99 protein-coding genes and 2 pseudogenes (1 of these 101 cut by a window edge) are annotated in these 115,343 nt (G+C 61.1%); 39 read left to right on the top strand and 62 right to left on the bottom strand.

Annotated elements, in window-relative coordinates; all coding sequences use genetic code 11:
• The first annotated feature begins 70 nt into the window (after positions 1 to 70).
• Both M9924_13340 and M9924_13335 read left to right on the top strand, forming a co-directional pair.
• Positions 71 to 901, top strand: a complete 831-nt coding sequence (locus M9924_13340; GenBank protein ID MCO5065381.1) for a glycoside hydrolase family 25 protein — start codon at positions 71 to 73, stop codon at positions 899 to 901.
• Between the two features lie 71 nt (positions 902 to 972).
• Positions 973 to 2,166: a lytic murein transglycosylase gene (locus tag M9924_13335; GenBank protein ID MCO5065380.1), complete on the top strand. Its 1,194-nt coding sequence runs from the start codon at positions 973 to 975 to the stop codon at positions 2,164 to 2,166.
• 1 nt (position 2,167) lies between these two features.
• Here the strand turns inward: M9924_13335 and M9924_13330 are convergent, their stop codons facing one another.
• Positions 2,168 to 3,400, bottom strand: a complete 1,233-nt coding sequence (locus M9924_13330) for an alanine racemase (GenBank protein MCO5065379.1) — start codon at positions 3,398 to 3,400, stop codon at positions 2,168 to 2,170.
• A gap of 154 nt (positions 3,401 to 3,554) precedes the next feature.
• Here M9924_13330 and M9924_13325 point away from each other — a divergent pair, with 154 nt between their 5' ends.
• Positions 3,555 to 4,472 (top strand): DMT family transporter, encoded by a 918-nt coding sequence (locus M9924_13325; GenBank protein MCO5065378.1) that lies wholly within the window; start codon positions 3,555 to 3,557, stop codon positions 4,470 to 4,472.
• A gap of 358 nt (positions 4,473 to 4,830) precedes the next feature.
• On the opposite strand, the gene metF is transcribed toward M9924_13325, so the two are convergent.
• Together metF and M9924_13315 are read right to left on the bottom strand one after the other, a co-directional pair.
• Positions 4,831 to 5,760, bottom strand: a complete 930-nt coding sequence (metF, locus tag M9924_13320; protein MCO5065377.1) for a methylenetetrahydrofolate reductase [NAD(P)H] — start codon at positions 5,758 to 5,760, stop codon at positions 4,831 to 4,833.
• On the bottom strand, positions 5,760 to 6,764 hold the full coding sequence (locus M9924_13315; protein MCO5065376.1) for a metalloregulator ArsR/SmtB family transcription factor: 1,005 nt from the start codon (positions 6,762 to 6,764) through the stop codon (positions 5,760 to 5,762). The genes metF and M9924_13315 overlap by 1 nt, the downstream gene beginning before the upstream one ends.
• A gap of 53 nt (positions 6,765 to 6,817) precedes the next feature.
• Between M9924_13315 and tsaA the strand changes: the two genes are divergently transcribed.
• Positions 6,818 to 7,327, top strand: a complete 510-nt coding sequence (tsaA, locus tag M9924_13310) for a tRNA (N6-threonylcarbamoyladenosine(37)-N6)-methyltransferase TrmO (GenBank protein MCO5065375.1) — start codon at positions 6,818 to 6,820, stop codon at positions 7,325 to 7,327.
• Positions 7,327 to 7,635 (top strand): DUF2293 domain-containing protein, encoded by a 309-nt coding sequence (locus tag M9924_13305; protein MCO5065374.1) that lies wholly within the window; start codon positions 7,327 to 7,329, stop codon positions 7,633 to 7,635. The genes tsaA and M9924_13305 overlap by 1 nt, the downstream gene beginning before the upstream one ends.
• A gap of 6 nt (positions 7,636 to 7,641) precedes the next feature.
• Here M9924_13305 and M9924_13300 read toward each other — a convergent pair whose 3' ends face one another.
• Together M9924_13300 and ettA are read right to left on the bottom strand one after the other, a co-directional pair.
• A complete protein-coding gene (locus M9924_13300) occupies positions 7,642 to 8,757 on the bottom strand; it encodes a beta-ketoacyl-ACP synthase III (protein ID MCO5065373.1) in 1,116 nt (371 codons plus the stop codon).
• A gap of 127 nt (positions 8,758 to 8,884) precedes the next feature.
• Positions 8,885 to 10,534 (bottom strand): energy-dependent translational throttle protein EttA, encoded by a 1,650-nt coding sequence (ettA, locus tag M9924_13295; protein ID MCO5065372.1) that lies wholly within the window; start codon positions 10,532 to 10,534, stop codon positions 8,885 to 8,887.
• Between the two features lie 161 nt (positions 10,535 to 10,695).
• Here ettA and M9924_13290 point away from each other — a divergent pair, with 161 nt between their 5' ends.
• The 3 genes from M9924_13290 (at position 10,696) to M9924_13280 (ending at position 14,536) form a co-directional block, all read left to right on the top strand.
• Entirely contained in the window at positions 10,696 to 11,646 is a 951-nt protein-coding gene (locus tag M9924_13290; protein ID MCO5065371.1) for an alpha/beta hydrolase, read from the top strand.
• 68 nt (positions 11,647 to 11,714) lie between these two features.
• Entirely contained in the window at positions 11,715 to 12,887 is a 1,173-nt protein-coding gene (locus M9924_13285; GenBank protein ID MCO5065370.1) for a CoA transferase, read from the top strand.
• Positions 12,887 to 14,536, top strand: a complete 1,650-nt coding sequence (locus M9924_13280) for a thiamine pyrophosphate-binding protein (protein ID MCO5065369.1) — start codon at positions 12,887 to 12,889, stop codon at positions 14,534 to 14,536. Before M9924_13285 ends, M9924_13280 begins: the two co-directional genes overlap by 1 nt.
• Positions 14,537 to 14,692: 156 nt before the next feature.
• Here M9924_13280 and M9924_13275 read toward each other — a convergent pair whose 3' ends face one another.
• The 8 genes from M9924_13275 to M9924_13240 all read right to left on the bottom strand — a co-directional run bounded on the left by M9924_13275 (position 14,693) and on the right by M9924_13240 (position 23,641).
• Positions 14,693 to 15,664 carry an ABC transporter substrate-binding protein gene (locus tag M9924_13275; GenBank protein ID MCO5065368.1) on the bottom strand — a complete coding sequence of 324 codons (972 nt, stop codon included), beginning with the start codon at positions 15,662 to 15,664 and terminating at the stop codon, positions 14,693 to 14,695.
• Between the two features lie 43 nt (positions 15,665 to 15,707).
• Positions 15,708 to 16,829: an ABC transporter permease gene (locus M9924_13270; GenBank protein ID MCO5065367.1), complete on the bottom strand. Its 1,122-nt coding sequence runs from the start codon at positions 16,827 to 16,829 to the stop codon at positions 15,708 to 15,710.
• Positions 16,826 to 17,704: an ABC transporter permease gene (locus M9924_13265; GenBank protein MCO5065366.1), complete on the bottom strand. Its 879-nt coding sequence runs from the start codon at positions 17,702 to 17,704 to the stop codon at positions 16,826 to 16,828. The genes M9924_13270 and M9924_13265 overlap by 4 nt, the downstream gene beginning before the upstream one ends.
• Before the next feature lie 12 nt (positions 17,705 to 17,716).
• Positions 17,717 to 18,535 (bottom strand): ABC transporter ATP-binding protein, encoded by an 819-nt coding sequence (locus M9924_13260; protein MCO5065365.1) that lies wholly within the window; start codon positions 18,533 to 18,535, stop codon positions 17,717 to 17,719.
• A gap of 88 nt (positions 18,536 to 18,623) precedes the next feature.
• Positions 18,624 to 20,075 (bottom strand): dihydropyrimidinase, encoded by a 1,452-nt coding sequence (hydA, locus tag M9924_13255; protein MCO5065364.1) that lies wholly within the window; start codon positions 20,073 to 20,075, stop codon positions 18,624 to 18,626.
• Between the two features lie 11 nt (positions 20,076 to 20,086).
• Entirely contained in the window at positions 20,087 to 20,956 is an 870-nt protein-coding gene (locus M9924_13250) for a hypothetical protein (protein MCO5065363.1), read from the bottom strand.
• Between the two features lie 53 nt (positions 20,957 to 21,009).
• Complete coding sequence (locus M9924_13245; protein MCO5065362.1) at positions 21,010 to 22,260, bottom strand: Zn-dependent hydrolase; 1,251 nt, start codon at positions 22,258 to 22,260, stop codon at positions 21,010 to 21,012.
• A gap of 52 nt (positions 22,261 to 22,312) precedes the next feature.
• Positions 22,313 to 23,641 (bottom strand): aspartate aminotransferase family protein, encoded by a 1,329-nt coding sequence (locus M9924_13240; GenBank protein ID MCO5065361.1) that lies wholly within the window; start codon positions 23,639 to 23,641, stop codon positions 22,313 to 22,315.
• A gap of 249 nt (positions 23,642 to 23,890) precedes the next feature.
• On the opposite strand from M9924_13240, the gene rutR reads away from it, so the two are divergent.
• On the top strand, positions 23,891 to 24,526 hold the full coding sequence (gene rutR, locus M9924_13235; GenBank protein MCO5065360.1) for an HTH-type transcriptional regulator RutR: 636 nt from the start codon (positions 23,891 to 23,893) through the stop codon (positions 24,524 to 24,526).
• A gap of 55 nt (positions 24,527 to 24,581) precedes the next feature.
• Here rutR and preA read toward each other — a convergent pair whose 3' ends face one another.
• Together preA and M9924_13225 are read right to left on the bottom strand one after the other, a co-directional pair.
• A complete protein-coding gene (gene preA / locus M9924_13230; GenBank protein MCO5065359.1) occupies positions 24,582 to 25,895 on the bottom strand; it encodes an NAD-dependent dihydropyrimidine dehydrogenase subunit PreA in 1,314 nt (437 codons plus the stop codon).
• Between the two features lie 2 nt (positions 25,896 to 25,897).
• A complete protein-coding gene (locus M9924_13225) occupies positions 25,898 to 27,265 on the bottom strand; it encodes an NAD(P)-dependent oxidoreductase (GenBank protein ID MCO5065358.1) in 1,368 nt (455 codons plus the stop codon).
• Positions 27,266 to 27,480: 215 nt separating this feature from the next.
• Between M9924_13225 and M9924_13220 the strand changes: the two genes are divergently transcribed.
• Complete coding sequence (locus tag M9924_13220; GenBank protein MCO5065357.1) at positions 27,481 to 28,065, top strand: hypothetical protein; 585 nt, start codon at positions 27,481 to 27,483, stop codon at positions 28,063 to 28,065.
• 4 nt (positions 28,066 to 28,069) lie between these two features.
• Here the strand turns inward: M9924_13220 and M9924_13215 are convergent, their stop codons facing one another.
• The 4 genes from M9924_13215 to M9924_13200 all read right to left on the bottom strand — a co-directional run bounded on the left by M9924_13215 (position 28,070) and on the right by M9924_13200 (position 34,256).
• Positions 28,070 to 30,262, bottom strand: coding sequence for an ABC transporter ATP-binding protein (locus M9924_13215; protein ID MCO5065356.1), 2,193 nt, complete (start codon positions 30,260 to 30,262; stop codon positions 28,070 to 28,072).
• A gap of 10 nt (positions 30,263 to 30,272) precedes the next feature.
• Positions 30,273 to 31,436: an ABC transporter permease gene (locus M9924_13210; GenBank protein ID MCO5065355.1), complete on the bottom strand. Its 1,164-nt coding sequence runs from the start codon at positions 31,434 to 31,436 to the stop codon at positions 30,273 to 30,275.
• 12 nt (positions 31,437 to 31,448) lie between these two features.
• Entirely contained in the window at positions 31,449 to 32,486 is a 1,038-nt protein-coding gene (locus tag M9924_13205) for an ABC transporter permease (protein MCO5065354.1), read from the bottom strand.
• A 114-nt stretch (positions 32,487 to 32,600) separates the two neighbouring features.
• On the bottom strand, positions 32,601 to 34,256 hold the full coding sequence (locus M9924_13200) for an ABC transporter substrate-binding protein (protein MCO5065353.1): 1,656 nt from the start codon (positions 34,254 to 34,256) through the stop codon (positions 32,601 to 32,603).
• Between the two features lie 327 nt (positions 34,257 to 34,583).
• On the opposite strand from M9924_13200, the gene M9924_13195 reads away from it, so the two are divergent.
• Both M9924_13195 and pbpC read left to right on the top strand, forming a co-directional pair.
• Positions 34,584 to 40,022, top strand: a complete 5,439-nt coding sequence (locus tag M9924_13195) for an alpha-2-macroglobulin family protein (protein MCO5065352.1) — start codon at positions 34,584 to 34,586, stop codon at positions 40,020 to 40,022.
• 25 nt (positions 40,023 to 40,047) lie between these two features.
• A complete protein-coding gene (gene pbpC / locus M9924_13190) occupies positions 40,048 to 42,102 on the top strand; it encodes a penicillin-binding protein 1C (protein ID MCO5065351.1) in 2,055 nt (684 codons plus the stop codon).
• 37 nt (positions 42,103 to 42,139) lie between these two features.
• Here the strand turns inward: pbpC and M9924_13185 are convergent, their stop codons facing one another.
• From M9924_13185 to M9924_13175, 3 genes are all read right to left on the bottom strand, one after another.
• The gene (locus M9924_13185; protein MCO5065350.1) at positions 42,140 to 43,909 is read right to left on the bottom strand and encodes an SLC13 family permease; all 1,770 of its coding nucleotides are present in this window, start codon (positions 43,907 to 43,909) and stop codon (positions 42,140 to 42,142) included.
• Between the two features lie 78 nt (positions 43,910 to 43,987).
• The gene (locus M9924_13180) at positions 43,988 to 48,583 is read right to left on the bottom strand and encodes a translocation/assembly module TamB domain-containing protein (protein MCO5065349.1); all 4,596 of its coding nucleotides are present in this window, start codon (positions 48,581 to 48,583) and stop codon (positions 43,988 to 43,990) included.
• Positions 48,583 to 50,478: an autotransporter assembly complex protein TamA gene (locus M9924_13175; protein MCO5065348.1), complete on the bottom strand. Its 1,896-nt coding sequence runs from the start codon at positions 50,476 to 50,478 to the stop codon at positions 48,583 to 48,585. The genes M9924_13180 and M9924_13175 overlap by 1 nt, the downstream gene beginning before the upstream one ends.
• Before the next feature lie 255 nt (positions 50,479 to 50,733).
• On the opposite strand from M9924_13175, the gene M9924_13170 reads away from it, so the two are divergent.
• The 18 genes from M9924_13170 to ureG all read left to right on the top strand — a co-directional run bounded on the left by M9924_13170 (position 50,734) and on the right by ureG (position 65,460).
• Complete coding sequence (locus M9924_13170) at positions 50,734 to 51,609, top strand: DMT family transporter (protein ID MCO5065347.1); 876 nt, start codon at positions 50,734 to 50,736, stop codon at positions 51,607 to 51,609.
• A gap of 82 nt (positions 51,610 to 51,691) precedes the next feature.
• Positions 51,692 to 52,063, top strand: coding sequence for a YciI family protein (locus M9924_13165; protein MCO5065346.1), 372 nt, complete (start codon positions 51,692 to 51,694; stop codon positions 52,061 to 52,063).
• Positions 52,060 to 53,334 carry an RNA polymerase sigma factor gene (locus tag M9924_13160; GenBank protein ID MCO5065345.1) on the top strand — a complete coding sequence of 425 codons (1,275 nt, stop codon included), beginning with the start codon at positions 52,060 to 52,062 and terminating at the stop codon, positions 53,332 to 53,334. Before M9924_13165 ends, M9924_13160 begins: the two co-directional genes overlap by 4 nt.
• A 49-nt stretch (positions 53,335 to 53,383) precedes the next feature.
• Positions 53,384 to 53,767, top strand: a complete 384-nt coding sequence (locus tag M9924_13155; protein ID MCO5065344.1) for a DUF305 domain-containing protein — start codon at positions 53,384 to 53,386, stop codon at positions 53,765 to 53,767.
• A gap of 311 nt (positions 53,768 to 54,078) precedes the next feature.
• On the top strand, positions 54,079 to 55,386 hold the full coding sequence (urtA, locus tag M9924_13150) for an urea ABC transporter substrate-binding protein (GenBank protein ID MCO5065343.1): 1,308 nt from the start codon (positions 54,079 to 54,081) through the stop codon (positions 55,384 to 55,386).
• 69 nt (positions 55,387 to 55,455) lie between these two features.
• Entirely contained in the window at positions 55,456 to 57,072 is a 1,617-nt protein-coding gene (urtB, locus tag M9924_13145) for an urea ABC transporter permease subunit UrtB (GenBank protein MCO5065342.1), read from the top strand.
• The gene (gene urtC / locus M9924_13140) at positions 57,069 to 58,238 is read left to right on the top strand and encodes an urea ABC transporter permease subunit UrtC (protein ID MCO5065341.1); all 1,170 of its coding nucleotides are present in this window, start codon (positions 57,069 to 57,071) and stop codon (positions 58,236 to 58,238) included. The genes urtB and urtC overlap by 4 nt, the downstream gene beginning before the upstream one ends.
• 4 nt (positions 58,239 to 58,242) lie before the next feature.
• Entirely contained in the window at positions 58,243 to 58,989 is a 747-nt protein-coding gene (gene urtD / locus M9924_13135) for an urea ABC transporter ATP-binding protein UrtD (GenBank protein ID MCO5065340.1), read from the top strand.
• A 2-nt stretch (positions 58,990 to 58,991) separates the two neighbouring features.
• Positions 58,992 to 59,177, top strand: a complete 186-nt coding sequence (locus M9924_13130) for a hypothetical protein (GenBank protein ID MCO5065339.1) — start codon at positions 58,992 to 58,994, stop codon at positions 59,175 to 59,177.
• A complete protein-coding gene (gene urtE / locus M9924_13125; GenBank protein MCO5065338.1) occupies positions 59,177 to 59,872 on the top strand; it encodes an urea ABC transporter ATP-binding subunit UrtE in 696 nt (231 codons plus the stop codon). The genes M9924_13130 and urtE overlap by 1 nt, the downstream gene beginning before the upstream one ends.
• Entirely contained in the window at positions 59,847 to 60,692 is an 846-nt protein-coding gene (locus M9924_13120) for an urease accessory protein UreD (GenBank protein MCO5065337.1), read from the top strand. The genes urtE and M9924_13120 overlap by 26 nt, the downstream gene beginning before the upstream one ends.
• Before the next feature lie 8 nt (positions 60,693 to 60,700).
• On the top strand, positions 60,701 to 61,003 hold the full coding sequence (locus M9924_13115) for an urease subunit gamma (protein MCO5065336.1): 303 nt from the start codon (positions 60,701 to 60,703) through the stop codon (positions 61,001 to 61,003).
• Positions 61,004 to 61,020: 17 nt separating this feature from the next.
• On the top strand, positions 61,021 to 61,590 hold the full coding sequence (locus M9924_13110; GenBank protein ID MCO5065335.1) for a HupE/UreJ family protein: 570 nt from the start codon (positions 61,021 to 61,023) through the stop codon (positions 61,588 to 61,590).
• Between the two features lies 1 nt (position 61,591).
• Positions 61,592 to 61,897 carry an urease subunit beta gene (locus M9924_13105; protein MCO5065334.1) on the top strand — a complete coding sequence of 102 codons (306 nt, stop codon included), beginning with the start codon at positions 61,592 to 61,594 and terminating at the stop codon, positions 61,895 to 61,897.
• Positions 61,897 to 63,609 carry an urease subunit alpha gene (gene ureC / locus M9924_13100; GenBank protein ID MCO5065333.1) on the top strand — a complete coding sequence of 571 codons (1,713 nt, stop codon included), beginning with the start codon at positions 61,897 to 61,899 and terminating at the stop codon, positions 63,607 to 63,609. The genes M9924_13105 and ureC overlap by 1 nt, the downstream gene beginning before the upstream one ends.
• 21 nt (positions 63,610 to 63,630) lie before the next feature.
• Positions 63,631 to 64,143: an urease accessory protein UreE gene (locus M9924_13095; protein ID MCO5065332.1), complete on the top strand. Its 513-nt coding sequence runs from the start codon at positions 63,631 to 63,633 to the stop codon at positions 64,141 to 64,143.
• A complete protein-coding gene (locus M9924_13090; GenBank protein MCO5065331.1) occupies positions 64,121 to 64,792 on the top strand; it encodes an urease accessory protein UreF in 672 nt (223 codons plus the stop codon). The genes M9924_13095 and M9924_13090 overlap by 23 nt, the downstream gene beginning before the upstream one ends.
• Positions 64,786 to 65,460, top strand: a complete 675-nt coding sequence (ureG, locus tag M9924_13085; GenBank protein ID MCO5065330.1) for an urease accessory protein UreG — start codon at positions 64,786 to 64,788, stop codon at positions 65,458 to 65,460. Before M9924_13090 ends, ureG begins: the two co-directional genes overlap by 7 nt.
• Here ureG and ccoS read toward each other — a convergent pair.
• From ccoS to ccoN, 8 genes are all read right to left on the bottom strand, one after another.
• Positions 65,443 to 65,613 (bottom strand): cbb3-type cytochrome oxidase assembly protein CcoS, encoded by a 171-nt coding sequence (ccoS, locus tag M9924_13080; GenBank protein ID MCO5065329.1) that lies wholly within the window; start codon positions 65,611 to 65,613, stop codon positions 65,443 to 65,445. The genes ureG and ccoS overlap by 18 nt on opposite strands.
• Complete coding sequence (cadA, locus tag M9924_13075) at positions 65,610 to 67,850, bottom strand: cadmium-translocating P-type ATPase (protein ID MCO5065328.1); 2,241 nt, start codon at positions 67,848 to 67,850, stop codon at positions 65,610 to 65,612. The genes ccoS and cadA overlap by 4 nt, the downstream gene beginning before the upstream one ends.
• Complete coding sequence (locus M9924_13070) at positions 67,847 to 68,341, bottom strand: FixH family protein (protein ID MCO5065327.1); 495 nt, start codon at positions 68,339 to 68,341, stop codon at positions 67,847 to 67,849. The genes cadA and M9924_13070 overlap by 4 nt, the downstream gene beginning before the upstream one ends.
• Positions 68,338 to 69,897: a cytochrome c oxidase accessory protein CcoG gene (gene ccoG / locus M9924_13065; protein ID MCO5065326.1), complete on the bottom strand. Its 1,560-nt coding sequence runs from the start codon at positions 69,895 to 69,897 to the stop codon at positions 68,338 to 68,340. Before ccoG ends, M9924_13070 begins: the two co-directional genes overlap by 4 nt.
• Before the next feature lie 158 nt (positions 69,898 to 70,055).
• Complete coding sequence (ccoP, locus tag M9924_13060; GenBank protein ID MCO5065325.1) at positions 70,056 to 70,919, bottom strand: cytochrome-c oxidase, cbb3-type subunit III; 864 nt, start codon at positions 70,917 to 70,919, stop codon at positions 70,056 to 70,058.
• Position 70,920: 1 nt separating this feature from the next.
• Complete coding sequence (locus tag M9924_13055; protein ID MCO5065324.1) at positions 70,921 to 71,073, bottom strand: cbb3-type cytochrome c oxidase subunit 3; 153 nt, start codon at positions 71,071 to 71,073, stop codon at positions 70,921 to 70,923.
• Between the two features lie 9 nt (positions 71,074 to 71,082).
• Entirely contained in the window at positions 71,083 to 71,814 is a 732-nt protein-coding gene (ccoO, locus tag M9924_13050) for a cytochrome-c oxidase, cbb3-type subunit II (GenBank protein ID MCO5065323.1), read from the bottom strand.
• Positions 71,815 to 71,825: 11 nt separating this feature from the next.
• On the bottom strand, positions 71,826 to 73,436 hold the full coding sequence (ccoN, locus tag M9924_13045) for a cytochrome-c oxidase, cbb3-type subunit I (GenBank protein MCO5065322.1): 1,611 nt from the start codon (positions 73,434 to 73,436) through the stop codon (positions 71,826 to 71,828).
• Between the two features lie 128 nt (positions 73,437 to 73,564).
• Between ccoN and M9924_13040 the strand changes: the two genes are divergently transcribed.
• Positions 73,565 to 74,107 carry a hemerythrin domain-containing protein gene (locus tag M9924_13040; protein MCO5065321.1) on the top strand — a complete coding sequence of 181 codons (543 nt, stop codon included), beginning with the start codon at positions 73,565 to 73,567 and terminating at the stop codon, positions 74,105 to 74,107.
• A 199-nt stretch (positions 74,108 to 74,306) separates the two neighbouring features.
• Here M9924_13040 and M9924_13035 read toward each other — a convergent pair.
• Positions 74,307 to 74,531: pseudogene (locus M9924_13035) on the bottom strand (alpha/beta-hydrolase family protein).
• Between the two features lie 136 nt (positions 74,532 to 74,667).
• On the opposite strand from M9924_13035, the gene M9924_13030 reads away from it, so the two are divergent.
• Positions 74,668 to 75,732, top strand: coding sequence for an aldo/keto reductase (locus M9924_13030; protein ID MCO5065320.1), 1,065 nt, complete (start codon positions 74,668 to 74,670; stop codon positions 75,730 to 75,732).
• Between the two features lie 2 nt (positions 75,733 to 75,734).
• Here M9924_13030 and M9924_13025 read toward each other — a convergent pair whose 3' ends face one another.
• Positions 75,735 to 76,550 (bottom strand): alpha/beta hydrolase, encoded by an 816-nt coding sequence (locus M9924_13025; protein MCO5065319.1) that lies wholly within the window; start codon positions 76,548 to 76,550, stop codon positions 75,735 to 75,737.
• 149 nt (positions 76,551 to 76,699) lie between these two features.
• On the opposite strand from M9924_13025, the gene M9924_13020 reads away from it, so the two are divergent.
• The 6 genes from M9924_13020 (at position 76,700) to M9924_12995 (ending at position 83,873) form a co-directional block, all read left to right on the top strand.
• Positions 76,700 to 77,401, top strand: a complete 702-nt coding sequence (locus M9924_13020) for a GntR family transcriptional regulator (GenBank protein MCO5065318.1) — start codon at positions 76,700 to 76,702, stop codon at positions 77,399 to 77,401.
• A 32-nt stretch (positions 77,402 to 77,433) separates the two neighbouring features.
• Positions 77,434 to 78,027 carry a DJ-1/PfpI family protein gene (locus M9924_13015; protein ID MCO5065317.1) on the top strand — a complete coding sequence of 198 codons (594 nt, stop codon included), beginning with the start codon at positions 77,434 to 77,436 and terminating at the stop codon, positions 78,025 to 78,027.
• A 417-nt stretch (positions 78,028 to 78,444) separates the two neighbouring features.
• Entirely contained in the window at positions 78,445 to 79,575 is a 1,131-nt protein-coding gene (locus M9924_13010; protein MCO5065316.1) for a DUF2778 domain-containing protein, read from the top strand.
• A 72-nt stretch (positions 79,576 to 79,647) separates the two neighbouring features.
• Positions 79,648 to 81,342, top strand: coding sequence for an adenine deaminase (gene ade, locus M9924_13005; GenBank protein MCO5065315.1), 1,695 nt, complete (start codon positions 79,648 to 79,650; stop codon positions 81,340 to 81,342).
• A 139-nt stretch (positions 81,343 to 81,481) separates the two neighbouring features.
• On the top strand, positions 81,482 to 82,717 hold the full coding sequence (locus M9924_13000) for an MFS transporter (GenBank protein ID MCO5065314.1): 1,236 nt from the start codon (positions 81,482 to 81,484) through the stop codon (positions 82,715 to 82,717).
• A 58-nt stretch (positions 82,718 to 82,775) separates the two neighbouring features.
• Positions 82,776 to 83,873, top strand: coding sequence for an acyltransferase (locus M9924_12995; protein ID MCO5065313.1), 1,098 nt, complete (start codon positions 82,776 to 82,778; stop codon positions 83,871 to 83,873).
• A 13-nt stretch (positions 83,874 to 83,886) separates the two neighbouring features.
• Here M9924_12995 and M9924_12990 read toward each other — a convergent pair whose 3' ends face one another.
• The 14 genes from M9924_12990 to M9924_12925 all read right to left on the bottom strand — a co-directional run bounded on the left by M9924_12990 (position 83,887) and on the right by M9924_12925 (position 99,578).
• Entirely contained in the window at positions 83,887 to 85,581 is a 1,695-nt protein-coding gene (locus M9924_12990) for a hypothetical protein (protein MCO5065312.1), read from the bottom strand.
• Complete coding sequence (locus M9924_12985; GenBank protein MCO5065311.1) at positions 85,574 to 87,790, bottom strand: glycosyltransferase; 2,217 nt, start codon at positions 87,788 to 87,790, stop codon at positions 85,574 to 85,576. The genes M9924_12990 and M9924_12985 overlap by 8 nt, the downstream gene beginning before the upstream one ends.
• A gap of 125 nt (positions 87,791 to 87,915) precedes the next feature.
• Complete coding sequence (locus M9924_12980; protein MCO5065310.1) at positions 87,916 to 88,656, bottom strand: ABC transporter ATP-binding protein; 741 nt, start codon at positions 88,654 to 88,656, stop codon at positions 87,916 to 87,918.
• Positions 88,653 to 89,462: an ABC transporter permease gene (locus tag M9924_12975; GenBank protein ID MCO5065309.1), complete on the bottom strand. Its 810-nt coding sequence runs from the start codon at positions 89,460 to 89,462 to the stop codon at positions 88,653 to 88,655. Before M9924_12975 ends, M9924_12980 begins: the two co-directional genes overlap by 4 nt.
• 170 nt (positions 89,463 to 89,632) lie before the next feature.
• A complete protein-coding gene (locus M9924_12970; protein MCO5065308.1) occupies positions 89,633 to 89,923 on the bottom strand; it encodes a hypothetical protein in 291 nt (96 codons plus the stop codon).
• Positions 89,924 to 90,006: 83 nt separating this feature from the next.
• Positions 90,007 to 91,626 carry a dihydroxyacetone kinase subunit DhaK gene (locus M9924_12965; GenBank protein MCO5065307.1) on the bottom strand — a complete coding sequence of 540 codons (1,620 nt, stop codon included), beginning with the start codon at positions 91,624 to 91,626 and terminating at the stop codon, positions 90,007 to 90,009.
• Between the two features lie 11 nt (positions 91,627 to 91,637).
• Positions 91,638 to 92,630, bottom strand: a complete 993-nt coding sequence (locus M9924_12960; GenBank protein MCO5065306.1) for an ABC transporter ATP-binding protein — start codon at positions 92,628 to 92,630, stop codon at positions 91,638 to 91,640.
• Positions 92,623 to 93,738, bottom strand: coding sequence for an ABC transporter ATP-binding protein (locus M9924_12955; protein ID MCO5065305.1), 1,116 nt, complete (start codon positions 93,736 to 93,738; stop codon positions 92,623 to 92,625). Before M9924_12955 ends, M9924_12960 begins: the two co-directional genes overlap by 8 nt.
• Positions 93,739 to 93,742: 4 nt before the next feature.
• Positions 93,743 to 93,931 carry a hypothetical protein gene (locus M9924_12950; GenBank protein ID MCO5065304.1) on the bottom strand — a complete coding sequence of 63 codons (189 nt, stop codon included), beginning with the start codon at positions 93,929 to 93,931 and terminating at the stop codon, positions 93,743 to 93,745.
• Positions 93,928 to 94,863, bottom strand: a complete 936-nt coding sequence (locus M9924_12945) for a carbohydrate ABC transporter permease (GenBank protein ID MCO5065303.1) — start codon at positions 94,861 to 94,863, stop codon at positions 93,928 to 93,930. The genes M9924_12950 and M9924_12945 overlap by 4 nt, the downstream gene beginning before the upstream one ends.
• Positions 94,860 to 95,807 (bottom strand): sugar ABC transporter permease, encoded by a 948-nt coding sequence (locus tag M9924_12940; protein MCO5065302.1) that lies wholly within the window; start codon positions 95,805 to 95,807, stop codon positions 94,860 to 94,862. Before M9924_12940 ends, M9924_12945 begins: the two co-directional genes overlap by 4 nt.
• A 71-nt stretch (positions 95,808 to 95,878) precedes the next feature.
• The gene (locus tag M9924_12935) at positions 95,879 to 97,201 is read right to left on the bottom strand and encodes an extracellular solute-binding protein (GenBank protein ID MCO5065301.1); all 1,323 of its coding nucleotides are present in this window, start codon (positions 97,199 to 97,201) and stop codon (positions 95,879 to 95,881) included.
• A gap of 119 nt (positions 97,202 to 97,320) precedes the next feature.
• Positions 97,321 to 98,349 carry a LacI family DNA-binding transcriptional regulator gene (locus M9924_12930; GenBank protein MCO5065300.1) on the bottom strand — a complete coding sequence of 343 codons (1,029 nt, stop codon included), beginning with the start codon at positions 98,347 to 98,349 and terminating at the stop codon, positions 97,321 to 97,323.
• Between the two features lie 101 nt (positions 98,350 to 98,450).
• Complete coding sequence (locus M9924_12925) at positions 98,451 to 99,578, bottom strand: ionic transporter (GenBank protein ID MCO5065299.1); 1,128 nt, start codon at positions 99,576 to 99,578, stop codon at positions 98,451 to 98,453.
• A gap of 248 nt (positions 99,579 to 99,826) precedes the next feature.
• On the opposite strand from M9924_12925, the gene M9924_12920 reads away from it, so the two are divergent.
• Positions 99,827 to 100,798, top strand: a complete 972-nt coding sequence (locus M9924_12920; protein MCO5065298.1) for a L,D-transpeptidase — start codon at positions 99,827 to 99,829, stop codon at positions 100,796 to 100,798.
• A gap of 38 nt (positions 100,799 to 100,836) precedes the next feature.
• Here the strand turns inward: M9924_12920 and M9924_12915 are convergent, their stop codons facing one another.
• The 16 genes and pseudogenes from M9924_12915 to M9924_12840 all read right to left on the bottom strand — a co-directional run.
• Entirely contained in the window at positions 100,837 to 101,673 is an 837-nt protein-coding gene (locus tag M9924_12915) for a fumarylacetoacetate hydrolase family protein (GenBank protein ID MCO5065297.1), read from the bottom strand.
• Positions 101,674 to 101,824: 151 nt separating this feature from the next.
• Positions 101,825 to 102,496 carry a TetR/AcrR family transcriptional regulator gene (locus tag M9924_12910; protein MCO5065296.1) on the bottom strand — a complete coding sequence of 224 codons (672 nt, stop codon included), beginning with the start codon at positions 102,494 to 102,496 and terminating at the stop codon, positions 101,825 to 101,827.
• A gap of 179 nt (positions 102,497 to 102,675) precedes the next feature.
• Positions 102,676 to 103,458 (bottom strand): ABC transporter ATP-binding protein, encoded by a 783-nt coding sequence (locus M9924_12905; GenBank protein MCO5065295.1) that lies wholly within the window; start codon positions 103,456 to 103,458, stop codon positions 102,676 to 102,678.
• On the bottom strand, positions 103,455 to 104,261 hold the full coding sequence (locus M9924_12900; protein MCO5065294.1) for an ABC transporter ATP-binding protein: 807 nt from the start codon (positions 104,259 to 104,261) through the stop codon (positions 103,455 to 103,457). Before M9924_12900 ends, M9924_12905 begins: the two co-directional genes overlap by 4 nt.
• Positions 104,262 to 104,343: 82 nt before the next feature.
• Positions 104,344 to 105,420 carry a branched-chain amino acid ABC transporter permease gene (locus M9924_12895; protein MCO5065293.1) on the bottom strand — a complete coding sequence of 359 codons (1,077 nt, stop codon included), beginning with the start codon at positions 105,418 to 105,420 and terminating at the stop codon, positions 104,344 to 104,346.
• Between the two features lie 11 nt (positions 105,421 to 105,431).
• Positions 105,432 to 106,298 (bottom strand): branched-chain amino acid ABC transporter permease, encoded by an 867-nt coding sequence (locus M9924_12890; protein MCO5065292.1) that lies wholly within the window; start codon positions 106,296 to 106,298, stop codon positions 105,432 to 105,434.
• A gap of 9 nt (positions 106,299 to 106,307) precedes the next feature.
• Positions 106,308 to 107,474, bottom strand: a complete 1,167-nt coding sequence (locus M9924_12885) for an ABC transporter substrate-binding protein (GenBank protein ID MCO5065291.1) — start codon at positions 107,472 to 107,474, stop codon at positions 106,308 to 106,310.
• Positions 107,475 to 107,522: 48 nt separating this feature from the next.
• Entirely contained in the window at positions 107,523 to 109,388 is a 1,866-nt protein-coding gene (locus M9924_12880; GenBank protein ID MCO5065290.1) for an AMP-binding protein, read from the bottom strand.
• Between the two features lie 20 nt (positions 109,389 to 109,408).
• The gene (locus M9924_12875; protein MCO5065289.1) at positions 109,409 to 110,881 is read right to left on the bottom strand and encodes an aldehyde dehydrogenase family protein; all 1,473 of its coding nucleotides are present in this window, start codon (positions 110,879 to 110,881) and stop codon (positions 109,409 to 109,411) included.
• 33 nt (positions 110,882 to 110,914) lie between these two features.
• Complete coding sequence (locus tag M9924_12870) at positions 110,915 to 111,745, bottom strand: hypothetical protein (protein ID MCO5065288.1); 831 nt, start codon at positions 111,743 to 111,745, stop codon at positions 110,915 to 110,917.
• A 54-nt stretch (positions 111,746 to 111,799) separates the two neighbouring features.
• Entirely contained in the window at positions 111,800 to 112,717 is a 918-nt protein-coding gene (locus M9924_12865; protein ID MCO5065287.1) for a hypothetical protein, read from the bottom strand.
• Between the two features lie 64 nt (positions 112,718 to 112,781).
• Complete coding sequence (locus tag M9924_12860) at positions 112,782 to 113,963, bottom strand: thiolase family protein (protein ID MCO5065286.1); 1,182 nt, start codon at positions 113,961 to 113,963, stop codon at positions 112,782 to 112,784.
• On the bottom strand, positions 113,956 to 114,420 hold the full coding sequence (locus M9924_12855) for an OB-fold domain-containing protein (GenBank protein MCO5065285.1): 465 nt from the start codon (positions 114,418 to 114,420) through the stop codon (positions 113,956 to 113,958). The genes M9924_12860 and M9924_12855 overlap by 8 nt, the downstream gene beginning before the upstream one ends.
• Entirely contained in the window at positions 114,410 to 114,844 is a 435-nt protein-coding gene (locus tag M9924_12850; GenBank protein ID MCO5065284.1) for an SRPBCC family protein, read from the bottom strand. The genes M9924_12855 and M9924_12850 overlap by 11 nt, the downstream gene beginning before the upstream one ends.
• Positions 114,845 to 115,098: 254 nt before the next feature.
• Positions 115,099 to 115,272 (bottom strand): annotated as a pseudogene (locus M9924_12845) (fumarylacetoacetate hydrolase).
• A gap of 58 nt (positions 115,273 to 115,330) precedes the next feature.
• On the bottom strand, positions 115,331 to 115,343 hold the end of the coding sequence (locus M9924_12840) for an alpha/beta fold hydrolase (protein MCO5065283.1). It continues 1,850 nt past the right edge of the window; 13 of the gene's 1,863 nt are visible here — the last part of the coding sequence; its start codon lies beyond the right edge, outside the window; its stop codon occupies positions 115,331 to 115,333.

Raw genomic sequence — 115,343 nt, 5'->3', positions numbered from 1 at the left:
TGCCGATATCAGCATCGTGACTTTCGGGCGCTTTGTCTGCATAATGGCCCAATATTCATTCGGGGACGGGATGTCTTTCAACTCGAGGTGGCGGATCGGCGTTGTTCTGGCGGCGGGCATGTTGAGCGCCTGCTCGACGGTCGACGACCTCATGCCGGACGGACAATACAACGCGGTCGCAACCGGACCCGTCACCGGCAGCATCGCAAAAAGCTTCCCGCGCTTCGGCGACAATGACCCGCACGACTGGCAGGCCGAAACGCCGTGGCAATATGCGATCCACGGCACCGACGTTTCAAAATACCAGCCCGACATCGATTGGCAGGCGGCGCGTTCGAGCGGCATTTCCTTCGCATTCGTGAAGGCCACTGAAGGCGGCGACCGCGTGGACGACAAGTTCCGCGACCACTGGACAAACGCGCGCGTGGCCGGCGTGCCGCGCGGAGCCTACCACTTCTACTACTTCTGCCGTCCCGCCGCCGATCAGGCCGCATGGTACATCCGCAATGTCCCGCGCGAAAAAGGCGCGATGCCGCCCGTGCTGGACATGGAATGGAACCCCGATTCTCCCACCTGCAAGATCCGTCCCCCGGCGGACAAGGTACGCAGCGAGATGAAGATCTTCCTCGACATTGTCGAGCGGCACTACGGCAAGAAGCCCATCATCTATACTTCGATCGATTTCTTCGACGACAACAATCTGTCGACCTTCCGCGGCTACCGATACTGGTTGCGTTCCGTTGCCGGTCATCCCAGCGAGAAATACGGGAGCCATCCATTCACTTTCTGGCAATACACCGGAACAGGCGTGATCCCCGGGATTCGCGGCAATGCCGATATCAATGTGTTCAACGGCACGCACAGCGAATGGAAGCGCTGGGTGGCGCAAAACGCGCATTGACGGTCCGGGTGCGCAGGCCGCGCTTCTGCCCCATCACATTTTCGTCTCAAGTGCCGGGCAACAGCCGCGCAATGTGTCGCAAAGTTCAACTTTCGCTCTTGGTCGCCGCCGCTGTCGTGGCGGCGTCGCCTTCGCTTGCCCAGCAGTGCGGCGGCGATTTTGCCGAATGGAAAGCCGCGATGCATGCCGAGGCGCAACAGGCAGGCGTGGGTCAAACCGGGCTTGCGGCGCTCGACAATGCGCGCATCGATCCGGATGTGCTGAAACGCGACCGCGCCCAGAGCGTTTTCTCGCAGAGTTTCATCCAGTTTTCCGACCGGATGATTTCCGACTACCGATTGAAGCAGGGTGCGGTCAATCTCAAGAAATATGCGGACGTTTTTTCCCATGCTGAACAGGAATTCGGGGTGCCGGGACCGGTTATCGCCGCATTCTGGGCGCTGGAGACGGATTTCGGAGCCGTGCAGGGCAATTTCGGCACGCTGAACGCGCTCGTCACGCTGGCACATGATTGCCGCCGCCCCGACCTGTTCCGGCCGCAGATCGTGCCGCTGCTCAAGCTGTTCGACACTGGAACACTGCCCGTGGATGTAAAGGGTGCATGGGCGGGAGAAGTTGGCCAGACGCAGATCCTGCCCTCGGACTATCTGTTGCGCGGCATCGATGGCGACGGCGACGGCATGGTCGACCTCCGCAACGACCCTGCCGATGTCATCATGACCACCGCGAACAAGATTCTCTCCCGTGGCTGGAAGCGGGGCCAACCCTGGATCAAGGAAGTGCGGGTGCCCGACACCTTGCCCTGGGACCAGACCGGGCGGGAAAACAAGCTGCCGCTTTCCCAATGGATCGGCTGGGGCGTCACCGACCGCGACGGCAAGCCGCTCGCCGACAACGGCCTCAATGCGGGCCTCAATGCGGGCCTCGTGCTGCCGATGGGCCATCAGGGCCCGGCCTTTCTGGTTTTCGACAATTATGACGTGTATCTGCAATGGAACCAGTCGGGCATCTACACGCTGACCGCAGCGAACCTTGCCGACCAGCTTGCAGGCGCACCGCCTTTCGAAAAGCGCCAGCCGACCGACGCCCTTTCCTTTGATGAAATGAAAGCATTGCAGACAAAACTCGAAGCGCGCGGCTATGATGTCGGCACAGTGGACGGCGTGCTTGGAACGAACACGCGTGAAGCCGTCCGGCAGGAGCAGATGCGCCTTGGACTCATTGTCGACGGATGGCCAACGCAGGAGTTGCTGCGAAGCCTTTGATCTACAAATCGGTCGCGCCGGCCATGGTTTCGAGGCTCGCAAAGCCTTCCGGCGCGTCTCCCTCGTCGAACGGCGTCGTGACTTCCACGAAAGTGTCCGGATAAAAACCGTTGAACCGCGTGCGCAGCGATAGCGAATAGGCGCCGATATGGCCGATTTCGATCCAGTCGCCAGTGTGCACGGATTCCGGCAGCCAGAAGGGACGTGACAATATATCGACCGAATCGCAGGTCGCGCCGCAGACGCGGAACGGCACGATCTTCCTGGCTTCACCTGCCCTGCTCTTGATCGCCGGATCGGGTATGTAGCGTGCGGGCAAGGTGATCTTTCCGGTCCAGCTATCCGAAAGCGACGCCCAGATACCGTCATTGATGTAGAGGCGGCGACCTTTGCGCAGCAGGACCCGGACGATCAGCGAAAACGCCCTTGCCACGATCACACGGCCCGGTTCGGCGACGAGCGGAATTTCATCGAACCCATATTCCCTGAGATCGCCGCGCAGGCGCGACATCAACTGCGCGAGCGAGGGCATGGGCGGCTTCCGGCTGTTCGGATCGAGCCCATATTCGGCCGGGAACCCGCCTCCGACGTCCAGCCCGGCAATGTCGAAGCTCAACCTGTTGCGCACCCAGTCGGCGGAAGCCAGCGCGCGTTCATAGGTGTCGGGGTCCTCGATCTGGCTTCCGACGTGGAAGCACAGGCCAACCTTGTATCCGATCTTGTTCAGCCGCTCGCTGATCTCAACGGCATGGGCCGGGCCCGCACCGAACTTCTTGGACAGTTCGTAGGCTGCCTGTCCTTTCGTCTGAACCCGCACGAAGACCGTCACCGATGCCGGGTCGATGTCGAGCGCGCGCACGATACGGGTGAGCTTCGCAACCTCGTCTTCATGGTCCACGGCAAGCACCCTGATGCCATAGGTTTCCAGTGCAAGCCTGATGTCGGACTGGGCCTTGACCGGATGCATATAGATCATTTCGGCCTTCGGTGAGACGGACCGTACCGCCTGGAACTCGCCCGGCGAGGCGACATCGAAAAGCGTCACGCCTGCATCCGCCAGGGTGCGCAAGACCAGCTCCTCGCCATTTGTCTTGACCGCATAGGCTGTTCTGCCCGGGAACATGTCCATGAAGCGGCGCGCATCGGCCTTCAGCACCTCCGGCCTGAAGCAATAGACGGGCGAATCTGGTCGTAGCGTCAGGGCCGCATCACGCGCATTTTCGAATCGCTGCATTCAACACCTCGAAATTGGCCGAACCCTATTTGGTTTGAGGCACGGACGGAACCACCGAAACATGTCAGCATGATTTCTGTTTTGTCCCAAATCGGGTGGCAGCAAAAGGAATCAGGCCATACGGGAACAGCGACAGCTTCAGCAGGAAAACATCATGGCCATCGCGCAATCGGCAACCTCGCCCTCCATGTCCGCCCGGGACTGGAGCCTGTTGCTCCTGCTTGGTGCGATCTGGGGCGGTTCATTCTTCTTCGCACGCGTTGCGGTAGCCGAAGTCCAGCCGCTCATGCTCGTGCTCCTGCGCGTCGGCATCGCCGCCATTGCCCTGCAACTCTATCTGCTTGTCGCAGGCCCCTCCTTTGCACCTGCCCTTGCAAAGACCGTACCCTTTTTCGGCCTCGCATTGCTCAACAACGTCATCCCGTTTTCGTTGATCTTTGCCGGCCAGACCCAGATGGGAGCAGGTTTGGCGTCGGTTCTCAATGCAACCACTCCCGTTTGGACACTTATCATCGCGAGCCTTCTGTCGAGCGACGAGATGCTCACCTGGAACAAGGTCGCCGGAATATTGCTCGGCATCGCCGGGACCGCCGTGATGATCGGGCCGGGGATCGTTGCCGGATTGGGCGGACCGGTCTGGGCAAAATTCGCGCTCGTCGGCGCAGCACTTTCCTATGCGTTCGCTCTGTTGTTTGCCCGCAGGTTCTTCGTCGGCGTCCCTGCTCCGCTGGTTGCCGCAGGCCAACTCACGGCCTCCACGATCATCATGCTTCCGGTCGTATCGGGGCTCTACGATCCATCGCCCTTGCTGGCGGTCAGCTCATCGGTTTGGGCGGCAGTGCTTGCGCTGGCGCTCCTTTCAACGGCCTTTGCCTATATTCTCTTTTTTCGCATCGTGGCATCGGCGGGCGCGACCAATGCCTCGCTCGTCACGCTGATCGTTCCGGCAAGCGCAGTGTTGCTTGGCGCGGTATTTCTGGGAGAAAGGCTGGAGTCTTTTGAATTAGCCGGCATGGCGTTGATCGGTCTAGGTCTGGTCACCATCGACGGTCGTCTGTTCACACGCCTTTGACCAGTCGGTCAAAAATTTTTTCACGGAATGTTTCGGGCTGTTATGTTCTTGGAACTAAACACGAAATGGCCGGAATGGGGTCGCATTTTTCACAATCCTGTCGCAATGCAGCATATTTTGCGCTTGCCCGGCGCCAAAATCCTCCTAGATTCCGCGATGTAGCTCTTTAGTTGAGGAGGCTATGCATGGGACTGACAAGGCCACTTAACGCTCTCATGTTTTGTGCTGCTTTTGCATTCGTGGGCGCCCTCATAATGGGTGTCCTGCCCTAAGCCCCGAGAGCGGCGCAACTATCTCAGGCACAACGACAGTTCCAGAAGGCCGGGTTTCAAGCCCGGCCTTTTGCTTTGCCCTGTATTCAGGCGGCAGCGGATGTCAGATCGGCACCATCGCGGCTGGCGGCTTGCGGCCTGACGCCAATCATATGGCAAATGGCAAAGGCAAGGTCGGCGCGGTTCATCGTATAGAAATGGAAATCACCTACGCCCCGCTCAATGAGGTCAAGGACCTGTTCGGCGGCAACCGCCGCGGCCACCAGCGCATGAGTCTGGGGATCGTTTTCGAGGCCCTCGAAGCGTTCACTCAGCCACCCCGGCACATGTGCTCCGGCGCGCGCTGAAAAATTGCCGACCTGCTTGATGTTGTGCACGGGAAGGATTCCCGGAACGATCGGAATGTAGATTCCGGCCCTGCGCACGCGCTCCACAAAGCGCTCATAGAGGTCGTTGTCGAAGAAGAACTGGGTGATCGCCCGCGTTGCTCCTGCATCGACCTTGCGCTTCAGCATGTCGATGTCAGTGGCAAAATCGGGACTTTCCGGGTGCTTTTCGGGATAGGCCGACACGGATATGTCGAAATCCCCATGGCGGCTGATTGCGGCGACCATCTCGGCGCCATTGGCGTAGCCGTCAGGATGCGGCTGATAGCGCGTGCCGACGCCCGCAACAGGGTCCCCGCGCAAAGCGACGAAACGCTTCACGCCGAGATCGACGAACTGGCTTATGACGCCGTCAGCCTGCTCGCGCGAGGCGTCGATGCAGGTCAGGTGTGCCGCAGGCAGAAGCGAGGTGTCCGACAAGATGCGGCCCACCGTGCGAGCCGTGCGCTCGCGGGTAGACCCGCCCGCGCCATAGGTAACCGACACGAAATGCGGCTGCAAGGGTTCCAGCCTTTTCACAGTGCCCCAGAGCCGCGCCTCCATCTCGTCCGATTTCGGCGGAAAGAACTCGAAGGAAACCTTGATGCGGTCGCCGAGATCCGGGCGGCGCGAAAAGCGGGATTGAGACATCAGGCGGTCACTCTTGCATCATGGTTGGCGATGGGATCGGCAATCAGAAGGCGCTCGTCGCGGCCAAGCCAGAGCTTGACGGTGAGCTTATCGTCACTCGGCTGGGCGGGCGAGAAGGACTGCACCTCCTCCATCCGCAGACCAGCCGCCTCGAACCACTCCCGCATCTGCTGGTCGGAGAATCCGAGGCGCTGGTGGGCGTGCTTGTCACGCAGGACCTCGAGCGAATGCGGCGCGAAATCCACCACGATCAGCCGACCGGCGGGCCGGAGCATGCGCGCCGCCTCGCGCACCGCGCGCGCCGGATCGTCGAGATAGTGGAGCACCTGGTGCATCGTCACCAGATCGAATGCGTTTCGCTCGATCTGGGCGGCGAAAATGTCGCCCTGGCGAACCTGCGCATGGGTGACGCCTGCGCGGTCAAGATTGGCGCGGGCCACCGCCAGCATTTCGCGTGAAAGGTCTATGCCGACGCCCCGCGTGTAACATGGAGCCAGAATCTCCAGCAGCCGGCCGGTCCCGGTTCCGAGGTCCAGCATCGACTGGAAAGGACGCTTTCCGATCAGCTTCACGAGCGCGGCCTCGACGGCCTTGTCCGGCACGTGCAGCGAACGAAGCTCATCCCACCTTTCCGCATGTTCGGAGAAATAGAGCCGCGCCGCGTCCTGCCTGCGCCGCTTGACGTCGCCAAGCCGCTCAAGGTCGCGCTGAACCTGCGCGTCGGCATCATCGATGCGCCCGACCAGCCCTTTCACGAATTCGCGGTCGTCCTGCATGTCCGTCAGCCGGAAGAACGCCCACGATCCCTCCTGGTAGCGGTCGATCAAGCCTGCCTCCAGCAGAAGCCGAAGATGGCGGGAGACGCGCGGCTGCGACTGGTTCAGGATTTCGGTCAGGTCCGAAACCGTCAGGTCCCCATGCGTCAGCAACACGAGAATGCGCAAGCGACTGGATTCGGCAGCCGCCTTCAAGCTATCAACGACCCTGTTCAATGTGACGCGCATGGCGAACCATCCACAAAAGACATAAACATATCTTTATGTGAAACGAGAAGATGATGCAAGTGACGACTGAGCAAAGAGAGGGCGAAATCTCGCTCGACTTCGATCCGGCCAAACTGCCCGGCGACGGCTATGTCGTTTTCATCGGGCGCATTCGCTCGCCATGGCTGGACCGCGAGACCTGTCCCAAGAACGTAGCGGCGGCGCGTGACACAAAGCAGCCCGCCACCGTAGAGGTCGATCCGCGCTGGCGCGAGGGGCTGACCGGGCTGGAGGGCTTCAGCCACATCGTGGTGCTGACCTGGCTTGATCGGGCGCAGCGGAATCTGATTGTGCAAAAGCCGCGCCATGCGCCCGATTCGAAAGGCGTTTTCGCGCTTCGCTCCCCTGCCCGGCCCAATCCCGTCGGCCTTCATGTCGTGCGTCTGCTGGCGCTGGACCGTGACAGGGGCACCTTGACGCTGGAAGGCATCGACGTGCTGGACGGAACGCCGGTCATCGACATCAAGCCCTATTACGCTTCGACGGACTCCGTACCCGATGCGAAGCGCGCGGATGGCAGATAGTGGCAACGCAACGCCAGCGAGCGATTGCCAAGGCGCTGACGGCACTCCTGCCCTGGGCGCCCTATTCGGAAACGGAAGTCATCAGGAGCGAGGCCAACTCCGTTCATATGAAGAGCCTGCCGCCCTCGGTCGCGGTCTGGCTAGCCACCGTCGCGCATGTTCGCCACCAGCATACCGACTATGACCGTCTCCTCGATGAAGGCTACGACCGGGAATCAGCGCGCTTCTTCGTGATCGACAAGACCAATGAGGTGCTGACGCATTGGCGCGCGACGCGCCTTCTCGACCCCGACGACGAGGAGATTTAGGCTCGTTTACATCATCCTCATCAGCGCGCCGCCGATGGAATATCCCGCGCCAAATGCGCAGAGCAGCCCATAATCGCCGGTCTTCATGTCCTCATGGTTTTCCTTGAGAGCAACGATTGCGCCAGCAGCAGCCGTGTTGCCAAGCCTGTCCAGCACCATCGGCGCGCGGTCATGGCCCACCTCTTCCCCGAAGGCGAGCTTGAGGATCATCGCATTCATGCGGGCATTGGCCTGATGCAGCCAGAAACGGCGCATGTCGTTCGGCGTCAGGTCGTGATGGGCAAGGAAATCCACGATGAATTTGTGGCCGGCGACCGTGACCTCCTTGAAAACCTTGTTGCCCACCTGCTTGATCAGGTTTCCCTCAAGCCTGATGAGGTATGGGTCTTCCTGCTCCGAGCGCGTCAGAAAGCCGAGATTGTTGCGGATATTGGAAGAAAGCTGCGTCCATGTCCTCGTATCGATCACCTCGAAACGACCGGAACGGCGGCCGTTGCGCGGCTCGACCACCATCGCGACGGCGGCGTCTCCAAAAATAAAATGTGTCTGCCGGTCACGGAAATCGAGCGGCGACGTGACGATTTCGGGCACAACAACAAGGATGCGCTTCTGTCCGCCGGATCGCACCATATTGCAGGCGACGTGCAAGGCAGCCGCAGCCGACGAACAGCCCAGCCCCATGTCGAAGCCTGCCCCCGAGGTCCCGAGCGCATTCTGAATTTCAATCGCAATCGCCGGATAGGGCCGCTGGTGATGCGACGCGGAACAGATCACCAGGTCGATGTCCTGCGGCCTGCACCCGGCATGCTCGATCGCGCGGCGTGCCGCCGCGATGCCGAACTCGGCTTCCACCGAAAGCGCTTCGTCTGGGCGCGGTGCAATGCGTGGCGCCATGCGGGCCGGATCGAGCACACCCTCACGGTCGATCATATGCCGCGTGCGAATGCCGGAGGCATGCTCGATGAACTCAGAGGAAGACTTGGCCAATGGCTCCGCGCCTGTGCCCTCGCGCCGTGCGTTCTCCTGATCGACCCATGCGTTGAAACTTGCGACAAGCTCGTCATTGGTGACAACCGCTTCGGGAATTTCCACCCCGATGCCGCTGATGATAACGCGATTCATGAAGGTCTTTCTTTCACACGCGCGACTGCCGACCAGCGCGCATCTTCGCAGTTGCGTGCGCCATTTACGCCAGAATCGCGGCGGAAGGAAGTCGCCGCCCCAATGCAGTACCGGAGCGGCGTAAAGCTCAGCGTGTCAGCCGCTTGTAGGTCATGCGATGCGGATTGACCGCCTCCGGCCCGAGACGGCGGATCTTGTCCTGCTCGTAATCCTCGAAATTGCCCTCGAACCATTCCACATGGCTGTCGCCCTCAAAGGCGAGAATATGCGTCGCCAGACGGTCGAGGAACATGCGGTCGTGGCTGATGATGACTGCACAGCCGCCAAAACTTTCGAGCGCATCCTCAAGTGCGGCCAGCGTTTCGGTGTCGAGGTCATTGGTCGGCTCGTCGAGGAGCAGCACGTTGCCGCCCGTGCGCAGCATCTTGGCGAGGTGCACGCGGTTCCGCTGGCCGCCGGACAGGTTGCCGACCTTCTGCTGCTGGTCGCCGCCGCGAAAGTTGAAGGACGAGCAATAGGCGCGCGTGTTCGCGTCGAACTTGCCGAGCTTGACCACCTCCGCACCGCCGGAGATTTCCTCCCAGACGGTCTTGTTGGGGTCGAGCGCATCGCGGCTCTGGTCGACATAACCGAGCTTTACCGTCTCGCCGACGCGAATGGAGCCCTGATCCGGCTTCTCCTGACCCGTAATCATGCGGAACAAGGTCGTCTTGCCCGCGCCGTTCGGTCCGATGACGCCCACAATGCCGCCGGGCGGAAGCTTGAACGACAGGTCGTCAATCAGCAACCGGTCGCCATACCCTTTCGAAAGCCCGTCGATTTCGATAACCACGTTGCCAAGCCGTTCGCCATGCGGAATGACGATCTGGGTATCGGTCGGCCTGCGGCTGTCGGCCTGTTCAAGCAGTTCCTCGAACGCCTTGATGCGTGCCTTGGATTTGGTTTGTCGCGCTTTCGGACTGGACGCGATCCATTCACGCTCGCGCGTGATCGCCTTCTGGCGGGCGTCGTCCTCGCGGCCTTCCTGCTTGAGCCGCTTGGCCTTGGCTTCCAGATAGGCGGTGTAATTGCCTTCATATGGAATGCTGCGGCCACGGTCGAGTTCGAGAATCCAGCCAGTAACGTTGTCGAGAAAGTAGCGGTCGTGGGTGATGATCAGCACTGCGCCCGGATAGGCGCGCAGATGCTTTTCCAGCCATGCGGTCGTCTCGGCGTCGAGGTGGTTGGTCGGCTCGTCGAGCAGCAGCAGATCGGGCTGTTCGAGCAGCAGGCGGCAAAGCGCAACGCGGCGGCGCTCGCCACCGGACAGCTTGGTCACGTCGGCATCCTTCGGCGGACAGGCCAGCGCATCCATCGCCATCTCGATCTGCTGCTCGAGGTCCCAGAGGTTGAGGCGGTCCATCTCGTCCTGAAGCTTGGCCGACTCATCCGCCGTCTCGTCGGAGTAGTTCATCATCAGCTCATTGTAGCGTTCGATGATGGCGGTCATTTTCGCAACGCCGTCCATGACGTTCTCGAACACCGTCTTGTTCGCATCGAGCTGCGGCTCCTGCGCGAGGTAGCCCACGGTCGCGCCTTCGGCCAGCCACGCCTCGCCCGAATATTCCTTGTCCATGCCCGCCATGATGCGCAGGATGGTGGACTTGCCCGCGCCGTTGGGGCCGAGGATGCCGATCTTGGCGTCGGGATAGAAGGAAAGATGCACGTTATCGAGCACCTTCTTGGTGCCGTAAGCCTTGGTCAGGCCGGACATATGGTAGATGAATTGGCGAGCCACGCTTTGCCTGTCCTGTCTTCGATGATCGGAGAATTGCGCGCTATGTAGGCGAGCGCGCGCAAAACGGCAATCGCCATTCTGCCCGCACAAGCCAAGAATTGCGCCGCACTTGACGCCACAATCGGCATCGTCCAACAGTCGCCACCGGTTCGGAGGACTTGATGCGGTTCAGCGAGCAGCGTGTGCTTCAATCGCCGACTGGCGCGATGATAAACTACTACATCCGCAAAGCCGAAGGCAGGCCGCGCGGGATAGTTCATGTCAATCATGGACTTGCCGAGCATGCCGGGCGTTATGCGCGGTTCGCGGATTTCCTGGCGCAATGCGGCTATCACACCTATGCGCATGACCATCGCGGCCACGGATCGACCACCGCGCCGGACGCCCCGCTCGGCGTTTTTGCGTGGAAGAACGGGCGCGCCAAGGTTCTGGCCGATATTTCGGCGATGCACGATCTCATCAAGCGTGAGCATCCGACACTACCGCTGATCCTGTTCGGGCACTCCATGGGCGGCATCATCGCGCTGAATTACATTCAGGAGCGCTCGTCACATCTGAAGGGTGCGGCGATCTTCAACGCAAATGTCTCAGCGGGCGTGCTGGGCCGCGTCGCGCTGCTCGTGCTGGCGTGGGAGCGCATGCGGCTTGGCTCCGACACGCCGTCGCGGATGCTCCCGCGCCTGACATTTCGGGCATGGGCAAAGACTGTTCCCAACGCGCGCACCCCTTTCGACTGGCTATCGCGCGACCCGAACGAAGTGGACAAATACATTGCCGACCCCTTCTGCGGGTGGGACGCATCCATATCGCTGTGGCGCGACCTCTTCGGCTTCATCATCTCGGATGCCCGCGACAAGAACTATGTTCAGGTCGACCGCGACCTGCCCTTGCTGCTGGTTGGCGGCGAGAAGGACCCTGCTACCGATGGCGGCAAGGCAGTTGAAGCGATTGCGCGCAGGTTCGATGCGATGCGGTTTTCGAATCTCGTTACAAGGATTTATCCTCAAGCGCTCCACGAATCTCTCAACGACATCAACCGCGATGAGGTCATGGCCGATTTCGTGGAATGGGCCGACGCAATCGTAAATGCTGGACCAGTGCAGGATGGGTGACAGAATCCGGGCGCGGCTGTATTGGCAGCCCTGAAAGGCTCGGGTCAGGACCTGTTGATTTGAACGAAATGGCAAATCCTCCACTTCACGGCATCCGTGTCATCGAGCTTGCTCGTATCCTCGCCGGTCCGTGGGCCGGGCAATTGCTCGCCGATCTTGGCGCGGACGTCATCAAGGTGGAAAGCCCGGAAGGCGGCGACGACACCCGCAAATGGGGACCGCCATTCGTGGAAGGTGCAGACGGAGAGAACCTCTCGGCTGCCTATTTCCACGCCTGCAATCGTGGCAAACGCTCCATCGCGATAGACTTCTCCACGCCGGAGGGCGCGGCGATCGTGCGAAAACTCGTTGCCGGCGCCGATGTCGTCATCGAGAATTTCAAGCTCGGCGGACTGAAGAAATACGGCCTCGACTATGAATCGCTGAAGGCCGACAATCCGCGCCTCGTCTATTGCTCCATCACGGGCTTCGGGCAGACCGGTCCTTACGCGGCGCGCGCCGGTTATGACTTCATCGTGCAAGGCATGTCCGGACTGATGTCGATCACCGGCCCGGCAGGCGGGGAACCTCAGAAGGTCGGCGTGGCAGTGACCGACATCTTCACCGGCCTCTATTCGGTGATCGCCATTCAGGCGGCGCTTCGACACGCGGAAGCGACGGGGCAAGGCCAGCAGATCGACATGGCCCTGCTCGACACCCAGATGGGCGTACTCGCAAACCAGAACCTGAACTATCTCGTCTCCGGCAAGCCCCCCGTGCAGATGGGCAATGCCCATCCCAACATCGCGCCCTATGAGGTGCTGTCAGCAAAGGACGGCCATTTCATTCTCGCCGTGGGCAATGACGGGCAGTTCCGCAAGTTCTGCGGCGTCGTCGGTCTCGATGATTGCGCGGAGCGCCCGGATTTCGCGACCAACGCGGCGCGCGTTGCGAACCGGGACGCGCTGCGGGCGCGGATGCTTCCCGCGCTGGCGGCTTTCGAACGCGATGCGCTTCTCGCGGCGCTGGAAAAGGCAGGGGTGCCCGCCAGCCCCATCAACAATATCGGGCAGGCATTCGCAGACCCCCAGGCCATCGCACGCGGCATGCATCTCGAACTGGAGGACGGGCACGGAAGCCGGCTGCCGTCCGTCCGCACGCCGATACTGCTCTCCGGCACACGCCTCACCTATGACCGCCCATCGCCCCGGCTCGGCGAGCATACGGCGGAAATCCTCGCGGAACTGGACAAGCACGAATGATGAGAACCGGCGGAAAATTGATCGTCGAGGCACTGGAAGCCAACGGCGTAGAACGCATCTTCTGCGTTCCCGGCGAGAGTTACCTCGCGGTGCTGGACGCGCTCTACGATTCCCCGATCAGGACCATCGTGTGCCGGCAGGAAGGCGGGGCGGCGATGATGGCCGACTGCGAGGGCAGGCTGACCGGGCGTCCCGGCGTCTGTTTCGTCACGCGCGGCCCAGGGGCGACGAACGCGTCGGCCGGCGTGCACATCGCGATGCAGGATTCGGTCCCGATGATTCTTTTCATCGGCCAGATCGCCACTGGCATTCGCGAGCGCGAGGCTTTTCAGGAGGTAAACTACAAGCGCTTCTTCGGCGACATTGCCAAATGGGTGGTCGAGATCGACGACGCCGCGCGGATTCCGGAGTTGGTCACACGCGCATTCGCAGTCGCCACCTCCGGGCGCCCCGGCCCGGTCGTGATTGCCCTGCCCGAGGACATGCTGACATCGGAAGCGGAAGCGCCCGACGCCCTGCCCGCAACACCGGTCGAGACATCTCCGGGTCATGCCGAGATGCGCCAGCTTGCCGACCTGCTTTCCAATGCGAAGCGGCCATTCGTCATTCTGGGCGGCACCCGCTGGTCGGCGAAAGCCAAGTCCGACATTGAAAAGGCGGCAGAGGCATGGGCGCTGCCCGTGGGATGTTCATTCCGCCGCCAGATGCTGTTCGACAATCTCCATCCCTGTTACGCGGGCGACGTGGGGATCGGCCCGAACCCGAAACTTGCCGCAGCAATCAAAGAAGCCGACCTCGTTCTGCTTGTCGGCGGACGATTCGGTGAGATGCCGTCGTCGGACTACACATTGCTCAAGAGCCCCTACCCGGACCAGACGCTAGTCCATATCCATGCCGACGCCAATGAACTGGGTCGGGTCTATCGCCCTGCGCTTGCCATCAATGCAACGCCGGCTGCGTTCGTGCGGGCCTTTGCAGATATGCTGCCCCAGACGCCGCCCGCATGGGACGAGCGCACGGAAACGCTGCACAAATCCTATCTCGACTGGTCGACCCCACCCGAAACCGGGCCCGGCTCGGTGCAGATGGGTCCGATCATGGCCTATCTCGAAACCGTGCTGCCGGATGATACGATCATCACGAACGGCGCGGGAAACTATGCCACCTGGGTGCATCGGTTCCATCGCTTCCGGCGCTATGGAACGCAGGCCGCTCCAACATCCGGCTCGATGGGCTACGGCTTGCCCGCGGCGGTCGGCGCGAAAGCGGTTTTCCCGGACCGAAACGTCGTGTGCTTCGCTGGAGACGGCTGCTACATGATGCACGGGCAGGAATTTGCCACGGCAGTGCAATATGATTTGCCGATCATCACCGTTGTCGTGAACAACGGCATCTATGGCACCATCCGCATGCATCAGGAGCGCGAATATCCGGGCCGGGTTTCCGGGACCGACATTCGCAACCCCGACTTTGCCGCGCTGGCTCGCGCCTATGGCGGGCATGGCGAGATTGTCGAGAAAACCGCCGACTTCGCTCCCGCATTCGAGCGCGCAAGAGCGAGCGGCAAACCCGCAATCGTGGAAATTCGCCTCGACCCGGAAGCGATTACGCCCACACGAACGCTGACCGATATTCGCGATAAGCGATAGACGTTTGCGCCACCCTTAATGCGCCTGCCGGCACCAGCCCTCCGCTATGGCTCCGGGCGTTCATCGCTCGAAAAGCCCATTCCGGGGCTTTTCGTTCACTTCGCGAACCGCTCTTCACCCCCGTAAAGACAGGGAGAAGGTCAATAGGTTCAGGCTCTACTTGATCGCCTTGTCCGTAATCGCGCTGGTCCAGGCTCCGGACGGTTCCTTGGTGATGATCTTCTGGTCGAGCAATGCCTTGGCGGTGCGTTCGTAGGCTGCCTCGATCAGTTTGCCATCGGCATTGTCGATCAGCTTGGCGACCTCACCCATCATACGCTTCTGGTGGTTCTCATCCTGCCCACCGTTCTCGACGACGATGTCCGCCGCCTCGTCAGGATTCTCCGTGGCGTATTTCCAGCCCTTCATGGAGGCGCGCACAAAACGGACCATCTTGTCCTCGAAGGCCGGGTCCTTGAGCTTGTCTTCCATCGCGTAGAGGCCATCCTCAAGCAGGTCGTTGCCCATCGCCGAATAGTTGAACACAATCAGGTCTTCCGGCTTGTAACCGGCGTCGATGAGCTGCCAATATTCGTTATAGGTCATGACGGAAATGCAATCCGCCTGCTTCTGGATCAAAGGCTGCACGTCGAAGGACTGCTTGAGCACGGTGACGCCGTCCGCACCACCTTCGGTCGGATAGCCGAGCTTGTTCATCCAGGCATAGAATGGGTACTCGTTTCCGAAGAACCAGACGCCGAGCGTGTGCCCCTTGAAATCGGCTTCGGTCTTGACCGGTCCATCCTTCGGGCAGACGAGTTCCATGCCGGCCTTCTTGAACGGCTGGGCGATGTTGACCAGCCCGACACCCTTGTCACGCGCGGCCAGCGCGCCGCCCATCCAGTCCACAATGACGTCGGCCCCGCCACCTGCGATGACCTGTTCGGGTGCGATGTCCGGGCCGCCCGGCTTGATCGTCACGTCAAGCCCTTCCTCCTCATAGAACCCCTTGTCTTTGGCGACGTAGTAGCCGGCAAACTGGCTCTGCGTGACCCATTTCAGTTGGAGCGTTACCGGATCGGCGGCCTGCGCCTGGAAGGCACCCAGCGCCATCGCCGTTGCGAAAAGCGAAAATGTCATTTTTTTCATGTGCTTGACCCTCTGGTGTTGATTCACTTTGTCAATTTTCCGCCTATCCCCCGCGGATCGACGGATGCCAAAATGTCGTTGCCCTCTCGATGAGGGCGATCACGCCATAGAAGACTGAACCTGCGACCGCTGCAACTGCGATTTCGGCCCAGACCATGTCGATATTCATACGCCCGACTTCGGTGGAAATGCGGAAGCCCATGCCGACGACCGGCGTCCCGAAAAACTCCGCGACGATGGCCCCGATGAGCGCCAGCGTCGAGTTGATTTTCAGCGCGTTGAAGATAAAGGGCGCGGCGGCCGGAAGGCGCAGTTTCCACAGCGTCTGCCAGTAGCCCGACGCGTAGGTCCGCATGAGGTCGCGTTCCATGTGGCTGGCGGCCGCAAGTCCTGCCACCGTGTTCACCAGCATCGGGAAAAAGGTCATCACGACGACAACCGCCGCCTTGGAAGGCCAGTCGAAGCCGAACCACATGACCATGATGGGCGCGACTCCGATAATGGGAAGCGCGGAAACCATATTGCCGATTGGCAGCAGCCCCTTGCGCAGGAATGCGACGCGGTCCGCCAGAATGGCCGTGACGAATCCGGCGCCGCAGCCGATCGCATATCCGATCAGCACGGATTTCAGGATGGTCTGGCGGACATCGGCACCAAGCACGGGCAATGAATTCATCAGCCGCTGGCCCACCGCTGCAGGCGGCGGCAGGAGAATGAACGGTACGCCCGCGCCGCGCACGACTGCTTCCCACAAGATCAAAATCCACGCCCCGAATATCGTCGGTATCAGGATGCGCAGGAGCGCGCCGGTCAGTCGGCTGCGGCTACGTACGGAGGAAAGCAGGGAGACACATCGCCAGGCCAGCAGCCATGCAGCGGCAATCGCGCAGAAGAAGGAGGCTCTTCCGCTGCCCTCCTGCCCTGCGATTCCGGCGATGAGCAGCCAGGCGGCAATATGCGCCGCAAGGAAAAAGAGGACAGCCTTCGATACAACAGGGAGACGCAGGCCATCTCCAATCGCGGCCCCGATCAGCAGGGCCAGCACGAGCGCCGTTTGCGCCGCGCTGAACCCGGCGCTGTCGATGGTGAATGGCAGGGTCAGCATCGCAATCAATGCCAGCAGGAGGACAACCCAGGACTGCCAGGAAAGAGATTGAATGCTCATGTCGGTCGCGCGCCCATCGCATGCTCGACAATATTGGACGCGAGCCCCACGAGACCAACCAGCAGCATCGCCACAATCGACCCCGCGACGAGTGCTGCCCACATATCGATGGTGTTCGAAAAGTAGGACGCACTCAGGAGTTTTGCGCCGATGCCCGCGACTGCGCCTGTAGGCAATTCGCCAACGATTGCGCCGACGAGGCTGGCCGCAATCGCAACTTTCATCGATGCGAATAGGAAGGGGACCGACGCCGGAACGCGCAGCTTCCAGAAAACCTGCGAAGGACTGGCATTGTATGTGTGCATCAGGTCGAGCAGCATCAAATCGGGCGAACGCAGGCCCTTCACCATGCCGACCGCCACGGGAAAGAAGGACAGGTAGGTCGAAATCAGCGCCTTGGGCAGCAGGCCGGTAATGTTGATCGCCGCGAGCACGACGATGATCATCGGCGCAATGGCAAGGATCGGGATGGTTTGCGATGCGATGATCCACGGCATGAGGCTACGGTCGAGCGCTGCGACATGCACGATTCCGACCGCAATCAGCACGCCGAGAATGGTACCGAAAGTGAAGCCCAAAAGCGTCGACGAGAGCGTGACCGCCGCATGGTAGACGAGGCTGCGATTGCTCGTGACCTTGCGCAGGAAGGTGTTCTCGAACACGTTTTGCGCTACCTGGTGAGGCGCGGGGACAATCGGCTTTGCCTGCGAGAGCGTGCTTTGAAGAAACTCTATCGTCCCCGGCGCCACGTTGGCGCGGCGGTCCATGTCGCGCTGGAACGGCGCGTTCATGAACACGGCAAGCACGTACCAGCCGATCACGATACCGATGAGCAAGGTACCGACCGGAACGATCTTTTCGGTCACGCTGTTCATGCGCCGCCGCTCTCAATCGTCATAGCTGTGCCCCGCCCTCAGGCCGTCGCGAACCCGGGCGGCGATGGCCAGAAACTCAGGCGTTTCGCGAATATCGAGTGGACGTTCGCGCGGCAGCGTCGATTCAATCACATCGGTGACGCGACCGGGTCGCGGCGACATGACCACGATACGCGTCGAAAGATAGACGGCCTCCGGAATGGAATGGGTGACGAAGCAGATTGTCTTGTTGGTGCGCGCCCAAAGTTCGAGCAACTGTTCGTTCAGATGGTCGCGCACGATTTCGTCGAGCGCGCCGAACGGCTCGTCCATCAGCAACAGGTCGGCATCGAAGGCAAGCGCGCGGGCAATCGACGCGCGCTGCTGCATGCCGCCCGAAAGCTGCCAAGGATATTTCTTTTCAAAGCCGGTGAGATTCACGAGGCTGAGCGTGCGTTCGACGCGCTGGCGCTGCTCCGCCGCCGAAATGCCGATAATTTCAAGCGGCAGCGCGACGTTTCTCTCGATTGTGCGCCATGGAAGCAGGGCGGCGGCCTGAAACACGTAGCCATAGGCGCGCGCCTCGCGCGCCTGCTCCGCGCTCATGCCGTTGACCTCCAGCGTTCCGGCGGTCGGCTTTTCAAGGTCCGCGATGGTGCGCAGGAAGGTCGTTTTTCCGCAGCCCGACGGGCCGATGAAAGAGACGAATTCGCCTTTCTCAATGGTGAGATCGACGTCTGACAGGGCCTGTACCGGCCCGTCACTCGTTTGAAATGTAAGGCCCAGCCCCGATGCGGCGATAACCGCACCCCTCGCTCCGGCGGCCCCTTTGTCTTGCTGGCTCGGACTCAAACTTCGATCCTGGCTTCTTGTCGTGTTCCCGCGTCAGGTTTGCCTGACATATTTTTATCGGCAAGGGAAATCCTCGCCCCTTTTCCCGCTACACACCGGATGCCGGAATCCCCGTGCGTTCGACCTTGCGCGGCGCGGTAAGTTCTTTCCACGCCGAAAGCGCCCGGTTCACCGCCCCGTTCGGCTCGCGCGCCACGAACTCGCCGTGACCGGGGCGCGCATCGACCTTGCCGTCGTTCACCGCGACTTCGCCACGCGTGAAGACGAAACGCGGCAAGCCTGTCACCTCGACGCCCTCGAACACATTGTAGTCGATGATCGATTGCTGCGACTTGGCGCTGATCTTCTTCTTCTTTTTCGGGTCCCAAACGATGATGTCGGCATCGGCCCCTTCGACGATTGCGCCCTTGCGGGGATACATGTTGAGTATCTTTGCAATGTTGGTCGAGGTTACGGCCACGAACTCGTTCATCGTCAGCCGACCGGTGTTCACGCCCTTTGTCCACAAGACGGGAAGCCGGTCCTCAAGTCCGCCGGTACCATTGGGGATCTTCGTAAAGTCCCCCGCGCCGAAGCGTTTCTGGTCGGTGGTGAATGCGCAATGATCCGTCGCGACCACCTGCAACGATCCGGCCTGCAAGCCAGCCCAGAGCGAATCCTGATGCAGCTTGTTGCGGAAGGGCGGGCTCATCACGCGACGCGCGGCATGGTCCCAGTCCTTGTTGAAATACTCTGATTCGTCCAGCACGAGATGCTGGATCAGCGGCTCGCCGAAAACCCGCATTCCCTTCTGCCGGGCGCGACGGATGGCTTCGTGCGCCTGCTCGCAGGAGGTGTGCACGACATAAAGCGGCACGCCTGCCATATCGGCGATCATGATGGCGCGATTGGTCGCTTCGCCTTCCACTTCCGGCGGACGAGAATAGGCGTGACCCTCCGGACCATTGTTGCCTTCGGCCAGAAGCTTCTGGCTGAGCGCCGCCACGACGTCGCCGTTCTCGGCGTGGACGAGCGGCAATGCGCCCAGTTCGGCGCAGCGCTGGAACGACGCATACATCTCATCGTCGTTGACCATCAACGCGCCCTTGTAGGCCATGAAATGCTTGAACGAGTTGATGCCCCTCTCGACGACGGTCTTCATCTCGTCGAAAACCTGCTCGCCCCACCATGTGATCGCCATGTGGAAGGAATAGTCACAAGCCGCCTTGCTCGTCTTGTTGTCCCACATCGACAGCGCCTCCAACAGCGACTGGTTGGGAGACGGCAGGCAGAAGTCCACCACCATTGTGGTGCCGCCTGAAAGTGCGGCCCGTGTGCCGCTCTCGAAATCGTCGGCGGAATAGGTGCCCATGAAAGGCATTTCGAGATGGGTGTGCGGATCGATGCCGCCCGGCATCACATAGCACCCGGTCGCGTCGAACTCGTGATCGCCATGCAGGTCGGGGCCGATTGCCTCGATCTTCCCATGCTTGAAAAGGACATCCGCCTTGTATGTGCGGTCCGCCGTGACAATCGTGCCGTTCTTGATGACTTTGGACATAGGGATGCTCCTCAACTTCGTCTTGAGCGCCAGTTGCGCAAATCTCTCACCAGAATATCGAGCGTCCCGAAAACCGGCACGGCGACGGCCAGCGTGGCCGGCTTCGACGTGCCTCTCGGCACGCAACTCGCCGCGATCTGGCGCTGATGTTCTTCATCCACCCAGATGCGCGAAAATTCCAGAAGTTCCGCAATGATGTCCGCCCGCAGGCGACTTATGCGGACATAGTTCATGCGGAATATCGACAGCGCCGATATTGCCGTCGTTGCCAGCGCGATTGCAAACACCACCAGCAGATAGTGCGGATTTCCCGCATAGCTTCCCGACAATTCGGCATAAAGCCAGACCACAAGCGACAATAGGACGAATGTCTTGGAAATGCGAAAGGCAGACAACGTGCCCTGCACCTTATTTTTGGTGTATTCGTCGCTGTCGACTTCTATGCCGCGCAACTTCTTGGAAAATTCATAGAGCCGCTGGTTTTCCTCTTCGGTGTGTTCCTCGCCGCGCGCGACCCTCAATGTCTCGAAAGCCTTGTGGGTGATGTCATCGATGGTCGACCATCCCGCCGCAGGCACGATCGTGGGCGGGAGGTAATATCCGATCGCCTCGAACATCACATAGGTCAGGTGGATGGTCGTCACGAATATGAAAAGGATCAGAAAAATCGCGACATCCGATACGCCGAGCGTATCGAAGATGTTCTGGTAGTTCTCGACAACCCCGTTCAAGAGGTCCATCGACGGAAGGAAACCCTCGGTCGCGCTGCCGATGGGCACAAACCCGGCAAAAACGTAGAACACCACCCCGGCGACCAGCAGTCTCGAAGTCATGAAGTTCGAGAAGCGCACCACGCCCTGGAGGAGCTCTTCAACATCCATATAGGGTCAGGACCTGTTGGTCTGGACGAAACGGTTTGGGGCCAACCCCGACATTATTCCACGATCTCCGCAGTTTCGATAACGGCATGGAACAGGACATCGCAGCCGGCCGCCGCCCATTCCTTGGAAATCTCTTCGGCCTCGTTGTGCGACAGGCCGTCGACGCACGGACACATGACCATGGCGGTCGGCGCCACGCGGTTGATCCAGCAGGCGTCATGTCCCGCGCCGGAAACGATGTCGCGATGCGAGTAGCCCAGTCGTTCGGCAGCGTCTCGAACAGCCTTCACGCAGCCCGGATCGAACGTCACAGGGTCGAAATGACCGACCTGCTCAATCTCGAACTTCACGTCGAGTGCTTCGCATATGGTGGCGATCCCCTCGCGGATGCGGGCATCCATCTCGTCCAGCACGCGCTTGTCGGGCGAGCGTATATCGATGGTGAACACCGTGCGCCCGGCAATGATGTTCCGCGAGTTCGGATAGACCTCCATGTGGCCGATCGCGCCCACCGCGTCCGGCTGATAGTCCATGGCGACCTCGTGCACGAGTTCGGTTACCCGCGCCATGCCGAGACCTGCGTTGCGACGCTTCGGCATCGGTGTCGAGCCGGTGTGGCTCTCCTTGCCGGTGATGGTGACCTGCAGCCATTTCAAACCCTGGCCATGCGTGACCACGCCGATATCGATGCCCTCATCCTCAAGGATCGGGCCTTGCTCGATATGAAGCTCGAAGAAAGCGTGCATCTTGCGCGCGCCGACTTCCTCGTCGCCCTTCCAGCCGATGCGTTCCAGCTCATCGCCGAAGCGCTTTCCCTTTGCGTCCACGCGATCATAGGCCCAGTCGAGTTCGTGAATGCCTGCAAACACGCCCGAGGCCAGCATTGCAGGCGCAAATCTCGTTCCCTCCTCGTTCGTCCAGTTGGTGACGACGATGGGGTGCCGCGTCCTGATTCGCAGATCGTTCATCGACCTGATCACTTCCAGCCCGCCAAGGACACCAAGAATACCGTCATACCGGCCGCCGGTCGGCTGCGTGTCGAGGTGAGAACCCACATAGACGGGCAAAGCTTCAGGATCGGTGCCCTCGCGACGCGCGAACATGGTGCCCATTTTATCGACGCCCATGGTCAGGCCGGCTTCCTCGCACCATTTCCGGAAGAGCCGCCTGCCCTCGCCATCCTCGTCCGTGAGAGTCTGGCGGTTATTTCCGCCCGCGACACCCGGTCCGATCTTTGCCATCTCGTGGATCGAATCCCACAGGCGATCCGCGTTGATCCTCAGATTTTCTCCGGGTGCAGCCAATTTAACAACCTCACTTCATTTCAGCAGTGATCGCGCGAACCGTGCGCACTCTTCAATCGACCATTCTCAGGACTTCTCGCACATGATCGATCAATTCATCGATCTGGCCCTTTGTGATGATCAGCGGTGGAGACAGCGCGATGATATCGCCGGTGGTGCGGATCAGCGCTCCGCGCTCAAACGCCTTGACGAAGGCGGAGAAGGCGCGCTTCGTCGGCTGGCCCGCAATCGGCTCAAGTTCGATTGCGCCGACAAGCCCGATGTTACGGATGTCGATCACGTGCGGCTCGCCCTTCAGCGAATGCAGCGCTTCCTCCCAATGTGGAGCGAGTTCAGCGCCGCGCGTCAGGAGACCCTCTTCCTTGTAGGTGTCAAGCGTGCCGAGCGCTGCCGCGCAGGCAATCGGATTGCCGGAATAGGTATAGCCGTGGAATAGCTCGATCATATGTTCCGGGCCGTTCATGAAGGCGTCGTGGATTTCCTTCTTCGCAAACACCGCCCCCATCGGGATCACTCCGTTGGTGATGCCTTTGGCGGTGGTGATGAGATCAGGCACGACCCCGAAATAGTCCGCCGCGAAGGGCGTTCCAAGACGGCCGAAACCGGTGATAACTTCGTCGAATATCAACAGGATTCCATGCTTCGTGCAGATGTCGCGGAGCTTCTTCAAATAGCCCTTGGGCGGGATCAGCACGCCAGTCGAACCGGCGACGGGCTCCACGATCACAGCGGCGATGGTGGATGCGTCGTGCAGTGCAACGATGCGTTCAAGCTCGTCGGCCAGCTCGGCGCCATATTCCGGTTCGCCGCGCGTGAAGCCGTTCTTGCCGGGCAGATGCGTGTGCGGCAGATGATCGACACCGCCGAGCAATGTGCCGAACATCTTTCGGTTGGTGACGATGCCGCCAACGGAAATGCCGCCGAAATTCACGCCGTGATAGCCGCGCTCGCGCCCAATGAGCCGTGTGCGCGAGCCGTCTCCACGCGCGCGATGATAAGCAAGTGCGATCTTGAGAGCGGTTTCCACCGATTCTGAGCCCGAATTGGTGAAAAATACATGTTCCATGCCCGCAGGGGCGAGATCGACAAGCCGGTTCGCCAGCTCAAAAACGATGGGGTGGCCCATCTGGAATGCCGGTGCATAGTCAAGCTCGCCGGCCTGCTCACGAATCGCTTCTGTGATCTTCGGCCTGCAATGGCCCGCGTTCACGCACCAAAGCCCCGCCGTTCCGTCCATGATCTTGCGGCCATCGCTCGCCGTATAGTGCATATCCTTCGCCGCAACGAGCATGCGCGGCGCTTGCTTGAACTGGCGGTTTGCCGTGAACGGCATCCAGAACGCCGAGAGGTCGTTGGGGGTAACTTTCAAGCGATTGGACATGGCCATGTATTCCTTTCAGATGCTTCCCCGACACCGGGGAGTGTTGTCAGGTTTCCAGGTGCCAACGCTTGGTTTTTTCTGCATTTTTGTGCTAGAAAGGTTTTACCGATTGGACAAACGTTAGCATCGCCGCTGATGTGGTCAAGGGATTACTAAGCGAATGGAACTGCAACTTCCCGCGCCACGATCAACCAATATCTGGTCCAGCCCATTGGGCCAGTTTTCGTCCGCATATCCCGGCAAATTCTCATGAATGCACCCGTCAAGCCGCCTCAGCGCACCCGTATCCAGATAGAGAAGCGCCAACTCATTCTCGACGCGGCATTAGACGTGTTTTCGACGCACGGATTTCGAGGAGCGACGATCGACCAGATCGCCGAAGCCGCAGGAATGTCAAAGCCCAACTTGCTCTACTATTTCAGGAGCAAGGAGGACATGCATCAAACACTGATATCCAATCTGCTTGACACATGGCTCGAACCCCTGCGGGAGTTCGAGGACGTGCACGACCCCTTGCTGGAGATCAGGGCTTACATCCGGCGTAAGCTCGAAATGGCGCGCGACTATCCGCGCGAGAGCCGGTTATTCGCAAACGAGATGCTTCAGGGCGCGCCGCATGTGATCGCCATGCTGGAGGGCGACTTGAAAGCGCTCGTCGACGAGAAGGCCGAACTGATAAAGAACTGGATCAGCACCAAGCGCATTTCGCCCATCGATCCACATCATCTTATTTTCTCGATCTGGGCGACGACGCAGCATTATGCCGATTTCGACATCCAGGTGCGCGCCGTGCTCGGCACCGAGCGCTACGGCGATGGGCGCTTCGACGATGCCGCGCGGTTCCTCGAGGCGCTATATATCGACGGCCTGCGGCCCCGGAACTGAGAAGCCGCTGCCGGAACGGGATTTCTCCCGTCCGGGCAACCCCGCTTTTTTTCGTCTATTCGGCTGCCTCGCGCACCGCGGGATTGTTCGGATGCGTCGTCCAGTTGGCGTATTCGGACGACACCGTCTTGCCGGTGCGCAGATCGACCTGTCCCGCGGCCAGCGGCACCATGGTTATGCAGTTCTCGACGGGGCAGACGTTGACGCAAAGATTGCAGCCGACGCATTCGTCATCCATAACCTCGAAATGGCGGACGCCATCGACCATGCTGGTAATCGCCTGGTGCGAGGTATCCTCGCAGGCGATGTGGCACCGCCCGCACTTGATGCAGGCTTCCTGATCGATGTGCGCTTTGGCGATGTAGTTCAGGTTCAAATATTGCCAGTCGGTGACGTTCCGGGTTGCCCGCCCGCAAATGTCGTCGAGCGTGCGATGGCCTTTTTCGTCCATCCAGTTTTCGAGGCCCGCAATCATCTCCTGCACGATCTTGAATCCATAGGTCATGGCCGCCGTGCAGACCTGAACATTGCCCGCGCCGAGCGCGATGAACTCGGCGGCATCCCGCCAGGTCGTCACGCCACCTATCCCCGAGATCGGCAGTCCCGCCGTTTCAGCATCGCGCGCAATCTCCGCGACCATGTTGAGCGCGATCGGCTTCACCGCCGGCCCGCAATAGCCGCCATGCGAACCTTTGCCGTCAATTGTGGGCTCCGGCGCAAACGTATCCAGATTGACGGAGGTGATCGAACTGACTGTGTTTATGAGCGAGACGGCGTCTGTGCCGCCCGCAAATGCAGCGCGTGCTGGACGTCGAATGTCGGTGATATTCGGCGTCAGCTTGGTGATGACCGGCATGCGGGTGGTGGCTTTGCACCAACGCACCACCATTTCGATATATTCGGGCACCTGCCCTACCGCCGAACCCATGCCCCGTTCGCTCATGCCATGCGGGCAACCGAAGTTCAGCTCAATGCCGTCTGCCTCGGTTTCCTCGACGAGCGGCAGGATCGCTTTCCAGCTTTCCTCGACGCAGGGCACCATGAGCGAGACGACGAGCGCGCGGTCGGGCCAATCCTTCTTGACCTGCTTTATCTCCTGAAGGTTCAGTTGAAGCTGCCGGTCGGTGATCAACTCGATGTTGTTCAGGCCGAGCAGTCGGCGATCCGCCCCCCAGATCGCGCCATAGCGCGGACCATTGACATTGACGATCGGCGGCCCCTCCTCGCCCAGGGTCTTCCAGACCACGCCGCCCCAGCCCGCCTGGAAGGCGCGCACGACATTATAGGCCTTGTCCGTCGGCGGCGCCGATGCCAGCCAGAACGGATTGGGCGATTTGATGCCTACGAAATTGTTGCGTATGTCTGCCATGCTCAGGCCCTCCCGTTCGAGGCAAGCGCGCGGTGGATGCTTTCGGCAGCGTCACGACCGGCGGCGACGGCGGAAACGGTGAGATCCTCGCGGGAATCCGCGACACAATCGCCGCCCGCCCAGACATTTTTCATCGATGTGCGGCCCTCCGGGTCGACTTTGATGCGTCCTTTTTCGAGCACCAGCGCAGGCTCGCCGCCGTCGAGCATCGACGCTTCGAACTGCTGGCCGATCGCCTTGAATATCTGATCCGCGGAAAGGACCATGGTTTCGCCGGTCCCCACGAGCTTTCCGTCTTTCATCCCGGTATATTCAAGCTCGATCCCCGTTGCGCTGCCATTTTCCGTGAGCACGCGCTTCGGCTGCATCCAGTGCCGGATCACCACACCATTCGCGGTCGCCAGGTCCTGCTCGAATTCAGACGCGTTCATGTCGTCCTTACCGCGCCGGCAGCAGATTGTGACATCCTCCGCACCGAGCAGCTTGGACTGCACGGCGGCGTCGATGGCCGTCATTCCCCCGCCGATCACGACAATGCGTCTGCCCACCGGCAATTGCGAGAGGTCTTTCGCCTGCCTCAGTTCAGAGATGAAATCGACCGCGTCCCGAACACCGTTTGCGTCCTCGCCCGTCACACGCAGCGCATTTACTCCGGCAAGCCCCATGCCCAGGAAAACAGCGTCGAAATCGCGGGCGAGTTCCCCAAGATGAATGTCGCGACCAAGCGCCTTTCCGTGCTCGATGTCGATGCCGCCGATCGCGGTCACGTAGTCGACCTCGGCCTGGGCGAAATCATCGGTGCTCTTGTAAGCGGCAATTCCATATTCGTTGAGGCCACCGCTCTTCGGCTTCGCTTCGAATATCGTGACGTCGTGACCGTAGCGGGCGAGCCGGTGCGCGGACGCGAGTCCTGCCGGACCTGCGCCGACAACAGCGATCCTCCGGCCGGTCTTAGGCGCGCGGTGATAAAACTGCTTGTGCTGATGCATGGCAGCGTCGGTCGCGTAGCGCTGCAGGCGTCCGATCTGTACAGGCTTGCCCTCCGCCTTTTCGCGGACACAGGCTTCCTCGCACAGCGTCTCGGTCGGGCAGACGCGTGCGCACATCCCGCCGAGAATATTCTGGTCGAAGATTGTCTTTGCGGAACCCAGCGGATTGCCCGTGGCGATCTGCCTGATGAACATCGGAATGTCGATGGCGGTCGGACATGCCTGCATGCAGGGCGCGTCGTAACAGAAATAGCAGCGGTCGGCCTCGACCAGCGCCTCATGCTTATCCAATGGAGGATGCAGATCGGAGAAATTGTCAGCGTACTGACCCGATGCCAGGCGGCCCGGCTCTATCCCGTCCCTGAACAACCCAATGGACATGCTTACTCCCATCCAACCAAATTCCCCAGCGTAAGGTATCACAGTCATTTTTTTTATCAATCAGTCAAAAACATTCTAAGCCATTGCTATTTAATGACAAAAACATGACTTTTTATATCAAGTTAAATTAGCGGTTGGGTGTTTTCTGCGCGCGCCGAAGGATGGTTAATAACCCTCGTAAGGAACGATTCAGCATCTGGCGCTATATGCACGCCATGGACATGTATAATTTTAGTAAAATTGCATGCGTTGCTGTCCTGCTCGCGGTCGCGGGCTGCGCAAGTCATCCGACGCAGATCAACAATGTGTGCGCGGTTTTCGACCAACGCGACGGCTTCTTCAATAGCTGGCGATCCTCCGCCGAAGAGTCAGCGTCGCGGTATGGGGTGCCTGTGCACGTGCTCATGGCCACCGTGCGCAAGGAGTCAGGTTTCAAATCCGATGCCCGTCCCCCGCGCACCAAGCTTCTCGGCTTTATTCCGTGGACGCGGCAGTCCAGCGCCTATGGCTATTCCCAGGCGCTGGACGGCACATGGACAACCTACAAGGCGGAAACGGGGAATTTTGCCGCACGGCGGTCGAATTTTGACGACGCGGTCGACTTCATCGGCTGGTACCACTCGCGCTCGGCCAGCGCGCTGGGAATTGATCCGGGCGATACGTACAGACTCTACCTCGCCTACTATCTCGGCTGGACCGGGTACAAGCGCGGCAATTGGGACCCCGGCGTTGACAAGGTGGCACGAGACACGGACCTAATGGCCCGAAACTACGCCCAGCAATTGAACAGTTGCCGATAGCTGACTATCGCGGCTTTTTCCGGGGACGCGCGCTCCGCTTCTGCTTCGGCTCGTCCTGCGGCACAACGTCCTCGTCGGGCGCCTTCGACTTGCTCTCTTCGAAGCTGATGACCTGCTCCATGGTGGCAAGCGTCGCGTCGTCCAGCCAGCACAGGCTCTTGTGGCCGCCGCCGAGGTCCTTGAGCGGAGGCAATTGAGTTTCGCACTTGTTGTCGGGTACGAATTTCTTCCAGCGACAGCGCGTCTGGAATGGACAACCCGGGGGCGGATTCATCGCCGATGGAATATCGCCTTCGAGCACGATGTGTTTCTTCACCACGCTGGTGTCGGCAATCGGGATCGCTGACAGAAGCGCTTCCGTGTAGGGATGATAGGGCGGCGCGAAAATCTGGTCGGTCGTGCCCTGTTCGACAATATGTCCGAGATACATGACGACGACGCGGTCGGCGATATAGCGCACCACCGACAGGTCGTGGCTGATGAACAGCATTGTAGTCTTGTTCTTGCGCTGGATGTCCATGAGCAATTCGGTGACGGCCGCCTGCACCGACACGTCGAGGGCCGACACCGGCTCGTCCGCCACCACCACCTTTGCCTGTCCGGCAAAGGCGCGCGCGACGCCGATCCTCTGCTTTTGGCCGCCGGAAAGCTGGCGCGGCATACGATCGGCGAATGCACGAGGTAATTTGACCAGATCGAGCAGTTCGAGCATGCGCTTGCGACGATCCTCGGGCGTCTTTCCGTAGTTGAATTTCTCCAGCGTCCTGATGATCTGCGATCCAACCGAATGGCTCGGATTGAGCGTGTCGAACGGGTTCTGGAACACCATCTGGATGCCCGAAACGGTCTGCACGTCGCGCACCTCGATCGGCTTCGATTGTATTTCCGAGTTTCCAAGCGTCACGCTGCCTGAACTGGCCGTTTCGAGGCCGAGCAGCACCTTGGCAAGGGTGGACTTGCCGCAACCGGACTCGCCGACGATCGCCACGGTCTCGGATTCGCGAGCTTCAAAGGATATGGCCTCGTTGGCCTTGACGACACGGCCCTCCCCGCCTGCCCCGAACACCTCATTGCCGCCGACACGGTAATATTTCTTCAGGTCGGTGATCTTCAGCACAGCCGCGCCGGGCTTGACCGGCTCATGCTTGCGGTCAGCGCCGGGGGGAAGCTCCGCCCAGTTGATTTCGTTGAAGCGCACACAGCGGCTGAAATGACCGTCGTGCCCCTCCACCGGTATCATCGGGATTTCGGCGGCGTTGCAGACGCCTTCCACGAAGTGGTGGCAGCGCGGCCCGAAATTGCATCCTTTCGGACGCTCCTGCGGCAACGGCAACTGGCCCGGAATGGCCACCAGCGGACGCGAGTTCTTGTCCGCGCCCGGCAGCGGGATCGAACGGAACAGCCCCTGCGTATAGGGATGCCGCATGCGGTCGAACACATCTTCGATCCTGCCGGTTTCGACGGCCTCGCCTGAATACATCACCGTAATCCGGTCGCAGGTCTCAAGGATCAGGCCGAGATTGTGCGACACGAAGATCATGGACGTGCCGAACTTCTGGCCGAGGCCTTTGACCAGATCGACAATGCCCGCCTCGACAGTCACGTCCAGTGCTGTCGTCGGCTCGTCCAGCAACAGCAAGGTCGGCTTGGACAACAGCGCCATGGCGATGACAATGCGCTGCTGCTGGCCGCCGGAAAGCTGGTGGGGATAGGAACGCATCATGCGCTCCGGGTCGGGCAGCCTGACCGCCCGCACCATTTCGAGGGACCGCTTGTAAGCCTCCTCCTTCGATACCTTGTCGTGGATCAGCGGGACTTCCATGAGCTGCTGACCGATCTTCATGGCGGGGTTCAGGCTGGCCATCGGTTCCTGATAGATCATGGCGATCTTGTTGCCGCGAATGGAGCGAAGCTCCTCCTCGCTCATCTCGCCCATGTCCTTGCCCTGGAATTTGATGCGTCCGCCGACGATGCGCCCGACATTGGACAGGTCGCGCATGATACCGAGCGAAACAGTCGATTTGCCGCAGCCGGACTCGCCGACGATGCCCATCGCCTCGCCGGGCATGACCGAACAGGAAAAGTCCATGACGGCGGGGATTTCTCCCCGCTTTGTGAAGAAGGAAATCGACAGGTTCTCGATTTCGAGGATCGGCTGTGCCGATTTGACGGACGTGGCTTTGACGGCTTCGTTCATCGCAATTTCCTCAATCCTTGAGCGACTGCTCCCGCAATGCGTCAGCCAGGAGGTTAAGCCCGAGCACGAAGCTCATCAGGGCAATGGTGGGCGGCAATGCCGGATGGATGGTGGCGCGCAACAGGCGGCTGGCATCCTTGATCGCCGTGCCCCAGTCGGGGCTTTCGGGCGCGAGGCCGAGGCCGAAATAGCCGAGCGTTCCAAGCAGGATCGTCGTGTAGCCGATGCGCAGGCAGGTATCGACGATCAGCGGCCCCCGCGCATTGGGCAGGATTTCCCAAAGCATGATGTACCAGGGGGATTCGCCGCGCGTCTGTGCCGCAGCGATATAGTCGCGCGTCTTGATGTCCATGACGAGGCCGCGCACGATGCGAAACACGCCGGGGCTGGACGCGAACACGACCGCAATGAAGATGTTCAACTGGTTCGGGTCGATGGAGACGATGCCAAGCGGGTCCGCATCGAAAACCAGCCCGGCATAGATCCAGCCGCCGAGCAGAAGGCTCAGGCCGAGCAGGACATACAAACGGTCGGGCCGGTTCTTGAAGCGCGTGTAGAACAGCATGCAGAAGAAGACGATGGGAAACATGAAGAAGATGCCCGCCATCACGTAGGGAATGGGGGTTTCCATGATCCCCGGCGTCACCAGCAGATAGAAAAGAAGGATGACTGGGAAGGCGAGCACGAGGTTGGCGAGGAATGAAAGCACCGTGTCGATCTTGCCGCCGTAATAGCCTGCCGGCAGTCCGAGCGTCGCGCCCACCATCAGCGCGAACATTGTGGCTGCGGGCGCAATGACGAGGACGATTTGGCTGCCATAGACCATGCGTGAGAACACGTCGCGCGCCAGCTTGTCGCCGCCGAACAGATAGACGCCTCCGCCCGATGTCTCCGGCACGAGGGCGCCGGGCGCGGCGTCCTTCATCACGGCGATCTGTGCAATCGGATCGAACGGAGCGATGACCGACGAGAATATCGCCGTGAACAGCCAGAAGAAGCAGATCGCGAGACCGGCGATGCCGACGCCTGTGCTGTAAAGCTGGCCATAAAGGCCGAGCTTGCCGCGATATGCGTAGCTGGCGCCCATTACCAGCGCCATGCACACCCATACGGTCCAGAAACGGACGATCGCGCCAATGATTATCTGGAAGGCGCCGATGTACTCAAGATTCATGGCCTCGGCTCCCTATTGCACCCGAATGCGCGGATTGAGATAGGCGTAGCCGATGTCGGACAGAAGCTGCGTGAACAGCACCACGAAGACCGAGACCAGCGAACATCCGAGCAGAAGGTCGATGTCGTTGTTGCCCGCGGCCTCCACCAGCGTGTAGCCAAAGCCCTGGTAACGGAACATCGTTTCCACGATCACCACGCCGGTCAGCAGCCACGGAAATTGCAGCATGATGACCGTAAACGGCGCGATCAGCGCATTGCGCAACGCATGCTTGACCACGACCGACCCGAAGGAAAGGCCCTTGAGCCGCGCCGTGCGAATATATTGCTGGGTCATCACCTCGACCATCGAGGCGCGTGTCATGCGCGCAATATAGCCGATGCCGTAGACCGCCATGGTCATGACCGGGAGGGTGAAATTGTAAAAGGTGACACCCTGGCCAGTGGCGCTCGCCGCCGATCCGTTCAGCCACCCCAACCAAGAGGCAAAGATGACGGAGAATATCACGCCCGACACATATTCAGGAGTCGCGGTCGTCGCGATGGACACCACCGACAAGGTTCGGTCCAGCCGCGAACCTTCGCGCATCCCCGCCAGAATTCCGATCAGCAGCGAGACAGGCACCATCGTGACCATCACCCAGAACATCAGGATGCCTGTCGCGCCGAGCGCGGGAAACAATTTGTTGGCGACCGGCGTCCTGAATTTCGTGGAGCAGCCGAAGTCGCCTTGCAGGATGCCGGAATAGGCAGGCACGTCCGGTTCGTCGCAGAAGCGGAAACGCGGCGCAGGCTTCTGGGTCGCGGGGTCGATAATGGGATTCTTCTTCACGACGCCGAGCCATTGGCCGTAGCGGACAAAAAAGTTCTGCCGATAGCCGTTGCGCGTCAGCCAGCTTTCGAGCTGCTCCTGAGTGGCCCGCTGCTCTGTCTGGCTGATGGCGAGCTTCTTAAGGTTCGGCTCAAGGCTGACCAGAAAGAATACGACCAGCGTCAGGCAGAGCATGGTCAACGCCATGACACCCAGCCTGCGCACAATGAATTGCAACATAGCGTCCCCTGCCTGTCGTCCGGGTTGGGGTCATGCGCGGCGGGCAGCAATCCGCCCCTCTTTCCGCCGCGCCATGAAAGGGAGGGGTGACCCCCTCCCTGAGATGCTATCGCATCAGGCGGATTCGTCGATCCAGACTTTTCCGAGGTCGATCTCGAATGTCGGGTGGATCGCGTAGTTCTTCACCTTTGTGGCGTGGTGGTTGAAGAGCTTGCGCCAGTAGGGCTGGATAATCACGCCGGAGCTTTGCAGCAGCGTCTCGATATCCTTCATCAGTGGCTTGCGCTTTTCAGGATCGGCGATAGCCAACGCCTGCGCCAGCTTGTCATCGAACTCCTTGTTCGACCATGCCGTCTCGTTCCACGCCTCGCCCGTGCGGTAGCCGAGCGCCAGCACCTGCACGCCGAGCGGACGCATGTTCCAGTTGGTCATGGAGAAGGGATACTTCGTCCAGTCGTTCCAGAAGGTCGATCCCGGCAGAACCGTCCGCTTCACCTTGATGCCGGCCTCGCGCAGCTGGGCGGCAATCGCATCGCCGGTGTTCTTGTGCCAGTCCTCATCCACCGTGATAAGTTCGTGCTCGAAATCCGCCTGCCCTGCCTCGGCCATCATCGCCTTGGCTTTTTCCGTGTCGCGCTCGACCTTCGGCAGTTCCACATATTCGGGATGGATCTGGCAGACGTGATGGTTTTCGGCCACCGTTCCCGCACCGCCATAGCCGAGTTGAAGCACGGTGGCGTTGTCGACAGCCAGTTGCAGTGCGTTGCGCACCTTCTGGTCGTCATACGGCTTGTTGTTGACGTTGGTGCGAGCCACCAGCGTGGTGGCGGTCACGATCTCCGTCTGGACAAGGCCGAGGTCCGACAGGATCTGCAGATAGTCGGCTGAGGTTTCGTAGCAGGCGTCGATCTCGCCGGACTCGAAGGCGCTCACCTTGGCGGACGGGTCCGTGCCGTAGTCGATGAACTCGACGCCGTCCAGCAGTGCTTCACCACCCCACCATGCGCCGTTTTCGCGGCGCTTGAAAACAACCTTCTGCCCGACATCGAACGACACGAGTTCGAACGGCCCGGTGCCGATCGGGTTCTTGGTGAAGTCCGCTCCCGTCTCATCGAAGGTGCGGTGCACCACAAGGCCCGGATAGTCCGCTAGGTTGGGTATGAACGAAATGTCGGGGCTGGGCAGGACGATCTTTACAGTCTTGTCGTCGACCTTGGTGATGCCGCCCTCGCGCGCCTTGTTCGTCGCGGGATCGACAAGCGTGCCCATGCGCGCAGCCATGGAGTTTCCCTCTGCCGCCTTGTCGCACCAGCGGTTGAAATTGTAGATCACGTCCTCGGCAGTGAAGTCGTCGCCATTGGTCCAGCTCGCATTCTTGCGCAGGTGCAGCACGAACTCCGTTGCATTGTCGTTCACATCCCAGCTTTCGAGCAGATAGGGCTCGAATGTGTACTCCCGCGTGTATTTCACCAGCGGCTCAAGCGACTGACGCTGAGAATTTGAGATTTCCGACCAGTCCGCCATGCGCGGGTCTTTCGGCGCCTTGACGAACATTTCTATGCGAAGGACGCCACCCTTCTTGGGCTCCTGCGCCAGCGCCTGGGTGGGTGCGGCAAGGCCGAGCATGCTGTACGCCATCGCCGTGGATGCGCCAAAGACGCTCGCCAGGGCGAGAAATTCGCGGCGGTCTATCCTGCCCGCTCGGGCCTTTTCCGCCATTTCCTGAATGTAATCTGGGACACGATCCCCATTGCTTTTGTAGAACGCCATGACCAACTCCCATTTTTAATCTTGTTGAAGTTATCATTTCCCATCTCGTCCGGGCTGTCAAAGTTCCGCGAGACGGTTCCCCAGTGGCGGCAGTCTGCAACGACGAAAGCGCCACGGTTGTCTGTATTGCGACACGATTGACGCAAATTCATTCAATCCTGCCCATTCGCGACCGCCGAAGTGTCGTCTTAACGAAAAATCACACTGGTGCTTTCCGTTCGGCGACAAAGAGGCCACAATCGTCAGCCGAAATGCGGTGGAGCGACGTGGCGGATGTCGCTCAAACGACAGAGGGGGTCCCCGATGAAACTGCGCCTGCTCGCTGGCATGGTCGCCTTTTCTGCACTTTTCGGGCTGTCGCCTGCGGGTGCGCAGCAAAGGCAGATCACGACTTCACCGAACAGCGACTATTTCGGGTTCGACCTGCGCGCGGAACGCGACGTATCCCAGGACCAGTGCGAGGCAATCTGCCTGGCCGAACAGGCCTGCAAGGCGTTCACCTACAATGTAAAGGCGCGCTGGTGTTTCCTGAAATCCGACTTCCGCGAGCTCAAGCCGTTCAAGGGCGCAGTCGCCGGAAAGGTGGTGGAGACGCAGTCGGAGCCTGACCTCGGTGCCGCGCCTGCGCTTTCCTTCATCACCGCGTCCATGAGCGACGAAGCTGCCGCGCTGCGTCGTGAGCGGATGAGCGCTCAGGAAGGAGACGCCGCGCTTGGGCTTTCCGGACTTGTCGCCGCCGGTCAAGGCGCGATGTCCGCGAGCGACCCCCGCACGGCCATGGACCAGTTCGCGCGGGCGCTTTCCATCGCGCCCGACGACAGCGCCCTTTGGACGCAATATGCCCGGGCAATCCTCGGCGTTCAGCCCGCCAACGGCTCCGAAACATATGCGCTCCAGCGCAACGGAACCGCGGCGGCGATCAATGCCTATACCAGTTCGCGCACAACCGGCGACCGCGCCGCGGCGCTTGCCGCGCTGGCGGCCGCGCTCGACAAGCGTGACCAGTTCCGCCCTGCCCTGCAGGCTTATGAGGCCAGCCTGGAGCTTGTGAACGATTCGACCCTGCGCGCCGAATATGAGGACCTGAAAGCGCGCAAGGGCTTCCGCATTGTCGACCACACAATCGACTCCGACAATTCCGCGCCCCGCATCTGCGCGCAGTTCTCGGAAGACCTTGTAAAGACCGGCGTGGACTACGCACCCTTCGTAACTGTCGATGGGCATGCGCCGCAATCCGTCGAGGCAACCGGCCGGCAAATTTGCGTCGGCGGCCTTGAGCACGGGCGCAACTATCGCCTGACCTACCGGCAAGGTGTGCCCGCCCAGATCGGCGAAGTTACGACCGTGCCGACGGTGCTGAACGTCTATATGCCGGACCGCGCGCAATCGGCCCGCTTCACCGGTGACAGCTTTGTGCTGCCTTCGACCGGGCGGCGTGGCATTCCCCTCGTAACTGTCAACATGGACAAGGCGAAGCTCGAACTCTACCGGATCGGCGACCGATCGCTTGCACAGCTTCTGACCGGCTACCAGTTCCTGCGCCAGCTTGACGGCTACGACGTCGACAACGTCTCTGAATCGCTCGGCGCGCCGGTCTGGAAAGGCGAGATCGAGATCGCCAACCAGCTCAACAAGGAAGTGACCACCTCTTTCCCCGTCGATGAGGCCATCGCGGAAAGGAAGCCCGGCGTCTATGTGCTCACGGCACAGCCCGACAAGCCCGGCGAGTATTACGATTCGCGCGCGACGCAATGGTTCGTCGTGTCCGACATCGGGCTTTCCACGCTGACGGGACAGGACGGGCTGAACGTGTTCGCGCGCTCGCTGGGTAGCGCCAGGCCGCTGGCGGGCGTTGAGCTGACGCTGCTTGCCCGCAACAACGAGGTGCTGGGCAAGGCAACGACCGATGCCGATGGCCGCGTCACATTCAGCGCTGGCCTGACGCGGGGCGAGGAAGGCATGGTCCCTGCCGTTTTGACCGCAAGCGCCTCGAACGGCGAGGATTTCGTGTTCCTCGACATGACCAAGGCCGGATTCGACCTCTCGGATCGCGGCGTGGAAGGACGTGCCGCGCCGGGAGCGCTCGACGTCTATGCCTTTACCGAACGCGGGATCTATCGTGCGGGCGAGACCGTGCATGCATCGGCGCTCGCGCGCAACGATGCCGCAGTGGCGGTTGCAAAGCTGCCGCTGACGTTCATCTTCAGCCGCCCGGACGGTGTCGAAGAGCGCCGCATGGTGTCGGACGGCGCGAATGCGGGCGGTCACACTATCGATTTCCCGCTTTCCGCAAACGCCATGCGCGGCACCTGGACGATGAGCATCTATACCGATCCGGACGAGGCTGCGCTTGCATCGCAGATGTTCCTTGTCGAAGACTTCGTGCCTGATCGCATCGAATTCACGCTGAGTTCCGACAGGGACGAAATCGCGCCCGGCGAAACGGCGAATGTGTCGGTTGACGGGCGCTTCCTCTATGGCGCACCGGCAGCCGGATTGGCCCTCGAAGGCGATGTGCGGCTGACGACCACGCGGGACTGGAAGCGCTTTCCCGGCTATTCCTTCGGTCTCGCCGACGAGGATCAAGGCGACGCCATCCAGCAGCCGCTCGGCGACCTGCCGCTGGTCGGCGACGACGGCAAGGCGAGCTTTCCGGTTGCAATCGACCAGATTCCATCGACCACCCGCCTCATCAATGCGGGCGTCACCGTGCGCATGCGAGAAAGCGGCGGACGCGCGGTCGAGGAGAGGCTGGACATAGGGGTTCGCCCGCAATCCGACATCATCGGCATCAAGCCGGATTTTGAAGGCGACTCCGTCGCGCAGGGCGGCACGGCAAGCTTCGAGGTGATCGAGGCGCAACCGGACGGCACGCGCAAGGCCGCCTCCAGCCTGGTCTGGTCGCTGGTCAAGCTGGAGCGTCAATACCAATGGTATCGTTCGGACGGTTCCTGGAACTACGAGCCGGTGACCCTGACCAAAGCCGTGGCGAACGGTAAGGTCGAGGCCACAGCCGACGCTTCCGGCAAGATCAGCCTGCCCGTCGATTGGGGTCGCTACCGGCTGGAGGTCGAAGCAGCCGACGGCCTTGGCCAGCCATCGAGCTATGAGTTCGACGCCGGCTGGTATGTGGAAACGACCTCCACGGAGACGCCTGACGGACTGGAAGTCGCGCTCGACAAGGATGAGTACAATCCGGGCGAAACCGCGAAGCTGAAAGTTTCGCCACGGTTCGCGGGCGAACTTCTCGTCGCGATCGGAGCGGACAGGCTCTACCGCACGATCAATGTTTCGATGCCGAAGGAAGGCGCGACAATCGACATTCCGGTCGAGGCCGATTGGGGCGCAGGCGCCTATATCACCGCCACCCTTTTCAGGCCGGGCGAGGCGCCTGAGTCACGCATGCCCGCGCGCGCCATCGGCTTGAAGTGGCTGAAGGTCAATCCGCAGGGCCGCGCGCTGGCGGTCAGCCTCGGTGCGCCGGAAAAGACCGCGCCGCATTCGACCCTGTCCGTGCCCGTATCCGTCGCCGGAGCCGCCGGCAAGGAAGGCTTCGTCACCGTTGCGGCGGTCGATGTCGGCATTCTCAACCTCACCAACTACAAGGCTCCCGACGCCGTGGGCTGGTATTTCGGCCAGCGCAGGCTCGGGCTGGAAATCCGCGACCTGTACGGCCAGCTTATCGACGGCTCTCTCGGCGTGGCTGGCAAGCTGCGCACGGGTGGTGACGGCGCGCAGATGACCGCGCAGGGCAGCCCGCCGAAAGGCAAGCTGGTCGCGCTGTTCTCAGGACCCGTCAAGCTCGATGCCGACGGCAAGGCAAGCGTGGATTTCGACATTCCGCAGTTCAACGGCACGGTGCGGCTGATGGCCGTCGCATGGACCGCTGACAGCGTCGGCAATGCCCAGCAGGACGTCATCGTCCGCGAGCCTGTGGTCATCACAGCCGGACTGCCTCGTTTCATGGCGCCCGGCGACCGCGCCGAGATGCGCCTGGACATCGCAAACACCGATGCGCCGGACGGCCTCTATGATCTTGCCATCGAGGCGGATGGCGGCATCGTCGCGGGAGGCCCGAACGTTCCGGACAAGGTCCAGTTGAATGCCGGAAAGCGGCAGTCCATCGTCGTGCCTCTGCGCGCCGACACGGTTGGGGACGCGCAACTGACATTGCGTATTTCGCGGGACGGCGGACCCAATATCGAGCAGGTGCTGGACCTGCCTGTGCGCCCCGCACAGCTTCCCGTCACGCAGCGGCTCGTTGTCGATCTCGGACCGAACGGCAAGAGCCTGAAGATCGACCGCGAACTCTTGGCGACAAGCCTTCTGGAAGGCGCAACGGTCAGCGTCGGCATATCGCCGTCAGCGGCGCTCGACGTGCCGTCCATACTGATGGCGCTCGACCGATACCCTTACGGCTGCGCGGAACAGACAACCAGCCGCGCGCTGCCCCTGCTCTATGTCAACGACATGGCGGGCGAAGCTGCGATGCGGGAGGACCCCGACATTCGCAAGCGCGTGCAGGATGCGATCTATCGCGTACTGAACTATCAGTCCTCCAGCGGCAGTTTCGGCCTGTGGTCGCCGGGCTCGGGCGATCTTTGGCTCGATTCCTATGTGACCGATTTTCTGAGCCGCGCCCGTGAGGCGAATTACGACGTGCCGCGCGAAGCCATGCTTCAGGCGCTCAACAATCTCCAGAATTCCATCGGCTATGATGCGGATGTGGAGGATCGGGGTACCGAGATCGCCTACGCGCTCTACGTGCTGGCGCGCAACAAGCGCGCCGCCATCGGCGACCTGCGATACTACTCCGACACCAAGCTCGAGGCTTTCACAAGCCCGATGGCGGTGGCCCAGCTTGCGGCAGCGCTCTCACTCTACGGAGATATCGAGCGTTCCAACCAGACCTTCGCAGCAGCGCTTTCGCTCGCAAAATCACAAACCGAATATGACTGGTACCGGTCGGACTACGGCTCGAAACTGCGCGACGGCGCTGCAATGCTCTCGCTCGCCGCCGAAAGCCAGCCTGCACCGACAGTGCTGCCCGAACTGGTGAAATATGTTTCCGATGAGCGCCCCCGCGTCCGGTGGACCAGCACGCAGGACCAGGCCTGGCTATTGCTGGCCGCGCGCGCGTTGAAGACACAGGGCGACGACATATCGCTCGACGTGAACGGCTCGCCGCAAAAGGGCGTCTATGCCAATCGCATAACGGGCGAAGCGCTCGCCGACAATCCGACCACGATAGTCAATACGGGATCGCGCCCCGTTCAGGCCGTCGTGACGACAGTCGCAACGCCGCGCGACCCGCTGCCTGCCGGCGGGGATGGCTTCTCCATTGCCCGCACCTATTACCGGCTTGACGGCAGCGAGGCGAATATCAGCGAGGTCAGCCAGAATGAGCGCTTCGTTGTCGTGCTTTCGGTGACTGAAGACAATGAATGGCCGTCGCGCGTGCTGATCAACGACCTGCTACCCGCAGGTTTCGAGATCGACAATCCCGGCCTCGTTTCCAGCGCCGAACTTTCCAACTTCGACTGGTTGGCGCAAACGCAGGCCGCGCATCTCGAATTTCGTGACGACCGCTTCATCGCCGCCTTCGACCGAACCGGAGAAGAGGACCGATCCTTTACGCTGGCCTATGTCGTGCGAGCCGTGACGCCGGGCGAATATACGCTGCCCGCGGCCAGCGTCGAGGATATGTATCGCCCGCAATTCTCGGCGCGCACGGCAATGGGAATGGTGGAGATCGGGGCGCAATAGCGTGAGCCGGTTGCGAAAGCTTTCGATCGGCCTCGCAATCACGGCCACGGTTGTCGCTGGCGGCTGGGCGGCATTTGAATGGGCGGATCGAACCTATCCGCCGCCGCTGCCCGAACGGCTCGACATATCCACCGAGGTCCGCGACCGCGACGGGGAGTTGCTGCGCGCCTTCGCGACGCTCGATGGCCGCTGGCGGCTCAACACAACCACGGAGCAGGTGGACCGCAAGCTGGTCGACATGCTGATCGCCTATGAGGACAAGCGCTTTTATGACCATGGCGGGGTCGATGTGCTGGCGCTGCTGCGCGCCTCAATACAGTTTGCCCTCAATGGCCGCATCGTTTCGGGAGGCTCGACGCTCTCTATGCAGGTCGCGCGGCTGATCGAGCCCCGCCAGAGCCGCAGCCTATGGGCGAAGGCAAGGCAGCTTTTTCGCGCGGTGCAGATCGAGCGGCGGCTTACCAAGCATGAAATCCTCGAACGCTACCTGACGCTTGCGCCCTATGGCGGAAATCTCGAAAGCGTGCGCGCCGCCTCGCTCGCCTATTTCGGCAAGGAACCGAAACGTCTCACCGTTTCGGAGGCCGCGCTGCTCGTCTCGCTTCCGCAATTGCCCGAACGCCGACGTCCCGACCGCAACCCGGACAACGCCCGTATCGCGCGAGATCGCGTGCTGGCGCGCATGGTCAGCGCGGGACTGATCGACGAAAGGGAGGCATCGCGGGCGGGGAACGAACCCCTGCCCCGAAAGCGACTCGCGCTGCCGTCGCTCGCGCCTCATGTGGCGGAAACCGCGTTGCGCAATGCGCCTTCCAGTGCGACCCATCAAACGACCCTTAGCTTGCCTGTGCAGCAGAACCTCGAATCCGTAGCGCGCGAGGCGGCGCGCAGGCTCGGTCCTCGCATTTCGGTTGCTATGATCCTTGCCGATGCTTCCAACGGCGAAATCCTGGCTGAGGTCGGGTCGTCCGATTTCTTCGACGCAAGCCGCTACGGCTGGATCGACATGACGAAGGTCGTGCGCTCTCCCGGTTCGACGCTCAAGCCGTTCATCTATGGACTCGCATTCGAACAGGGCCTGATCGGGCAGGAAACGATGATCGAGGATCGCCCATCCGACTTCGCCGGCTACAGGCCGAGAAATTTCGACATGGCCTATCAGGGCGACGTGACAATTCGCAAAGCCTTGCAGCTCTCGCTCAATGTGCCGTCCGTCAAGCTGCTCGACGCAATCGGCCCGGCGCGGCTGGTCGGTCGCTTCCGGCAATCCGGCATAGTTCCGATATTGCCGCGAAACGAGCCGCCGGGGCTGGCCATCGCGCTTGGCGGCGTCGGCCTGACCCTGCGCGATCTGGTGCAGCTATACACCGGCCTTTCAAATCGCGGGCAGGTTCGCGCATTGCATGATGGAACGGAAAAGCAGCCGCCGGTCGACCCTGCGCAATATCTGCTCGACCGCCGTGCAAACTGGCAAGTTGCCGATGTACTGTCGGGCGTGGTGCCGCCGGAAGGCGCAGCGCGGCGCGGCCTCGCCTACAAGACCGGGACATCCTACGGATATCGCGATGCATGGTCGGTCGGTTTCGATGGACGCTACGTGCTTGGCGTCTGGACGGGACGCGCCGACGGCCAGCCTGTGCCCGGCATCTCCGGCTATGCCTCTGCCGCACCCATCCTGTTCGAGGCATTCGAGCGCTCCGGCCTTCCGGCCGTGCCCCTTGCCGCTGCACCGCCCGGTGCGCTCCGCCAGACGGCGGACCAGTTGCCCGTCACGCAGCGCCGGTTCGGAACCGATGGCGGCCTGACCGTGACCGCCGCGACCGAACCCGCACCGCGCATCGTCTTTCCGCCGGATGGCGCACATGTTTCGCTCGGCGACCCCCCGGAAGAGCCGCAACCTGTCGTGCTCAAGATGCAAGGCGGGCGCGCGCCGTTCCGTTGGCTCGCGAACGGCAAGCCGGTTTCCGCTCCCGACCGGCGACGCGACTCCACCTGGGAGCCGGATGGACGGGGCTACTCCACACTCACCGTTATCGACGCTGTGGGGCGCGCCTCAAGCATCCGCATTTTCGTGGAATAGCAAGCTCTTAAGCAGCGTCGCTGACTCTCTCTCCGAATTACCTCAGCGGCCAGACGAACATCAAGGCGGGCACTCCCACGAGGATCACAATGATCGAGAGCGGCAGGCCGAGACGTGGATAGTCGCTGAACCTGTAGCCGCCCGGGGCCATGACCAGCGTGTTGCACTGGTGTCCAATCGGCGTCAGGAAATCGCAGCCCGCGCCTATCGCCACCGCCATCAGGAAGGCCTCCGGCCTGAAGTTCAAGCTCGTTGCAAATGACGCCGCAATAGGCGCCATCACGAGCACCGTCGCCGCATTGTTGAGAAACGGCGTGATGGCCATTGCTACGATCATGATGAGCGCAAGCGACCCATAGGGAGGCAGGCTTGTGCCCACTTCGGCAAGCCATCCCGCGATCACCTCGGTCGCACCTGTTTTGCGAAGCGAGTCGCTGACGGGAATGAGTGTTGCGAGCATGATGAGGATAGGACCGTCCATCGCCCAATACACTTCCCGGCCGGGGATGACCTTGAACAACACCATCGCGACAGCCGCGGTGAAGAACGCGATACCTACGGGAACGAGCCCAAGCGCCGTCGCCCCCATAGCCGCGACAAGGATCAGCAGGGGGACCAGCCCGTTTCGGGCGCTGCCCAGCTTCACCGACCGTTCTGCCAGCGGAAGCAATCCGAAGTCGCGCAACAGTTCCGGCAATCGCGCGCGGTCGCCCTGAAGCACGACCACGTCCCCCAATCGAAGCGTCACATGGCCAAGGCGCTCGGACAATCTTTCGCCCCGGCGGCTGACCGCCAGCAGGTTCACATTGTATCGGTCGAAAAGGCTCAGCCTCTGTGCGGACCATCCGATCAACGGGGAGCCTTCTGCCACGACCGCCTCGATAGCTCCCAGTTCTCCGCCATTGCTTTGAGCCTGCCGTTCCCCGGTGAGGCTCAATTTGGAACGCGCCACCAGTCGATCAAGCGCTTCATGGTCGCCCTCAATGAGGAGAATGTCTCCTTCTTTCAGGATTGCGTCAGGGAGCGGAGCAATGCGCAGATCTTCGTCGCGCATAATCGAAGTCACCCGGGTATCGCCCTGCGCCATGTTCAGCAGGTCGCCCACCGTCTTGCCGGCGACGGCAGAGTTCGAAAGCACGCGGGCTTCCGCGATGTAGTTCTCGATTTCGATTGCTTCCTGAATGCCGGCACCCTTGCGGTGACGGATCGGCACAAGCCACCAGAACAGCACAAGAAAAACAATGCCGACAATTGCGAGGATTGCGCCGACAGGCGTGAAATCGAACATCGTGAAAGGCGCACCCGTCATCTCCTTCCTGATTCCGGAAACGACAATGTTCGGTGAGGTGCCGATAAGCGTCATCAATCCCCCGAGCAGCGAACCGAACGCCATGGGCATCAAAAACACGGAAGGTGAGATGTTCGATCTGCGCGCAAACTGAAAGGCGATGGGTACCATGATCGCCAGCGCGCCAATGTTCTTGACGAAAGCCGACATGACAGTGACGGCGATCACCAGCAGCGCAAGCTGCGCCCGCACCGAAGTCACATCCGGCGCCCAGCGCTGAATCGCCAGTTCCATGATCCCCGATCGAGCAACGCCCGCGCTGACGATCAACGCAGAACCGACGATGATGACGATATCGTTGGAAAACCCGGTGAACGCGTCCTCCAATGGCACAACGCCCAACGCCAGCGAGACCAGAAGAGCGCCTGCTGCGACAAGATCATAGCGATATTTGCCCCAGATGAAGGCGGCCATCATCAGAACAATGACGGCGATGGAGAGCCATTGCGCGATGGTCATGCGAGCGCACCCTTATCCTCAGCCGACCGGCAGCTTTGAAATGCTCCCCGCACGACATCGGTTGCGCCAGGCACCCGATCAGTAGTCCTTCTCGTAAAATACACCGATGCTGGAATCTCCATCCGACCCTACAGCACCCTTGGCCTTCAGATTGTCGGTAATGTCAAGATTGACGGTGCCGCGCGTTGTGCCTCCGCCTCCCGCTTCGACACCCAGATAGATATTGTCCTGAATGTAACGGCCCGCGCGCACCGCCGCATTGCCCTTGCTGTCGGTTACGACATCGAGGTCGTCCAGCCCGGTCGCGCTGCGCAAGCTGCCGAGAAGCGACGTATTCGCGCCGCCCGCAAGTTCGGCGGCAGCCGCGGCAAGCTGGGCGATCTGGAATGGCGAAAGCTCATTGATGCCGCGATTGAAGATCAGGCGGGCCAGCACCTCGTCCTCGGGCAGTTGTGGTTGCGACGAGAAAGCAATGTCGAGCGCCGAAACACGTCCGCGCACCGTAATGAATACCGTTATGCCGCTGCTCTCCGAGCGTGCCACGAAATCAAGGAATGGATCAAGGTCGCCGACCAGCGTGACCGTGCCTTCGTCGAAGGTGATGCGCTGCCCGAGAATACCAAGTCGGCCCCGGATCATCCTGAACCCGCCAACCGGCTGGATATCGCTCACCGGCCCTGTGAGTTGCAGCGAGCCACCCAGTTCGGCGTCGAGTCCCCGCCCCCGCACAAACACCTTGTTCGGCGCGTTGAGCGCAATGTTCATCCTCAGGACACTGGGCCGCGCGGTCGGCACCGGCGTGCCATCGTCCGCCTTGGCACGCTTCAGGGTCGCGACGACGCCGGGCGACGGGTCGATGTGCTTTACCGCAATGTTGGCGGCAGCACCGCCAAAACTGTCCGGCACAGTGATTTCGGCCCGTTCTACGTCGATGCGCCCGCTGAGCGTCGGGTCGCGCGCCAGAGCGCCGGTCAGCCTCAGCGCACCGTTCAACGTGGCGACGAGCATGATGCCGTCCGCATAGCGCGCATTGTCGAGATTGATACTGATGTCCGCCGGAAACCCGGCGGCGGCATTGGTCGAGATCGAGCCACTTGCGCTGACCCTGCCGCCCGAAGCAAGCGCTGCCGACGCGCTGCGCAACACGACGCGGTCGCCGTCGAGCGAACCCATCACCGCGATGTCGTTCAGCCGCAGGTTGGACTCAGGATCGACAAAGCTTGCGCCCATAGTCGAGAACATTCCGCGCAACGAGGGGTGCGCCATGCTGCCTGTGGCGGAGGCGGAAAGGGTAATGTTGCCGGATGCCTGCGCCCCGCGCTCGGCAAGAAATCGGTTGGCGAGCGCCAGTGGAGCATCGCCCTTCACCGAAACCGAAAGACCCGGACCGGCCAGCGGAACCCGCCCTGACGCTTTGAGGTTGAAGCCGCGCGGCCCGTTCACGGCAGCCGACTGAAGCACTACCGTGCGATCCGCAAAGCGTCCGTTCACATCGAGTTCGAGTGGCGAAAGCCCGGCATTGTCGAGCGCGGTCGTGCGCAAGCCGGTCCCGTGCGCCTCAAACTCTGCGGCAGGCCTGGCAAGCGTTCCCGTCACATGTGCCCTGCCGTTCAAGGTCCCGCCGAGCCCCTGCCCCTTGGCAACCGTATTCAGAACCGCCACGGGAAATGCGTTCAGGTTCACATCCAGAGCCATCTGTCCGTCGCCCAAGGGCACGGCGCCCTTGGCGGTCGCGCGCAAACCTTCGGGGCTTGTGATCGCCGCGTCCAGGTCGAGCCTTCTGGTGTTCGAAACACCCTTCGCCTGAACATTCAATGTGGAGAGGCCCGCCTGCTTGAGCGCCGCCGCGGACAAGGACTTGCCGGAAAGCGTGAACTGGATGTCGGGCGCGTCGCGCGTGCCGCGCACATTGGCCTTGCCATCAAGCGTGCCGCCCAATGCAAGGTCCGGCTTGATCGTATTGGCAAGGTTCAGCGGCAAGGCGCTGATGTCGACTGCGAGGTTGAGCGCATCCGCGACCTCGCCATGGACTGCCACACGCCCGCCGCCCGCGTTCAATCTGAAGGCATCGATCCTGACATTCGCGCCCTGCACCAGCACGGAAGCAGGTTCAACAAGGTTCGCCGAAAGCTTGCCCTGCGCGAGATCGAGCGCGGCAAGCCGGAGCCGGTAGCCGCCGTTTTCCGGCGAGAGCGCGCCGCGCGTCGAAACGTTCGTGCCGTTCTTCAGCGCCGCTTTGGCATCGAAATTCGTGGTCGCTCCCTCGCTATGCGCATTGGCCGACAGGGTGCCGATTTCGATTCCGCCCGCCACCACGCCAGACGCCTGCACCGATCCATCGGCAATCGGAACGTTGAACAGATCGGCCAGCGTCGCCTCGATTTCGGCGCGCGAAACCTTCGTCTGGTCCATGACCAGATCGGCCACGCTGCCCTTGATCGACGCCTGCTGTTTGCCGTCCAGATGGGTAAGGCCAATATCGGCCTGCGCGGAACCTCGCGCCTCCACCAACAGCAGCGCCGCAGCAGTGGAAACGTCGGTCGATTTCAGCGAAAGCGCGCCTTCGAGCAGGCCATCCGTGTCTTGCTTCACATCGCCGGTGACGACCGTTCCGCCCGCCTCGAAGCGCAAGCCGCTGATTGCCTTGCCTTGCTGCGCCGAAATGACGTCGCCCGCGAGCGAAACGCGGTTTCCGTCAAGCAGCGCCTCGCCGTCGACTTTGCCGTCAACTCCGCCGTTTCGCGCAAGACCCAGAAAGGTCAGCTTGCCGCCGTCCAGCGCCTTTCCGACCAATGTGCCTTGCGGCACCTCGGCGGCAAAATCGAGCTTGATGACGCCGTCCGAGCCATCCGCCCTGCCCTTTGCCGTCAGCCGTCCGGATGCGCGATCCGACAACAGCGCCAGGTCCGCCAGCATCACATCGAGATTGAAATCCGCGGCGCCCGTCGCATAGGTACCGTCGGCGGTGATCCCGACCTGCACATTTTCAATCTTGAGATTGCGCGCCGCCAATCCCTGCTCGCCGCGAGCAACCCGTCCCGTGATCCGCGTCTCGCCCTGAATCAGATTGTCGATTGCAGGCGTGCCGATGCGCAAATCATTGCCGGTTCCGTCGAGCGCTAAGTCGAAGCCACCGCCAATGGGCGTCACCGTCCCCGTGGCCTTGAGGTCGACCGCGCCCGCCAGCTCGCGTCCGGCAAGTGCACCGAAGGGCGAGATGCTGGCCGCATTGATCCCTATGTCGCCGTTGAAGGTGAAGTCGGCGACGGTGCCCGAAAGCAACGCGGTCAGACCATTTCCGAGCAGTTGCGCCTTGGCAAGCTCGATCGGCTGGCCCGCCTGCCACGCACCCTCGATGTCGAGGTCGACGCGGTCGCCCAGCGCCTGCGCCACGTCCGCACGGGTTGCAGTGATCCCGGTCGCTGCACCCTTCGCGCTGAAACTGATGCGGCGCGCCGCCGGATCATCCAGGTTCGTGGCCTCGCCGCCGAGATCTATGGCCACCTCCCCGGTCGAGAAAGCCCCCGTTTCGAGCGCGTCGAGCGCGAGCTTGCCGCTCCACCGATCGGCGCTCTCGCCGTAGGAAAGATTGAACTCGGCGCGCGACACTTTCGTTTGCCCACCCGCAACGGGCAACACGACCTTGCCGCCAGAGCTGTCCGCAATTTCGGCGTCGATGGACAAACGGCGCAGGAACTTGTCAGAGGTCGTTTCAAGCGCGGCCTTGAGCGACAGGGCGGCGCTCGAAAGGTTGAGGTCTTCCAGCACGAACCCACCCGCGTCCGGCACGACACCGTTTGCCGTCAGCCTTGTTTCATCTCCGAAAAAGTCCCGAAAGACGGGAGAAATCAGCCTCGAGACCGGACCTTCGAGATTGGCGTTAAAGCCAAGCCCTTCGCCGCGCCGCGACAGGTCCGTCGCGCCGGTCAGCACGCGCTGTCCATCTGCATCCAGCGTCAGCGCGACCGTGAGCCGGTCGATCGGACCTGATCCCTTGACCGTCAGCAACATCGGAGGACGGCCTTCGACTCCGAGCAGATTGGCGACAACGCCGTTGGCCGGTTCATCGAGTGTGAGATCGAGCGCAAGCTGGCGCGTCGAATTGGCATAGCTCGCGGTCAGGCCGAGCTTGCCGCCCGGACCGTCGATGCGCGTGATGTCCAGCGCAGCGTCAAGAGACCCGGACGCAAGCGTCATGCGGCCGGTAACCGAAATTTCGGACGCCAGCCCGAACACATTCGGCCCGAACGTGACGCGATCCACCGCCAATGCGTCCAGACGCACCGAAACCGGCAGTTCCGGCACCTTGAAGCCACCGGATTCCGGCGCGGGCAGGCCCTCCGCGGGGAGCGGCTTGCGCAAAACCTCAATTCGCTCCGCGCCGAGGCGGCTGATGTTGAGCCTGCCGAGCAGTAAGGCGCTTCGGGTCCAGGTGATCCGCGCATTGACGATGCGCAACCAGATGCCTTCCCGGTCTGCGATGCTGATTTCGCCAATTGTCGCATTGGAGGACAAGGCGCCCTGGATACCGTTGATGCGAATCTGGCGATCCGGCGTCGAAAGCTGGTTTTCGAGCAGGCCGACCAGATAGGAGCGGTCCGCCTGCTCGGAACTGTCCTGCGCCTGCGCGGGCAGGATGAAGAGCAGCATCAGAAGGGCAATGAAGAAGCGCATCAGAAGGCTTGTCCTATGCCGACATAGAAAGCGACGTCCGGATCGTCCGGCCCCGGATCGAGCGGCACGGCGACATCCAGCCTGAGCGGCCCGAGCCCGGTATAGTAGCGCAGGCCGCCGCCCACGCCGAGCTTCAGGTCCTCGTCGAAATCAGGGAAGGTTTCCGCGCCGACATAACCGGCATCGATGAAACCCACCACGCCGATTGTATCGGTGACGCGGGCGCGGGCCTCCACCGAAGCCTCGATCAGAGAGCGCCCGCCCGTAACCAGATCAGTTCCCGCGACGGGTACGCCGATGGTCCGGTAGCCGTAGCCGCGCACCGACCCGCCGCCGCCCGCGAAGAAAAGCACGTCGGGCGGCAGTTCGGCGATGCTTGCGCCGACGACCGAGCCAAGTTTGACGCGGCCCGCCAGCACAAATGGCCGCTTTTCGCCAAAGCCAAGATAGCCGCGCGCTTCTCCGGTGAAGCGGCTGGCAAAATTTCCATACTCGGCTTCGTAGAAGGGCTCGATCGTGCCGTCGAGGTAGGTGCCGCGAGTGGCATCGACGGGCTTGTCGCGGCTGTCATAGGTGAGGCCTCCGAGCATGCCGAGCGTCATGAAATCGCGCGTACCGAACACGTCGTCCTCGAACCGTGACCGCGAAGCCACCGCAAAAAGCTTGCCCTGCAATTCATTCGTGAACATGTGGGTGAAGCCCACCTGCGCGGTTACTGAATTGCGGGTGTATACGTCGAGAACCTCGCGTTCGCCGATCAGTGAAGCAATGAAATCGGTGTCCGGTGTAAAAACGCCGGGCTTTGTGAAGGTGACGCCGGCCTTGTAGGTCAGTTCGCTCGGGTCGACAGTGGGGCCAAGCCCGGCAACCTTCGCATCGAACCGCAGCCGCTCGGCGCGTCCGAAAAGATTGCGATGCATCCAGTAGGCTTCAAAGCCCGCGCCGTCGATCGTCGAATAGTTCGCGCCGACGCCGAAGCGGCGCGGCAGACGTTCCTGCACGATGACGCTGATAGGCAACGAACCGCCCGGCCCCAGTTCCGCGCCTTCCTCGATGCGAAGCGCACGAAAAACGTCCAGTTTCGACAGTCGGACATTGGCGCGCGCGATGTCGTCAGGATCGAACTCCGCGCCGCGCGGCAGACCGGTCATGTAGGCGACATAGTCAGGGTCCATCCGCTCGGTGCCGGACACGCTGACGTCGCCGTAGTAAGTCATCGGACCGGGGTCTGCCCCGACGGTCGCATCGACAAGGTTAGTGTCATGTGCTGCGACGACGCGGCGGTCGATTGCCTTGGCCTTTGCGTGGCCCTGTTGCCGCCAGGCCTCTATCGTAAGCGTCTCGGCCCTAATGATCGTGCCGGAGCGCGCGACCTCGCCGGCCCTGTATCCCTCTTCGGCCGGGTCGGCCACTTCATCCCTGCGGTGTTGCGCAGGCGGGGCGGGATTGACGATGTTGGCCTGGCCGAAATGGAACAGTGGCCCGGGGTCGATGTTCACGACAACCGCCGCCGGGTCCGGAAGTTGGGTGTCAGGCGCCATATTGGCGGCCTCGCGCCCTTCGACGGTGATGGAAATCGTGCCGCCATACAGACCCTCGCCATAAAGGGTCGACAGCAGGCGCCTGTAGTCGCCCCGCGCCTTGGCAAGCAGGCCGGCTGCGCCCGAAGCCGGCTTTTCATCGTCTTTCACGAGGCTCGATGCAGCTTCGAGTTTCTTCTTCAGCTTCTTGTCTTCGCCGCTGACATTGAACGTAACGGCGTAGTGCTGCGGTTCGCCGATAACCTCTTCGGCGGGATCGGGTTCATCCTTGCCGAAAATCTTGATGCCGAACAGCTCGAATCCATAGGCGGGCGCGCCGGCGAACACACTGGCGAGAGCTATGGCGGCGGACACTGCACAACGCCGGAATAGCAAATTCGTCAACAAACCTCTCCGACCGGCCCCCAGGTACTCCTGAATTTGCCAGCAAAAAGATGGCGCATTTGCGTATGCGGTGGACCCCTCCCGTCCCCCTGTCAGTCGCAACGAAAGACCGCTAACACGCGTCGTTTGCGGCAACAACCCTTCTCAACGCAAAGCTGTACTGGCCCATACGACATTTCGGCAAGGTATGTTGCGCGTCTGCGTCACCTTTGCCAAAGCGTCGCCATGGCAACGAATCGAGACGCATCCACCGCAAAAGCAGCCCTATGGATGGGCGCATGGCTTGCACTGATGCTCGGAATGACTTGGGCGAGCCGCGAGGTCACACGCGAGATTTCCGTGCTTCAACTGATGGAATTGCGCTCCGTGATCGGCTTTTTCATGTTGTTGCCGCTCGTGTTTTCAGCCGGTGGTTTCGCCGCAATGAAAACCAGCAGGCCGCTGGCCCACATTTCCCGAAACGTCGCGCACTATATCGGCCAGGCGCTCTGGCTCTATGCGCTTACCCTCATTCCGCTCGCGCATCTTATCTCGATAGAATTCACCACACCCCTGTGGACCGCCTTGCTCGCAGTGGTCTTTCTGGGCGAGACGCTCAATTCACGCAAGATCGGCGCGATAGCGCTCGGCCTTGTCGGCGTTGCGATCATTGTGCGGCCCGGCGCAACGGAAATAGACCCCGGACATCTTGTCGTGCTTGCCGCAGCGCTGACCTTCGCCGTCTCCGTTGTTCTGGTCAAATCGTTGACCCGGACGGAAAGCGTTGTGGCCATCATTTTCTGGATGCTCGTGATCCAGTCCGCAATCGGGCTCGTTCCGGCCCTTTCGCAGTGGCGGTGGCCAAGCCAGGAATTGTGGCCCTGGATCGCCACGGCTGCCTTTTGCGGAAGCTTTGCCCATTATTGCCAGGCACGCGCACTGGTCCACGCCGATGCAACCGTCGTGGTTCCCATGGACTTCCTGCGCGTTCCGCTCACGGCGCTGCTCGGCTTTCTGGTCTATAACGAAAGCCTCGACATGATGACGGCGCTCGGTGCAGCGCTGATCCTGTGCGGCAACCTGCTCAACCTGCAGCGAAAGCCTGTCCCGGCAACAGTTTGACATTGCCGGAGCGCAAAGCTCGACCAGACATGTCGGCTTCGTGCATACTCATTCGTCCTGGAAGTGAATGAGGAAGCGCGCCATGCAATATGCAATTCTCTGCTACGATGACGAATCCATACTCGAGACCTGGTCGGACGCCAGGATGGACGAGGTGATCGGCAAACATCAGGCGGCGACCCGCCCGGTGGCCGCGCGTGGCAAGCTTGGACCCGTCCTGCGGCTCCTCCCCACCAGCACGGCCATGACAGTGCGCTCCGGCGACAAGCCGACGGTGATCGACGGTCCCTTTGCGGAAACGAAAGAGCAGTTGCTCGGCCTGTGGATCATTGACGCCGAGACACATGAGGAAGCGCTGGCGCTGGCCGAAGAACTCGCCGGACACAAGGACAGCGGTTCCATGGAAGTGCGCCCGTTGCTGATGTTCATGGACGGCAAAGCGCCTGCTGCATGAGCGAACTCGGCTGGATAGATGCAGCGCTGACATCGGCCAGACCACAGGCGGTGGCCGCATTGCTGCGCTATTTCGGCAATCTGGATACCGCTGAGGAAGCCTTTCAGGAAGCGTGCCTGCGGGCGCTGCGGAACTGGCCTGACAAGGGACCGCCCCGCGATCCCGCAGCCTGGCTGATCTTTGTCGGTCGCAATTTCGGCGTGGACCAGATTCGCAAGACCAGCCGCCAGACTGTCCTCCCGGAGGAAGAAAGGCTCTCCGATCTCGAGGACCGCGAGACCGATATGGCAGAGCGGCTGGACAATTCGCACTATCGCGACGATGTCCTGCGGCTACTCTTCATCTGTTGCCATCCGGACCTGCCCGCCACCCAGCAGATCGCACTGGCGCTGCGCATCGTTTCTGGACTGAGCGTGAAAGAGATCGCTCGCGCTTTTCTCGTCAGCGAAGCGGCCATGGAACAGCGCATCACCCGTGCCAAGCGCATCGTCTCTTCGGCTGGTCGCGAGTTCGAGACACCCGGAGCGGTCGAGCGGGCGGAGCGGCTGGGCGTCGTCGCGGCCATGCTCTACCTGCTTTTCAACGAAGGCTATTCGGCAACCGGCGGAACGGCGCATATGCGCGCGTCGCTCTGCCTCGAAGCCATCAGACTGACCCGGCTCCTGCTGCGCCTTTTCCCCGCGGAGCCGGAAGTCATGGGCCTGCTCGCCCTCATGCTGCTCCAGCATTCCCGCGCGAGCGCGCGCCTCGATGCAGATGGCGAAATCGTCCTGCTCGACGATCAGGATCGAAGTCTGTGGGACCGCGCGCTCATCGATGAAGGACTGGTGCTCATCGACAAGGCAATCCGCCACGCCCGCCCCGGAGCGTATCAGGTGCAGGCCGCGCTGGCCGCCGTCCATGCCCGTGCTCATCGACCCGAGGACACGGATTGGAACGAGATCGACCGGCTCTACGGCCTGCTGGAACGCATCAGCCCCTCGCCCGTCGTGACGCTCAACCGTTCGGTGGCGGTTTCGAAGACGCTTGGACCCCACGCCGCGCTCGTCATCATCGAACCGCTTGAAAAGGCCCTCCAAGGCTATTTTCATTTTCACGGCGTGAAGGGCGCATATCTCCTGCAACTGGGACGAACCGAGGAAGCCCGTTCCAGTTTCGACCGCGCGATTTCGCTCGCCAACACGCCTGCGGAAGCCGCGCACATCCGCCAGCACATCGATCGGCTGCAGGGCAGCCACACCCGGCAAATCCCCGTGCAAAAAGGGGCTTGAGCTTCCAGTCACTGGAAGGAATAGGCATATCCCATAGCATGGAAAGGAAATGCCTGTGAAACGTACTCTCACCTTGTTCGCAACGATCGCAGCCTTGACAATGGCTGTGCCGGTTGTTGCCCAGGACCAGTCCGGCCATCAGATGCCAGGAATGATGGACCATATGGGCTCCGATCCCGCATCCGACGCTTACAAAGCCGCCATGGACAAGATGCATGCCGACATGAGCGCCATGGCGCCGACCGGCGATCCCGATGTGGATTTCGTGCGCGGCATGATCCCTCACCATCAGGCTGCCATCGAGATGGCGAAGGCACAGCTCGAATATGGCAAAGACCCTGAGATCCGGAAACTCTCCCAGGATATCATTGCCGCGCAGGAAAGCGAGATCAAGCAGATGCAGGACTGGCTGGCAAAGCACGCCCCGAACTAAACCACCACTTAACGCGCGCGGCACCAAGGCGGAATTGGCCGTGCCGTTCGGAAGGCCCAGCCTCGCATGCTGGGCTTTTTCAGTTTTGGAGCAATGCAGATTGCCAGCGCTAATGCTAAATATCTAGTCACTGATTAAATATTGAGCAATTACCCAACGTAACGCACAAGATGCGTTCACTCGCAGTAAATTTCGACGCGACTTGAACACCCTATCCTCTTGAAAAGCCTTGGCCGCCCGCACTGCCTTTCATCTGGCACGTCACTTGCTTTTATCTGCTGCGGTGCACAAGAAAGAAAGGGGAAGGCGCCATGTTGGAGATTTCGCAGAGAGCCCGCCGGCTGCTGAGCGCGGCAACGCTAGCCGGGACGATGGCCTATGCAGGCATTGCAGGAGCGCAGGAAGACACCATCAAGATCGGCATCTTGCACTCGCTGTCGGGCACGATGGCGATTTCGGAGACGACGCTGAAGGACGCCATGTTGATGCTCATCGACGAGCAGAACAAGAAGGGCGGCGTGCTCGGCAAGAAGCTCGAGGCCGTCGTGGTCGATCCGGCTTCCGATTGGCCGCTTTTCGCTGAAAAGGCACGCGAACTCATTTCATCGGACAAGGTTTCCGCAGTGTTCGGCTGCTGGACGTCCGTGTCGCGCAAATCCGTGCTGCCGGTGTTCGAGGAGCTGGACAACATTCTCTTCTACCCCGTCCAGTATGAAGGTGAGGAAAGCCAGCGCAACGTGTTCTACACCGGCGCGGCACCCAACCAGCAGGCCATCCCCGCCGTTGACTACCTGATGGAGTCAGAAGGCGTGGAGCGCTGGGTGCTGGCAGGCACCGACTATGTCTATCCGCAGACCACAAACAAGATCCTCCAGGCCTATCTGGAATCCAAGGGCGTGGCCAAGGAAGACATCATGGTCAACTACACGCCCTTCGGTCATTCCGACTGGCAGACCATCGTGACGGACATCAAGAATTTCGGCTCCGCCGGCAAGAAGACCGCCGTGGTTTCGACCATCAACGGCGACGCCAACGTTCCCTTCTATAAGGAACTGGGCAATCAGGGCATCAAGGCGGAAGACATCCCGGTCGTTGCGTTCTCGGTCGGCGAGGAAGAACTGGCCGGTCTCGACACCGCCCCGCTGGTCGGCCACCTCGCCGCCTGGAACTATTTCGAGTCTGTCGATACGCCGGCCAACGCCGAGTTTATCAAGACCTGGAAGGCATACACCAAGAACGACAAGCGCGTGACGAACGATCCGATGGAAGCGCACTATATCGGCTTCAACATGTGGGTCAAAGCCGTTGAAAAGGCCGGCACAACCGATCCGGATGCCGTGATCGACGCGTTGGTCGGCGTCTCGGTTCCGAACCTTTCCGGCGGCTATTCGACCATGATGCCGAACCACCACATCACCAAGCCGGTGATGATCGGCGAAATCCAGGCGGACGGCCAGTTCGAGACTGTTTGGCAAACGCCGGGGCTCGTCATGGGTGACGAATGGTCCGACTATCTCCCGGACTCAAAAGACCTGATCTCGGATTGGCGCGCGCCGATGTCGTGCGGCAATTTCAACGTCAAGACAGGTAAGTGCGGCGGCAAGGGCACCACGAACTAGCCGCACTAGCGCGGAGCTCCCGGGCAACTCCTCCTGCCCGGGAGTCCACTTCTCGAAGCCGCGGAAAGCATGAAGCCATTGCGAACGATTATTGCAACGATAGCAGCGCTATTCCTTTTCGTCTCAGGCGCCTTTGCGGATGAAGCTGCGCTAAAGGCAACCTTGTCAAAGCTTGCAGAAGCAAAATCCTTTCCGCAGATTGAAGCCGTCGTTCGCGAATTGGGCGCTTCCGGCGATCCCGCAGTCGGCAAGGCGCTTGAGGCGCTGAGCGAAGGCGATCTCTACATTCGCAAATCTGACAACGCAGTTTTCATCGCCCGCGAGAGCGGCGCGGCTATGATGCTCTCCGATCCGATCAGCGGCGAGGCCGCCGGAGAAGCCCAGAAATCCGAGGTCACAAAGGTCCGCGTCAACAATGCGCTACGCCGCGCCGTGCGCGAGGTGGCGGGCAGCCTGACGCTTGGCGCAGCCGATCCCGCGCAACGGCTTGCCGCAGCAACGGCGCTCTTCCAGCGTCCTGACCCGTCGGCCATCGAAACAATCGACGCCGCCATCGCTCGCGAAACCGACCAAAGCGTGAAGGGAAAGCTCGAAGCCGCGCGTGCCGCTGCGGTCCTTTCGTCCGACCTCGGCGACGACGACAAGAAGGCGGCAATCACGCTTCTCGCCGGGTTGGGAAATCGCGAGGCCCTGACGCTGCTCGGCAGCTTTGCGGGCAGCGCAAGCGGTCCGCTGAAGGATGCGGCCGACAGCGCGGCGGACAATATCCGCTCGCATCTCGCGCTGTGGGATGCAGCTCAGAATATCTGGTACGGCCTGTCGCTCGGTTCGGTCCTGCTACTCGCAGCCATCGGCCTTGCCATCACATTCGGCGTCATGGGCGTCATCAACATGGCGCATGGCGAAATGGTCATGATCGGCGCCTACGTCACCTTCGTCGTGCAGCAGGCGACGTTGTCGTTCGCGCCGGGATTGTCGGACTGGTCATTGGCGTTCGCGGTCCCCATCGCGTTCCTGATCGCCGCCGCGATCGGCATTGCCATCGAGCGCGGTATCATCCGATTCCTCTACGGACGCCCGCTGGAAACGCTGCTCGCAACCTGGGGCGTGTCGCTCATTCTCCAGCAAGGTGTGCGCACGATCTTCGGCCCGACAAACCGCGAGGTGGCCAATCCAAGCTGGATGTCAGGCGGCTTCGAGCTTGGCCAGATGGCGATCACCTGGAACCGGCTCTGGATCATGGCTTTTTCGCTGGCGGTCTTTGCCCTGCTCCTGTTCGTCTCGAACCGGACGAGCTGGGGCTTGCAGATGCGTGCCGTGACCCAGAATCGCCGCATGGCGGGTTCTATGGGCATCCGAACGCCGTGGGTCGATGCATTCACATTCGGGCTCGGCTCCGGCATTGCGGGGATTGCAGGCGTGGCGCTGAGCCAAATCGGCAATGTCTCGCCAAATCTCGGCCAGACCTACATCATCGACTCATTCATGGTCGTCGTCTTCGGCGGGGTCGGAAACCTCTGGGGCACGCTGCTCGGCGCCTTCTCGCTCGGCATCGCAAACAAGTTCCTTGAGCCCTATGCCGGTGCGGTGCTCGGCAAGATCATCGTGCTTGTGCTCATCATCCTGTTCATCCAGAAGCGTCCGCGCGGCCTGTTCGCGCTCAAGGGCCGGGCGGTGGAAGCATGATTACCGCCCGCTTCTTCCGCGACGGCGCGGATACGCGCATTGTCGTCGTCGCCCTGCTCCTCGTGGCAATCGCGGCCCTCGTCCCGGTACTCAACCTGTTCGTATCGCCGTCGAACCCCTTTCACGTACCGACGCACATCGTGGCACTGACCGGCAAATATCTGTGCTATGCGATGCTGGCGCTTTCGCTCGACCTCGCATGGGGTTTCTGTGGCATTCTCTCGCTCGGGCACGGCGCATTCTTCGCGCTCGGCGGCTATGCGATGGGCATGTACCTGATGCGCCAGATCGGCGCGCGTGGAGTCTACGGAAACCCCGAACTTCCCGACTTCATGGTATTCCTCAACTGGAAGGAACTGCCCTGGTACTGGTACGGCTTTGGTCATTTTCCCTTCGCCGCGCTGATGGTGCTTCTGGTGCCGGGATTGCTGGCCTTCTGCTTCGGCTGGCTGGCCTTCCGCAGCCGCGTTACCGGCGTCTATCTTTCGATCATCACGCAGGCCATGACCTATGCGCTGCTGCTCGCCTTCTTCCGCAACGACATGGGCTTCGGCGGCAATAACGGCCTGACCGATTTCAAGGACATACTCGGTTTCAACGTGCAGGCGCCCGCCACCCGCGCGACGCTCTTTGCCGCAAGCGCACTCATCCTCGCAGCCGCGATCCTGTTGACCTCGGCAATCGTGAAGTCGAAGCTTGGCAAGCTGATGGTGGCCGTCCGCGACGCCGAAAGCCGCACGCGCTTCATCGGATGGCGCCCCGAACACGTGAAGCTGTTCGGCTTCACGCTTTCCGCCGTCATGGCGGGCATCGCTGGCGCACTCTACGTGCCTCAGGTCGGCATCATCAATCCGAGCGAATTTGCACCGGCAAACTCGATCGAGGTGGTCATATGGACGGCCATCGGCGGTCGCGGCACGATCATCGGCCCGGTGATCGGCGCGGTTTCAGTCAATTTCATGAAGAGCTGGTTTACTGCCGCCCTGCCCGAATTCTGGCTTTTCGCGCTGGGCGGCCTGTTCATCGCGGTGACGTTGTTCCTGCCAAAAGGAATTGTGGGCCTTTGGGACAGTTGGCGCGCACCGAAGCCTCGGCCCCAGGAACCCGAACCCACCAGCGACGAAAAAGAGGCCGGCATCATCGCCGAGCCGCAACCGGCAGAGTGATGGCATGAACAAGGCCCATACCATTCTCTACCTGGACGGTGTGTCCGTCGCCTTCGACGGTTTCAAAGCGATCAATAACCTGTCGCTGACGCTCGGCAAGGGCGAGATGCGCGCCATCATCGGCCCCAATGGCGCGGGCAAGACGACAATGATGGACATCATCACCGGCAAGACCCGCCCCGACACGGGTGAAGTATTCTTCGACGCCGAATATGATCTGACCCGGCTGGACGAAACAGAGATCGCCAATCTCGGCATCGGTCGCAAGTTCCAGAAGCCGACGGTGTTCGAAATGCACACCGTCGAGGACAATATCGCACTTTCGCTCAAGGGCAGCCGCAGCATCTTCGGCGCGCTGTTCCACCAGTTGAGCAGCAAGGAGCGCCAGGAGATTGATTCGATTCTGGAAATCATTCGCCTGACGAAGCGTCGGAGCGAACGCGCGGGCGAACTGAGCCACGGCCAGAAACAATGGCTCGAAATCGGAATGCTGCTCGCGCAGGACCCAAAGCTGTTGCTTGTCGACGAGCCGGTCGCCGGGATGACGGACGCCGAAACGAATGAAACCAGCCGCCTGCTCAAGGAGGTGGCGCAGACACATTCGGTCATCGTCGTCGAACACGACATGCATTTCGTTCGCGATCTCGACGTGAGGGTGACCTGCCTTCACGAAGGGTCGGTGCTTTCTGAAGGGTCGCTCGACCATGTGTCGGCGGACCCACGCGTAATCGAAGTCTATCTCGGGAGATGACCATGATCAGACGGGTAAACCTTGCGCTTATGGAAACAGTCCTTGCGGAACGCCGCCGCCAAGAACCGGCTGCGCATCCGCTGGCCGAATATGTCAGCGACTGGACACGCGTCCACACGCCTCCATATGGCCAGATGGAAGAGCGCGAACAAAGCTTCACCATCAGCCTGAACGGACAGGACGACTGATGCTCTCCGTTTCCGACGCGACGCTGCACTATGGCGCGGCGCAGGCGCTGCGCGGGGTCTCGCTCACTGCGCAGACCGGCAAGATAACCTGCGTGCTGGGGCGCAACGGCGTCGGCAAGACCTCGCTGATGCGCGCCATCGTCGGACACCACACGCTTACCAGCGGAAGAATAACCTTCGAGGGGAAGGAACTCGGCCGGGCAACGTCTTATGACCGCGCCCGGTCGGGTATAGCTTTTGTGCCGCAAGGGCGGGAGATCTTCCCGCTGTTGACGGTCAAGGAAAACCTGGAAACCGGCTTTGCGCCGCTCAAGCGCTCGGAACGCACGGTCCCGGAACATGTGTTCGAACTGTTCCCGGTGCTGAAATCCATGCTCACAAGGCGCGGCGGCGATCTCTCCGGCGGCCAGCAGCAGCAATTGGCCATTGGGCGCGCCCTGGTCATGCGACCCAAGCTGCTGGTGCTGGACGAGCCGACCGAGGGCATCCAGCCCTCCATCATCAAGGACATCGGGCGCGCCATCCAGTTCCTGCGCGACACGGTGGGCCTGACCATCATTCTCGTGGAACAATATCTGGAATTTGCGCGCGGGCTTGCGGACCACGTCGCGATCATGGATCGTGGCGAGATCGTTTTCGATGGTGAAGCCGCTGGCCTGGACGACCCGGATGTACGCAGACATCTCATGCTCTGAGAAGCCCGTTGCCGCGCCGCGCATGCAACGTGCCGAAGGGCGCGCACGGCTCGTGCTGCACCGCAAGCATGGCGCGACGCGGCTGAGCGAACTCTATCAATCCGGCTGCTCCAAGATCCGCCTCCCCGCGAAGGCAATCCCGACCGATCCGCAGGAGGCCATTCTCATCAACACGGCGGGCGGCCTGACCGGCGGCGACCGCATTGAAACCGAGATCGCGGCGCACAGCGACGCCGAACTGGTCGTCACCACGCAGGCATGCGAACGCGTCTATCGATCGACCGGAGACATTGCGCGGGTCACGACGAAATTGATCGTCGATAGAGGTGCGCGGATTGCGTGGCTGCCGCAGGAGACGATCCTGTTCAACGAGGGTCGCCTTGCCCGCTCGCTTGAGGCCGACCTGCACGACGACGCCGAATTGCTGGCGGTCGAATCCGTGCTGTTTGGGCGCAAGGCCATGGACGAAACCGTCAATGCGGGCATGTTCCGCGACCGCTGGCGCATTCGCCGCAACGGCAGGCTCGTGTTCGCCGACGACATCCGGCTAGAGGGAGCCATTGCCCGGCAACTTGCGCGGCCCTGCCTGCTGAATGGCGACATGGCGATGGCCGCCGTGCTGCTGATCTCGAAGGACGCCGACACACTGCTCGATCCTGTGCGCGAGGCATTTGGCGAATCCGGAGGCGCAAGTGCGTTCGACGGCAAGCTGGTCGCACGCCTCACTGCGCCCGACAGCCTGTCGCTCAGGCGCGCTCTTGAACCCGCACTGACCGCGCTGATGCGCGGTAGGATACTTCCCAAAGTCTGGAGAATCTGAGTACCGGCATGAACCTGACACCCCGCGAGAAAGACAAACTTCTGATAGCGATGGCCGCCATCGTCGCCCGCAAGCGGCTAGAGCGCGGCGTCAAGCTCAATCACCCTGAGGCCATTGCCCTCATCAGCGATTTCGTCGTTGAGGGTGCACGTGACGGGCGCTCCGTCGCGGACTTGATGGAAGCGGGCGCCCATGTGGTGGCGCGCGACCAGGTCATGGAGGGTGTTGCGGAGATGATCCACGATGTCCAGGTCGAAGCCACCTTTCCCGACGGCGTAAAGCTTGTCACAGTCCACGAACCGATCCGTTAATTCGAAACGAGAGCATCATGAAAAGACTCGCTATTCTCCTCTTTGCGCTGACCCTCTCGACCCCGGCTTTCGCGCATCTTAACCCTGCCGAACACGGTTCATTCGCGGCCGGCTTCTCCCACCCGCTGTTCGGCCTTGACCACATACTGGCCATGGTCGGCGTCGGCCTGTGGGCCTCGCTGCTTGGCGGGCGAGCCATCTGGCTGGTGCCCACGGCGTTCGTATGCACCATGATGATCGGCTTTGCCGCGTCCTTCACCAGCATCGGCCTGCCCTTCGTGGAGCCGACAATTGCCGCGTCGGTTGTGGTGCTCGGCCTGCTGGCGATGGTTGCCTTGCAGGTGCCGACCGTTGCGGGAATGGCGATGGTCGGGTTCTTTGCCTTCTTCCACGGTTATGCGCATGGCGGTGAATTGGGTGAAGCAGGCGCGCTGCCCTTCATGATCGGCTTTGCCATCGCCACGGCCGTGCTTCACGCGGCGGGCGTCGGCTTCGGGCTTTTGATGGGACGAGGTGGACGCATGGCCACGCGCATCGCGGGTGCGCTCACCGCGCTCGGCGGCCTGTGGCTGGTGGCGGGAGCCTGATATGATCCCCGGCGAAATCCTTACCGTTCCGGGCGACATCACCCTCAACGACGGCGTCGATGCCGTAACGCTGGTTGTCGCCAATCGCGGCGACCGTCCTGTTCAGGTCGGCTCGCACTACCACTTCTTCGAAGCCAATTCCGCGCTCGATTTCGACCGTGACGCCGCGCGCGGAAAGCGTCTCGACATAGCCGCCGGGACCGCCGTGCGCTTCGAACCCGGCCAGACGCGCGAAGTGCGGCTGGTGCCCTATGGCGGCAAGCGCGAAGTGTATGGATTCCAGCAGAAAATAATGGGAAAGCTCTGATGGCCGCCACGATCTCCCGCGCCGCATACGCGCAAATGTATGGGCCGACTGTCGGCGACCGTGTGCGGCTGGCAGACACCGAACTCTTTATCGAGGTCGAAAAGGACCTCACCACCTATGGTGAGGAAGTGAAGTTCGGGGGCGGCAAGGTGATCCGCGACGGCATGGGCCAAAGCCAGCTTTCGCGAGCCGAAGGCGCGGTCGATACGGTCATCACCAATGCGCTCATCGTGGACCATTGGGGCATCGTCAAGGCTGACGTCGCGCTGAAGGATGGGCGCATCGCGGCCATCGGCAAGGCGGGCAACCCTGACACGCAGATCGGCGTGGATATCGTCATCGGGCCCGGCACGGAGATCATCGCCGGCGAGGGTCGCATCCTCACCGCGGGAGGCATCGACGCGCATATTCATTTCATATGCCCGCAGCAGATCGACGAGGCGCTGATGTCGGGCGTCACGACCATGCTGGGCGGCGGCACCGGCCCGGCGCATGGCACGCTGGCGACGACCTGCACGCCCGGACCCTGGCATCTGGCGCGAATGATCCAGTCCTTCGACGCCTTCCCGATCAATCTCGGCCTGTCGGGCAAGGGCAACGCATCCCGTCCAGCAGCGCTCGTGGAAATGATCGAGGGCGGTGCCTGCGCACTGAAGCTGCATGAGGACTGGGGCACGACCCCCGCCGCAATCGACGCCTGCCTGTCCGTGGCGGATGAGTTTGACGTTCAGGTGATGATCCACACCGACACGCTGAACGAGAGCGGGTTCGTGGAAGACACGGTCGCGGCCTTCAAGGGACGCACGATCCACGCCTTCCACACCGAGGGCGCAGGCGGTGGCCACGCGCCGGACATCATCAAGGTCTGCGGATTGAAGAACGTCATCCCGTCGTCGACCAATCCGACGCGCCCCTATACGCAGAACACGATTGCCGAGCACCTCGACATGCTCATGGTCTGCCACCACCTCTCGCCGTCGATTCCGGAGGACATTGCCTTCGCCGAAAGCCGCATTCGCAAGGAAACCATCGCGGCGGAGGACATACTCCACGACATCGGCGCGTTCTCCATCATCTCGTCCGACAGTCAGGCCATGGGCCGCGTCGGCGAAGTGCTGATCCGGACATGGCAAACGGCGCACAAGATGAAGGTACAGCGCGGCAGGTTGCCTGACGAAAAGGGCGACAATGACAATCTGCGCGTGCGGCGCTACATCGCGAAATACACAATAAACCCGGCTATCGCGCAGGGGTTGTCAAAGCATGTCGGGTCCGTCGAAGTCGGCAAGCGCGCCGATCTGGTCATCTGGAACCCGGCCTTTTTCGGCGTGAAGCCGGAAATGGTGCTTGTGGGCGGATCGATTGCCGCCGCACCCATGGGCGATCCGAACGCGTCGATCCCGACACCGCAGCCCATGCACTACCGGCCAATGTTCGGCGCGCTCGGACGCGGTCCCGCCGTTTCGTCTGTGACCTTTGTCAGCAAGGCCGCGATGGATGCCGGATTGCAGGAGAAACTCTGCGTCGCCAAGGGCATGGTCGCGGTGGAAAACACGCGTGGAGGGCTGTCGAAACAGTCGATGATCCTGAACGACGCCCTGCCCGAAATCGAGGTCGATCCCGAAACGTACGAGGTGCGCGCTGACGGAGACCTGCTGACCTGCGAACCTGCAACCGTGCTGCCGATGGCGCAACGCTACTTCCTGTTCTAGGTCCTGACCCCGGCATCTGACATGCTTCGCGCCATTTCGCACCGCCACGCAGACGACACCGAGCCATTCGGAACAGTCGTGCTGGACCACACCGAACGGCATCTGCGCCGCAAGGCGATTGCCACCAATCAGGGCGACAAAGTGATGGTTGACCTCCCCGAAGCGGTTCTCTTCGGCGATGGCGACCGGCTGGTGCTGGAGGATGGCAGGACCATCGAGATCATTGCGGCCAAGGAAAAGCTCTACGCCATCACGGCGACAGACATCTGTCCGATCCGCCATCTGGCCTGGCACCTTGGCAACCGCCATCTCGCCGCGCAGATCGACGAAAACCGCATCCTGATCCAGCGCGATCATGTCATCCGCGACATGCTGGAGGGACTTGGCGCGCGGGTGGAAGATGTTATCGAGCGGTTCCAGCCTGTTCATGGGGCGTATCACAGCCACGCCGGCCACCACGGTCACAAGCACGACCATGGACACGACCACGATCATGGGCATGACCATTCACATGGCCATCATCACCATGACTGATCAAGAAGAGCGATCGCTGCTGCGGCTGCTGACCTGGTTGTCACCCGCGTTTCCGGTCGGGTCATTTGCCTACAGCCACGGCATGGAACGGGCGATCCATGACGGCGTCATCCTCGATCGCGCCTCACTTGCGGACTGGCTGCACGACCTGCTGGCGCACGGTTCGGCATGGAACGACGCAGTGATCCTTGCGGCAAGCTGGCGCGAGGCGGACAGCGGCGGCGATTGCGGCGAACTGGCGGAGCTAGCGGCTGCGATGGCGAGCTCGCGCGAGCGGCACATGGAAACAACCCTTCAGGGCGCAGCGTTCACCGAAGCCGCAGCCGCATGGGGCGAGGCGCACGCTGGCGCCCTTCCCTATCCGGTTGCCGTCGGTTTGACGGCGGGGCGCCACGGCATCGCGCTGGAAAAAGCGCTCACGGCCTATCTGCATGCCTTTGTTTCCAACCTCGTGCAGGCGTCCGTTCGGCTCGTGCCCCTTGGGCAACGCGATGGCGTCGCGGTCATCGCCGGGCTGGAAACGGCCTTGCTCGACACGGCGGCACGCGCCGCCGCATCCACAATCGACGATCTTGGATCGGCATCCATCCGTTCCGATATCATGTCCATGAAACACGAAGTTCAATATTCAAGGGTGTTCAGATCATGAGTGCCAACGGTCCACTGCGCGTCGGCATCGGCGGTCCCGTAGGGGCCGGAAAGACCACGCTCACCGAAATGCTGTGCAAGGCGATGCGTGACCGCTACTCGGTGGCTGTCGTGACCAATGACATCTTCACCAAGGAGGACGCGCTGATCCTCAATCGGCTGCAGGCCCTGCCGGAAGATCGCATTCTAGGCGTCGAGACCGGCGGCTGCCCCCACACGGCCATCCGCGAGGACGCATCGATCAACCTCGCCGCTGTTGCCGAGATGCGGCGCAGGTTTCCCGATCTTGATGTCGTATTCATCGAGTCCGGCGGCGACAACCTGGCCGCCACCTTCTCGCCAGACCTTGCCGACATCACGCTCTATGTCATCGACGTCGCCGCAGGGGAGAAGATCCCCCGCAAGGGCGGGCCGGGCATAACGCGGTCGGACCTTCTCATCATTAACAAGATCGACCTTGCACCGCATGTGGGCGCCGATCTCGAAATCATGCGGTCCGATACGCTCAGGCAGCGCGGGCAGCGGCCCTTCGTTTTCACCGACATGCGCCGCCGCAAGGGGCTCGATGAAATCATCGATTTTCTTGTCGAAACCGGGGGCCTGCCGTTGCGCGAGATTGCAGAGAGCGCCGATGACAGGCCGCGTCGCGTTTCAGCGCTTTCGAGGTGACGGCGCAGGCGCTTCGTCATCATCCAGCAGGATTCGGTGCGCGGCCCCATCAAGGTCCTCATATTGGCCGCTGCGCAACGCCCAAAGGAAGCCGACGAGGCCCATAGCCCCGAGGATCAACGCCGCCGGGATCAGAAAGACGAGGTTGGTCACTGCACCGCCTCGCGCAACATGGTTCCGCCTGTCGTCGGCTTTGCGGTCCGCTTGCCCCGCGCGCTGAGCCGCAGCGCATTGCCGATCACCAGCAGCGACGACGCCGACATTGCAACGGCCGCTATCAACGGCGTCACATAGCCGAGAATGGCAATCGGAACCGCGAAGGCATTGTAGACGATTGCCAGCCCGATGTTTTCCTTGACTAGGCGATCCGCGCGCCGTGCGACATCGATGGCGAGCGGCACCGCGTCCAGCCCCTCCCCGAGGAATACAAAATCCGCGGCATTGCGACCGATATCCGCCGCAGTCGCGGGCGCCATCGAAACCTGGGCGGCTGCCAGCGCGGGCGCATCGTTCAGCCCGTCCCCCACCATCAGAACGTTGTGGCCGCTCTCGACCAACTCGCTGATGCGTTCGACCTTTCCGGCGGGCAGAAGCTCCGCCGTGTAGTCATCGATGGAAAGCCGCGACGCGACTGAATCACATTGAGCCTGCACGTCGCCGGAGAGCATCGACACGTCGATGTGCTGCCGCCCGAGTTCGGCGATTGCGGCTTTGGCCTCAGGCCGCAGCCGGTCGTCGAACGAAAAGGCGGCGACTTCGACGCCATTCTTCGCAAGTACCGTGCCATGTGCGCCGGGAGAACCGGGAGCGGCCCATTTTGCGCGGCCAAGCGTCCACTTGTCCTTGCCAAGCCGACCCTTGACACCGCAGCCCGGCACTTCCTCAATGTCCAGAATACGGTCCGGGCCGCTCACGCCTTCCGCCATGATGGCGCGGGAGACCGGATGCCGTGAATGCGCCGCAAGCTCACGGGCGATCGCCATGTGCGAAACGCTGATTTCGGAGCCGTTGACGAGGCGCGGGCTGCCGAGCGTGAGCGTGCCCGTCTTGTCGAACACCGCTTTATCGACGCCCACAAGCCGCTCAAGCGCCGCGCCGTCTTTCATCATGACTCCGCTCTCGAACAGCCGCCGCGCCGCGACCACCTGCACGATCGGAACAGCAAGGCCAAGCGCGCAGGGACAGGTTATGATGAGCACCGCAATTGCGATTGTGATTGAACGGTGCCAGTCGCCGGTCGCGACGATCCATCCGAGGAAGGTCAGGAATGCGGTCAGGTGAACGACCGGGGCGTAAAGTGCCGAAACGCGCTCGGCCAAACGCCGATAGCGTGCTCGACCGCCTTCCGCCGCTTCCATCAGCCGTGTCATCTCCGCAAGGAACGAGGACGAGGCCGGACGCAATGCGCGCAGCACCAGCGGCCCGGTCAGATTGAGCACCCCGGCCCGGAGTTCCTTGCCCGGCTCCACGGTTTGGGGCGCGCTTTCTCCGTTGGTGATCGATGCATCGATGTCCGATTGCCCGCGCTCGACAACGCAATCGACCGGCACGCGCTCGCCCGCCGCGACCAGCAATCGCGAACCTTCGGCGATCTCGGACACTGGACGATATTCCCGCCGTCCGTCGCATTCCTCGACGACCGCGCCCTGCGGCTGGAGCCGCGCCAGCCCGATCACCGCCGAGCGCGCACGGTCGCGCATCACATGGTCCAGCGTGCGCCCGATAAGCAGGAAAAACAGCAACGTGACCGACGCATCGAAATAGGCATAGTGCCCATGCGTGAGCGTTTCATAGAGGCTGAGCGCATAGGCCATGGTGATGCCGATGGCGATTGGCACATCCATGTTCAGGCGGCCGTGACGCAATGCACTCCATGCGGAACGATAGAAAATCCGGCCGGCAATCAGCAGCGCGGGTATGGCGATGAACGCCGACACCCAGTGAAACAGGTCGCGGGTGGCGCCCTCGGCGCCCGACCAGACCGAGACCGACAGCAGCATAATGTTGGCGGCGGCGAAGCCGGACACCGCGACGGCGCGGAACAGTTCGGACAGAGCCTTGTCGCTCGCGGCCTGATCGACGCTGAACAAATTGGGCACATATCCTGTCGCGGCGAGCGTCGAGACAATCGGCGGCAGCGCCTCGCCGCTCCATTGCACTGCAACCCGCTTGGTCGAGAGGTTGACGCGCGCGCGAACCACATTGGGCAGGGCCGAAAGGGCGCGCTCCACGGACTGTATGCATGCCGCGCAATGCACGCTCGGAACCGAAAGCTCAACCTGTCGCACGCCGTTGCCCAGTTCGCGCGACGAAAGCATCACCTCATCGTCGGAGGGAAGCGCTCCCGCAACCTGAAGCGCCATGTCCGCACCTGGCGCGCAACAGGTCATGTCCGTCTGCCTCCAGCGACATGAATGCGCAAAAGTTCCCTATACGGCTTTTCAAGGCCGGCATCCGCCTCGATCTCGACCAGCCATACGCCGTCCGACAGCGAATGGCTCGTTTCAAAAATGCCGTCAGCGCCTTTCACCAGTTCGACGCGCTCATCCTCCCGGTCGTCGACCGGGTGCATGAATTTCACCGTGACGGCGTCAAGACCCACTGCGTGTCCATCCGTGCCGCTCAGCTTGTAGCGCACCCTGCCGTCGGCAACGGTAAGCTCGCTACTCCAGCCGAGGGCATCCTGCGCGCGTGTTTCGGCCATCTTCGCGTTGAACTCCTGACTGGCGACATAGGAGTTTTCCACGATAAGGCCGGTCCAGCTCGACCGGGCAAAATAGGCCATGGTGAAATTCACCGCGATGATGATGCCGAAAAAGGCGAACATTACCAGCAGCATGTGACGACCGGTGAAACCCGTCGTGCGTTCCTGGCCGTTCATTTGGCAACTCCCGGCGCTTCGAACGTCGCGGTGTAGCTGTCGGTCTCGAAGCTCGCCTTGTCCTCCACGACGAATTTGAACGGCTGGGCCGGGCCGGCAATCTGATCGACCGGCTGGCGCACATAGACTTTCAAGGTCTTGAGCTTGTCAGGTTCGACTTGCACCGCGAACGAACGGTCCTCTGGCTGGTCCATGCCAACCACGCTCATCTCGGCACCCTTCAACCCTTGCAGGGTCACGATGATTGTGCGCGGCTCCGGGATCATGTTCAGCAGCTTAACGGTAAAGCCGTTGCGAATCGAGCCGTCCGAAAGCCGGACATATTGAGGATTGCGGTCATGGAGCACGTTCACTTCAAGCCGGTCTCGGGTCAGCAGGCCGTACAGGATGAAAAGACCTACAGCAGACCATGCCGCAAAGTAGACCAGCGTGCGCGGCCTGAAAAGTTCGCGCAACCGGAAATGGACATAGCCAGGCTTGATCTTCTTGTCCTCGCCGCGCACCAGCGGAGGTGAGATTGCCTGTGTTCCGCCGGCTGTCGCGAGGTCCATATTGCGGTTGTAGTCGGCCAATGTCGCATAGGAGATAAGGCCGCGCTCCTTCCCGATCTTGTCCATCACGCTGTCGCAGGCGTCGATGCAAAGGGCGCAGGTGATGCATTCGAGTTGCTGGCCGTCGCGAATGTCTATGCCCATCGGGCAGACGGCCACACACGCATTGCAGTCCACGCAATCGCCAACGGCCTGCCCCGCCGCTGCCGCCTTCTTGGCATGCCGCGAGCGAGGCTCGCCACGCCAGTCATTGTAGGTCACGGTCAGCGAATACTCGTCGAGCATCGCCGCCTGAATGCGCGGCCAAGGGCACATATAGGTGCACACCTGCTCGCGCATCAGGCCACCGAACACGTATGTCGTGGCAGTCAGCACCGCGACGGTGATATAGGCGACAGGCGCCGCCTGCCCCTTGATCAGATCGACCAACAGCGAAGGCGCATCAGCGAAGTAGAATATCCATGCGCCGCCGGTAGCCACCGCAATCGCCAGCCAGATGGCGTGCTTCGCCACCCGCTTCACGACCTTGTCCGCCGACCATGCGCCCTGATCGAGCTTGATGCGCGCGTTGCGGTCGCCTTCGACAAAACGTTCGACCGCAATAAACAGGTCGACCCAGACGGTTTGCGGACAGGTATAGCCGCACCACGCCCGCCCCACGCTGGAGGTAACCAGGAAAAGGCCGAAGCCCGCCATAACGAGGAGGCCGGCCACGAAGTAGAATTCCTGCGGCCAGATTTCGATGAAGAAGAAATAAAAGCGCCGGTTTGCGAGATCGACCAACACGGCCTGATCGGGAGCGTATGGCCCACGATCCCAGCGCAGCCACGGCACGAGGTAGTAGATGCCGAGCGTGATCGCCATGACGATCCATTTGAAGCTGCGGAAACGCCCTTCTGCGCGCTTGGGGAATATCTTGACTCTCTTGGTATATAGAGGCTGGCGGACCTGTGCGGAGTTGACCGCGCTGACTTCGAGCCGCTCTACTTCACCTGTATCGAGCATATCACACTCTCCTGTCCGGCACTTCGCCGAACTGAACGATCCGCCTTCTCACGGAACCGTCCCGAATGCGTTGACTTGCGTCAAACGCCAGAAAGCAAATTGTGGACCCGGCATCATGCCGAGCCCACCGGGCAGTTTCACATCCCGTCAAATGCTGCCTATTGTCCACCGCCGAGCGAATAGACATAGGTCGCAAGTTCCTTGACGGTCGTTTCGCCGAGCCGCCCCTGCCATGCCGGCATCACGCCATGCCGCGGCGAACGGACCTGGCTTTCGATGTCCGCTTCCGAATGCACCAGCAGGGATATGGCGTCCGTTAGATTCGGCGCTCCAACATCCAGCAGGCCCTTGCCGTCATCGCCATGACAGGAGGCGCAGTTTTCAGAGAACAGCGTCTTGCCTTCCTCCAGCTTCGACTGATCCGCCGGGAATCCCATCAGCGATGCGGCAAAGGCTGAAACAGTCGCAATCTGCTCAGGCTGCAAAATATCCCGGAAGGCGGGCATCTCGGAGACGCGGGTATCAGGATCGGCGTCGAACCGGATGCCATGGGCGATGGTCTGCTGGATGTCGGTGATCTTGCCGCCCCACAGCCAATCGTCGTCGTTCAGGTTCGGAAACCCCTTGGAGCCTTCCGCACCCGACCCATGGCATTGGACGCAATTCACCTTGAACGCAGCTGCACCTGCGGCGGTCGCAAAGGTGCGCAACGCATCGTCGGCCTGAATCTCTTCGATGGATTTTGACGTGATCGCCTCGACATACTGCGCCTTGGCCTCATTTGCTGCGGCAAGCTCCTTCTGGATCTCGACACGGCTTGAATAGCCGAGGAGACCACTCGTCGCGCTGTTGATGAGCGGCCACGCCGGATAGGCGATGGTGTAGCCGATTGCCCAGACAATGGTTGCGTAGAATGTCCAGACCCACCAGCGCGGCAGGGGATTGTTCAGTTCCTTGATGCCGTCCCACTCATGGCCAGTGGTCGCAACGCCGGAAAGTTCGTCAATATGCTTCTGGCTCATGTCAGTCTTCCTTGAAGGGAATGCGCGATGCCTCATCGGCGGCTTTGCGGCTGCCCGGGCGGAACGCGAAGAAGGCGGCTGCTACGAAGAAGATCGCCATGGCCAGCAGGCCCCAGCTATCGGCAAAGTGGCGCATGGCAGTGTAGGTTTCCATCGCCCCCTCCTATCGCGCGTTCTTGACTTCGTCGTAGGTCTTGAAGTCGACCAGCGTACCGAGCATCTGGAGGTAGGCGACCAAAGCATCCATCTCCGTCAGCCGCTGCGGATCGCCGTCGAAATCGCCGAGCTTGGCTTTCGGGTAGCGGGCCTCGACACCGGACGTATCCGCCTCGGGATTGGCCTGCGCCTGAAGATCGGCATCCGCGTTGTCGATCATCTCCTGCGAATAGGGAACGCCGACCCGCGCATTGGCTATGAGCTGGGTGGAGAAGTTCTTCACGTTGAGCGGCTTGTCCTTGAGGAAGCTGTAGCTCGGCATTACCGATTCAGGCACGACCGAGCGCGGCTCCTCGAGATGCTGGACGTGCCACGCATTCGAGTAGCGGTCGCCCACTCTCGCAAGATCAGGCCCTGTGCGCTTGGACCCCCACTGGAACGGATGATCGTACATCGATTCCGCAGCAAGGCTGTAGTGGCCGTAGCGTTCGGCCTCGTCACGGAATGGACGGATCATCTGGCTGTGGCACACATAGCATCCCTCGCGGATGTAGATGTTGCGGCCCGCCAGCTCGAGCGGCGAATAGGGCCGCATGCCTTCGACCTTCTCGATGGTGTTCTCCAGGTAAAACAGCGGGGCGATTTCGACGATACCACCCACTGTGACCACCAGCAGCGAGCCAACGAGCAGAAGGGTCGCGTTTTTTTCAAGCAGTACGTGTTTGTCCATCAACGACATGGCGACGGTCCTTATTCTGCGGGCTGGAGGGCCGGGCTACGCCCGCCGATCGGATCTTCCTCGCGCTGATAGCCAAGGATGGTCATGGTGATGTTGAAGGCCATGATCAGTGCGCCAACGAGATACATGGCGCCACCCAATGCACGCATCACATAGTAGGGATGCATGGCGGCCACGGTCTCGGCGAAGGAATAGACGAGGAAACCTTGCTCGTCGTACTCGCGCCACATCAGCCCCTGCATGATGCCGGAAACCCACATCACCGCCGCGTAGACCACGATGCCGAGCGTCGCCAGCCAGAAGTGCCAGGTGACCATGCGCACCGAATAGAGGCGCTGGCGATGCCAGAGCTTGGGGGTCATATAGTAGATCGCGCCAAAGCTGATGAGGCCGACCCAGCCGAGCGCGCCGGAATGCACGTGACCGATGGTCCAGTCCGTGTAGTGGCTCAGCGAGTTGACCGCCCTGATTGACATCATCGGACCTTCGAACGTGGACATGCCGTAGAAGGCAATCGCAGTCACCATCATGCGAATGATCGGATCGGTGCGGATCTTGTCCCAAGCGCCGGAAAGCGTCATCAGACCGTTGATCATCCCGCCCCAGGAAGGCATCCACAGCATGATCGAGAATACCATACCGAGCGTTTGCGCCCAGTCCGGCAGGGCCGTGTAGTGCAGATGGTGCGGACCGGCCCAGATGTAGAGGAAGATCAGCGCCCAGAAGTGAACGATCGACAGGCGGTAGGAATAAACCGGGCGCTCGGCCTGCTTCGGCACAAAATAATACATCATGCCAAGAAAGCCCGCAGTGAGGAAGAAGCCGACCGCATTATGGCCGTACCACCACTGGGTAAGAGCGTCCTGCACGCCGGAAAAGAGCGAATAGCTCTTGGAGCCGAGGAAAGAAACGGGCATCGCCAGGTTGTTGACCACGTGCAGCATCGCAATCGTGATGATGAACGAGAGGTAGAACCAGTTCGCCACGTAGATATGCGGCTCTTTGCGCTTCAGGATCGTGCCGAGGAAAACGACCAGATATGCGACCCAGACCACGGTGAGCCAGAGGTCCACATACCATTCGGGCTCGGCGTATTCGCGGCTTTGGGTGATACCGAGCAGATAGCCCGTTGCGGCCATCACAATGAAGAGTTGGTATCCCCAGAACACGAACCAGGGCAGATTGCCGCCGAAAAGACGCGCACGGCTGGTCCGCTGGACGACGTAGAAGGAGGTCGCGATCAGCGCATTGCCGCCGAAGGCGAAAATGACCGCAGAGGTGTGCAGCGGTCGCACGCGACCGAAATTCAGCCACGGCTCGATGTTCAGGTCGGGATAGGCAAGCTGAAGCGCCGCCACCACGCCGACAAGAAATCCGACCACACCCCAGAACATGGTCGCGATCGTGCCGTAGCGGATCGGGCCATCCATATATGCGTCGGGATCTGCGGGCTGGGCCGGCGCGAAGCTCGTGTTGCGCAGCAACACGACCGTTCCCGCCGCGAGAACGAAGAAAAGGATCGTCATATGCTGACGGAACAGGTCGTCGGCAGCAAATGCCACCCCCAGAAGCGCCAGAAATGTGAACAGCGCTAACAGTGCAATTTCAGTACCGTACCTCATGGACCCCTCTCATCAGACTACCGGGCGTGCCGGACAGGTAGAATTGACTCGCATTATTCGCCTTGATCCAGATCAAAACGAACTGCGTCACTTGGGCATAGTCTCCCAGCAGTTTTCGGGAGAGCAGCTTGGCGACACGCACGGCAAATGGATCGGCCCTGATATGCCTTTGCGCGGACCAGTGCGCGGTGTCCTGCCGATGTGCGACGGGCGAACAGGCGCCCTGCGTTCAACTCGCGCTTGTCTATGCTGAAAAGGTCCAGTTGTGCGACCAGCTTGAAGCCATCGCGGACAGCTTGCCCCATCGTGTCGACAGGCTGACCTGCATTCGGGTCGCGAACCGGCTTGTGCCGCTCCTGCGCGCGTCGCACCGATATGAGGAAGATGTCATTTTTCCCATTTTCGAACAGCACGCGCAAACGCATCCGGTGCGCAGGGAAACGATCCTGCGCCTCAAGTCCGAGCACGTCTATGACGAAGGAGCTGCGGAAGAAATCTGCGAGCGCCTGCTGTGGATCGGACATGGCGGCGAGATCGACAATCCCGAGGCGCTCGGTTTCATGTTGCGTGCGTTTTTCGACACGGTACGCAGGCATGTCGCCTTCGAGCGGGAATACGTGTTTCCCTCGGCGATCATGGTGCCAGTGACGAACACCGTAGGCTCTGCCTAGGCGCAGGTGCGCCCGTTTTTCCCGCAGCGTATTGCAAGCTTTTTTTGCTTCGACCGCCACTGCCTGCCTCTCCGGGTGGTTGCGATCCGACTCGCTGAACATAGTGGAGCAGACGCGTTGATGTGAAGCGCATTCTGCTTGCCGAGCGGCGCCCTCCCCACCCGAATTGATCGCCGCTTCTTTGCTCCCTGAAAAAGACCCTCAGGCGCTCGATTTCAGGAGCCGTCCAGCCCTCCGGCTGCGTCACATCGATCCAAGGCGTTATGTAGTCTTCAGGCGCGTAAACGTAGCCGTAGCCCATCGGCGTACTTGTGGCGATCGCGATATCGAGGCCGATCTGCAATTGCGTGACGATCGGAAACCATCGCAGCGCCGGAGAAACGTCCGGTCCGCGCGGCGGCTTCATCCAGTCGGGTTCGCGATAGGACGCAAATTCGTCCCTCAATCCGAGCGGCGTGGCCTCATCCCGGGCGACCGGCAAGCGCCAAGCACGACGAGGGCCGTGACAGGCGCGGCGGCTCCGTTCAATATTGGAGACTCAATGCGTTGGGAGTCGATCGATGGAATATCGTTTGCTTGGCCGTTCGGGCCTCAAGGTTTCGGTGCTCACCCTTGGCACGATGACGATGGGCGGCAAGGGCAACTTCGCCAAGGTCGGCGATGTCGGCCTTGGCGAGGCCAGGCGCCAGATCGACATGGCCATCGACGCAGGCGTCAACCTCATCGACACTGCGGACGTTTACTCCGCGGGCGCGAGCGAGGAGATCATCGGCGAGGCGCTTGGCGGCAAACGCCCGAGCGGTGTGCTGATCGCCAGCAAGGCGCGCTTCCCGATGGGCAGTGGCCCGAACGACCGCGGCCTTTCGCGTCATCATTTGATCCGGGCCTGCGAAGCCAGCCTCAAGCGCCTGCGAACCGACGTGATCGACCTCTATCAGGTCCATGAATGGGACGGGCAGACCCCGCTTGAGGAGACGCTGGGCGCGCTCGACACGTTGCTGTCACAGGGCAAGATACGTTATGTCGGCTGTTCGAACTATTCCGGTTGGCACCTGATGAAGGCGCTCGGGATCAGCGCCGCAGACCATCTGCCACGGTTCGTCTCGCAGCAGATTCACTACACGCTCGAAGCGCGCGATGCCGAATATGAACTCGTGCCGATCTCCATCGATCAGGGTCTCGGCATCCTCGTGTGGTCGCCGCTGGCCGGCGGACTGCTCTCGGGCAAGCATAGACGGAACCAGCAGGCCCCCACCGGCACTCGCCAACTCGCCGGATGGAACGAACCGCCGATCCGCGACGAGAACCGCCTGTGGAACATTACTGATACGCTTGTCGACATCGCAGATGCAAGAGGCGTTTCAGGAGCGCAGGTCGCGCTCGCATGGTTGCTCGGACGCCAGGGCGTCACCTCGCTTATCATCGGCGGACGCAACGAAGCGCAGATCAAGGACAATCTTCAGGCGGCCGAATTGAAGCTGACCGACGAGGAGCGCAGCCGACTGGATGAGGTCAGCGCGCCGCCAATCCTGTATCCGTACTGGCACCAATTGCGCACGGCGTCGGACCGCTTGAGCGAAGCTGACCTTTCCCTGCTCGGGCCTGCCCTGAAGGCACGCGGCTGAATTCAGCAACGACCGATCATTGCCGCAAGCTGCCTCGCGGCTTCGGTGCCCGGAATGCCGAGATCACGAACGGCGCTCATGTGATTGCGGTCGCGCAACGCGCTGTTGACGACACGAACACCCTGCCCATCCAGCAACGCCGCAAAATCGGCGGCCTGCTGGTGAAAGGGCGGGGTTTCATCCGCGCCGACAAGCAGTGTCACGTCAGTGTGCGCGTGGTGTCGATGATTCAGCGGCGTAAAGGCAAGAGCTTCGTCGTTTGTAATCCCGATTTCCGGTTTCAGGAACGAGTCCTGAAGCGGCTTCAAATCATATAGCCCACCCAGCAACAAAGCCCCGTTCACGGGCCGCGGATCGTCCGCGTGGAACAGGAAGGTGCCGAGGTGCCCGCCTGCCGAATGTCCGCTCACCGTCACGCGGGACGGATCGCCGCCATATTCCGAAATATGTTCCTGCAACCATGTCTTGGCGCACCGCACCTGATCGACGATCGTCGACATCCTGACAGCGGGCATCAACGCATAGCCGATGATCGCGGCGATTGCCCCTGCCCGCGTCACCGTTTGCGCGACACAGGAAAAATCGCTTCGGGAAAACATCCGCCAGTAGCCGCCGTGAACAAACATATGCACGGCCACAGGCCCGTCGCGTTGTTGGGGAAAGAACAGGTCAAGCGTCTCGGAAGGTCCGCGTCCATAGGAGACATCCTCCAGCATGGGCAGTTCCGCGCGCGTGGCGGCGCTGCGGCTCACAATGTCCGCAACGATTGCGTCAAAATCCGCGACATGGTCGCGTGTACGGAACGGATCGCCCTGCAATTGCCCTGCTCTTTGTGCGACTGCCGCTGTGCCCGGCCAGCATGAAACACCATCCGCCACCGCTGGCAAGAATGCCAAAATCCTATAGGATATAGGATTGTTCGCCTCAACCCTGCGTGTTAACGATTGAGACGAAGGGACAGGATTAAATGCAGGCGCATGATTTCGGGACCGATGCGACGGAGACCGGCGGGCCGATCATTCGCGCGCATAGCCTTGCAGGCGATGTATACGATGCGATCCTCGCGCAATTGATGTCCCTGAAGATCGAGCCCGGCGCACGCATCACGGTCGACAATCTGGTGCGCGAATTCAATGTGTCACAGACACCGATCCGGGAAGCTCTCGGGCGACTGGAGGGCGAGGGACTCGTCCTCAAGACGCATCTGGTCGGCTACCGCGCCGCGCCGCAGATCACGCGCCGCCGATTCGACGAACTCTACGAGTTGAGGCTGCTGGTTGAGCCTGACGCCGCAGCCAAGGCCACCGCCTCCTTGGGTGCGGAAGAAATGAATGCGCTTCGCCAGCTGGCCGGCGTGATGTCGCGCGTCGAAATCGCCGACGGGCGGCAGCGCTACGCGGATTTCGCGCGCAAGGATGCGATGTTTCATGACCAGATCATGCTCTTTGCGGGCAACGGGCTGATACGCGAAACGCTGGCGTTCCAGCACGCCCATTTCCACATTTTTCGATTGATGTTCCACACGCGCGTTACGGAGGAGGCGTTGGAGGAGCACGCAGCGATACTCGCGGCCTTCGCGGCGCGGGACCCCGACGCGGCGAGCACAGCGATGCGCACCCATATCGTGCGTTCGCGCGGCCGCCTGCTGCCAGCGTTCGACCAGCCATAACTGCCAGCCATCATTGTTTGAGGAGGAAAAACATGCCCGGCAAGAAAATCCTGATGCTCACCGGCGAATTTACCGAGGAATACGAAATCTTCGTGTACCAACAGGCAATGGAAGCAGTCGGCCATACCGTTCACGTGGTCTGTCCCGACAAGAAGGCGGGCGACCAGATCAAGACCTCGCTCCATGATTTCGAAGGCGACCAGACCTATACCGAAAAACCCGGCCACTACGCACTGATCAACAAGACTTTTTCGGAAGCGGAAAAGCAGCTCGACCAATATCACGCCGTCTACTGCGCAGGCGGTCGCGGCCCGGAATATATCCGCACCGACAAGCGCGTGCAGGCAATCGTCCGGCATTTCCACGAGACGAAGAAGCCGATCTTCACCATCTGCCACGGCGTGCAGATCCTCGTCGCGGTTGACGGCGTGGTGCGCGGCAAGAAGGTCGGCGCGCTAGGGGCCTGCGAACCGGAAGTCACGCTTGCGGGCGGCACCTATATCGACCTTTCACCGACAGAAGCATATGTCGACGGCACCATGGTTTCGGCCAAGGGCTGGACCGCCCTTGCAGCCTTCATCCGCGAATGCCTCAAGGTTCTCGGCACGGAAATCCGCCATTCCTGATGCCGGTTCGCGCCCGCGTGGTGGCGATTTGACGCCGCCATGCGGGTTGACAGTTTCCAAAAAGTCAATGATCAAGCAACAGCGGCAAAATTGCTGCAAAGCAAAATTTAACCATATTTGTCCATCCTTCCTCGATCGATTGGATAAGTTGGGGACAATCCGTAACGCGCACTGGATCGGTCGAGCACCGAATTGCCTGATCCTTGCGACTAGCTGGTTGGTATTGCGTTGGTGAACAATTCCGTTAATGCGAAGTCTCAGCATCGGTTTCTGATTACATGCGTGGCAACCGCCTTTTGCGGCGGCGCTGTCTGGGCGATTTCAGGAATGCTTGGCTATGGAACGCCTCTGGCAATGGGCGCCGACTTGCGCTTGCCGCGTCCTTCGATAGCAGCGGAACCGGAAACAAGTCCGGAATTGAACGAACCCCGGCAGATCGAGCACGCGAAGTTGCTGATTTCTCTGGATTCGACACCCGTCATGGCCGCGAGCTTTGTTCCGGGTGACGTGAAGCTTGCAAGACAGTTCGAACTGGCTGGCCATTCCGAAACGCCGAGCAGCAACGAACGCTTCGACGCGATCAAGGAAGGCGCGCGGCTGACCTCAGAGAAACTCGCCAACCTGTTCGGAAAGCGTTCGGGCAAGACTGCCCGCCCGATCCAGGCTGCCGAAGTGCCTTCGCTCGAACGTTTCGGCGGCTCGATCGCCATGGGCCGGCAGCCTCAGGGCGTAGTGCTGGCCTATGCTACGCCGGGTGAGAACACCAGCGCCGTCACAGCCTTCTCGGCCCTGCTCTCGGAAGAGGACGGCGACGAGGATGAATTGGCGGTTGTCCCTGACGAAGGGTCCTCTGAAGAAGATCAGGGGGCCATCTACGACGAAACTCCCGATGATGGCCCGCTTCCGCAATTGCGTCCTTCCCGCCAGTTACCGCTAAAGCCACTCGGCTCGGCAAAGCAGGTGGAACAGGAGGATGACGATCAGGACGAGCAGGATGACCAGCCGGTCGCCCGTCCTGCGTCGAAACCGCGCTCGCTCGCTTATGCTCGACCGGACCAGCCGGAGCAGCGCGAACGTTCGGGCGGCCTCGGCCGGTCGCTGCGCGACATTTTCGGTGGAAGCACCAAGGCAGGCAACGGCGTCGCCGTTTATGACATCAGCGCCGCCAAGGTTTACATGCCGGACGGCACGGTTCTCGAAGCCCATTCGGGCATCGGCAAGATGGCGGACAACCCCCGTTATGTGAACGTCAAGATGGGCGGCGCGACACCGCCGCATGTTTATAACTTAAAGTTGCGAGAACGGCTGTTCCACGGTGTCGAGGCCATTCGCATGCTGCCTGTCGACGGAAAGAACAAATATGGCCGCGACGGCTTCCTCACCCACAGCTATCTGCTGCGCGGCGGTCGCGCGGAGTCGCATGGATGCGTCGCATTCAAAGACTACAACAAGTTTCTGAAAGCCTACAAGCAAGGCAAGGTCAGGCAGATCGTCGTGGTTCCGAACGGCGGCAGGTCGGCAGGCATCCGCATGGCCTCGAACGGCTGACGCTTTCGATTGCGCTTTCCCGGCTGAGCGTGCTCACTATCGCGGACGATTTGCGATTCCGGGGCCAGGGACATGAGCAGCAATCTTGAGCAGCGCATCGATCAGGGCATCGGCCGCGAACCGGCGGACCTCGTTCTCAAGGGCGGCCGCTTCTTCGATCTTGTCTCCGGCGACCTTGTTTCGGGCGACATTGCCATTTGCGGCGATCGCATCGTTGGTACCTACGACGCCTATTCCGGGCGAAAGGAAATCGACGTCTCGGGCAAGGTTCTCGTTCCGGGTTTCATCGACACGCATCTGCATATCGAATCCTCGATGGTCACGCCGCTGGAATTTGACAGATGCGTTCTGCCGCGCGGCGTAACGACGGCGATCTGTGATCCGCATGAGATCGCCAACGTACTCGGCGCGCCGGGAATCCGCTATTTTCTGGATTGCGCCGAACATGCCATCATGGATGTGCGCGTGCAGCTTTCCAGTTGCGTCCCCGCCACCCATCTCGAAACTTCCGGCGCGCGGCTCGACATAGGCGACCTGCTGCCTTTCGCGAACCATCCCAAGGTGATCGGCCTCGCCGAGTTCATGAACTATCCGGGTGTGCTCGCAAAGGACCCGGTCTGCATGGCCAAGCTGGAAGCGTTCCAGTCCGGGCATATCGACGGCCACGCCCCGCTGCTTCGGGGCAAGGAGCTGAACGCCTATCTTGCCGCAGGCATCCGCACCGACCATGAAACCACGACAGCCGACGAAGCGCGGGAAAAACTTACAAAAGGAATGCACATCCTTGTGCGCGAGGGGTCCGTGTCGAAAGACCTCGACAGCCTGCTGCCGATCATCACCGAGCGGTGTTCGCCTTTCATCGCGCTTTGCACGGACGACCGCAATCCGCTCGACATCGCCGAACACGGACATCTCGACTACATGATCCGCCACGCCATCGCGAACGGTGTCGAGCCGCTGGCGATCTACCGGGCCGCAAGCATTTCCGGCGCGCGCGCCTTCGGCCTGCGCGACCGTGGTCTGGTCGCTCCGGGCTGGAGGGCAGACATCGCGGTTCTGGACAGCCTTGAGGGCTGCAATGCGCAATTCGTCGTTTCGGCAGGCCGCATCGTTACCGACGCCCTGTTCGATGGGCGCGCCAACGTGGAGCCTGTGGGCCGCCGGAGCGTTTCGATCAGGCCGGTGCAGGCGTCGGATTTCAGGGCACGCCCTGCAAACGAAAGTTCCGTCATCGGCATCATTCCGGGGAAAATCATCACGGAGCACCTGCGGCTTGGACTTCCGCAGCGCAATGGCGAAACCTGCATCGACCTCGATCAGGACGTGATCAAGGTCGCCGTGGTCGAGCGGCACGGCATCAATGGTAATGTGTCCGTTGCATTCGTGAAGGGCTTCGGCCTCAAGCGTGGCGCGATTGCCTCGACGGTCGGTCACGACTGCCACAACATCTGCGTTGTCGGCGTCGACGATGGCGACATGGCCGTTGCCGTCACCCGGCTCTCGGAAATCGAAGGCGGCTTCGTGGTGGTTTGCAACGGCAAGGTTCTTGCCGAGATCGCCCTGCCGATCGCGGGATTGATGAGCCTCGGGACCTATGACGAGGTTCGCCGCGCGCTTGGCCCGTTGCGCAGGGCGGCAAAGGAAATCGGAGCGACGCTTGAGGAGCCGTTTCTCCAGATTGCGTTCCTTCCGTTGCCGGTGATTCCGCATCTGAAGATCACCGACCGTGGTCTGGTCGATGTCGATCGCTTCGACTTCGTGGCCTGAGCCGCGCCGCCCCGCAGCATCGCGAAACGCCGTAAGTTTTGTTAGAGTGTTCTGTCGGCACTGGAGGAGTTTGCACGTCCTAGCTGCGTGATGAACGCACGTCGGCACGGGCGACGGCGGCATGTGTCGGGAGAAAACCATGAACCATCCCTATCGCTGGGTCATTGTCGCCGCAGGCGGCCTGCTCGGTTGCGTCGCGGTCGGCGCGATGTTCTCTTTGCCCGTATTTTTGCGACCTATGGCGCAAGACACGGGCTGGTCGGTGACCGGCATATCCACCGCAATGACCATCGGCTTCCTCGCCATGGCAGCCGCGAGCATGGTCTGGGGTAACCTGTCGGACAGGTTTGGGCCGCGTCCCGTCCTGATGACCGGCTCTGCGATCCTGGCCGGGAGCCTGGCGCTTGCCAGCAGAGCAAGCTCCCTGCTCGAATTCCAGCTCCTGTTCGGCCTTCTGGTCGGGGCCGGGACTGCCGCTGTGTTCGCGCCGATGATTGCCTGCGTGACGGGCTGGTTCGATACGCAGCGCGCGCTCGCCGTTTCGCTCGTATCTGCTGGAATGGGCATTGCGCCGATGACCATGGCGCCGCTTGCCGCGTGGCTGGCCACAGACTACGACTGGCGCACCGCCATGTTGATCATAGCCTGCATCGCGGCTGCCCTGATGATCCCCGCGGCCGCACTCGTCCGCAGGCCGCCTGCGTTGGAAGTCGAGTCATCCGGTCAAGTCCCGGACGAACACCAACCTGCCCTGACCGTCCGGCAGGCGATCCGCTCCCCGCAATTCATCACGCTGATGCTCGCCAATTTCTTCTGCTGCGCCACCCATTCCGGTCCAATCTTCCACACGGTGAGCTACGCGGTCACCTGCGGCATTCCGATGCTAGCGGCGGTTTCCATCTACAGCGTCGAGGGTCTGGCGGGCATGGGCGGGCGCATCGCTTTCGGCCTTTTGGGTGATCGTTTCGGTGCGCAGCGTGTCCTCGTGATCGGCCTGCTGGCACAGGCTTTCGGCGTGCTCGCCTATGTGTTCGTCTCGACGCTCGGTCCCTTCTATGCCGTCGCCGCGCTTGTCGGCTTCATCTATGCGGGCACCATGCCACTCTACGCGGTCATCATACGCGAGAATTTCCCGCTATCGATGATGGGAACCATCATCGGCGGCACCGCCATGGCCGGGAGCCTCGGCATGTCGACAGGTCCTTTGCTCGGCGGCATCATCTACGACCGCTTCGACAGCTATGCGCTGATGTATGTCGGTTCCTGGGGCATGGGCCTTGCAGCGGTCCTGATCCTCATGACCTTCAGGCCGTTCCCCAAGCCCGTCGATGGCAACGGCGTGGCCCGTGTTCAGGAGGGATTTGGGACCGCCTGACCCGGTTGCGCGCCTGACGCCAAGATGCAATATCAGCGGCGTCCTCAGAGGAATGCGCGTGCTGACGGGAAGCAACAGAGAACGCCACTATATCAGGGGTTTCGATGGCATTCGCGCCATCGCCGTGCTGATCGTGATCCTCGGGCACGCCAACATCACAGGACCGCTGTTTCGCGAACACTATCCGTTCGTTTTCTATCTCGTCACTGCGCCTCGCGGGGTCGACATATTCTTCGTCCTTTCAGGCTTCCTGATTACGACCCTGCTGATCGGCGAATACGACAGGTACCACAGCGTCAACCTCTGGAATTTCCTCGTCCGAAGATCGTTTCGCCTGCTTCCGCTCTACTATCTGTACTGCGCTGCGCTGATCGTCTTCTCGCTGATCTTCGTAACCGGATTCAGATGGGAAGGTCTGCCATTTCTGTTGCTCAACATCTTCAATTTCGTTCCCAACGGGTTGCGCACGGCGATCAACGGCCACATCTGGTCGCTGTCCATCGAATGGCACTTCTATCTGGTCTGGCCTTTGGTCTTCGCGAGTTTCTTCTCACGCGGAAAGACGATCCCCATATTGGCGCTGATCGGGACGCTTCTCGCCTGCGTCGTGGCTATCAGATATTATCCGCGGTCAGGCATGTTCAACTACCTTGCGTGGACCATTCCCGCCGCTATCCCGATCGTCATTGGCGCACTGGCCGCGATGTTGTTCGGCAGGCGGAAATCATTTCATTGGATTGCGCTGCCGGTCGGCCTGTTCCTCTACGCTTTGCCGGGATTGCAGTCCTTTCCGCTGACCGGCGCGATGCTGCGCGCATCCGGCGTGGCGCTGGTCGTCATCTGGGTCTACTGCAACCAGCAGAGCTTTGTCGTCTCCGCTCTTGAATTCCGGCCCTTGCGGTTCATCGGCATGATTTCCTACGGCCTCTATGTCTGGCACGTGTTCTTCATCGGAACGGGTCCGTCGCGTGCCGCCGGCCAGAACTGGCCGCCGAACCAGATGCTCGGACTGGTGCTCACAATGATCGTGGCGCCGCTGTCCTATTACTATTTTGAGCGTCCCATGCAGAGCCTGCAAAAGCGCTTCCTCCAGCCGCGACAGCGGGAAGAACCGCGAAGCACCCCTGCCCTATCGTCGGAAAAAGCGTCCGCTTGAATTCAGGCCGTGTTTAGAGGATGCGGGTCATCCGGTCGATCAGGTCGTCCAGCGAGGCTCCGCGACTGAAAGAGGCGCGCTGCTTGTCGGCACGCTTTTTGCCCTTGGAATAGTGCGCGACGAATTCGGAGATCGCTTCGGGCGTGTTCCGGCACCAGTAGATGTTGTCCACATTCTCGACAACCTTTGCGATCTGACCGCTTTTGGTCGGCCCGGTCGTGCAAATGAGGACATCCATGCCGAGCCCGATATAGTCGAAGATCTTGGTGGTCGACTCGAACCCCGTCTCCGAAATGAAAACGATCCCGATGTCGCAAGGCGCAATCAGTTCCATTGCCCGCTGATAGTCCTGCGGGCCGTGAACGCTCACTGCCGGATTGTTGCGGACTGACTTTTCCAGCCCGCTGTCATTGCCGACAAACACGAGGCGATGTCGTGACGGATCGAGCGCGTTGACCACCGGGGCCAGTGGCCCATAGGGATAGATCGAGCCGGCATAGGCAAAGGAAATGCGGTCGTCCTTCGACTTCGTCTGCAACAGGCGATCAAGCACGCGCTCGTCATAGCCGTTCGGAATGATCGCAATCGGCTTGTCGGCAGGCGCTTCCGCGAGCTTGGCGCATTCGGCGTTCACGACCGAGATCAGGTCCGCCTGGCAGTTATAGCCGCGTTCGACATAGGCGATGAAGCTGCGCGCTTCCGGCGAATAGGCCATTCGGGGATTGTTTGCGAAGGGGTCCCGGTAATCCAGAACGATGCGCGATCTCCAACGCCTGCGGGCATAGTTCGCAAAATCAAATACTGAGAACGGATTGCCCGAAAGCAGCACGACGTCATAGCTGGCATCGATCTCGTCGAAATATCGCTCGAGGCCCAGTCTCCAATAATATGACAATGTGCTGAAGTTTCGACGGTGCTCGATCTCGGTTCTGGCAAAAGCCGACTGCCATTCCTCCGGCGCTCCCGCGTGAAGGATTTCCGCAAGATCATAGTTCGGCACATGGTGGTGCGGAAACGGCGCGTCGACATAGGGCATCGCGCTTGCAAGCTCGACATCGAGCATACCGTGGGAACGCCGATGCATTTCTTCAAACCAGTAGTTGATGCGCTTGGCGCCCACGGTCGGGCACTGGCCGGCGAAATAGGCCACGATCAGCACGCGCGCGCCTGCCTTTCCGTTGGCGAGCGGTGCCTTGCCCTTGCCGCCTGCATCGCGTGCCGCTGCGCCCTCCCCCTCACCAAGGGCGTTGAATGCGCCAACATATGCTTTTCGAAATGCCTCTTTGGCCTCTTTCCCGCGAAAGGCTATGTCACGGGCCGCACTGATGATCGCATAGTCGAGAATTGCGATGCGGGAGCGAACCTCACTGACCATCAGGCTGTATGTAAAGCGTTGCTGCCTCGCGCCCAACAGAAACAATTCCCGCATCGGATCGTAGAAATCGAACATGAGGTGCGGACGCGCAGGAAGATGCTCGCACAACTGGTCCAGAAGCACCGTCCATTCCCGAACCGAACCCGACATCATCTGCCGGAGACTGGCCTCCTTGGCGGGTGCGGTAAACAGGCCGGGCATGGCACTTCCGTCGGGCCGCACGATACGAAGCGAACCCGCGTCACCGACCACAGTATAGGCTTCCGCACGCGCATCCGACGATTTTGGAGCATCATCGGCATTCGGAAATACGGATTGAACTTGACTATTCATCGTGAACAACAGCCCGGCTTTCCATCAGCATCAATTCGCGCTCTATCGTCGTCGGCGCGCCACATTGTGACCTGACTCTTCGGGCGGCCGCCTGAGCCTTCGCCTGGAAGAGATCCGGTGCGCCGACCGCCCTGACTATCGCATCCGCATAGGCCTCGACCGAGTCCGCCTTGGCGAAATAACCGCAGTCCTCATCGAAAAACTCCGGAATGGCGGCAACTGGATTTGTGATGCACACCAGCCCGCTTGCCATGGCTTCGCACATCGACACGCCTTGCGTGTCGAACCTGCTCGGAACAAGGAAAATCCCGTGTTCGTCGTGCAGTTCCTTTATTTCGTTTGCCGACAGATACGCCTCGGCGACATCCACATTGGCCAGATGTGCCAACGGGGCGGTCAGTTCATCGAAATACTGTCCGGTTCCACGGATCGTGAATGAAAGCTCCTCGAAGCCGGGCCTCGTTGAAAGGAGGCGTATTGCTTCCGTGGCTATATCGTTTGCGTAGTTGCGGGTCTGGAACGACCTGATCAACAGGATTTTTCGCGCCATTTCGGGCGCTTTCTCCTTGAACGAGAAGAACTCGCCGTCGACGAAATTGTGTATCACGTTCGCATTCTTGAGAAGTGCGCCGGAATCCGTTCGCGCCACGTCCAACTGGAAATCCGAAACAAAGACGGTCGCAACACTCTGCGCGGAATCGAGTCTAAGCAGGGCGCCCATTCGCGCGCGGTTGGCTGAATCGAGGAACTCGCGCTGCCGTTCGAGATCTTCGGTGCTGTAGTTGAAAAGCAGCCTTCGATAGTCTCGCACCTCGAACCCGTGGAACCAGAGCACGACTTTCTTCAGTCTGGAAAGGCTGCGCAGTTCCTCGATACTCTCCGGAGGTGGAGAGTGGACGAACAATGTTCGGGCTTTCCTTTCCGCCACGAAGGAAGGGATACCGCGCGACAGGAACATTGGGACACGAAATATGTCGATGCCCTCATGCGTGGCGAAGTGGGGTTTTGAGTATCTGTGATTGCAGATGACCAAAAGGCATTTCACGCCCCTGTCACGGTAGGCCAGCAGCCTTGCACGGATGAACTCACCACCATACTGCCCGCCACCATCGGGATAGTTGTTGCATACGACAATCAGGTCGTGGCCCTCAGGGACTTTGTGGTCGATCAGGACACGCTTTGGATTGCCGAGCGTGGTTTCACGGATCGCGGCCCGCACGTGTTTTTGAAGTTTGTGGATCACCGGCTTCGGAAGCGTGCGCAAAATCCGGGCCTTTAGCGCCGGCCTTGCCTCCACATAAGCGCGAACGCGACCGACAAGTGGTATCAGCTTGAGACGCGCCAGCGTCCGAAACGCAAGTACGACGTCGCCCTTCGATCGCTCAAGTTCATCACGCTGCTTGAGCAACGCTTCCCTCTCGGTGGTCAGCATTGTCAGTTGCTTCTGCAATGCGTCCCTCTCCGCCGTCAGATCGCTGGAGTTGGACCTCCTTGTCGGCGGTTTCGCATGGGCCGCGGGCAGTTCCCGGGAAATCTGCCGGAATTCCAGCGCGGCCCGCTCGCTGATCGTCAGCAAAAGGTCCGCAGGAAAGCGCTGCCTGTTCTTCGCGCGCAACTTGTCTGTCCCCGCCGATCCCGGTTTGACCGTGCGCGTTCCCAGAAAGCGTATGTGGCCGTCAACGATGCCGAGGTCGTCCCACCTGACAAAATCGGGCAGCGCGTCAAGAAATTGGGAAAGGACGAATGCCTGGGCCTGACCGGGAGCCTTCGATGGTCCCCACGGCACAGTCACGAGCATTTTGCCATTGTGCTTCAATGCATATGCGGCTCGATAGAGGAATGTCTCCGGCTCCCTCACATGCTCCACGATCTCTCCCAGGATGACGGCGTCATAGCCGGGGCGGCCAGTCTCGGGGCCATGAAAATCGCTCACTTCAAAACGGATGTTCTTGAGTATTTGCCTGTCCAGCGTCCTTTCGCAAAGCGCTTTCGCCTGCGCGATTGCCTCTGGACGGATGTCTATTGCATCGATCGTCCGCCGCTCATGAGCGGCGTTGGCCTCGAACATCCCCTCGCCGCAGCCAATGTCCAGAATTGAGCCAAATGGACAATGTTCGACCAGCCAGTCAATGCGGGCGTCGGAATGGCGCGGGGTTTCACGGTCCACCATTTCGCCATGATATACACGAGATACGCGATCTACGTTCATTTCCTGAACGCCAGGTTGTGGAGATGGACGCAGGCCGTTCATTTCAGACACCGCAATACCCTTTGCTTGCCTATCTAGGTTTGGCGCATCTGCGAAATGCGCGAGCTTGGGTCGCGAGACCTATTCTAGTGTGGATTGGGCCGACCGTTGAAGAAGGAGATTGCCTCACCGATCTTTCCATCGAAGAGAATCCTGCCTTTTTCGAAAACCAGACCCCGCTGGCAGTATGTCTTGAGATATGCCTCGCTGTGTGAAGCCAGCAGCAGCGTTCCCGCACGTTCCATCATCGATTCAATTCTGATCCGGGCCTTGTCGCGAAAATTGCGGTCACCCACGCCGATAACCTCGTCCATGAGCAGAATATCGGAATGCACGGCGGTCGCGATAGCAAATGCAATTCTCAACCGCATTCCCGACGAATAAGTTCGAACGGGGCGCGACAGCGCTTCGCCAAGTTCCGTAAATTCCTCGACATCCGTGACGAGCTGGGGAACCTTCGCAAGCGGGATGCCATTGGCCGCCGCCAGCAAGGGGATGTTCTCATATCCGGTCGCGTCGCCGTTCACGCCAGCCGATATCTCGAAAAGGCACCTGACCTTGCCGCGCCTTGTGATCGTTCCGCGCGAAGGCACGTAAATGCCCCCGATGGTCCTGAGAAGTGTCGATTTGCCCGCCCCGTTGTGGCCGATCAATCCGACGTTTTCGCCCGCCGGAACGCTGAACGTTACATCCTTGAGCGCTTCGAAGTGCTTGGCGGGCGCGTGGAAGTTGCCCCGCGCCAGGCGTCCCGTCAGCGTCCTTGAAGGACGGTCGAAGATCGGAAAGGTCACCGAGACGTGGTCGACCGAAATGAGCGGTTCTGTCATAGCCAATAAGCGATCTTTCGCCGCGTTGCCGCGAGCAGGCCTATTCCGAGTATGGTCAGCAGCAGGGCCAACCCGATTGTAACCAGATAGATTTGCGGAGCCACCTCTTCGCCCAGCAAAGGTCCCCGGACCACCGCAATATAATATCGCACCGGATTGATGGCGTTTATGACGCCGCCGAAGCCACCGAGTTGCTTTTCGCGCCAGATTATCGGCGTGGCAAAAAAGATCATCCGCATGATCGACTGGGTAATCGGCACGAGGTCCCGAAACCGGAGGGACATTATACCGAGGATCATGGAGATCCAGAATGACGAGTAGACAATCAGCGCCACTCCGAATATCGCCCCAGCGAAGTCGAACAGTGACGGGAAAATCTTGAGATAAAGGAATATCGGCACAAGGATGACGAGATGATGCGCCGTGACATATATTTCCGTCAGGACCAACCTGTAGGAATATACGCTGTACGGAAGCGCGCTCTGCATGATGAATTGCTTGTTGGACGTGAAGATCGCGCCGCTTCTGTTTACGATGTCATTTATATAAATCCATATAATATAGCCGATGGCCATATAGGCAAAATAGTCATTGTCGGAATGCGCCAACAGGCCGCGATACATGCCGCCGATGACGATGATGAAAATGGCGACGCTCAGCGTGATCCAGAACTGGCCGAGCCGCGACCGACGATATCTGGACACGATCTCATCGACCGCAAAGGTGCGCCAGAACTCATGATATCCGAACCCGCGTCGGACATCATCTATCGCATCCCAAATCGCATTGAGGGGCCGCTCGCCCATTCATCGAACCTTCTCGATTCCAATTGAGGACGAGTGCTTATCTGCACGCATAGGTGCAGTCCACCCCCTAAAATGCCCCACTATTCCACCAATACGTGTGGCAAGGGTGCAGAGATCGAAACGGGGCGGAGGCAAACGGCGCGGATGGACTGTCGCTGCCGGGAAGACGGCTAGTCTTTGAACTTCTTCTCGTAAGGCATCAGGACAATTGCCGAAGCCGTGACAGCGCCGCCGAAGATGGATGCGAACGGCACGACAATCAGCAGTATCGGGATGACCGGGTTTGACGAATGCGAAATGAGCGTTCCGATTCCGCCGAGATCGAGATAGATGATAATGGCGGCGGTGATCGCGCCAATCAGGCATCCGAGCCCGGCATGCAGCAGCATGAACCGCAACATCTGCCAGTGATCGTCGCGTGCCCGTTCACGCGTAAGCGACGGCTTTGGACCAGTTGGCACGGCAGGCCTCTCATTTCACATGCGATGGACTGCTGCGTACATACTGCATTTCCGGCAAATCTGTCGCTGGAAATCTCCGTCACTCACGCCCGGAGCTTTTCAAACAGCACGGCCACTGCTTCCGCGCCCGGATCGTTGTGGCCGAGTATCTTTTCTTCGGCGATATATGTCGCGCGACCGGCCTTCGCATGTCCGATCGTGGCGGTGTAGTTTGCGCCCTCGCGCGCTGCGGATGCAGCCGCGCCGACACCGTCGCGCAACTTCGCAAGGGCGGGAACCAATGCGTCTATCATCGTGCGGTCACCGGGATTCGCGCCACCCACCTGCCGGATGCGGTCAAGCCCCGCCGACAACCCGTCGACCCAATCCTTGCCGCCGGCGGATGCATCGCCCGCTGCCGCGAAAAAGATTGCCAGCAGGACGCCGGAAGAGCCGCCCATGGTCTGCGATAGTTCCATGCCGATAGCCCGGAACAACTGGGTCGTATCTGCAAGGGGCAGGCGTGGAAGCGCGGATTTGAGCGCCTTGGCAGCCGTGGCAAGGGTGGTCCCCGTGTCGCCGTCTCCCGATTTGGAATCGAGCAGATTCAACTGGTGCTCGGCCCCGATGAGAATGTCGCAACAACGCTCGATCAGCGCGGCGCGTTCGGCATGTGCGGACGGGATCGGCTGGATCGGCGTCAGCCCGTCCGGCAGCGGATAGATATCCACGGAACCGAACGGGTCCAGCCCCGGCCAGGCCGTAGGTGCGGCGGGCGCAAGCAGCGCTCGTTCCAGATCCTTGGTGACCGGCAACAGCGAAATGGAGAAGCCCTGCATGTTGAGCGAGGTCATCATCGCGGCGGGACCGACGATCCACTTCACCTGATCGGCAATGTGCGAGCGCGCAAGCTCTTCCGCCAGGATCGACATTTCGAGTTGCGTCGTTCCACCGAGATTGTTCAGCAGCATCGCATGCGGTCCAGGCTTGATGTGCGGAGCCAACCTGCCGGCCATGATCTCCACCGCCTGCCGCGCGCCCTCGAAGCCGACCTGCTCGATGCCTGCCTCGCCGTGAATGCCAAGGCCGAGTTCCGCATGGCCCTCGAGGATGCGATTTTCCTTTGGGGAGCCGGGAATGGTGCAGGTGTCCAGCGACATGCCGATGGACACGGCCCCGTCGATCACCCGTCGCGCGACGGTGGTGATGTTCTCCAGCCCCTCGCCGGCTTCCGCCAGCGCACCCGCGATCTTGTGGACGAACAGCGTTCCGGCGACGCCGCGCGCCTGCGGCAGGTCCGGCAAAGCAATATCGTCGTCAACGATCACCATGCTGACATTGAGACCGAATGTCCGAGCGCGCTCCGCCGCAAGGCCGAAATTCAGCCGGTCTCCGGTATAGTTCTTCACGATCAGCAGACATCCCGCCTTGCCGGTCACGGAAAGGATCGCTGCCAGCACGGCATCGACGGAAGGCGAGGCAAACACGTCGCCACACACCGCCGCCGTCAACATGCCCTGACCGACGAAGCCGACATGGGCGGGCTCGTGGCCGGAACCGCCGCCGGAAACCAGCGCCACCTTCGACTTGTCCCAGTCCGTGCGAACCACGACCTTGATGTGCGGATATCCGTCAAGCCGGGCGAGCCGCCCACCCGCTCCACGCAGCACGCCGTCAATCGCCTGCGTCACAACGGTCTCGCGGGAATTCATGAAATGCGACATGTCAGGCTCCTTTAGAGGCGGGTGCCGTTTTCTGCGAAGTAAAGCGGGTTTTTGGGCCGGATCGAAACTGTGTCGTCAACCGCCAAAGGCGTATGGGGATCGGTGAGTGTGACGATGGCGTGGCCGTCGAGCGAAAGATGCAGCCGCGTCTGGTCGCCGAGATGCTCCACGCGCGTGACCTTTGCATCGCGCCCCTCCCCCGTGACTATATGTTCGGGCCGCAGGCCGATAAACACTGCACCGGCGGGCGCCGAACCGAATGTGGCCGCAGGCAAGGTGTTGATCCTCGGCTGGCCAAGGCGCGTCGCGACATAGAGGCTGGCCGGATTCTCGTAGATCTCGCGCGGCGAGCCGAACTGCACCAGCCTGCCCTCGTCCAGCACACCGATATGCGTGCCCATGGTCATCGCCTCGATCTGGTCGTGGGTGACATAGAGCAGCGTCGCGCCGAGGTCGGCGTGGATGCGCTTCAGCTCCAGCCGCAAATCCGCGCGCAGCTTGGCGTCCAGCGAACTCAGGGGTTCATCCATCAGGTAGATGTGCGGCTTGCGGACCAGCGCGCGCCCGATTGAAACGCGCTGCATCTCGCCGCCGGAAAGCGCGGTCGCCCGATTGTCGAGCTTGTGCGCGATTTGAAGCACCGAAGCCACCTCGCCGACGCGTTTCTCGATCTCGGCCTGCGGCGTGCGGCTCAGCGGAGACTTCAGCGGAAATGCAAGGTTCTCGCGTACGGTCAGGTGCGGATAGAGCGAGTACTGCTGGAACACCATCGCGACATTGCGCTGCGCAGGCGTCACATGCGCGACATCGCGCCCGTCGATGGCGATGCTGCCCGCATCCGCCTGTTCCAGCCCCGCGATGAGCCGCAGAGTCGTCGTCTTGCCCGCGCCCGTGGGGCCGAGCAGCACCACGAATGCGCCGTCCGGTATGGTCATCGACACGTTTGTGACGGCCTCGGTGTCGCCAAAGCGTTTTGTCAGGCCGGAAAGCACAACCTCAGCCATGGGACTTCTCCCTTCTCGCGGCGCGCAGGCTCGCCCGGTCGACTTTCATTGCCTGCCCTGTACCGGCATCGAAGATGGAAAGCGTGGCGGTGTTGAAGGACAATGAAGGGGTTTCGCCAACCTGCACGGGCTGGCCGGAAGGCGCGCGCACCCTCAGCATTCCGTTCGCAGTTTCAAGCGTCACGATTTGCGTCGTGCCCAGATACTCGGTCGCCAGCACCCTGCCGCGATACGCGCCGTCAGTACCCAGAATGACATGCTCGGGACGAACGCCGAGCACGAGTTCGCGCCCGCTTACTCCCGCCTCCAGCCTTGGAATCGGCGTATCCACACCGGCAAGGCGCACCATGTTCGCGCCCGGTTCTAGTGTCGCCTCGAAGCGGAGAAAATTCATCGGCGGCGAGCCGATGAAGTTGGCGACGAACATCGTGGCCGGCGCGTCGTAGATTTCCTGCGGCGTGCCCCACTGCTCGACCACGCCGTGGTTCATCACCACGATCTTGTCGCCCATCTGCATCGCTTCAAGCTGGTCGTGGGTGACATAGACCGTGGTTGCGCCCATCCGATCATGCAGCGCGCGAAGCTCCTCGGCCATGTGCTCGCGGAACTCCGCGTCCAGCGCGCCGAGCGGCTCATCCATGAGAAACGCCTTCGGCTCGCGCACGATTGCGCGGCCAAGCGCGACGCGCTGGCGGTCGCCGCTCGACAATCCGCCGACCGGACGTTCCAGGATGCGCTCGATACCAAGGATGCGCGCCACTTCATCCACCTTGCGCCGCACATCCTTGCGGGCCATGCCCTGGCTCACCAGCGGATAGGAAATGTTCCGCCGCACATTCATGTGCGGATAGAGCGCGAACATCTGGAACACGAAGGCGATGTCGCGCGCGCTTGCGCGCATCTGCGCCACGTCCTTGCCGTCCAGCAGGATCTGGCCGGAGGTCGGCAGTTCAAGCCCCGCAATCATGCGCAACGTGGTTGTCTTGCCGCAGCCGGAAGGGCCGAGCAGCATGAAGAACTCGCCGTCGGCCACCGTGAAGGTCGAATCCTGCACGGCGACGAAATTGCCGAATTCCTTGCGGAGATTGCGAATGACGATCTCTGCCACTGGGCTACTCCGGAAAATGGCTGACGATGATGAACATCACCGTCCCGGCGAGCGTGACGACGAAGGAATAGGTGTAGGCATTGATCGAGAAGGGCTGCATCAGCATGAATACGCCGAGCGCGATCAGCACCGTCGCCACCATCTCCCAGGGGCCGCGCCGCAAACGCACCAGACCATTAACGAAACGCATCATTTGCGGACCGCTCCGAAGGTGATGCCTCGCAAGAGGTGCTTGCGCAGCAGGATCGTGAACACCATCACCGGCACGAGGAAGAGCGTGGCGCCCGCCGCGACGGCGGGCCAGTCCTTGCCGACGCCGATGATGGTTGGAATGAAGGGCGGCGCGGTCTGCGCCTGCCCCGACGTCAGCAGCACGGCAAATGCATATTCGTTCCACGCGAAGATCAGGCAGAAGATCGCAGTCGAGGCGATGCCGGTCGTCGCCTGCGGCAGCACCACCTTGTAAAACGCCTGAAAGCGCGTGTATCCATCGATCAACGCCGCTTCCTCATACTCGACCGGGATTTCGTCGATGAAGCCCTTGAGCAGCCAGACCGACAGCGACAGATTCACGGCCGTGTAAAGCAGGATCATGCCAAGATGCGTGTCCGACAGGCCAAGCTGCCGGAACATCAGGAAGATCGGAATGGCGACCGCCACCGGCGGCATCATGCGCGTGGAAAGGATGAAGAACATCAAGTCGTCCTTCAGCGGAACCTTGAAGCGCGAAAAGGCATAGGCCGCGAGCGTGCCCAGAAACACCGACAGGAAGGTTGAGCCAAAGCCGATAATCACGGAGTTCATGAAGCGCTCGCCGTAACGGCTGGGTCCCGAGATCACCATGTCGTACTGGCGCACGATCCGGTCATACCAAGTCTGCGGTGGCCCGAGCTGTTGCAGCGCTTCGGGCGTGGCGCGAGAGCGCGTGGTGAACAGGTTCACATAGCCTTCAAGCGTCGGCTGGAAAACAATCTTCGGCGGATAGGCGATTGCATCCGCGGGCGACTTGAAGCCCGTCGCGATGATCCAGACGAGCGGCAGCAGCGTGACCACGGCATAGAATATGACCAGCACGCCTGCGAACCATTTTTGCCTGAGTGACGGTTCCGTGACGGAAAAGCTCATCTCTGCTTCACCCTGTTCAGCGCCTTCACATAGATCGAGGCGAGGCCGAAAACCGTGACGAACAGGATCACCGCATAGGCGCTGGCGAAGCCGGTGCGCCACTTTTCAAACGCCTCGCGCTTAAGGTTGATCGAGGTGAGTTCGGTGATGCTGCCCGGTCCGCCGCCGGTTAACTGCACCACGAGGTCGAACATCTTGAAGTTCTCAATGCCCCGGAACAGCACCGCCAGCATGAGAAACGGCAAGGCCATCGGCACGGTAATCGTCCAGAACTGACGCCACGCGCTCGCGCGGTCGCATTCGGCGGCTTCATAGATGGAATCGGGAATGGAGCGCAGCCCCGCAAGGCAGATCAGCATGACGAAGGGCGTCCACATCCACGTATCGACGATCACGATCGCCCAGGGCGCGAGGCTGACATCGCCGATCATCGAAAAAGCCGACGGATCGGTGCCCGTCAGGAACCCGATCGCATAGTTGAACAGGCCGATCTGCGGCTGGTACAGGAAGGTCCAGAAATTGCCGACCACCGCGGGGCTGAGCATCATCGGCAGGACGATAATCGTCGTCCAAAGATCGTTGCCCTTGAACTTCTTGTTGATGAGATAGGCCAGCCCGAACCCGATCAGGACCTGGAGGACGAGCGTCCAGATCAGGAAATGCGCGGTCGCCTGCATCGAATTCCAGATGTCGGAATCGGTCAGGATTCGCTGATAGTTGCGCAATCCAACCCATTCGAGATTTTCCCCGGTGCGGTTGGCCCTGTAGTTGGTCAGGCTGAGGCGAATCGTCCAGATCAGCGGAAAGATGTTGATCGCCAGCAAGAGGAAGATCGTCGGGGCGATAAAGACCCAGGCAAGCGCCCGGTCAGAAAGCCCATTTATCCTCGCGCCAAGCCCGGTCGGAGCCGCAACATTGCCGCGACTGATGGAATTGTCGGTCATGATGCCAGTCCAATGAAAATATCGTCCGAGCTGCGGGCGAGGCACACGCGCCTCGCCCGACCGGAAAAAGCTTACAGCTTTCCGTCGTCCTCGAAAGTCTCGGTCCAGTCTTTGACCAAACCATCCAACGCCTCCTGCGCGGTTCCGTTGCCGGCCACCACATAGTCATGGAAGCGTTTCTGGGTCGCTTGCAGCAGGGTTGCGTAGCTCGGTTCGGCCCAGAAATCCTTCACGATCGCCATGGAGTCGAGGAAGGTCTGCGCATAGGGCTGGCTTTGCGGGAATTTCGGATCGAGCGTCACCGATTTGAGGCAGGAATAGCCCCCCATCTCCCACCACTTCGCCTGAACCTCCGGCTGGGCAAACCACTTGATATAGTCAAGCGCGGCGTCCTTCTTCGACGAATAGGAGACAACCGAAATGCCCTGCCCGCCAAGCTGCGCGAACTGATCGCCGTTCGGCCCCGCCGGATTGACGAAATATCCGGTTTTGTTGCCACCGACATTCGGGTCCTTGTCGAAGCCCGGCCAGGTAAAGGCGAAGTTCATCTGCAACGCCACCTGTCCAGACTTGAAGGCGTCGATGCCTTCCGACATGTAGCCGTTCGAGGAGCCGGGCGGCGTGCAGCAATCATAGAGCGCCTTGTAGTATTCCAGTCCGGCGACCGATCCCGGCGAGTTCACGAAGCCCTGCATGTCATAGGGCTTGTCCGGGTTCTCATACTTGAAGCCGAAGCTGTAGAGCACGTCCATCGCGCCCATCGTGATGCCTTCGGAGCCGCGCTCGGTGTAGATCGAGGCGCCATAGACGGTCTTGCCGTCGATCTGCCGGTTCTGGAAAAACTCGGCAATGTCCTTCAGCTCGGCGAAGGTCTTCGGCACGCCGAGGTCACGCTTGTACTTCTCTTTGAACTCGGCCTGCAATTCGGGGCGCTCGAACCAGTCCTTCCGGTAGGTCCAGCCCACAACGTCGCCAAAGGCCGGAAGCGCCCAGTAGTTCGGCGTGTTCTTCGGCCATTCGGAATAGCCGACCACCGTCGCGTCGATGAAGTCGCTCATCTTGATGCCGTTGGCGTCGAAGAAATCGTTGAGCTTGACGTAGTGGCCGTTTTCGGCGGAGCCGCCGATCCACTGGCTGTCGCCGATCATGAGATCGCAAAGCTTGCCGCCGGAATTCAGCTCATTCAGCATCCGGTCCGCGAAGTTCGGCCAGGGCACAAACTCGAAATGCATCTTGTTGCCGGACTTGGCTTCAAAATCCTTTGACAATTCCACAAGAGCGTTGGCCGGGTCCCAGGCGGCCCAGCACAGGGTGAGGTCTTCAGCCTTTGCAGGCGATGAGAAGGCCGCCGCGAGCGACAGCGCTGCGACGGACGCGAGTCCGAGTGATTTCATCGTAATCCTCCCAATACGTGCGAGATCTTGCGATCCGTGGCGCAGCATATTTGAGGTACGTACCTCATGTCAACCGGGAGTCTTTGTGCAGCGGCGACCGCCACCGTGCGGCCTTGGCTTTAGTAAAGGTTTTCCCGCAGTATGATCTCGATCCGGATGCGTTCCTGCGCCGGCAATATGTCCATCCCGTCGGATTTTGCCCGCAGGACGCGCAGCGCGCTTCGGGCGATGTGCCCGACATTCTGATCGATCACGGCGTCGAACGTGCCATCCTCGAGAGCCTGCCTCGTGTTGCGCGTCAACTCGTGCCCGACGACCACCAGCCCCTGCCCGCGACCCGTCTGCCTCAGCAGATCGACCAGCGCGCCATTGCCCGTCCCGACCGAATAGATGCCCGCCGCATCCGGATGCGCGCCGAGTACATTGCACATGACGCGCCGCACCGTATCGGGATCACCGTGGCCCTCAAGCGACGGCAATATTTCAAGACCGGGGAACTGGGCGGCCATCACCTGGTCGAAGCCGAGCCTGCGCTCGATGTTTGAGCTGGATTGCATCGAACTGGCGAGGACGATCACCGAACCCTTTGGTTTTCCAACAAAACGGCCCATCAGCACCGCAGCCGTCCGGCCCGCTGCGATATTGTCCACGCCCACGAAATGATCGCGTCCGGTGTGCGGAAGGTCCGACACGAGGGCGACCACGGCAATGCCCCTTTCCTTCAGGTGGGCGATCTCGTCGCGCACATGCGGGGTCTCCGGGGCAAGGATGCCGACGCCATCGACATCCGCCGCGCCGAGACGCCTCAGCGTCTTGACGAGCACATGCGGATCGTTGGGCGGAACCATCACCACGGTTACGTCGGAGCGATCGATAACAGAACTCGTTCCGGCTTCGGCGAGCGCGGTTTTCAACAGGCTCACGAACTCGCCCGGCCCTTCCGGCAACACGAAGGCGAAGCGGTATCGGCGCTGCCGCGCCAGATTGGCGGCGGTTACATCGCGGACGTATCCGATCTTTTCGATGGCATCGTTCACACGGCGGATCGTCTGCTCGCGAACGCCCGCGCGGGCGTTCAGAACCCGATCGATGGTCGCCAGACTGACGCCCGCAGCTTTTGCGAGATCGTTTACTGTAGGGCGCGACAAGTCATCCTCCTCGCCAAGACTTGCCTTCATTATTGAGGTGCGTCAATCAGGAAAGCCGCCCGAGTTGCGCGCGACCGACCGCGAAGGCCGATGCGAGTGCCTCACGGAACGGCGATCAACATCAGATAAGCCACAAAGACGACCAGATGCACGGCCCCGGTCAGCACCGTGGTGCGCCCCGTTCCAAAGCTGATGATGCTGATGGCAAGGACAAGCGTGAGCAGCACGATATCGCCGGAACCGAGACCGAGCGTAAGCTCCGTTCCGGTGAACAGACTCACCGCTGCAACGACCGGAACCGTGAGTCCGATCGTCGCACAGGCGGAGCCCAGCGCGATATTGAGACTGCGCTGCAACTCGTTATTGAGGGACGCCCTTATCGCGGAGACGGTTTCAGGCATCAGGACAAGCGTGGCGATGAATGCGCCGACAATGGCATCGGTCTGTCCGACCTGAAGCGCGCCGAGGGCTTCTTCCAGCGCGCTCGCGACATATTCCGCGAGCAGGACGATGCCCACAAGTCCAATCCCGAGCAGCAGGACGCTCTTGCCCGGATTGCCCGTCGCATCCACATGGGAGTCATGCTTGCCCGGCACTTCCTCGTCGATAAAGTCGGCGCGGTGCCGCGTCATCTGGGCAACAATGAAGCTTCCATAGAGCAACAGGCACAGACCGCTTACGAAAACAAGTTGCAGTGGGGAGAAGGCCCGCGCCTGTGCCGTCAGCGTATAGTCGGGCAGTACGAGCGTGAGCACGGAAAGAGCAACAACCACCGACAACAGCGCGCTGGTGCCCTGCCGCTTGAGATCCTGATGGGTGTGTCGCAGTCCGCCCACTGTGAGGCAGATGCCCAGTATGCCGCCGCAAACGATCATCACCGTGGAAAAGACCGACTCCCGGACAAGGGTGGGATTGTCTTCACCTCGCAACATCACCGTCGCGATCACCGAGGCCTCGATTGCGGTGACGGCAACGGTGAGAACCAGCGTTCCGAACGGCTCGCCGACCCGGTGCGCAATCGATTCCGCATGCCGCAGGGCAACGAAAACCGTCCAGAAGGCGAAACCCAGAACCAAACCGCACAAGAGGATCTCGGGCACGAGCGGCAGGCGGCCGAGCGCGGCCTCCTTGATGCTGAGGAGCACGCCCACGCCGAGCGCCGCGACAGGTACGAGAACCGGCGACACGGAAAGAACCCGCGCGAACAGATTGTCAGTGTGCTTGGACATCGTGTCCAGAACCGTCAGAAGCTGTGTTGAGGAAAGCGGCGGCGCGCCGCAGGTTTTCGGACGAGGCGACGATACCATTTTTCGCGTGGCTGTCGAATGGGTAATACCTGGCGCCACTCATGAAAGCATTCTTGACCGGCGCACAATTTTCGCGCCCGAACCCATTGATCTGCGACCTATGGTTTAGTTAAGAATACAGCTCAATTTCCGGCTGTATTTCTCTCTTTTGAACCTTTGCGGGGGCAAGCATGCTCAACCGGCGCGACTTTTGTATAGGTACTTTGCTGCTTGGTACTTCGGCGGCGCTCGCTGTCGAGGGGCTAACCGAAATAAAGGACATGCGTCCGGGCGAGTTCACATGGCATCCGGATCGCGAGGTTAAGGGTCCCGTCGCGATCATCGTATCGTTGCCTCAACAGCGCGTTCACGTTTACCGCAACGGCATCCGCATCGCGGTGTCCACCTGTTCGAGCGGCAAGCCCGGCCACGATACGCCCACCGGGGTCTTCGTGATCCTCCAGAAAGACAAGTTCCACAAATCGAGCACCTACAGCGATGCACCGATGCCGAACATGAATCGTTTGACGTGGTCGGGAATTGCACTCCACGCAGGAAACCTTCCCGGCTATCCCGCATCACACGGATGCGTGCGGCTTCCGATGGCGTTTTCCGCCGACCTTTTCTCGATTACCCACCTCGGCACGCCGGTCATCATCGCGGGTCCGAACGATCCCCGCGACCTGACCGAGCCGGGCATGGTGCTCGACGGCTATGAAGCGGGGCAGTTCGAAAATATTGTCGCCTCGCAGGATGGCAGGAAGCATCCCGACGACTGGGCGGAAGCGGAGTCATATCCGATCACCTCGGTCATTGCCTCCTCTTCGGACAAGTCGATCCTGCTCATTCAAAACGACGAGATAATCGCGCAAGGCCCACTGTCGGTGAGCGGCGGATCCTCCCTCGGCAACCATGTTTTCTCGCTTCAGGCCCGCGGCGGTTCGCAGGCCTTGCAGTGGATCGAGGTCAGCCGAAGCGGCGGCGCCGGGGCCACCCTTTTTCAGAAAAAGAGCGTCCTGAACAGAATCGGTCTCTCCAAGGACTTCGCGGACACGCTGAGATCCAACATGCACGCGGGCATGGTTCTGGTTCTCACGGATGCGCCACTGCATCCCGATTCCCGCACCGGCGACGATTTCGTGGTCATGGCCACGGATAGCTAGGGCCATGACCAATTGCCGCCCCCAGGGTCAGCGCGTTCCTAGACGTCGGCCTTGACGGTCTGCTTCTGGGTTCCGAGACCTTCTATGCCGAGCTCGACGACGTCGCCTGCCTTGAGATAGCGCTGCGGCTTCATGCCCATGCCGACGCCGGGCGGCGTGCCCGTCGAAATGATGTCGCCGGGCTGCAGGCTCATGAACTGGCTTAGATAGGAAACGAGGAACGCAACCCCGTAGACCATCGTCCGGGTCGAGCCGTCCTGCATCGTCTGGCCGTTCACCTTCAACCACATCTTTAGGTTCTGAGGATCGGCGACCTCATCCTTCGTGACGAGCCACGGCCCGATCGGGCCGAATGTGTCGCAGCTCTTGCCCTTGGTCCACTGCCCCTGACGCTCGATCTGGTACGCACGTTCCGAAAGGTCATGCGAAACGCAATAGCCGGCGACATAGTCCAGCGCATCCGCCTCCGAGACATATTTTGCCTTCTTGCCGATGACGACGCCGAGTTCCACTTCCCAGTCGGTCTTGGTCGAGCCGCGTGGAATGAGAACATCGTCATTCGGCCCAACAATAGCGGACGTCGCCTTCATGAAGATGATCGGTTCGGACGGAACGGTCGCGCCAGTTTCGGCGGCATGGTCGGAATAGTTCAACCCGATGCAGATGAACTTGCCAACACCCCCCACGCAAGGGCCGATGCGCGGACTTCCAGAGACCACCGGCAGTGACAGCGGGTCAAGGCCGGAAAGGCTGGCCAGATCGAGCGAAGTTCCGCTGATGTCGGCGATGTGTCCTGAAAGGTCACGGATCCCGCCGTCCTTATCGACCAGACCAGGCTTTTCGGCGCCCGCTTCGCCATAGCGCAGCAGTTTCATGGCATTCTTCTCCTATTCGTTCTGAAGGCGGTCGCGTCCGGTTGGACGGCCACCAAATTCGACCAGCAGTCAATACTATCGGCATAGCCCTTCGTACAAGGCCCTCAACCGGGACGAGCATTGAAATCGCACCCATCTGTGCTGAGTACGCTCAGTTCTCGCCGCTGGCCAGCAAGCCTGAAAGCATCGATTTCTTCTGGTATTTGATGTAATCTTCGAGCTCGAAGATTTCCTTTATCTCGCGGGTGTGCAGCGCAATGGCATGCGCGGAGAACATCACCTGCAAGGCGGCCGCCCGGGCCGGCACCTTGCGAAAGACGCCCTGCTCGATCCCTTCCTGAATGATGCGCTCGTAGAAGCTCACGACATCGGCGACGGTCGCCATCACATTGGACCGCAATTCAGGCGGAAGGCGACCCACCTCGCGATAGAGCAGGCGGATGGGGCGCCGCAGCCTGTCGACAATTCCGCAATAGGTGGCAAAACCGATTTCCAGCGAGCGGCGGGGCGACGTCTTGGACAAGGTCGTTTGCTCGAGTTCCCGCTGGATGTTGTTCATCAGGTCCTGCGCAACCAGATAGAGAATGTCCTCCTTGGAAGAGACATACATGTAAAGGCTGGCAATGTTGAACGAACACGCCCGGACGATGTCCCTGATTGAGGTGTTGTGAAATCCCCTTTCAAGAAAGAGCTTCGTGGCGACCTCGATCAGTTCGGTGCGCCGGTGCGCGACCCGCTCAGGGTTCTTGATCGTGGTTGGAATATTGGCGGTCTGGTTTGCGCTGAGGCTCGACAGCTTTCTCGAGGAGGATTTCAAGGTCATGCTGGTCCTTTCCGCACCTGTCGCCGCTTCCCTGCGCGCTCACCGGCAGCGCTCAATGCCGAGGCAGGGGGTTGGCGGTGCCTCCTAGAACACCATGACACCAAAATCAATCGAGGCGATGTCGCCTTCCTGCATCTGTCCCCGAACAGTCGATGGCGTTTCCTGCGAAGCGTCCCGTATCAGTTGACCCCCTGCCCCAGATAAGCGCGAATGACCTCCGGGTCCCTTCGGATTTCGTCCGGCGCGCCGTCTGCGGTCTTCGCCCCGAAATTCATCACCACGACGCGATCGGCAAGATCGGCGACCATCTGCATGTCATGCTCCACCCAGATGACGGTCGGACCGATCTCATGGCAGATCCGCATCAGGAATCGCGCGAGATTTTCTCGCTCTTCCCGGATCAGCCCTGTGCATGGCTCGTCGAGGAGAAGCAGCTTCGGCTCGATCATCAATGCGCGGGCAACGCCTACCATTTTCTGCACCCCATAGGGCAACTGGCCGACCTGCTCGTCGCGCTGACGATACAGTTCGAAGAAGTCGATGATGGCTTCCGCCCGCGCGCGCCGCGCGATCTCCTCCCGCTTCGCCTTGCCGAAATATATGCCCGCGGACAACAAACCCGCCCGAAACTGCGTGTGGCAGCCTGTGAGCAAGTTTTCCGTCACCGTCAGGTGGGGAAACAGTTCCGCATGCTGAAAGGCCCGCCCGATGCCGCGATCCACCATGCGATGAAGAGCACCGCCGACGATGCTCTCGCCATCCAGTCTTATATCGCCGCTCGTCACGCGGTAGATGCCGTTGATGCAGTTGAGCATTGCGGTCTTGCCCGCGCCGTTGGGCCCGACCAGCGCAACCAGTTCGCCCGGCTCAGCGGAAAAGCTCACCCCGTTTATCGCGGCGATGCCGCCAAAGCGCAGCGTGACATTGTCGATCTCGAGCCTTGCGCCATTCGGTCCGGTCATCCCCACCACCTCCGCTTGCGCGAGTATTGCCTGAGATCGCGATAGCTGCGGGCCGAATCCCCCGACCCGCCAAGGTAGAATTCCTTGATGTCCTCGTGCTTCATGAGACCGGACGCCGACCCCTTGAAGACGACGCGACCGCCTTCCATCACATAGCCGAAGGATGCGATGCGCAACGCTGCAATCGCGTTCTGCTCCACAATGAGCATCGCAAGACCGAGATCCGCATTGATAGTCTGGAGGATCCGCATGATCTCGTCCGTCACGATGGGCGCAAGGCCGAGCGAGAGTTCGTCGACCAGCAGCAGTTTCGGCTCGCACATCAGCGCCATGCCGATGGCAAGCATCTGCTTCTCGCCGCCGCTCAGCAGCCCGGCTTTCTGCGCGCGCCGTTCGGCCAATCGGGGAAAATATGCGTAGACCTGATCGCAAATCCTGCGATTGCTGCGTGACAGGTTGAAGAGAAGGTTGTCCTCGACATTCAGCGTCTCGAACACCTTCTGACGCTCAGGCACGATGATGATGCCGCGACGCGCGATATCATGCGGCAGGTGACCGCCGATCGACCGATCCGCGAACGTGACGCTGCCGTCTGTGATTTCGACGTCCTCGGAGGCAAGGAAGCCGGAGATCGCGCGCAGAGTCGTGGTCTTTCCCGCCCCGTTTGTTCCGATCATCGCGACGATCTCACGCGGCGCGACGGAAATGCTCACGCCCTGCACCGCGGTTGCGACGCGATTGTAGACGACTTCAAGCTGCCGAACATCGAGTATCGGTGCTTCGCGAATGGCTTCGTTCATCATTGGAGCACTTCACGGTTTGATTGAATCATTCTGCCTGTCGTTTCTGTCTTTGTCCTGTCCGGACAACCGGCCATCGGGTGCTCTAGCGGCGTCCTCCGGGCTGAATTTCGCGATAGCGGAACGGCCAACGCTCGAAATATTCGGCTGCCCGCCGATAGATTTCGACAAGTCCCTTTGGCTCGAAAAGCAGGAACAGGATGATGGTGATGCCGATGGCCGCCTCCTGCAATCCGTATGAGGTCGTGCCGGGCCGCCAGCCGCGTGGAAGCGACGCGAACCCGGCTTCGATGACGAATGGCAGCAAGGTGATGAAGAACGCGCCGAAGACCGAGCCGAGGATCGAGCCCATGCCGCCGACAATGATGACCGCAAGCGAAAGAATCGCGAGTTCAAGCGTGAATGCCTCGACGGTGACGACGCCTGTGAAATACGCGCCGAGGCTGCCCGACAGCGCGGCAAGTGCCGCACTGGTGACGAAGGCGAGAAGCTTCAGGCGCGGGACATTGATCCCCATCGTCGCAGCGGCGATATCACGATCGCGGATAGCGACCCATGCGCGTCCGATGTGCGACCGCGCGAGGTTGAGACCGAACAGGACGGCGAGAGAGGCAATGACGAGCAGGATATAATACCACGCCACGTCTCCCTTGAGAGACGCGCCGAAAAGCGACGGAGCGGCAAGTGTTATGCCGGCAGTCGCGCTCGAACCCATGCTCGTCTGATATGTGGTGAGCACGAAAATGATCGCGTAGTGCATAGCAAGCGTGGTGATCGCGAGGTAAATGCCGCGAAAGCGCAAGGCCGGCAGTCCCACGATGAAGCCAACCGCGCTGCCGGCGATGCAGGCAAGCGGAATGGAGAGCCAGAAGGGTGCGCCCTGCTGGGCGGCGGTGGCCGCTACGAACGCGCCGATGGCCATGAAGCTGGCATGGCCGAGCGACACCTGGCCGCAATAGCCGGTCAAGAGGTTGAGGCCAACCGCGCTGATGACGGCGAGCAGCGTGAGATTGAACAGGTAGAGCCCGTAGCTGCCGGAGAAGACCGGGACAGCCAGCAGGAACACCAGTGCAATGGCGATCAGTATCTTCTGGTAGGGTTCGCGGACAATCTCGTTGGTTTCCGCGTAGGTCATGCGGAGATAGGGACTTCTCGCAAGCATCGCCGTCTCTCCTACACGCGGTTGAGTTCTTCGGGCGTGCCGAACACACCCCACGGACGCCACGTCATCACAATCAGCAGAATGATGAAGGGCACCGTTTCGCTGAGCGCCGGATCGATCAGCCGCGCGGTCGCATAGCTGCACCCGGCAACGAGAAATCCGCCGAGCAGCGCTCCCCTGAATGAATCGAGACCGCCGACGAGCGCAGCCGTCAGCCCGCTCAAGCCGATGATGACGCTTTGCGGCGTCAGGATGGAACGCGCACCGAAAAGCACTCCCGCCAACGCAGCGGAAAATATCGCGGTGGCCCAGGCGATGCTGAGGATCAGGTTGACATTCACCTGCCGCTGGCTTGCCAGAAGCGGGTTTTCCGCCGCACCCCGGAAATGCCTGCCGAGGCGCGTGAAGCGGAAGAAGAAGAACAGCGCCGCGAAGAACAGAACCCCGATGGCAAGCGTGATCACGTCCATCGCAGTGATGCGTCCGCCTTCCTCGAATATGTAGAGGTTCTGCCGCACGATGTTGAGGCCGACGCTGCGCGAGTTCCAGAACATGACGATCAGCGACTTGAGGATGATTGCGAGGCCGATCGTCACCATGGCCGCAACGAAGGTCGGCTGGCCAATGAGACGGCGCATGAGCGCCGCATACACGGCCAGCCCGAAGACCGCGCTGACCAGCCCGGTGACGACAATTGTCATCATGAGCGATTTGCCCGGAACCATCAGGCTCGCGGAATAGAAGACATAGGCGCCGACGACGGCAAGCTCGCCATGGGCAAAATTGACCACCCTCGACGCCTTGTAGACCACGACAATTCCCGCGGCGAGTATCGAATAGATGGTCCCAAGGACCAGGGTGCTCAGGACCAGTTCCATGGTATGCGCCTACTGACCGAGGAACTCGACGGTGGTTTGCTTGTGCCAGTCACCCGTACCGACGAGCTTTTCGCCGTCCCATTTGTACAGTTTCCAATATGTCGGGCCGTAGTGATCGTCTGCCGACATCTCAATCGGACCGCCGGTCAGGCCCTGCGTATCGATATTGACCTGCTGCAACGCCTTGTCGAGGCCCGCCTTGTCGCAACTTGCCCCGCACTTCTTGAGCGCCTCCTCTGCGACCATTCCCAACGCCCAGCCGGTGACGTGCATGCTCGTCGGCGTGACGCCCGCGGCCTCCGCGGCCTGACGCAGCGCGGCAATGCCAGCGCCCTCGTGCGTCGCGGGCGCATAACGCGAAACCATATAGAGGTTTTCCGCATCGCCCGACTGTTCGGCCGCCTGCTGCACCGTGGCCTCGGACGCACCATAGGAGGCAATGACATAGGGGCCGGTGTAGCCGGTCGCGCGCAATGCCGCGATCACGCCAAGATTCTGCTCCGCGCCGTAGTGGCCTACCACGATGTCCGGCTTCTCATTGACGATCGCCTGTGCAAACGGCGTGAAATCGGCGGTGCGAACGGGGAAGATCACTTCGCCCCATTGATAGCCGAGCTTTTGCGCCATGAGCTGGTTGTGCCGCAAAGCGGCTCGTCCGCCGACGCTGTCGAACGTCACGCCGACCACCTTGCCGCTCGGCGCGATCTGCTTGCTGAGCGTGGCAATCGCTTCGCCCGCGACCTCGAACATAACGCCGGTGCTGTAGGAATAGGGCTTGGCGGGCGGCAGCGCGTCGATGATCCCGCTGAAGGACGTGACAACAGGAATTCCGGCCTGCCGTGTTTCCGCAAAGGTCGGCCCGTGCGTCGAACTGAGGCTCAGCCCGAAGATGCCGATAACGTTGTCGCGCTCGATCTGCTTCTTGGCGGCAGCGACCGAACGGTCAGCCCTGAGCCCATCGTCGTCGAGGAACGTCTCGACTTGATTGCCGTTGATCCCGCCCGCCGCGTTGCGGGACTTCATATAGAGGTCGAAGCCCTCCCAAACCGGCGTGTAGGAACCCGCGAGCGGGCCGGAAAGGTCGGTGATGTAGCCCAGCCTGTAGTCCTCGGCCATTGCCGGCCCGGCCACACCTATCAGTAACGCCGTTATCGCGGCCATGCATTGTTTCGTCATCGTTTCCTCCCGATGATTGACGTTGGTTGCCGGATCGATCGCAAACGATCAGGCCGGCGTCTTCTCCTCCTTGTACATGTCGCGGATCAGGTCCCCGAACATGGCATGCATATGCTTGCGCTTGATCTTCCGCGTCGGAGTCGTGTCCCCCTCCTCAGGGTCCAGCTCTTTCGGGATGATGCGGAATTTCTTGACCTGCTCGACGCGCGCCAACTGGCCGTTGGCCGCATCGATTTCCTGCTGGATGAGCGACACCACCTCGGGACACTCCACCAGCGAATTGAAGCTCGTATAGATGACGCGGTTCTGGCGCGCCCACTCCGACACCGTTCCGAAGTCGATCTCAACGAGCGCGCTGACGAACTTCATGCTGTCGCCGATGAGGATCGCCTCGCTGATGAACGGGCTTCCCTTCAACAGATTCTCGATTTCGCTGGGCGCGATGTTCTTGCCCCCGCTGGTGATCATGATGTCCTTCTTGCGGTCGACGATGCGGAACTCGCCCGGCTTCGCCTCGTCGGCGACATCGCCCGTGCAAAGCCATCCGTCTTCAAGCGCGGCCTTGCTTGCCGCCTCGTTGCGCCAATAGCCCCGAAACAGGCCGGGGCCGCACACCAGCAGTTCTCCGTCCGGACCAAGGCGCACCTCGCGCGGCGGTATCGGCGTGCCGCCCCGCATCGGGTGCGGAAATGCGCCGGACTGGCACAACACGTAGCCGCCTTCGGTGATGCCGTAGAGATTTCGGACGTTGACGCCCCAGATCTCCCAAAGCTCATGGATCTTTGCCGGCAGGGGGGCGCCCGCGCACAGGATGCTCCGAATTTTCGATAACCCCATCTTGCGAAGCATCGGCTGGAAAACCAGCGCCTGCGCGACGCGGTATTGCGCCGTCAGCGCCACACCCGGCTGCTCCCCACGCCATTCGGCTTCCCGAAACCGGCGTCCGACCCCGACCGCCCATTCATAGGCATAGCGCTTGGTGCGGCTGCTGCGCTGGATGCCGGTCACGACCTGCGCGGCGAGCTTTTCCAGAATGCGCGGCACGACATTGAGGAATGTCGGCTGCACCTCATAGAGCGCGCCCATCAGGTTTTCCGTCTCTTCGCCAATATGCGGCACGACATCGGCAACCAGCGGCAGGCAGATCGACATGGACCGCTCGATCAGATGCGCCATCGGCAGGTGCGAAATGGCCCTGTGCTCGCCGCTCCTGAGTTCCGGGAAAGCTTCCAGATAGGCATTGCCAAAGCCCCACATCAGGGAGATGTGGTCATGCAGCGCGCCCTTTGGCGCGCCCGTCGTTCCCGAGGTGTAAACGATCACGGCCAGATCGTCGGCCTTCACGCGATCGGCATGTTCCGACAGGAAATCGGCCTCGTCGCGACCGGCCAGACGCTCACGTCCGCGTGCCACGACTTCGGCGAAGTTTATGATGCGCGGGTCGCGATAGTTGAACAGCGCGCGCGTATCGAAAACCACGATATGCTTGATGCCCGGCAGGCTGTCCTTCGCCTGGAGCACCTTGTCCACGAATTCCTGATCCTCGGCCAGGAAGATTTCCGCGCCGCCGTCGCCGACCTGATGCTCGACCTCCGGCACGGAGCATGTCGTGTATATTCCGTAGCAGATCGCGCCGCCCGTCATCGCGGCCATGTCGGCCACGAGAAATTCCCGGCAGGGGTCCGACATGGTTGCTATGCGGTCGCCCCGCTTGAGGCCCAGTTCCTGCAAACCGGCCAGGCAATGCGCCACGTCACGCCGATAGGCTTCCCACGTCACTTCTTGATAGAGGCCCAGATCCTTATGGCGGAACGCGACCGCCAGCGGCGTCGCTGCGCAGCGGTCCGCAAACAATTGCGGAATGCCGCGCGTCGACAGCGCGGGATCGCGAAACCTGCTATAGGATGTCGTCATTCTGCCGATCCATCCGCCGGTTAACGAACACTGACCCAGACATTCTTTTCCTGCGTGACTTCGCGCATGACCGCAAAGCCCATTTCGCGGCCATACCCGCTGTTCTTGTAGCCGCCATAGGGCGCCATCGAGCTGACCGCGCCCCAGGTGTTGACCCACACATTGCCCGCCTCGAACGCCTGCACGGTGCGCATTGCCCTGCCGATGTCGCGCGTCAGGACCGATGCGGCCAGCCCATACGGATTGTCGTTTGCGAGCGCCAGCGCCTCCCCCTCTTCCTTGAAGGTGATAACCGAAAGCACCGGCCCGAAAATCTCCTCGCGTGCAATCTTCATCGAGTTTTCGACACGGTCGAAAATGTGCGGACCAACGAAGTGTCCCGCTTCGAGGCCAGCCGGTACGGGATGGCTGTAGGCCAGTTCGGCGTCCGCCTTGCCGAGTGCGATGTATCCTTCAACGCGTTCCTTCTGCTTTTCTGAAATCAGCGGTCCCATCGTCGTGTTCGGGTCCATCTGATAGCCGAGCCTGACCTTTGCCGCCCGCTCTATGACCTTCGCCAGCACCTGATCGTGCAGGCTTTCATGCACCAGCAGCCGCGAACCGGCCGTGCAGACCTGCCCCATATTGGAGAAGATCGAGTTTGCCGCAACGGAGGCCGCCTGGTCGACGGGTGCATCCTCATATACGATCACCGCCGATTTTCCCCCGAGTTCCAGGCCGACGGGCTTCAAGGTGTTCGCAGCCGCAGCGGCAATGCGCTTGCCGGTTCCGGTGCTGCCCGTGAACATGATTTTCGCGACCATGTGGTGATCGACCAGAGCTTGACCGGCGGTCGCACCAAATCCGGTAACAATGTTGACAACTCCGGCCGGAAAGCCCGCCTCCTGTATCAGGCGGCCCAGATACATGACGGACAGGCACGCCTGCTCCGCCGGCTTGATGACAACCGTGTTGCCTGCGGCGACGGCGGGCGCGATCTTCCACACCGCCTGCAACAGCGGGAAGTTCCACGGAATGATGCCGCCGATGACGCCAAGCGGCTCGCGCAGCGTCATGTTGATGTACGGCCCGGGCACCGGGATCGTATCGCCCTGTATCTTCGTGGCCATGCCGGCGAAATATTCCAGCGCGTCGACCGCCGTGACCGCGTCGATTGCCTGCGAATCCCGGATCGGCTTGCCCGCATTGAGCGATTCAAGCTCGGCCAGCTTTGCGGCGTTGGCCTGAACCAGTTGAGCCAGTTTGTTCAACAGCTTTGCACGCGCAGCGCCGGTCTTGCGCTTCCATTCGGGAAACGCAGCCAGTCCGGCACGGACCGCAAGGTCGATATCCTCCTCGTCGCATTCCGGCAGATGGGCGAGCACTTCGCCATTGCCGGGATTGAACGTGGGAAATGTCCTGCCGCTCACGGCCTGAACGAACTCACCGTTGATGAGCGCGCCCAGGGTCTCCGGTTGCGAAGCGGGCGCCGCCTTCTGTGCTGTCTGGCTCATTGTGCTGTCCTTTTTCGGTTTCGGAGGATGGGCTCAGTGGCGGAGCACGCCCGTCTTGTCGACCTCGTTGCGCAGGACCTCAAGCTCGTCCCGGGTCGGCGGGGCGATCTTCTCGACATCCGTCGCCACCTTCACCTCGAAGCCGGTATTTGCCTTGACGTCATCAACCGTCACGCCCGGAAACACCCTCGCAAGCCGCGCTTCCAGCGTGTCGGGATCGAAGTCGAAAATGCATTTCGGCGTGACCATCCATTTCGGGCCGTCGCCGTAGAATTCGTTCTCGCGGCAAACCTTCTTGCCCGGATGGGAGATGAAATCGACCTTCTCGACGAGACGTCGCCTGTCGTGTGCGGTCAGGAACACGTAGGTGTCGCGCACGCCGATGGCGATGTCGTTGATACCGATCGTACCCGGTCCGCGGAAGGTCATCTTGTCCGCCGTGCCGAGGCCGATCATGTTGGTGTTGCCCCACTTGTCGGCCTGAATGCCTCCAACGAAGAACTTGTCGGCGAACCAGAAATGGTTGACGTGCTGGAGATCGCTCCCCTCCTCGTAATATTTCTTTCCGCCGGGCGCGCCGTAGAACAGGAACGTATCCGGGTGATCGTGCACCGATTCGGCATAGCGGATCAGATCATAGCCGGTGGATGTCTTGGGAAGCTCGACCACGTCGATATCGACAACGTTGCACAGCGTGACGCTGCCGCCGAGCTGGAGCTTCAGGTTCGGCGCGTGCATCTTCTGCGCCAGCATCGTCGCCGCGAAGAAAATCTCTGTGTGCGCACCCGAAGTGATCTTGTTGTGGTCCTCGATCTCCCTGGAGAAGACCACGGCCATCATTTCTTTCCATGAATAGTCAGTCATCGCATAAACCTCTAAGAAATCTTGCTTTTTCTCCGGTCCTGCCGGCTAGCGGCGTCACCAGTTCACGATTGGATGGGTATAGAGGTCGAGCAGCTTGCGGATGCCGACTGTCTCCAGATATTCGATGTGATCCTTCGGCTTGTGGACGTGCCGCTGGAGATATTCATCCCAGGTCTTGCTATCCCCCTTGCGGTTGGCCTCGCTCGATTTCACATAGTCCTGGATGAAATCGACATCCTCCTTGTAGAAGCCGTGGGCCGCATAGGGGTGGCCGCCATAGGGCGCTTCCACGACGCAGTCGGCATAGGCGATTGTCGTCATGAACGGATTGCGGCGGATGACGGAATTGGGAACGATCCGCTCCGCCTGCACCATGATGCGGGCGGCGGCGCGGGCCATCCAGCGGTCGCCAAAGCGCGCGCCCAGATGCTGGCCGTTGCCATAGCAGTCCGACCAGCCGACATGGATAATCGACCAGTCCGGTCGCAGCGGCGGCACGGCGAGCAGTTTCTTGGTCCCGCCAATCGGATCGGTAAACTCGACGAGGTCCTTGTTGAGTTCCGGGATGCTCGTGCCGATACCGCCGCGCCACGGAAAGAACTCCGAACCCGACGCGGCCGCGAAGAAGCCGCCATACAGGATGTACTCGCTGCACTCCCAGATTTCGATCTTTCCTTCCTCGGCATATTTGCGGAAGTTGTGGCCGATGGGACAGTACATTTCCTGGCCGACATAGGGCGCGATCAGCTTCTTCACGCAGCCTGCTCCGATCAACAGATCGATCTCCAGGCCGGCAGTGGCGGAAGCGATAACGGTGAGGCCTTTCGTGCCGTTGCGAATGATTTCGCGCACGATGGTCATGGGGTGGTTGTCGGCTCCAAAGCCGCCGATCGCGACCGTCATGCCGCTCTCGATCTTGGACGCCGCTTCCTGAATTGAGGATACGACCTCTTTGCGCTTTCTGTTGCTCACTGTCTGCTTCCTTGCCTCTGTTTCCGATCGATTCTGGTCTGTCGGTGCATGCTCGTCGCGACTGCTATGACGACAGGATTGTGCAGGCGTAGACGGCGGAATCCTGCCCGAGCAGGAGACCCCCCTGGTTCTGCGCCATGGTTACTTTCGGTGGCTCTTCGATCTGGCGCGGGCCTGCGCGGCCACGCATCTGCGAAACCAGCTCGTAGATCTGCAACAGACCGGTGGCTCCGACGGGGTGGCCGCGCGAGCAAAGCCCGCCGCTTGGATTGACCGGCTGGCGGCCACCGAGCTTCGTTATGCCCTCGTCGATAAGGCGCGGGCCCTCGCCCTTTTCGCAGAGACCGAGGCGCTCGTAGAGCACCAGTTCCGCCGGAGCCATTGCATCGTGCAGCTCTATGGCGCCAATATCTTGAGGCCCGACGCCCGCCTGTTCATAGGCGAGTTTGGCGGTTATTTCCGCCGAATCCTCACGACCGTCACCGGGAAGCCGGTAAGCGCCCGACCGCAACACGCAGGCCGCAATCCTGATCGGCTTGGCGCTCGAAAACCGATGGGCGATGTCGGCAGCGCAAAGCACCGCGGCCGCCGCGCCATCCGAGATCGACGAACACATCAGCAATGTCAGCGGATCGACGACGACGCGCGACTGCACGACCTCCTCGACCGAAAGCGGCTTGCGATGCTGGGCAATCGGATTGAGCGCGCCATGCGCCGAATTCTTCACGGCGGGCTTGGCCAGATCCTCGATGGACCAGCCATATTCGGACATGCGGCCCTTCAGGTTGATCTTGGGATGAATCGCATAGCTCGTCGTGAACTGCATGCCGATACGCGAAAGGTCGATCTCGGAGACCGCGCTCAGCGCCGCAATCGTCTTTGCGGAATCTCCCACGAACATTTTTTCAGCGCCGACCGCCAGCGCCACATCGGCTGCTCCCGACGCGACTTCGAGCCATGCTCCGCGCAGGGCCGTTGCCGCGCTTGCGCAGGCGTTCTCAACGTTGACCACGGGGATTGCCGTGATGCCCGCATGCTGCAGCATAACCTGGCCGCGCACACCTTCCTGCCCGGTAAGCAGCCCGCCGAGAGAATTGCCGACATAGGCAACCTGCACATCCTTCTGTCCGACGCCTGCATCGGCAAGTGCTTCCCTGATCGCACCGAAAGCCATGTCCTTCAGGGCCATTTCCGGGAAGCGCCCGGTCGGATGCGCGCCTGTACCAAGGATGACGACGTCACGCATGGGACACCTGTCCTTCGGCGCCGGCGTCCGGAACATATTTGTAGGTGAGAACCGATCCGTTTTCGGGCGTGTCGGCCAGCGGCTCAACGACCAGACGCATAGCCATGCCGTCATGCAGCACGCCCGGCTCGACCCGACAACCGGAGCCGATGAGCGTGAATATGCGCGGCCCCTCCGGCAGGTCGACAAAGCCCTGGAAATAAGGCGCCTTGAAACCGGCAGGCGCAAAACGCGCGATCGTATGGCTGTAGAGCACCGCACTGCGGCCGATCTCGACCTCTTCCATCGCGTCGTCGCGCAGGCATGCGGGGCAGACCGGCATGCGCGGAAAGACCACGTTCCCGCAGCCGCGGCAGCGCGCGCCGAGCAGGCACGGTCCGGCGGAGCCTTCCTCCGGGACGCGCACGATGTTGGGGTCGAGCAGGTGCATGGCTTCGACCGACCGCTCAGACGCCAAGATGGCGCTTGAGTGAACGGAAGCCGGAATTGAAAACGCTGCGCATGAACGCCACGCCTTCGTCTTCCTTGCCCGGCTCCGTTTCGAACTCGGAGAACCACTCACCGAGCGTGCCGTGCGTATCGGTGATCGGGCGCAGCTTCATGCCCGTGCGGATGTTCGACGTCGGAAGCGGCCCCTCAAGGACCGAATAGACAATACGCATTTCGTCAGGAGAGAACTCTTCGAGTCGCTCCCGAAGCACGCCGCCCGTGGCCATCTTGACCGCGCGCACTGCACCCACGCCGGTCGGCTCCTTGCCGTCCTCGATGGAGGACGATTTCATGCCCGGCATCCAGTCAGGAAGCCCGTTGAAATCACCGACGGTCCGCCAGACCCTTTCAATCGGTGCGTTGATGACGGTGCTGACGAATACCTTGGGCAAAAGACCACCTCCCTGAATACGGCGAGCCTTCCAACAGGAAGCGGCGGCTTCCTGTTGGTCATTTCGCTGTTCAACTTTCCGATTGCAGGTCTCCTCCCGGCACCGGATCGCCTCAATAAATTTGGTATAACGATGTTCTATTTTTTGGTCAAGGCCAAATTGTGAGGTTCCGGCCTTTCAACTGTCGATTCAAATTGCCGGGATGTGCTTCAGGGTAATTATCCGCCGGAACGGCTGCCTGCCCGAGGAGCGGGTCAGATGAGTCTTCGCGCGGAAAGGTTCTGCATCAACGCCCGGATGCCGAATGTCCATTCAGGGCATTCTGTCGAAAGCCGCACAGCGTTTGTCAGTCGACCCAGTCCGCGCGCCGAGATCGTGACAACATCTCCGATCTTGTGGGTAAAGCCTTCGCCGGCAACGTCGCGATTCAAATGCCACGGCATCGCTCGGCGGACAGGATGGCACGCTGAAGCGGGCCGTCAACTCCTAGGGCTGCAGC

The organism is Rhizobiaceae bacterium (assembly GCA_023953835.1).
Classification (GTDB): domain Bacteria; phylum Pseudomonadota; class Alphaproteobacteria; order Rhizobiales; family Rhizobiaceae; genus Mesorhizobium_G.
This window is presented reverse-complemented; position numbering and strand designations above follow the sequence as displayed.

What these genes read in the sequence shown, in the direction of transcription:
- M9924_13340 (MCO5065381.1), top strand. Translation starts at nt 71, where the DNA reads ATGTCTTTCAACTCGAGGTGGCGGATCGGCGTTGTTCTGGCGGCGGGC.
- M9924_13335 (MCO5065380.1), top strand. Translation starts at nt 973, where the DNA reads ATGTGTCGCAAAGTTCAACTTTCGCTCTTGGTCGCCGCCGCTGTCGTG.
- M9924_13330 (MCO5065379.1), bottom strand. Translation starts at nt 3,400, where the DNA reads ATGCAGCGATTCGAAAATGCGCGTGATGCGGCCCTGACGCTACGACCA.
- M9924_13325 (MCO5065378.1), top strand. Translation starts at nt 3,555, where the DNA reads ATGGCCATCGCGCAATCGGCAACCTCGCCCTCCATGTCCGCCCGGGAC.
- metF (MCO5065377.1), bottom strand. Translation starts at nt 5,760, where the DNA reads ATGTCTCAATCCCGCTTTTCGCGCCGCCCGGATCTCGGCGACCGCATC.
- M9924_13315 (MCO5065376.1), bottom strand. Translation starts at nt 6,764, where the DNA reads ATGCGCGTCACATTGAACAGGGTCGTTGATAGCTTGAAGGCGGCTGCC.
- tsaA (MCO5065375.1), top strand. Translation starts at nt 6,818, where the DNA reads ATGCAAGTGACGACTGAGCAAAGAGAGGGCGAAATCTCGCTCGACTTC.
- M9924_13300 (MCO5065373.1), bottom strand. Translation starts at nt 8,757, where the DNA reads ATGAATCGCGTTATCATCAGCGGCATCGGGGTGGAAATTCCCGAAGCG.
- M9924_13290 (MCO5065371.1), top strand. Translation starts at nt 10,696, where the DNA reads ATGCGGTTCAGCGAGCAGCGTGTGCTTCAATCGCCGACTGGCGCGATG.
- M9924_13285 (MCO5065370.1), top strand. Translation starts at nt 11,715, where the DNA reads ATGGCAAATCCTCCACTTCACGGCATCCGTGTCATCGAGCTTGCTCGT.
- M9924_13280 (MCO5065369.1), top strand. Translation starts at nt 12,887, where the DNA reads ATGAGAACCGGCGGAAAATTGATCGTCGAGGCACTGGAAGCCAACGGC.
- M9924_13275 (MCO5065368.1), bottom strand. Translation starts at nt 15,664, where the DNA reads ATGAAAAAAATGACATTTTCGCTTTTCGCAACGGCGATGGCGCTGGGT.
- M9924_13270 (MCO5065367.1), bottom strand. Translation starts at nt 16,829, where the DNA reads ATGAGCATTCAATCTCTTTCCTGGCAGTCCTGGGTTGTCCTCCTGCTG.
- M9924_13265 (MCO5065366.1), bottom strand. Translation starts at nt 17,704, where the DNA reads ATGAACAGCGTGACCGAAAAGATCGTTCCGGTCGGTACCTTGCTCATC.
- hydA (MCO5065364.1), bottom strand. Translation starts at nt 20,075, where the DNA reads ATGTCCAAAGTCATCAAGAACGGCACGATTGTCACGGCGGACCGCACA.
- M9924_13250 (MCO5065363.1), bottom strand. Translation starts at nt 20,956, where the DNA reads ATGGATGTTGAAGAGCTCCTCCAGGGCGTGGTGCGCTTCTCGAACTTC.
- M9924_13240 (MCO5065361.1), bottom strand. Translation starts at nt 23,641, where the DNA reads ATGTCCAATCGCTTGAAAGTTACCCCCAACGACCTCTCGGCGTTCTGG.
- rutR (MCO5065360.1), top strand. Translation starts at nt 23,891, where the DNA reads ATGAATGCACCCGTCAAGCCGCCTCAGCGCACCCGTATCCAGATAGAG.
- preA (MCO5065359.1), bottom strand. Translation starts at nt 25,895, where the DNA reads ATGGCAGACATACGCAACAATTTCGTAGGCATCAAATCGCCCAATCCG.
- M9924_13225 (MCO5065358.1), bottom strand. Translation starts at nt 27,265, where the DNA reads ATGTCCATTGGGTTGTTCAGGGACGGGATAGAGCCGGGCCGCCTGGCA.
- M9924_13220 (MCO5065357.1), top strand. Translation starts at nt 27,481, where the DNA reads ATGGACATGTATAATTTTAGTAAAATTGCATGCGTTGCTGTCCTGCTC.
- M9924_13215 (MCO5065356.1), bottom strand. Translation starts at nt 30,262, where the DNA reads ATGAACGAAGCCGTCAAAGCCACGTCCGTCAAATCGGCACAGCCGATC.
- M9924_13210 (MCO5065355.1), bottom strand. Translation starts at nt 31,436, where the DNA reads ATGAATCTTGAGTACATCGGCGCCTTCCAGATAATCATTGGCGCGATC.
- M9924_13205 (MCO5065354.1), bottom strand. Translation starts at nt 32,486, where the DNA reads ATGTTGCAATTCATTGTGCGCAGGCTGGGTGTCATGGCGTTGACCATG.
- M9924_13200 (MCO5065353.1), bottom strand. Translation starts at nt 34,256, where the DNA reads ATGGCGTTCTACAAAAGCAATGGGGATCGTGTCCCAGATTACATTCAG.
- M9924_13195 (MCO5065352.1), top strand. Translation starts at nt 34,584, where the DNA reads ATGGTCGCCTTTTCTGCACTTTTCGGGCTGTCGCCTGCGGGTGCGCAG.
- M9924_13185 (MCO5065350.1), bottom strand. Translation starts at nt 43,909, where the DNA reads ATGACCATCGCGCAATGGCTCTCCATCGCCGTCATTGTTCTGATGATG.
- M9924_13180 (MCO5065349.1), bottom strand. Translation starts at nt 48,583, where the DNA reads ATGCGCTTCTTCATTGCCCTTCTGATGCTGCTCTTCATCCTGCCCGCG.
- M9924_13170 (MCO5065347.1), top strand. Translation starts at nt 50,734, where the DNA reads ATGGCAACGAATCGAGACGCATCCACCGCAAAAGCAGCCCTATGGATG.
- M9924_13165 (MCO5065346.1), top strand. Translation starts at nt 51,692, where the DNA reads ATGCAATATGCAATTCTCTGCTACGATGACGAATCCATACTCGAGACC.
- M9924_13160 (MCO5065345.1), top strand. Translation starts at nt 52,060, where the DNA reads ATGAGCGAACTCGGCTGGATAGATGCAGCGCTGACATCGGCCAGACCA.
- M9924_13155 (MCO5065344.1), top strand. Translation starts at nt 53,384, where the DNA reads ATGCCTGTGAAACGTACTCTCACCTTGTTCGCAACGATCGCAGCCTTG.
- urtA (MCO5065343.1), top strand. Translation starts at nt 54,079, where the DNA reads ATGTTGGAGATTTCGCAGAGAGCCCGCCGGCTGCTGAGCGCGGCAACG.
- urtB (MCO5065342.1), top strand. Translation starts at nt 55,456, where the DNA reads ATGAAGCCATTGCGAACGATTATTGCAACGATAGCAGCGCTATTCCTT.
- urtC (MCO5065341.1), top strand. Translation starts at nt 57,069, where the DNA reads ATGATTACCGCCCGCTTCTTCCGCGACGGCGCGGATACGCGCATTGTC.
- urtD (MCO5065340.1), top strand. Translation starts at nt 58,243, where the DNA reads ATGAACAAGGCCCATACCATTCTCTACCTGGACGGTGTGTCCGTCGCC.
- M9924_13130 (MCO5065339.1), top strand. Translation starts at nt 58,992, where the DNA reads ATGATCAGACGGGTAAACCTTGCGCTTATGGAAACAGTCCTTGCGGAA.
- urtE (MCO5065338.1), top strand. Translation starts at nt 59,177, where the DNA reads ATGCTCTCCGTTTCCGACGCGACGCTGCACTATGGCGCGGCGCAGGCG.
- M9924_13120 (MCO5065337.1), top strand. Translation starts at nt 59,847, where the DNA reads ATGTACGCAGACATCTCATGCTCTGAGAAGCCCGTTGCCGCGCCGCGC.
- M9924_13115 (MCO5065336.1), top strand. Translation starts at nt 60,701, where the DNA reads ATGAACCTGACACCCCGCGAGAAAGACAAACTTCTGATAGCGATGGCC.
- M9924_13110 (MCO5065335.1), top strand. Translation starts at nt 61,021, where the DNA reads ATGAAAAGACTCGCTATTCTCCTCTTTGCGCTGACCCTCTCGACCCCG.
- M9924_13105 (MCO5065334.1), top strand. Translation starts at nt 61,592, where the DNA reads ATGATCCCCGGCGAAATCCTTACCGTTCCGGGCGACATCACCCTCAAC.
- ureC (MCO5065333.1), top strand. Translation starts at nt 61,897, where the DNA reads ATGGCCGCCACGATCTCCCGCGCCGCATACGCGCAAATGTATGGGCCG.
- M9924_13095 (MCO5065332.1), top strand. Translation starts at nt 63,631, where the DNA reads ATGCTTCGCGCCATTTCGCACCGCCACGCAGACGACACCGAGCCATTC.
- M9924_13090 (MCO5065331.1), top strand. Translation starts at nt 64,121, where the DNA reads ATGGCCATCATCACCATGACTGATCAAGAAGAGCGATCGCTGCTGCGG.
- cadA (MCO5065328.1), bottom strand. Translation starts at nt 67,850, where the DNA reads ATGACCTGTTGCGCGCCAGGTGCGGACATGGCGCTTCAGGTTGCGGGA.
- M9924_13070 (MCO5065327.1), bottom strand. Translation starts at nt 68,341, where the DNA reads ATGAACGGCCAGGAACGCACGACGGGTTTCACCGGTCGTCACATGCTG.
- ccoG (MCO5065326.1), bottom strand. Translation starts at nt 69,897, where the DNA reads ATGCTCGATACAGGTGAAGTAGAGCGGCTCGAAGTCAGCGCGGTCAAC.
- ccoP (MCO5065325.1), bottom strand. Translation starts at nt 70,919, where the DNA reads ATGAGCCAGAAGCATATTGACGAACTTTCCGGCGTTGCGACCACTGGC.
- M9924_13055 (MCO5065324.1), bottom strand. Translation starts at nt 71,073, where the DNA reads ATGGAAACCTACACTGCCATGCGCCACTTTGCCGATAGCTGGGGCCTG.
- ccoO (MCO5065323.1), bottom strand. Translation starts at nt 71,814, where the DNA reads ATGTCGTTGATGGACAAACACGTACTGCTTGAAAAAAACGCGACCCTT.
- ccoN (MCO5065322.1), bottom strand. Translation starts at nt 73,436, where the DNA reads ATGAGGTACGGTACTGAAATTGCACTGTTAGCGCTGTTCACATTTCTG.
- M9924_13030 (MCO5065320.1), top strand. Translation starts at nt 74,668, where the DNA reads ATGGAATATCGTTTGCTTGGCCGTTCGGGCCTCAAGGTTTCGGTGCTC.
- M9924_13020 (MCO5065318.1), top strand. Translation starts at nt 76,700, where the DNA reads ATGCAGGCGCATGATTTCGGGACCGATGCGACGGAGACCGGCGGGCCG.
- M9924_13015 (MCO5065317.1), top strand. Translation starts at nt 77,434, where the DNA reads ATGCCCGGCAAGAAAATCCTGATGCTCACCGGCGAATTTACCGAGGAA.
- ade (MCO5065315.1), top strand. Translation starts at nt 79,648, where the DNA reads ATGAGCAGCAATCTTGAGCAGCGCATCGATCAGGGCATCGGCCGCGAA.
- M9924_13000 (MCO5065314.1), top strand. Translation starts at nt 81,482, where the DNA reads ATGAACCATCCCTATCGCTGGGTCATTGTCGCCGCAGGCGGCCTGCTC.
- M9924_12990 (MCO5065312.1), bottom strand. Translation starts at nt 85,581, where the DNA reads ATGAATAGTCAAGTTCAATCCGTATTTCCGAATGCCGATGATGCTCCA.
- M9924_12985 (MCO5065311.1), bottom strand. Translation starts at nt 87,790, where the DNA reads ATGAACGTAGATCGCGTATCTCGTGTATATCATGGCGAAATGGTGGAC.
- M9924_12980 (MCO5065310.1), bottom strand. Translation starts at nt 88,656, where the DNA reads ATGACAGAACCGCTCATTTCGGTCGACCACGTCTCGGTGACCTTTCCG.
- M9924_12975 (MCO5065309.1), bottom strand. Translation starts at nt 89,462, where the DNA reads ATGGGCGAGCGGCCCCTCAATGCGATTTGGGATGCGATAGATGATGTC.
- M9924_12965 (MCO5065307.1), bottom strand. Translation starts at nt 91,626, where the DNA reads ATGTCGCATTTCATGAATTCCCGCGAGACCGTTGTGACGCAGGCGATT.
- M9924_12960 (MCO5065306.1), bottom strand. Translation starts at nt 92,630, where the DNA reads ATGGCTGAGGTTGTGCTTTCCGGCCTGACAAAACGCTTTGGCGACACC.
- M9924_12950 (MCO5065304.1), bottom strand. Translation starts at nt 93,931, where the DNA reads ATGATGCGTTTCGTTAATGGTCTGGTGCGTTTGCGGCGCGGCCCCTGG.
- M9924_12945 (MCO5065303.1), bottom strand. Translation starts at nt 94,863, where the DNA reads ATGAGCTTTTCCGTCACGGAACCGTCACTCAGGCAAAAATGGTTCGCA.
- M9924_12940 (MCO5065302.1), bottom strand. Translation starts at nt 95,807, where the DNA reads ATGACCGACAATTCCATCAGTCGCGGCAATGTTGCGGCTCCGACCGGG.
- M9924_12935 (MCO5065301.1), bottom strand. Translation starts at nt 97,201, where the DNA reads ATGAAATCACTCGGACTCGCGTCCGTCGCAGCGCTGTCGCTCGCGGCG.
- M9924_12925 (MCO5065299.1), bottom strand. Translation starts at nt 99,578, where the DNA reads ATGTCCAAGCACACTGACAATCTGTTCGCGCGGGTTCTTTCCGTGTCG.
- M9924_12920 (MCO5065298.1), top strand. Translation starts at nt 99,827, where the DNA reads ATGCTCAACCGGCGCGACTTTTGTATAGGTACTTTGCTGCTTGGTACT.
- M9924_12915 (MCO5065297.1), bottom strand. Translation starts at nt 101,673, where the DNA reads ATGAAACTGCTGCGCTATGGCGAAGCGGGCGCCGAAAAGCCTGGTCTG.
- M9924_12910 (MCO5065296.1), bottom strand. Translation starts at nt 102,496, where the DNA reads ATGACCTTGAAATCCTCCTCGAGAAAGCTGTCGAGCCTCAGCGCAAAC.
- M9924_12905 (MCO5065295.1), bottom strand. Translation starts at nt 103,458, where the DNA reads ATGACCGGACCGAATGGCGCAAGGCTCGAGATCGACAATGTCACGCTG.
- M9924_12900 (MCO5065294.1), bottom strand. Translation starts at nt 104,261, where the DNA reads ATGATGAACGAAGCCATTCGCGAAGCACCGATACTCGATGTTCGGCAG.
- M9924_12895 (MCO5065293.1), bottom strand. Translation starts at nt 105,420, where the DNA reads ATGCTTGCGAGAAGTCCCTATCTCCGCATGACCTACGCGGAAACCAAC.
- M9924_12890 (MCO5065292.1), bottom strand. Translation starts at nt 106,298, where the DNA reads ATGGAACTGGTCCTGAGCACCCTGGTCCTTGGGACCATCTATTCGATA.
- M9924_12885 (MCO5065291.1), bottom strand. Translation starts at nt 107,474, where the DNA reads ATGACGAAACAATGCATGGCCGCGATAACGGCGTTACTGATAGGTGTG.
- M9924_12880 (MCO5065290.1), bottom strand. Translation starts at nt 109,388, where the DNA reads ATGACGACATCCTATAGCAGGTTTCGCGATCCCGCGCTGTCGACGCGC.
- M9924_12875 (MCO5065289.1), bottom strand. Translation starts at nt 110,881, where the DNA reads ATGAGCCAGACAGCACAGAAGGCGGCGCCCGCTTCGCAACCGGAGACC.
- M9924_12870 (MCO5065288.1), bottom strand. Translation starts at nt 111,745, where the DNA reads ATGACTGACTATTCATGGAAAGAAATGATGGCCGTGGTCTTCTCCAGG.
- M9924_12860 (MCO5065286.1), bottom strand. Translation starts at nt 113,963, where the DNA reads ATGCGTGACGTCGTCATCCTTGGTACAGGCGCGCATCCGACCGGGCGC.